At 63.9% G+C, this 83,505-nt stretch carries 75 protein-coding genes; 40 read left to right on the top strand and 35 right to left on the bottom strand.

Annotation, left to right across the window (positions count from 1 at the left end):
- Both RMO95_RS11270 and RMO95_RS11265 read right to left on the bottom strand, forming a co-directional pair.
- Positions 1-634: carboxypeptidase-like regulatory domain-containing protein (locus tag RMO95_RS11270; protein WP_310450727.1), on the bottom strand; the 634-nt coding region annotated here is incomplete at its 3' end.
- A 665-nt stretch (positions 635-1,299) separates the two neighbouring features.
- Entirely contained in the window at positions 1,300-2,088 is a 789-nt protein-coding gene (locus RMO95_RS11265) for a hypothetical protein (protein ID WP_310450726.1), read from the bottom strand.
- A gap of 433 nt (positions 2,089-2,521) precedes the next feature.
- Here RMO95_RS11265 and RMO95_RS11260 point away from each other — a divergent pair, with 433 nt between their 5' ends.
- Both RMO95_RS11260 and RMO95_RS11255 read left to right on the top strand, forming a co-directional pair.
- Positions 2,522-2,956, top strand: a complete 435-nt coding sequence (locus tag RMO95_RS11260; RefSeq protein WP_310450725.1) for a hypothetical protein — start codon at positions 2,522-2,524, stop codon at positions 2,954-2,956.
- A gap of 24 nt (positions 2,957-2,980) precedes the next feature.
- Positions 2,981-3,721 (top strand): class II glutamine amidotransferase, encoded by a 741-nt coding sequence (locus tag RMO95_RS11255; RefSeq protein ID WP_310450724.1) that lies wholly within the window; start codon positions 2,981-2,983, stop codon positions 3,719-3,721.
- Positions 3,722-3,729: 8 nt separating this feature from the next.
- Here RMO95_RS11255 and RMO95_RS11250 read toward each other — a convergent pair whose 3' ends face one another.
- Genes RMO95_RS11250 through argS form a run of 5 tightly spaced genes read right to left on the bottom strand, consistent with a single transcriptional unit; the run spans position 3,730 to position 8,368 of the window.
- Complete coding sequence (locus RMO95_RS11250; RefSeq protein ID WP_310450723.1) at positions 3,730-4,521, bottom strand: helical backbone metal receptor; 792 nt, start codon at positions 4,519-4,521, stop codon at positions 3,730-3,732.
- Entirely contained in the window at positions 4,521-5,294 is a 774-nt protein-coding gene (locus RMO95_RS11245; RefSeq protein WP_409574944.1) for an SDR family oxidoreductase, read from the bottom strand. Before RMO95_RS11245 ends, RMO95_RS11250 begins: the two co-directional genes overlap by 1 nt.
- Positions 5,295-5,300: 6 nt before the next feature.
- Positions 5,301-5,942, bottom strand: a complete 642-nt coding sequence (locus RMO95_RS11240) for a thiol:disulfide interchange protein DsbA/DsbL (RefSeq protein WP_310450722.1) — start codon at positions 5,940-5,942, stop codon at positions 5,301-5,303.
- A gap of 9 nt (positions 5,943-5,951) precedes the next feature.
- Complete coding sequence (locus RMO95_RS11235) at positions 5,952-6,599, bottom strand: SPOR domain-containing protein (protein ID WP_310450721.1); 648 nt, start codon at positions 6,597-6,599, stop codon at positions 5,952-5,954.
- A 2-nt stretch (positions 6,600-6,601) separates the two neighbouring features.
- The gene (gene argS / locus RMO95_RS11230; RefSeq protein WP_310450720.1) at positions 6,602-8,368 is read right to left on the bottom strand and encodes an arginine--tRNA ligase; all 1,767 of its coding nucleotides are present in this window, start codon (positions 8,366-8,368) and stop codon (positions 6,602-6,604) included.
- 70 nt (positions 8,369-8,438) lie between these two features.
- Here argS and ubiB point away from each other — a divergent pair, with 70 nt between their 5' ends.
- The 7 genes from ubiB (at position 8,439) to RMO95_RS11195 (ending at position 15,180) form a co-directional block, all read left to right on the top strand.
- Positions 8,439-9,977: a ubiquinone biosynthesis regulatory protein kinase UbiB gene (gene ubiB, locus RMO95_RS11225; RefSeq protein ID WP_310450719.1), complete on the top strand. Its 1,539-nt coding sequence runs from the start codon at positions 8,439-8,441 to the stop codon at positions 9,975-9,977.
- 141 nt (positions 9,978-10,118) lie between these two features.
- Complete coding sequence (locus tag RMO95_RS11220) at positions 10,119-11,615, top strand: sodium:solute symporter family protein (RefSeq protein WP_310450718.1); 1,497 nt, start codon at positions 10,119-10,121, stop codon at positions 11,613-11,615.
- A 2-nt stretch (positions 11,616-11,617) separates the two neighbouring features.
- On the top strand, positions 11,618-12,748 hold the full coding sequence (locus RMO95_RS11215) for a trypsin-like peptidase domain-containing protein (RefSeq protein WP_310450717.1): 1,131 nt from the start codon (positions 11,618-11,620) through the stop codon (positions 12,746-12,748).
- Between the two features lie 64 nt (positions 12,749-12,812).
- Positions 12,813-13,880, top strand: a complete 1,068-nt coding sequence (locus tag RMO95_RS11210; protein WP_310450716.1) for a VanZ family protein — start codon at positions 12,813-12,815, stop codon at positions 13,878-13,880.
- A complete protein-coding gene (locus RMO95_RS11205; protein WP_310450715.1) occupies positions 13,864-14,187 on the top strand; it encodes a nucleotide pyrophosphohydrolase in 324 nt (107 codons plus the stop codon). Before RMO95_RS11210 ends, RMO95_RS11205 begins: the two co-directional genes overlap by 17 nt.
- 26 nt (positions 14,188-14,213) lie before the next feature.
- Positions 14,214-14,522 (top strand): (2Fe-2S) ferredoxin domain-containing protein, encoded by a 309-nt coding sequence (locus RMO95_RS11200; RefSeq protein ID WP_310450714.1) that lies wholly within the window; start codon positions 14,214-14,216, stop codon positions 14,520-14,522.
- 1 nt (position 14,523) lies between these two features.
- Entirely contained in the window at positions 14,524-15,180 is a 657-nt protein-coding gene (locus tag RMO95_RS11195; protein ID WP_310450713.1) for a CocE/NonD family hydrolase, read from the top strand.
- A gap of 137 nt (positions 15,181-15,317) precedes the next feature.
- Here the strand turns inward: RMO95_RS11195 and RMO95_RS11190 are convergent, their stop codons facing one another.
- Positions 15,318-17,078, bottom strand: coding sequence for a response regulator (locus RMO95_RS11190; RefSeq protein ID WP_310450712.1), 1,761 nt, complete (start codon positions 17,076-17,078; stop codon positions 15,318-15,320).
- Between the two features lie 205 nt (positions 17,079-17,283).
- On the opposite strand from RMO95_RS11190, the gene RMO95_RS11185 reads away from it, so the two are divergent.
- From RMO95_RS11185 to RMO95_RS11170, 4 genes are all read left to right on the top strand, one after another.
- Positions 17,284-18,195, top strand: coding sequence for an ATP-binding cassette domain-containing protein (locus tag RMO95_RS11185; protein WP_310450711.1), 912 nt, complete (start codon positions 17,284-17,286; stop codon positions 18,193-18,195).
- Positions 18,196-18,373: 178 nt separating this feature from the next.
- The gene (locus tag RMO95_RS11180) at positions 18,374-19,513 is read left to right on the top strand and encodes a YhcG family protein (protein ID WP_310450710.1); all 1,140 of its coding nucleotides are present in this window, start codon (positions 18,374-18,376) and stop codon (positions 19,511-19,513) included.
- Positions 19,514-19,864: 351 nt separating this feature from the next.
- On the top strand, positions 19,865-20,716 hold the full coding sequence (locus RMO95_RS11175; protein WP_310450709.1) for a hypothetical protein: 852 nt from the start codon (positions 19,865-19,867) through the stop codon (positions 20,714-20,716).
- A gap of 124 nt (positions 20,717-20,840) precedes the next feature.
- A complete protein-coding gene (locus tag RMO95_RS11170) occupies positions 20,841-21,905 on the top strand; it encodes a tetratricopeptide repeat protein (protein ID WP_310450708.1) in 1,065 nt (354 codons plus the stop codon).
- 126 nt (positions 21,906-22,031) lie between these two features.
- On the opposite strand, the gene RMO95_RS23120 is transcribed toward RMO95_RS11170, so the two are convergent.
- Positions 22,032-22,316 carry an ORF6N domain-containing protein gene (locus RMO95_RS23120; protein WP_409574943.1) on the bottom strand — a complete coding sequence of 95 codons (285 nt, stop codon included), beginning with the start codon at positions 22,314-22,316 and terminating at the stop codon, positions 22,032-22,034.
- Positions 22,317-22,366: 50 nt separating this feature from the next.
- Here RMO95_RS23120 and RMO95_RS11165 point away from each other — a divergent pair, with 50 nt between their 5' ends.
- The 8 genes from RMO95_RS11165 to RMO95_RS11130 are packed head-to-tail and all read left to right on the top strand — an operon-like array spanning position 22,367 to position 28,214.
- Complete coding sequence (locus tag RMO95_RS11165) at positions 22,367-22,759, top strand: transcriptional regulator (protein WP_310450707.1); 393 nt, start codon at positions 22,367-22,369, stop codon at positions 22,757-22,759.
- Complete coding sequence (locus RMO95_RS11160) at positions 22,756-23,559, top strand: ABC transporter permease (protein WP_310450706.1); 804 nt, start codon at positions 22,756-22,758, stop codon at positions 23,557-23,559. Before RMO95_RS11165 ends, RMO95_RS11160 begins: the two co-directional genes overlap by 4 nt.
- A gap of 9 nt (positions 23,560-23,568) precedes the next feature.
- Complete coding sequence (thiS, locus tag RMO95_RS11155) at positions 23,569-23,769, top strand: sulfur carrier protein ThiS (RefSeq protein WP_310450705.1); 201 nt, start codon at positions 23,569-23,571, stop codon at positions 23,767-23,769.
- Positions 23,770-23,793: 24 nt separating this feature from the next.
- A complete protein-coding gene (locus RMO95_RS11150; RefSeq protein WP_310450704.1) occupies positions 23,794-24,615 on the top strand; it encodes a thiazole synthase in 822 nt (273 codons plus the stop codon).
- Positions 24,612-25,187, top strand: a complete 576-nt coding sequence (locus RMO95_RS11145; protein WP_310450703.1) for a hypothetical protein — start codon at positions 24,612-24,614, stop codon at positions 25,185-25,187. Before RMO95_RS11150 ends, RMO95_RS11145 begins: the two co-directional genes overlap by 4 nt.
- Entirely contained in the window at positions 25,184-25,903 is a 720-nt protein-coding gene (gene trmB, locus RMO95_RS11140) for a tRNA (guanosine(46)-N7)-methyltransferase TrmB (RefSeq protein ID WP_310450702.1), read from the top strand. The genes RMO95_RS11145 and trmB overlap by 4 nt, the downstream gene beginning before the upstream one ends.
- Before the next feature lie 2 nt (positions 25,904-25,905).
- Entirely contained in the window at positions 25,906-27,057 is a 1,152-nt protein-coding gene (locus RMO95_RS11135; RefSeq protein WP_310450701.1) for a GGDEF domain-containing protein, read from the top strand.
- Positions 27,054-28,214: an NnrS family protein gene (locus RMO95_RS11130; RefSeq protein ID WP_310450700.1), complete on the top strand. Its 1,161-nt coding sequence runs from the start codon at positions 27,054-27,056 to the stop codon at positions 28,212-28,214. Before RMO95_RS11135 ends, RMO95_RS11130 begins: the two co-directional genes overlap by 4 nt.
- Positions 28,215-28,298: 84 nt before the next feature.
- On the opposite strand, the gene RMO95_RS11125 is transcribed toward RMO95_RS11130, so the two are convergent.
- From RMO95_RS11125 to RMO95_RS11095, 7 genes are all read right to left on the bottom strand, one after another.
- The gene (locus RMO95_RS11125) at positions 28,299-29,108 is read right to left on the bottom strand and encodes an ABC transporter ATP-binding protein (protein ID WP_310450699.1); all 810 of its coding nucleotides are present in this window, start codon (positions 29,106-29,108) and stop codon (positions 28,299-28,301) included.
- 99 nt (positions 29,109-29,207) lie between these two features.
- Positions 29,208-30,137 (bottom strand): hypothetical protein, encoded by a 930-nt coding sequence (locus RMO95_RS11120; protein WP_310450698.1) that lies wholly within the window; start codon positions 30,135-30,137, stop codon positions 29,208-29,210.
- Between the two features lie 215 nt (positions 30,138-30,352).
- The gene (hemW, locus tag RMO95_RS11115) at positions 30,353-31,609 is read right to left on the bottom strand and encodes a radical SAM family heme chaperone HemW (protein WP_310450729.1); all 1,257 of its coding nucleotides are present in this window, start codon (positions 31,607-31,609) and stop codon (positions 30,353-30,355) included.
- A gap of 68 nt (positions 31,610-31,677) precedes the next feature.
- A complete protein-coding gene (gene rdgB, locus RMO95_RS11110; RefSeq protein WP_310450697.1) occupies positions 31,678-32,268 on the bottom strand; it encodes an RdgB/HAM1 family non-canonical purine NTP pyrophosphatase in 591 nt (196 codons plus the stop codon).
- Positions 32,265-32,993, bottom strand: a complete 729-nt coding sequence (rph, locus tag RMO95_RS11105) for a ribonuclease PH (RefSeq protein ID WP_310450696.1) — start codon at positions 32,991-32,993, stop codon at positions 32,265-32,267. The genes rdgB and rph overlap by 4 nt, the downstream gene beginning before the upstream one ends.
- 181 nt (positions 32,994-33,174) lie before the next feature.
- Positions 33,175-34,056 (bottom strand): protein phosphatase 2C domain-containing protein, encoded by an 882-nt coding sequence (locus RMO95_RS11100; RefSeq protein WP_310450695.1) that lies wholly within the window; start codon positions 34,054-34,056, stop codon positions 33,175-33,177.
- Complete coding sequence (locus RMO95_RS11095) at positions 34,053-34,985, bottom strand: serine/threonine protein kinase (RefSeq protein ID WP_409574942.1); 933 nt, start codon at positions 34,983-34,985, stop codon at positions 34,053-34,055. Before RMO95_RS11095 ends, RMO95_RS11100 begins: the two co-directional genes overlap by 4 nt.
- Positions 34,986-35,093: 108 nt before the next feature.
- Between RMO95_RS11095 and RMO95_RS11090 the strand changes: the two genes are divergently transcribed.
- On the top strand, positions 35,094-35,969 hold the full coding sequence (locus RMO95_RS11090; RefSeq protein WP_310450693.1) for a YicC/YloC family endoribonuclease: 876 nt from the start codon (positions 35,094-35,096) through the stop codon (positions 35,967-35,969).
- 219 nt (positions 35,970-36,188) lie between these two features.
- Complete coding sequence (locus RMO95_RS11085) at positions 36,189-39,107, top strand: EAL domain-containing protein (RefSeq protein ID WP_310450692.1); 2,919 nt, start codon at positions 36,189-36,191, stop codon at positions 39,105-39,107.
- A gap of 44 nt (positions 39,108-39,151) precedes the next feature.
- Here RMO95_RS11085 and RMO95_RS11080 read toward each other — a convergent pair whose 3' ends face one another.
- Both RMO95_RS11080 and RMO95_RS11075 read right to left on the bottom strand, forming a co-directional pair.
- Entirely contained in the window at positions 39,152-39,625 is a 474-nt protein-coding gene (locus RMO95_RS11080; protein ID WP_310450691.1) for a copper chaperone PCu(A)C, read from the bottom strand.
- Between the two features lie 98 nt (positions 39,626-39,723).
- On the bottom strand, positions 39,724-40,122 hold the full coding sequence (locus RMO95_RS11075) for a DUF2946 family protein (protein ID WP_310450690.1): 399 nt from the start codon (positions 40,120-40,122) through the stop codon (positions 39,724-39,726).
- Positions 40,123-40,185: 63 nt separating this feature from the next.
- Here RMO95_RS11075 and gmk point away from each other — a divergent pair, with 63 nt between their 5' ends.
- Genes gmk through RMO95_RS11055 form a run of 4 tightly spaced genes read left to right on the top strand, consistent with a single transcriptional unit; the run spans position 40,186 to position 43,516 of the window.
- Positions 40,186-40,803 (top strand): guanylate kinase, encoded by a 618-nt coding sequence (gmk, locus tag RMO95_RS11070; protein ID WP_310450689.1) that lies wholly within the window; start codon positions 40,186-40,188, stop codon positions 40,801-40,803.
- A 5-nt stretch (positions 40,804-40,808) separates the two neighbouring features.
- Entirely contained in the window at positions 40,809-41,015 is a 207-nt protein-coding gene (rpoZ, locus tag RMO95_RS11065; protein ID WP_310450688.1) for a DNA-directed RNA polymerase subunit omega, read from the top strand.
- Positions 41,016-41,056: 41 nt separating this feature from the next.
- Entirely contained in the window at positions 41,057-43,306 is a 2,250-nt protein-coding gene (locus RMO95_RS11060) for a RelA/SpoT family protein (RefSeq protein ID WP_409574941.1), read from the top strand.
- Between the two features lie 21 nt (positions 43,307-43,327).
- Complete coding sequence (locus RMO95_RS11055) at positions 43,328-43,516, top strand: DUF3460 family protein (RefSeq protein WP_310450687.1); 189 nt, start codon at positions 43,328-43,330, stop codon at positions 43,514-43,516.
- Positions 43,517-43,640: 124 nt separating this feature from the next.
- Here RMO95_RS11055 and RMO95_RS11050 read toward each other — a convergent pair whose 3' ends face one another.
- Both RMO95_RS11050 and RMO95_RS11045 read right to left on the bottom strand, forming a co-directional pair.
- On the bottom strand, positions 43,641-45,812 hold the full coding sequence (locus tag RMO95_RS11050; RefSeq protein ID WP_310450686.1) for an MtrB/PioB family decaheme-associated outer membrane protein: 2,172 nt from the start codon (positions 45,810-45,812) through the stop codon (positions 43,641-43,643).
- Positions 45,813-45,898: 86 nt separating this feature from the next.
- Complete coding sequence (locus RMO95_RS11045) at positions 45,899-46,852, bottom strand: DmsE family decaheme c-type cytochrome (protein ID WP_310450685.1); 954 nt, start codon at positions 46,850-46,852, stop codon at positions 45,899-45,901.
- A 601-nt stretch (positions 46,853-47,453) separates the two neighbouring features.
- Here RMO95_RS11045 and RMO95_RS11040 point away from each other — a divergent pair.
- Positions 47,454-48,122 (top strand): response regulator transcription factor, encoded by a 669-nt coding sequence (locus RMO95_RS11040; protein ID WP_310450684.1) that lies wholly within the window; start codon positions 47,454-47,456, stop codon positions 48,120-48,122.
- Positions 48,123-48,174: 52 nt separating this feature from the next.
- Here RMO95_RS11040 and RMO95_RS11035 read toward each other — a convergent pair whose 3' ends face one another.
- From RMO95_RS11035 to RMO95_RS11000, 8 genes are all read right to left on the bottom strand, one after another.
- Entirely contained in the window at positions 48,175-48,519 is a 345-nt protein-coding gene (locus RMO95_RS11035) for a c-type cytochrome (RefSeq protein WP_310450683.1), read from the bottom strand.
- A 55-nt stretch (positions 48,520-48,574) separates the two neighbouring features.
- Entirely contained in the window at positions 48,575-50,620 is a 2,046-nt protein-coding gene (locus RMO95_RS11030) for a cytochrome C (RefSeq protein WP_310450682.1), read from the bottom strand.
- 109 nt (positions 50,621-50,729) lie between these two features.
- A complete protein-coding gene (locus RMO95_RS11025; RefSeq protein WP_310450681.1) occupies positions 50,730-51,074 on the bottom strand; it encodes a c-type cytochrome in 345 nt (114 codons plus the stop codon).
- A 700-nt stretch (positions 51,075-51,774) separates the two neighbouring features.
- Positions 51,775-53,349: a 4Fe-4S dicluster domain-containing protein gene (locus RMO95_RS11020; RefSeq protein WP_310450680.1), complete on the bottom strand. Its 1,575-nt coding sequence runs from the start codon at positions 53,347-53,349 to the stop codon at positions 51,775-51,777.
- A 73-nt stretch (positions 53,350-53,422) separates the two neighbouring features.
- The gene (locus tag RMO95_RS11015) at positions 53,423-54,106 is read right to left on the bottom strand and encodes a molecular chaperone TorD family protein (protein ID WP_310450679.1); all 684 of its coding nucleotides are present in this window, start codon (positions 54,104-54,106) and stop codon (positions 53,423-53,425) included.
- Positions 54,107-54,108: 2 nt separating this feature from the next.
- On the bottom strand, positions 54,109-54,441 hold the full coding sequence (locus RMO95_RS11010; protein ID WP_310450678.1) for a cytochrome c3 family protein: 333 nt from the start codon (positions 54,439-54,441) through the stop codon (positions 54,109-54,111).
- Positions 54,438-55,130, bottom strand: coding sequence for a 4Fe-4S dicluster domain-containing protein (locus RMO95_RS11005; protein WP_310450677.1), 693 nt, complete (start codon positions 55,128-55,130; stop codon positions 54,438-54,440). The genes RMO95_RS11010 and RMO95_RS11005 overlap by 4 nt, the downstream gene beginning before the upstream one ends.
- A gap of 14 nt (positions 55,131-55,144) precedes the next feature.
- Positions 55,145-57,739: a molybdopterin-dependent oxidoreductase gene (locus RMO95_RS11000; protein WP_310450676.1), complete on the bottom strand. Its 2,595-nt coding sequence runs from the start codon at positions 57,737-57,739 to the stop codon at positions 55,145-55,147.
- A 424-nt stretch (positions 57,740-58,163) separates the two neighbouring features.
- Between RMO95_RS11000 and RMO95_RS10995 the strand changes: the two genes are divergently transcribed.
- From RMO95_RS10995 to RMO95_RS10985, 3 genes are all read left to right on the top strand, one after another.
- A complete protein-coding gene (locus RMO95_RS10995) occupies positions 58,164-59,057 on the top strand; it encodes a PhnD/SsuA/transferrin family substrate-binding protein (protein WP_310450675.1) in 894 nt (297 codons plus the stop codon).
- Positions 59,058-59,287: 230 nt separating this feature from the next.
- Positions 59,288-60,793: a HAMP domain-containing sensor histidine kinase gene (locus RMO95_RS10990; RefSeq protein ID WP_310450674.1), complete on the top strand. Its 1,506-nt coding sequence runs from the start codon at positions 59,288-59,290 to the stop codon at positions 60,791-60,793.
- Positions 60,772-62,091, top strand: coding sequence for a sigma-54 dependent transcriptional regulator (locus RMO95_RS10985; RefSeq protein WP_310450673.1), 1,320 nt, complete (start codon positions 60,772-60,774; stop codon positions 62,089-62,091). Before RMO95_RS10990 ends, RMO95_RS10985 begins: the two co-directional genes overlap by 22 nt.
- 174 nt (positions 62,092-62,265) lie before the next feature.
- Here RMO95_RS10985 and RMO95_RS10980 read toward each other — a convergent pair whose 3' ends face one another.
- The 4 genes from RMO95_RS10980 to RMO95_RS10965 all read right to left on the bottom strand — a co-directional run bounded on the left by RMO95_RS10980 (position 62,266) and on the right by RMO95_RS10965 (position 66,710).
- A complete protein-coding gene (locus tag RMO95_RS10980; protein ID WP_310450672.1) occupies positions 62,266-63,030 on the bottom strand; it encodes a class I SAM-dependent methyltransferase in 765 nt (254 codons plus the stop codon).
- Positions 63,031-63,128: 98 nt separating this feature from the next.
- The gene (locus RMO95_RS10975) at positions 63,129-64,475 is read right to left on the bottom strand and encodes a sigma-54 dependent transcriptional regulator (RefSeq protein ID WP_310450671.1); all 1,347 of its coding nucleotides are present in this window, start codon (positions 64,473-64,475) and stop codon (positions 63,129-63,131) included.
- Complete coding sequence (locus RMO95_RS10970) at positions 64,462-65,904, bottom strand: HAMP domain-containing sensor histidine kinase (RefSeq protein WP_310450670.1); 1,443 nt, start codon at positions 65,902-65,904, stop codon at positions 64,462-64,464. The genes RMO95_RS10975 and RMO95_RS10970 overlap by 14 nt, the downstream gene beginning before the upstream one ends.
- Positions 65,905-65,906: 2 nt before the next feature.
- The gene (locus RMO95_RS10965; protein ID WP_310450669.1) at positions 65,907-66,710 is read right to left on the bottom strand and encodes a PhnD/SsuA/transferrin family substrate-binding protein; all 804 of its coding nucleotides are present in this window, start codon (positions 66,708-66,710) and stop codon (positions 65,907-65,909) included.
- A gap of 376 nt (positions 66,711-67,086) precedes the next feature.
- On the opposite strand from RMO95_RS10965, the gene RMO95_RS10960 reads away from it, so the two are divergent.
- From RMO95_RS10960 to RMO95_RS10920, 9 genes are all read left to right on the top strand, one after another.
- Entirely contained in the window at positions 67,087-67,797 is a 711-nt protein-coding gene (locus RMO95_RS10960) for a 4Fe-4S dicluster domain-containing protein (protein WP_310450668.1), read from the top strand.
- 11 nt (positions 67,798-67,808) lie between these two features.
- A complete protein-coding gene (gene nrfD, locus RMO95_RS10955; protein WP_310450667.1) occupies positions 67,809-68,666 on the top strand; it encodes an NrfD/PsrC family molybdoenzyme membrane anchor subunit in 858 nt (285 codons plus the stop codon).
- Positions 68,667-68,689: 23 nt separating this feature from the next.
- A complete protein-coding gene (locus RMO95_RS10950) occupies positions 68,690-71,329 on the top strand; it encodes a molybdopterin-dependent oxidoreductase (RefSeq protein WP_310450666.1) in 2,640 nt (879 codons plus the stop codon).
- Between the two features lie 222 nt (positions 71,330-71,551).
- A complete protein-coding gene (locus tag RMO95_RS10945) occupies positions 71,552-72,439 on the top strand; it encodes a molecular chaperone TorD family protein (protein WP_310450665.1) in 888 nt (295 codons plus the stop codon).
- Between the two features lie 9 nt (positions 72,440-72,448).
- Complete coding sequence (locus RMO95_RS10940; protein WP_310450664.1) at positions 72,449-72,892, top strand: hypothetical protein; 444 nt, start codon at positions 72,449-72,451, stop codon at positions 72,890-72,892.
- 6 nt (positions 72,893-72,898) lie between these two features.
- The gene (locus RMO95_RS10935) at positions 72,899-73,648 is read left to right on the top strand and encodes a hypothetical protein (protein ID WP_310450663.1); all 750 of its coding nucleotides are present in this window, start codon (positions 72,899-72,901) and stop codon (positions 73,646-73,648) included.
- Positions 73,645-74,124: a hypothetical protein gene (locus RMO95_RS10930; protein ID WP_310450662.1), complete on the top strand. Its 480-nt coding sequence runs from the start codon at positions 73,645-73,647 to the stop codon at positions 74,122-74,124. The genes RMO95_RS10935 and RMO95_RS10930 overlap by 4 nt, the downstream gene beginning before the upstream one ends.
- Positions 74,121-75,221 (top strand): 4Fe-4S dicluster domain-containing protein, encoded by a 1,101-nt coding sequence (locus RMO95_RS10925; protein WP_310450661.1) that lies wholly within the window; start codon positions 74,121-74,123, stop codon positions 75,219-75,221. Before RMO95_RS10930 ends, RMO95_RS10925 begins: the two co-directional genes overlap by 4 nt.
- Before the next feature lie 173 nt (positions 75,222-75,394).
- A complete protein-coding gene (locus RMO95_RS10920) occupies positions 75,395-75,796 on the top strand; it encodes a hypothetical protein (RefSeq protein WP_310450660.1) in 402 nt (133 codons plus the stop codon).
- A 15-nt stretch (positions 75,797-75,811) separates the two neighbouring features.
- Here the strand turns inward: RMO95_RS10920 and pepN are convergent, their stop codons facing one another.
- From pepN to RMO95_RS10905, 3 genes are all read right to left on the bottom strand, one after another.
- Positions 75,812-78,535: an aminopeptidase N gene (pepN, locus tag RMO95_RS10915; RefSeq protein ID WP_310450659.1), complete on the bottom strand. Its 2,724-nt coding sequence runs from the start codon at positions 78,533-78,535 to the stop codon at positions 75,812-75,814.
- A gap of 255 nt (positions 78,536-78,790) precedes the next feature.
- Positions 78,791-79,330, bottom strand: a complete 540-nt coding sequence (locus RMO95_RS10910) for a GNAT family N-acetyltransferase (RefSeq protein ID WP_310450658.1) — start codon at positions 79,328-79,330, stop codon at positions 78,791-78,793.
- Positions 79,327-83,472, bottom strand: a complete 4,146-nt coding sequence (locus RMO95_RS10905) for a calcium-binding protein (RefSeq protein WP_310450657.1) — start codon at positions 83,470-83,472, stop codon at positions 79,327-79,329. The genes RMO95_RS10910 and RMO95_RS10905 overlap by 4 nt, the downstream gene beginning before the upstream one ends.
- Between the last annotated feature and the right edge of the window lie 33 nt (positions 83,473-83,505).

Raw genomic sequence — 83,505 nt, 5'->3', positions numbered from 1 at the left:
CGGTGGTTCCGGTGGTTCCGGTGGTTCCGGTGGTTCCGGTGGTTCCGGTGGTGCCGGTGGTTCCGGTGGTTCCGGTGGTTCCGGTGGTTCCGGTGGTTCCGGTGGTTCCGGTGGTGCCCGTGGTCCCGGTGGTCCCGGTGGTGCCCGTGGTACCGGTGGTGCCGGTGGTGCCGGTGGTGCCGGTGGTGCCGGTGGTGCCGGTGGTGCCGGTGGTTCCGGTGGTTCCGGTGGTGCCCGTGGTGCCCGTGGTCCCGGTGGTACCGGTCGTGCCGGTGGTTCCGGTCGTTCCGGTCGAGCCGGTCGAGCCGGTGGTGCCAGTAGTGCCTGTTGTATCCGTGATGCCGGCGCTATTGCCAAAGTCGGGAGATATGCCCTTGCTGTCAGTGATCGTGCCGTCGTCGTTTCGTCTCAACATTCCGACGATGGTTCGCTTTCCATCGACGGTGATCGACTGAACGCTCTGGCCGACGATCGTCAGCTCGTATTTGCCCGGTGTCAGCCCGGTGAACTTGTAAATCCCGTCCTTGTTCGTAACGGTTGCCAGCTCGACGCCGCCGGCTTGGCTCCTGACGATAACCTTGATGTTGGGCAGGGGCTCGCTTGCCGCCAGCGCAGCCGGGCCCCAGCACGACATGCCTAGGCCTGCGATAAGCGTGAGCATCAGGCGCGACAGGGGTTCTCTCTTCCCTCCGCCGCCTACCGAATCGGGATCCTGTTGGTCCATTTCACTGCTCCTCGCTCGATCGGTCCGGCATCATCAACATTCGCGACAGCCCCGGTCGGGGTGCCACTTTCTCAACCGATCTGGCGGTGAACAGCTTTCGCGGCAAGCACCAATAAGTTCGCTATTACCCTCCTCCCGCCCCGCCGGCACCGCCTGCTCCCCTCGCGGGACTGAGCGAGGGATTGAGCGCAGGATTGGTTGCGAACGGGCCCGAGCCAGGAGTTTGCTGATTGAATCCAGCGCCGAAGCTCTGGCTGCCGGAGCCGCTGGTCGGCGCACCGAAACCACCGCCTATGCTGCTGGCGCTGCCCATGCCGCCGCCCGGACCCATGCCGCTTCCGCTACCAAAGCCGACAGGGGGTGCTGGCTGAGCAGGCGGGGCAGCCCTGGTCTGGTTGGGCTCCGGCTGATCCGCGGCTGCCGCTGCGCCCATCGAGAGCAAGGCATATGCCATTAGCGCAATTACGGGACTGAACTTCATTTGAATCTCCTGTGACTGGAGTTGAATCTCGGTTGCAAGTGGCTTTGCCTACTGCCGCCGTGAGACGAACGAGGCAAGCAAGCCATGCAATAAGTCAATAACTGAAGCTCACGCCAAGCGACAGGACGTGGTTGGTGTAAGCCGTTCCGACGAAGTTCGAATCGTTCTTCATGTAGGCGTAGCCGCCGTTGAGGTACCAGTTCTTCGACATCCGCTCGGTGACCTCGGCGAATAGGGTTTGCGTGGTGGCATTGAACGCCACCAGGCTCTTGAAATCGCGCGCGGAGTGGCTGTAGCCCAGATTGACGAAGGTATCGGGGCGCGGCAGGTAGCCCAGGTTCAGGCCGTAAGTCGCGCCGGTGTAACTGAAGGAAGCGAGATTGGCCTTGTTGTCCTCATAGTCGGCAACCCCCTTGAGCCACAAGGTCTGGTTCAGCTGCTTCTTGATTTCAAGGCTTGCGCCGACGCCATTGGAATCGCGTTCGTTTTGCCGGGTATCGCGGCGGAAGCCGCGCCCCATGATCTGGCCCGACCAGGTCGGCGACAACTGCCGGTAAAACCCCGCGCTCGCCATCAGCATGGAACTGTCGAGGTTGTCGAACTTGTTGTAATAGGCCGTCATCGCGCCGGCCTGGGCGATGAAATAATTGGTTTGCGCATCGTCCAGCGGCTTGAAATACACCGCCGACGCGCTCAGCGAAAGAAAGTTGTCACTCTGCTGATTCGCCTTGGTCGGCGTATCGGGCGAGCCATTGACATTGCTGTCGTTCGACAGTCTGGCGCCCGCATTCAAGGTGACCTCGGCGTAAGCCGGGCAAGCCAGTATGGCAAGCACGGCAGCCACGAGTGCAATTGATCCGGCTTGGTGGGAACTGGTTTGCATCGGCATTTCCTTGTCATTTAATTATGAATCGCAAAACACCGGCGGATTCGGGCACGCAATGCAATTTCCCATACCGGGCAGGAATAGCAGACAAGGAATTTGACGCCCCATCTCGCCGGCCTTGGCGGCACGAGCGTCAGGCAGGAACTGCGACCATACTCTCTTATGTTCCTGTTTAGGCACCCATCACACCAAAACCTCGTCCCAATGCTATTCAGACCGGAACGGCCGTCTGTGCGCTGCCGCACACAGGGGCCGAATAGTTTGGCGATGAATCCAGCGCGCAGCAGCAGCTCGCCGACACCCGAAAGGCGCGCCCGGCAACGGCGTCCGCCTACCGCGACCGGCCCAAGAGTTGGCGCTGATGATACGGCGCGGGCAGGAATTCGCGGCATAATTCCGCTGGCTCGATAGACAAGACGCCGGGGAACTCATGGTCAACGAATACATCTTTTTCGACGCGGCACTGCGCGACCGCTTCGTCGGCTTCCTCGCCGCGCGCGGCATTTCGGGCGAACTGCGCGCCGATGCGATGGAGGGTTTCGTCGTGGCCCTGGCCGACGATCTGGATGACGATCTGGATGACGATCTGGAGGAGGCCATCGAGGACGAATACACGACGCTGATGGAAGCGCAGCGCGACCTGGTCGAAGCCGCCGACGGTGACAACACGCTCGCGCTGATGGCCGTCACCATCACGCTGCCCGACGGCCAGCCCGGCGTGGTGCGGATTCCGGCGCGCCACGCGCGCCGCCTGTTCGCGCACTTTTCCGTCGAGGAGGTGCATGAACTGGTCGCCGCCATCGCGCAAAGCGTGGCGAATCCGGTGGCGGGGCCGTTATGCCAAAGAGATTACCCGGCACCGTGACAAGCGCACCGAAGGAATTGTGCAGTGTGCGAACTGTTCGGCTATAGCAGCGAGCACGAGCAGGGCCTGAGCCGCTGGCTGATGCCGTTTCGCCAGCGCGGCGGCGGCAATGCCGACAACCCGGACGGCTGGGGCGTCGCCTCCTGGCATGACGGCGTCGCCCGCCTCTCCAAATCTTCCGAAGCGGGCTTTCGCAGCGAACAATTCGCCCGCGTGGCCGACGAACTGAGCACCCGCCTGGCCATCGCCCATGTGCGCAAGGCGCGGCATCCGCCGGTGCCGGGCATGCTCAACACCCATCCCTTCATCCATGCCTGCTGCAATCGCGAATGGGTCTTCGCCCACAACGGCATGGTGCCCGAGGTCATCGCCTGGCAGACCACCGGGCCGCTGTGCCTGCCGGACGGCGAGACGGATTCCGAATATGCCTTCTGCCATTTGCTGACCGGCATCGCCGAGGCCTACGAGCAGGCGCAGCGGCCGACATGGCTGACCCGCCTGGCGCAGCTTACGGAAAAGATCGCGGCGCTGGGCAAGTTTAACTTCCTGCTCTCCGACGGGCAGGAACTGATTGCCTACGGCCATGACCGGCTGCATGGCCTGGAACTCGACGACGAGTCCGGCCGCCAGGTCATCATCGCCACCGAGCCGCTGAGCGACGGGCCGTGGCAACCCTTCGCGGCGCGCGAACTGCGCGTGTATCGCGACGGCCGGCAGATCGCGCGGCTGAGCGGCGCGGCAGCGGATTCGACCGCGGCGCGCTGACGGCCCCCTCAGACCAGTTGCTGGCGCAGTTCCGCCAGATAACGCAAGCCGGCGATCGCGCGGCTGCCGTACCAAGACACCATTTCGCCGTCGATGCGGGTGACCGGCCGCTGCGCCAGCGCGGCGACTTCGGCCATGTCGCGCGCGCTGAATACATAAGGCTCCGAAGGCAGCAGCACGCGGGCGACATCATTCAGCCACGGCGCATCCCAGGCGAATTGCGGAAAGCGTGCCGGAGCTTCCGCCGGCAGCGTGTCCCAGCCGGCAGCGGCGAGCATCGAGGAAATATAGGTGTCGCGCCGCACCGTCATCCAGGGCTCGCGCCAGATCGGATAGAGCACGGCCTCGCGCGGCAGCGTGGCGCTTACGGCGGCAAGCTCGCAACGCGCTGTGGAGAATTCCGCGGCGAGTCGCGCGGCATCCGCTTCGCGGCGGAAGATGCCGCCCAGCAGCGCATACAGGCCGAGGTTGTCATCGACGGTTTGCGGATGCACGACGACGACATGGGGCACGAATTCCATGATGGCCTCCACCGCCTCGCGACGGTTTTCGTCGATGTCGGCGATGACATGGGTGGGCGCCAGTTGGCGCAGCACATCGAGCTTGACGTCCTTGGTGCCGCCGACCTTGGGCACGCGGCGCAGTTTCTCTTTGGGGTGGACGCAGAAGCCGGTGCGGCCGACCAGGCTATCGGCGAGGCCAAGGTCGCAGACCAGCTCGGTCAGGCTCGGCACCAGGCTGACGATGCGCGGCACGCCGTCATGTGGCGGGTGTTCGCGGCCGAGCGCATCGAGCGGCATTACAGATCCAGGCCGCGCGGCTTCCTGCCGGCGCGGGCGAACAGGGCATCGAACAGCGGATTGGGCAGCAGGCGCAGCAGCTTGGCCACCACGCCCATCTGCCAGGGAATCACCGTGTAGCTGCTGCCGCGTTCGATGGCGCGGGCAAAGCGCCGCGCCGCGGCGTCGGCCGGCAGCAGGAAGGGCATCGGGTAGGGATTTGCAGCCGTCATCGGCGTCGCGATATAGCCCGGCGCGATGGTGACGACCTTGACCCCGCTGCCGCGCAGTTCGCCGCGCAGGGCTTCGAGATAAGCAATGGTCGCCGCCTTCGAGGCCGAATAGGCCCCGGCCCCGGGCAGGCCGCGGATGCCGGCGACCGAGGCGATGCCGACCAGGCGCCCGCTGCCGCGCGCCTTCATCGCGGCGATGAAGGGCTGCAGGGTCTGCGCCATGCCGATTGCATTGACCTCGAAGACGCGGCGCAAGGCGGGCAGGTCGCCGGCATCGTCGGCCAGGGTGCCGACCGAAACGCCGGCATTGGCGATCACAATGTCCGGGCAGCCGCAGCGCGCGATGAAATCCGACGCGGCAGCTTGCAGCGCCGCCGCGTCGGCGACATCGAGCGCATAGCAGGCGTGACCGCCGCAAAGTCCTGGGGGAAGTTCCGCGACCAGTTCCGAGAGTTGCCGCTGGCGACGCGCCGCGAGACCCAGGGTGGCGCCGGCCTGCGCGTAGTGGCGGGCCAGCGCCGCGCCGATGCCGCTCGAAGCACCGGTGATGAAGACGCGCACCGCCGCCTACTTGCGCCCGGTTTCGGCGCGCACGCCGTCGATCAGCTGATCGAGGAGCACGATCAGCTCGCCGTAGGTGCCCGGCGTGATCGCCTGGTAGCGGCCGTGCACCACCATCGCCGGAACGCCGCTGAGGCCGGCGGCCTTGGTCAGCTCGCGGGCCTGGCGGATGCGACTCTCGACGCCGAAGGAAGCCCAGGCCTCCTTGAATCTGGCGGCGTCGACGCCCTTCGTCGCCACCCATTCGAACAGCACTTTTTCATTGTCGAGGCGCTTGCGTTCGAGGTGGATCGCATTGAACGCCTCGGCGTGCAGCCGGTCCAGCAGGTTCATGGCTTCCAGCGTGTAGTAGAGCCTGGCGCCCGGCGTCCATTTGTTGTTGGGGAAAACGGCCGGCACGCGACGGAACACGACATCGGCCGGCAACTTCCTGACCCAGGGCATGAGCACCGGCTCGAAATCGAAGCAATGCGGACAGCCATACCAGAAGAATTCGGTGACTTCGATCTTGTTCCGCTCGGCGGCCAGGGGCGGGTAGATTTCGCGGAAGTCGCGCCCTTCCTTGAGTTCCGCCGCGCCCGCGCCCGGCGCCAGGCACAGGCCGAGCACCGCCAGGACTGCTGCCACACGGCCACGCCATGCGCTCATCGCCGCGCCCTATTCGACTTTCTGCTTGATCACGCTGCCCTGCAATCCGCTGTGGGTCAACAGCGCCCGCGCCCGATTCATCTCGTCGACGTCGCGGTAGGGGCCGACGCGCACGCGATGCATGGTGCCCTTTTCGGGAATGGCGACTTCCTGCACGCTGGCATCGAGCCCGGTCAGCGCGAGCTTGGCCTTGAGGTTGTCGGCGTCGGCCGCCTTCTGGAAGGAACCGACCTGCAGGAAGAAGATTTCCACGGGAGCCGGCTTGGCTTCGGCCACAGGCGCCACGGCCGACCCCGCTGCGGACGCCGCCGGTTTGGCGGCGCCGGGTGCGGCTGGAGCGGCCGGCGCGGCCGCCGGCTTGCCTTCGAGGATGTTGTAGAAGTCGAAGCGCTGACGCTCGGCCGGTTTGTCCCCGGGCTTGCCGGGCAGCGCCGCCGGCGTCTGCTCTGCGGTCCCGCCGCTGCCATTGCGGGGCGCGCCTTCGTACTTGTTCTGGAAGGGCAGCGGCGATTTGTTGAGCATCCAGACCACGCCGAGGGAAAGCAGGACGCCGATCACCAGGCCGATGAATACGCCGAGCAGCGTGCTGCCGCCGTTCTTATTCTGCGCTGCGCGCGGCTTTGCCGCGGCGCGCGAGGATTGGTCGAATTTACCCATGGTCACATGCTCACCGGTTGCGAAACTCCCAGCAGGGAGAGTCCGTTCTGCAGCACCTGCCGCGTCGCCAGGGCCAGGGCCAGGCGCGCCTCGCGGGTTGCACTATCGTCGACCAGCACCCGCTCGGCGTTGTACCAGCTGTGGAAATCGCCGGCCAGGTCTTTCAGGTAAAAGGCCAGGGCGTGCGGCGCATAGTCGCGCGCCGCCTGCTGGATCAGTTCGGGGAATTCGGCCAGGCGCGCGCACAGCGCGTATTCGCGCTCGTGCTGCAGCGGCGTCAGATCGACCGCGGCCAGCGCGGCCGCGTCGCCTTCCCACTGCGCCAGCACCGAGCAGATGCGGGCGTGGGCGTACTGGACGTAATACACCGGGTTGTCGTTGCTCTGCGACTTGGCCAGGTCGAGGTCGAAATCCAGCGCCTGGTCGCACTTGCGCAGCATGTAGAAGAAGCGGCAGGCGTCGTTGCCGACTTCGGCACGCAGCTGGCGCAGCGTGACGTATTCGCCGGAGCGGGTGGACATCGAGACCTTGTGCCCGTCGCGGAACAGGCTGACGAACTGCACCAACGTCACGTCGAGCCGCTCGGTATCGGCCCCGGAGGCGGCCAGCGCACCCTTGACGCGCGGGATGTAGCCGTGATGGTCGGCGCCCCAGACGTCGATCACCTTGTCGAAGCCGCGTTCGAACTTGTTCAGGTGGTAGGCGATGTCCGACGCGAAATAGGTGTAGATGCCGTTGTCGCGCTGCACCACGCGGTCCTTCTCGTCGCCGAAGGCGGTCGACTGGAACCACTTGGCGCCGTCCTGGGTATAGATATGGCCGGATTTCTCCAGCGCCGCGACGGCGCGCGCCACCATGCCCGTGTCGTAGAGGCTGCGCTCGGAAAACCAGACATCGAAATGCACGCCGAATTCCTCGAGGTCGGCGCGGCAATCGGTCAGCTGCTCGTTCAGCACATGGCTGTGCACATAGGCCCAGTCTTCGCCGAGCAGATCCTTGCCGGCCAGGATCAGGCCGTCGAGGCGCAGCTCGTCGTCTTCCGTCTGCGGCAGGCAGGCCAGCACCGCTTCGGCCGGATGCACGTAGCGGTCGCCGTGGGCCTGCTTGATCTGTTCCGCCATCTCGATCACATAGCCGCCCTGATAGGCGTTGGGCGGGAAGGGCACCGGCTCGCCGAACAGTTCCAGATAGCGCAGCCAGGCCGAAACGGCGAGGATGTCCATCTGCCGGCCGGCGTCATTGACGTAGTACTCGCGCGTCACCTCGAAACCGGCGAAGGCCAAGAGCGATGCCAGGCTGGCGCCGTAGGCCGCGCCGCGGCCATGGCCGACGTGCAGCGGACCGGTGGGATTGGCGGAAACGAACTCGACCTGCAGGCGGCGTGCGGCGCGACCGTTCTTCGCCGGACCGTGGCCGAAATTCTTCCCGGCGGCGAGCACGGCGCCAACCACTGCGGTGCGCGCCGCCGGCGTCAGGGTGAAATTGATGAAGCCGGCACCGGCAATCTCGGCCTTCGTCACATACGGCGAAGGCGGCAGCTCGCGCACCAGGCGTTCGGCAATCTGGCGCGGATTGGTCTTCAGTTCGCGTGCCAGTTGCATCGCCAGATTGCTGGCGAAGTCGCCATGGCTGGCCTGCTTGGGACGTTCGAGGATGATTTCGGTCAGGCCCTGTCCGGGCGCCACGCTGGTCAGTGCGGTACGCAGCAGGCCGGTGAGATGCCGACGGGCATCGAAGACTGTGGGAGTAGGTGCGCTGGATGCAGCCATATCGGAGTAGACAGGGTCTTTCACTGGGCCGTGAATTATACTTCCCGTTTAACGTCCGCCCCAGCCCCCCGTGCGCATCTTCCGCCTGATCCGTATCGCCCGCGTCGCCTACCTCTACGGGCTCGACAGCCTCGTGCTCGAACACGAGATCGAACCCGGCTTGCGCACGCGCCTGCTGTTTGCGGCACAGCGTCTGATGTTCTGGCGTGACCTGTCGGCACCGCGCGCGGTACGCCTGCGCCAGGCGCTCGAAGCCCTGGGGCCGATCTTCGTCAAGTTCGGACAGCTGTTATCCACGCGGCGCGACCTGCTGCCGCTGGACATCGCCGACGAACTGGCCAGGCTGCAGGATCGCGTGCCGCCGTTTGCCTCGGAACTGGCCATCGCCGAACTGGAGAAGGCCTACGGCAAGCCGGTGGATCAGGTGTTCGCCTCCTTCGAGCGCGAACCGGTGGCCTCGGCCTCGGTAGCCCAGGTGCATTTCGCCGTGCTGCCGGACGGACGCGAGGTCGCGGTCAAGATACTGCGCCCTGGCATCCAGCCGGTGATCGAGCACGACATCGCGTTGCTGCAGGTCGCCGCCAGCCTGCTGGAAACCCTCTGGGCCGACGGCCGGCGCCTGAAGCCGCGCGAGGTGGTGGCCGAGTTCGACAAATACCTGCACTACGAACTGGACCTGATGCGAGAGGCCGCCAACTGCTCGCAACTGCGGCGCAATTTCGCGGGCTCCGACCTGCTGATTCTGCCCGAGGTGTATTGGGACTGGTGCACCACCAGCGTGATGGTCATGCAGCGCATGCACGGCACGACGATTTCGCAGATCGATACGCTGCGCGCCAAAGGCGTGGACATCCCGCGCCTGGCCCGCGCCGGGGTCGAAATATTTTTCACCCAGGTGTTCCGCGACGGCTTCTTCCACGCCGACATGCATCCCGGCAACATTTTCGTCGCCACCGAAGGGGCGCACAGCGGCAGCTACATCGCACTGGACTTCGGCATCGTCGGCACCCTGTCCGATATCGACAAGAACTACCTGGCGCAGAATTTCCTGGCCTTCTTCAAGCGCGATTACAAGCGCGTCGCCGAAGTGCACATCGAATCCGGCTGGGCACCCAAGGAAACCCGCGTCGACGAGTTCGAGGCGGCGATCCGTTCCGTCTGCGAACCCTTCTTCGACCGGCCGCTCAAGGAAATCTCGCTGGGCCGCGTGCTGCTGCGCCTGTTCCAGACCTCGCGCCAGTTCAACGTGGAAATCCAGCCGCAACTGGTGCTGCTGCAGAAGACCCTGCTCAACGTCGAGGGCCTCGGCCGCGAGCTCGATCCCGAACTCGATCTGTGGAAGACCGCCCTGCCCTACCTGGAACGCTGGATGAACGAGCAGCTCGGCTGGCTGGCGCTGGAGAACAACATCAAGCGCGAGGCCGCGAACTGGGCCAAGCTGCTGCCGACCCTGCCGCGCCTGGTGCATCAGGCACTGACGGCCACGGCGACGCCGGCCCCCAACCTCGAACTGGAAAGCCTGGCCGCCGAAGTGCGCAGCCTGCGCCAGATGCTCTGGCTGGCGTTCGCGGTCGCCGCCGGCGCACTGGCCTTCGCCGTTTTACAATAACGACAAACTCTCTCGACGCAGAGGGCGCAGAGGCGCAGAGAAAAAGCCCGGCGAGAGAAACAATTCAGTTGCTTTTGAAGTTCTCTGCGCCTCTGCGTCCTCTGCGTTGAAAGCGGCTAATTTGTCTGGCGAGGATTTCCGATGCTGCTCTGGTTCGTCATTCTTTATCTGATGGTGTCGGTCGGCATCGGACTGTTCGCCGCCACCCGCGTACATAACGCCCGCGATTTCGCCGTCGCCGGCCGCAGCCTGCCGCTGCCCATCGTGATGGCAACGGTGTTCGCCACCTGGTTCGGCGCCGAATCGATATTCGGCATTTCCGGCACCTTCCTCAAGGAGGGACTCGGCGGCGTGGTGGCCGACCCCTTCGGCTCCTCGATGTGCCTGATCCTCGCCGGCATCCTGTTTTCCCGCTATCTCTACAAGCTCAACATCATCACCCTGGGCGACTTCTACCGCATGCGCTACAACCGCACGGTCGAAGTGCTGACCACGCTATGCATCGTGATTTCCTACCTGGGCTGGGTGGCGGCGCAGATCAAGGCGCTGGGCTTGCTGTTTTTCGCCGTCACCGACGGCGCCGTCGACGTGGAAACGGGCATGGTGCTGGGTACGGTTCTGGTGCTGACCTATACCGTATTCGGCGGCATGTTCTCGGTGGCAATCCTCGATTTCGTGCAAATGATCGTCATGCTCGGCGGCCTGCTGTTCGTCGCCTGGATGGTCAGCGGCAAAGTTGGCGGTGGCGCCACGGCGGTAATCGACCACGCCAGCGCCGCCGGCAAGTTCTCCTTCTTCCCGCCGGCCGATCCATGGCTGTGGCTGACCTTCATCGGCACCGGGATAACCATGATGTTCGGCTCGATCCCGCAGCAGGACGTGTTCCAGCGCATAACTTCGGCCAAAAGCGCAAGGATCGCGTTGTGGGGCTCGGTAGCGGGCGCCTCGCTGTATTTCTGCTTCACCTTCGTGCCGATGTTCATCGCCTACTCGGCAACGCTGATCGATCCGGCCACCTTTGGCAGCCTGCTGGAGAAGAATGCTGAACTCATCATCCCGACGCTGATCAAGAGTTACACGCCGCTGTTCGCCCAGGTGCTGTTCTACGGCGCCGTGCTGTCGGCCATCATGAGCACCGCATCGGCGACGCTCCTGGCACCTTCCGTCACATTCTCCGAGAACGTAGTGCGCGGCTTTTTCCCGAACATGGGCGACCACCAGTTTCTCCGGGTGATGCGCGTCTCGCTGGTGTCTTTCGCCGGCATGGTCCTGGCATTTGCGCTGTATAACGACGCCTCGATCTTCAAGATGGTCGAGAACGCCTACAAGATCACCCTGGCCGGCGCCTTCGTACCGCTGGTATTCGGCATCCTGTGGCGTCGCTCCACCACGCAGGGCGCACTGGCGGCAATTTTCGGCGGCCTCGTGACCTGGATCCTGATCGAAGTACTGATCGGCGAGGCAAGCCTGGTGCCGCCGCAACTGATCGGGCTCGGCGTCTCGATCGTGGGCATGGTCGCCGGCTCGCTGCTGCCGCAATGGGTCGGCCACCACCTGCCGGGCCACGACCCGCACGCGATACTGCATCACCACGCGGCAGCGCAGACGCACCATGCCGAGCCAGAACACCGGCACTGAGCATGACTGAAAAGCAGTCGCTCTACGAACTCCTGGGTCTCAGCGACAAGGCATCCGCCGAGGAGATCCGCCAGGCTTTCGAAGAACTCCGGCAGGCGCTCGAGCGGGAACCGGATGGCGAGGAAAAGCACAACCGGCTCGCCATCCTGCAGGATGCCCGCAACGTACTGAACGACAGACGCCAGCGCGCGGGTTACGACCGCCGCCAGCGCGACAGGCGACAAGCCGCGGTGGCGGTGCCGCCGCCGGCACGCTCGCGCTGGCCGGCCTTTGCCTTGCTGGCGATACTCGCTGCGGCCTATCCGCTCTGGCGCCATTTCACGGCAAGCGCGCCAGTCGCCCCGACCAAGGCGCCGCAAGCCTTGGCACCCCCTGCGGTGGCCAAGGCGGAGCCACCCGTCGCCGAGGACATCGCCGCCCTGCTGCCCGCCGCGCCCGCAATGGCACCGCCTCCGGCACCGTCGGCGCCGACAACCCAAACGGCCCCGACGACGGCCCCGCGGGAGAACCCGCCGCACCCGGTCTCGGAGGCGCCGCATGCCGCGACGCTGATGAAGATCGCCGACTCGACCTACCTGATCATCGGCGGCGCCGGCTTCGGCACCGGCGTGGCGATCGATGCCGACCGCCTGCTGACCAATTGCCACGTCATCGCGCCCAACGTGCTCAAGGGACCGCTGTTCGCCGTCAATGCGATCACCGGCGCGAAAACCCGCATCACCGAGGCCGCCTTCCTCATCACGGAAGATGCCTGCGTCGTACATGCGCCCGGCCTCAACGGCAAGCCGGCCGCCATGGGCGAAGCCGGCCAATTGGCGAAGGGAACGCCGATTTTCAACATCGGCTTCGCCGACGGCCGCCTGATATTTTCGGCAGGCAGGCTGCTCGGGGTCATCATGCGCGGCAGCCAGAACTACCTGGTTTCCTCCAATCACTGCGACGTGGGCGTCTCCGGCGGCCCGCTGGTCGACACCGAAGGCCGCCTGGTAGGCCTGACCTCGGGCGGTCCGGCGGACCGCAGCTTTTGCCTGTCGCTCACCGCCGAGACGGCGCGCAAAGTGCTGACGCAAACCCCGATCGCGATCGACGCCTTCCCGCCCAACTACCTGAGCAACCTCAAGCGGCACTGGTAGCGCCGCGACAGGACAAGGGGCCGCGGCCTTGTTACGCGGCGGCGAAGGCGGCAGAATCGGGACTGTGGCAAACGGCACGCGCACCCACCTGACGCTTTACCTGACCGGCAGCTACGTGCTGCTGATCATCTACGCCAGCCTGTATCCGCTGGCCGACTGGCACGACAGCGGCGGCGACCCGTCGAGCTTCCTCGGTGCGACATGGCCGCGCTACTACACCGGCTTCGACCTGGCGACCAACCTGATCGCCTATCTGCCCTTCGGCTTCCTCTGTGCCGCCGCCTGGCGCCGACAACTGGCGCCGTTGCCGGCCTGGCTGCTGACCGCCCTGCTGGGCAGCGCACTGAGCCTGTCCATGGAACTGCTGCAGAACTACCTGCCCAACCGCGTGCCGTCCAATCTGGATCTCGCCTGCAATGCCACCGGCGCCATGCTCGGCGGCTGGCTCGGCGCGCTATGGGGCGCCCGCGTGCTCGACGAAGGACGGCTTGCCGGCCTGCGCCGCCGGCTCATGATGAACGGCTACGGGGTCGACATCGGCGTGCTGCTGGTGGCCGCCTGGCTGATCAGCCAACTATCGCCCGAGTCGCTGCTGTTCGGCAGCGGCAACCTGCGCCAGATGCTCGGCCTGCCGCCGGTGCAGCCTTTCCTGGCGGAACGCTTCGTCGATCTGGAAACCTTCATCGCCGCCGCCGGCCTGCTGGCCGCGGGACTGGTCATTTCAATGTTGCTGCGCCGCCACGCCCGCGCCCTGACCCTCGGCCTCCTGCTCGGCGCCCTGCTGATCAAGACAGCCACCCACGCCTTGCTGATGGGGCCGGCGGCGGCGCTGGGCTGGATCACACCGGGCAACAGCCTCGGTATCGGCATCGGACTGGTGCTATGGTGGAGCGCGTCCTTCCTCAGCTTTCCGCCGCAACGCGCCGTGGCGTCGCTGGCGCTGCTGCTGACCACCGTCATGGTCAATGTCGCGCCGGAGAACCCCTACCTGCAGAACATGCTGCAGATCTGGAACCCCGGCCAGTTCCTGAATTTCAACGGCCTCACGCGCCTGATCTCCTCGTTGTGGCCCTTCCTTGTCCTGCCCTGGCTGATGACCTACCGTCCGAAAAAAAATGAACCCGATTACTGACCTCACCACCCTGCGCGATGCGCTGCGGGCTTTTTGCGCCGCACGCGACTGGCATCGCTACCACACGCCGAAGAACCTCGTCATGGCGCTCAGCGTCGAGGCGGCGGAACTGGTCGAGCATTTCCAGTGGGCCACACCCGAGGAAAGCCTCGATCTCGCGCCCGAAAAACGCGCCGAGGTCGCCGACGAAATCGCCGACGTGCTGATCTACCTGACCGAACTGGCCGACGTGCTCGGCATCGACCCGATCGCCGCGGCGCGCGCCAAGATCGTCAAGAACGCGGTCAAATACCCGCCGCCCCTATAATCGTTTCTTTGCCCAGAGTCCGTCCCATGAGCTATTTCAAGCACCACGTGTTCTTCTGCACCAACCAGCGCGCGCCCGGCGAAACCTGCTGCAACAATCACGGCGCCGGCGACATGCGCGCCTACGCCAAGGACAAGGTCAAGGCGCTGGGCAAGAAATTGCCGGGCAATGTGCGCATCAATGCCGCCGGCTGCCTCGACCGCTGCGAAGAGGGGCCGGTCATGGTGATCTATCCCGAGGCCGTCTGGTACACCTACGTCGATAAGGAAGACATCGACGAGATCATCGACGAACACCTGGTGCACGGCCGCGTCGTCGAGCGCCTGAAGATCTGAAGTGTCGCGGCACGAAAGAGTCCTGATCGACGGACCCGACGGCAAGATCGAGGTCTTCGTCGAGGAACACGAAAACCCGCAGGGCATCGCCCTGATCGCGCATCCGCATCCGCTGTTCGGCGGCACCGCCGACAACAAGGTCGTCACCACCCTGGCACGCGCATTCCGCGAGCGCGGCTGCATCACGTTGCGGCCGAGCTTTCGCGGCGTCGGCGGCAGCGAGGGGGAACACGACCACGGCGATGCCGAGACCGATGACGTGCTGGCGGTACACGACTGGGCGCGCGCCCGCTATGCCGGCGTATTGACGCCATCCGGCGCCGCGCTGCCGCTCTACCTGGCCGGTTTTTCCTTCGGCGCCTACGTCACCACGCGCCTGGCCAAGCGCCTCGCCGCGGCCGGCGACCCGGCGCGCTGGCTGGTGCTGGTCGGCACCGCCGCCGGCTTCGTCGAAGGTGCGCGCACTTACGACACCGAAGCAGTAACCGCCGACACGCTGGTGATCCACGGCTCCGCCGACCAGACCGTGCGCCTCGACAACGTGCTGGCCTGGGCCCAGCCACTGGAGATCCCGGTGGTGGTGGTTCCCGGCGCCGACCATTTCTTCCACCGCCGCCTGCATCTGATCCGCGACATCATCCAGCGCGCCTGGCACTAGTAAGCGGGCATGTTGAAACCGATGGATGCAGGAGCGAGCTTGCTCGCGACAACGGCTTATCGCGAGCAAGCTCGCTCCTACAGGAAATGCGCCTTTTCCTTGTTGACTGACCACTAGGCGGCGCGCGCCCGTGCCGCCTAGTGCGGCGCGGCGTCCCAGGCCTTGCGTATCTGCTCCAGGCGGTGATTGCCGGCGTCGCGCAGGCTGACGAAGTTCATGTAGCCCTGCATGCGGTTGTTGAGACGCTTGCTGGTGCCGACATCCATCGTCAATTTTCCCGCGGCGGCTTCCTCGAAGCATTTGACGATGCAGGTCGCGGCATTGAGATGCACCGCCACATTCTTGTTGGCCTCGGCGAGCCGCGAAAACTCTTCCACCGCATCCAGCAGCCGGCCATGCTTGGCCATGTCGGCGGCGGCGACGTTCATCTGCCGCAGATTCTCGGTGGCGCCTGCGGCGATCTGCGTCGCCTGTTCCGTCCAGCCGCCGCTGGCCATCATCTGCTTGATGCGATCCTCGATCGACTGGTTGCCGATATGGTCGTCGTAAAGCGCCTTGGCCATGTTGCATGCCGTCTGCTCGTCGCCCATCGTGACGGCGGCTTCGAGCATGAACATCGACTGCTCGCGATCGACTTCGAGGTCGTTGGCCTTGGCCGCTTCGAGCGTCTGCATCATCTCCTTGTAGGTCTTCGCCGTGGCCTGCTGATCGCCCTTGGTCACCGCCGTCGCATAGGAAACCGTCTTGCTGGAAAGGTTGTAGGCGGGGTCGTTCTTGTGGAAATCGGACAGATTGCCGGCGAGCCCGTCCAGCCGGTCCAGCGCCCCCTTGCTGCCGCTCCTGATCAGCATCGCGGCATAGCTGCAAAAATCTCCCGGCCGCACGAAGCTCGATCCGCGACCGTGCAGATGCATCAGGCCGTAGGCATCGACGGCGGTCTGCAGGTCGTCGGTGGCGATCGCGATGCGCGCAATCTCGCGCTGCCGCGTCAATGACTTCGGATTCTTCTGCAGCACCAGCTTGAGCAGCGCCTTGGTGGCCTCGAGATCGCCCTTGCGTTCATGCACCCTGGCCAGCAGGTCGTGGGCATGCAGGTAGTCCGGATTGTCGTGGATCAGTTCCTCGATGATCGCTGCGGTTTCGTCGTAGCGATCGAGATGGAAGAAGGCCTTGGCCTTGCCCAGCTTGGCCCACGGCAGGCGCGGCCGGACTTCGAGTATGGATTCGAAATGGTCGTAGGCCTCCTGGTAGTGCTCCATCTGCATCATGCAGTCGCCGGCGATGCGCTGGAAGCCCGCGACGTGGCGCGGATGATGCAGCGATTCGCTGCGGCACAGCGTTAGCGCCTGCTCGAACTGCCCGGCATCGTAAAGATCGGTCGCGCCCTTCATGACCTGGCGCTGATCCCAGGCCCGGCCCAGGCGCTCGTGCAGCATCTCCGGCGAGATCGGCTTGATCAGGTAGTCGTCGGGCGCCAATTCGACGGCCGAGAACACCTGTTCGTACTTGCGCTCGCCGGTGATCATGATCCAGATGGTCGATCGCGGCAGCAGTTTCTGCCGCCGCACTTCCTCCAGCAACTGCTGGCCGTCGCGCGTGTCGGAAAGGATGTAATCGCACAGCACCACGTCGTAATTGCCGCGGGTGCGGATGCGATATAGCGCATCGTGGTAGCTGTCGGAGACGTCGATCTTGCTGCCGCCGGCATTGACGATGGTATTGCGCAGCCAGACCCGCATGGTCTGCGAGTCCTCGATCAGCAGATAGCTGAGCGACTCGTACGGACAGGGCTGCGGCGGCGGCGACGGCCGCTGCTGCGCCGCCGTCGAATTGCCTTCGCCCGGCATGTCGCCATCCAACAGGTTCAACAGATCATCCGCGCCAAACAATTCGGGCATTGCCGATTCGACTCCATGCATGGAGAGCTGCCGCGACGCATTGCCGCCGGCAAAACACTCGCGGCTATTTTGCGCGTTTTTCGTCATGACGGGGCTGCACCGGTGGAGCCGCGGCCTTGCGGCGCAGCCTGGAAACCCGGCGCGGCCTGTTAGAATTTCGGCCTCGTCCGGAGGAGTCTGCAGTGCGCCGCGTGCCTGGTCATCCATGAGTCCCTTGCGTGTCGCCGCGCTGCGCAAGTCCTACGATGGCCGCGAAGTGGTCGCCGGGCTCAACTTCGAGCTGCAGCGCGGCGAATGCTACGGCCTGCTCGGCCCCAACGGCGCCGGCAAGACCACCACGCTGCGCTGCTGCCTCGGCCTCACCAGGCCCGATTCCGGCGACATAATGCTGGTCGGCGAACCGGTGCCGGCGCGGGCCCGCGAAGCGCGCATGAAGATCGGCGTGGTGCCGCAGTTCGACAACCTCGACCCCGACTTCACCGCCGCCGAAAACCTGATCGTCTATGGCCGCTACTTCGGCATGGCCGACGGCGAAATCCGGCCGCGGATCGGCGAGTTGCTCGATTTCGCCGGCCTCACAGGCAAGGAAGAGGCCAACATCCGCACCCTGTCCGGCGGCATGAAGCGGCGCCTGACGCTGGCCCGCGCGCTGGTCAACGACCCCGAACTGCTGCTGCTCGACGAACCCACCACCGGCCTCGACCCGCAGGCGCGCCACCTCATCTGGGAACGCTTGAAGCGCCTGCAGGCGCAGGGCAAGACCATCCTGCTGACGACCCACTTCATGGACGAGGCCGAGCGCCTCTGCCAGCGCCTGGCCATCATCGACGACGGCAGGATGGTCGCCGAAGGCGCGCCGCGCGAACTGATCCGTCAGCAGATCGAGCCGCAGGTGGTCGAGGTCTATGGCGAGGATGCACCGGGCTGGGCCGAGCGTGAAGCGCAGGCCTTTTCGCGCCGCGTCGAAGTCAGCGGCGAAACCGCCTTCTGCTATGTCGAGGACGCCGTCCCACTGCTCGCCCACCTCGCCGCCTGGCCCAACTTGCGCACCCTGCACCGCCCGGCGAACCTGGAAGACGTGTTCCTCAAGCTGACCGGCAGGGAATTGCGGGACTGAGCAAGAGTTGGCGCTGGTGACACGGCGACGCGGCCAGCTCCATGCACACGGTAGTGGACTGGATTGTCGCAGCCTGCGCTAATAAGGGAGCGCCCGCTGCGTCCGCAGTAGAATGACACCGGCTTGCAAAATGCATGTTGCTTTACCGATTGATCATCCTGGTGAACGAAACCGCACCGTGACGAAATCCACGATACCCACCGCCTACGGCGACATCCATACCGGCATCGTCGACCTGCTCGAAGCCGCGCGACGCGCCGCCGCCCGCAGCGTCAACGCCCTAATGACCGCCAGCTATTGGGAAATCGGCCGGCGCATCGTCGAATTCGAACAGGGCGGCAAGGGCCGTGCGGGTTATGGACAGCAGTTGCTCAAACGCCTGTCGGCAGATCTTACGGCCAGATTCGGGCGAGGTTTCGGCGTGATCAATCTCCAGCAGATGCGCAACTTTTACCTCTGCTGGCCATCCGACCGAATTCATCAGACACTGTCTGATGAATTCGCCCTCCCGATTCATCAGACAGCGTCTGGCAAATCGGCAGTCAAGGCAATTGCGCAGACACCACCTGCACAATTGCCCGATCTCGCCACGCTCGCCGCCCGCTTTCCGCTCCCCTGGTCGGCCTACGTCCAGCTCCTGGCCGTGAAAAGCGAGGCAGCCCGCGCCTTCTATGAAACCGAGGCGTTGCGCTGTGGCTGGTCGGTGCGCCAACTGAATCGCCAGATCGGCAGCCAGTTCTATGAGCGCATCGCCCTGTCGAAGAACAAGACCGCCATGCTGAAGAAGGTCGAGCCGCAGGACCCGATGACTCCGGAGGAGGCCATCAAGGACCCCTTCGTGCTGGAGTTCCTTGACCTCAAGGACGAATACTCCGAGAACGATCTGGAAGAGGCGCTTATCCAGCGCCTCGCCGACTTCCTGCTGGAACTGGGCGACGATTTCGCTTTCCTCGGCCGCCAGCGACGGTTGCGCATCGACGATGCATGGTTCCGCGTCGACCTGGTTTTCTTCCACCGCCGCCTGCGCTGCCTGGTGATCATCGACCTCAAGGCCGGCCGCTTCAGCTACGCCGACGCCGGCCAGATGCACCTCTACCTCAACTACGCCCGCGAGCACTGGATGAAGCCCGGCGAAAACCCGCCGGTAGGCCTCATTCTCTGTGCCGACAAGGGCACGGCCGAGGCGCACTACGCGCTCGACAACCTGCCCAACAAGGTGCTCGCCGCCGAATACCAGACCGTGCTGCCCGACGAGAAGCTGATCGCCAAGGAACTCGAACGATCGCGACGGGAACTGGAGGCACGCCGCGCGAACTGATCCACACCGGTTCAGCGTAGCGACGCAAGAGTTGGCGCTGGCGGCACGGCGGAACGGCGGAACGGCGGAACGGCGGCAATCGAGGCTGGACCTCGATTTGCCGAATAGGTATCCTGAATGTAAATGGCGATGACGTGACGACCGAAGCCTGCCGAATCCAGCCGCGCTCGATGTGCCAGCCTTCCTGATTCCAAAGAAACTGCATACACGACAATATGATGCCCCCGCACCCAGGAACCGCTATAGACGACAACCCGTTTGAAAAACGTGCCGGGATATGCGAGCGTCACGTATTCGATTTGCTTGCCGTTTCGCCGGCGACATCACGTTAGGACTCATGAGGTCACGCACATGAAACGAGCTGAAGGTGTAATTGCAACAACACTCGTCGACACGCAAGGCGAGCAAATGACTCGCGAAGCGTTGGAAGACATCGTTGACTGCATGTCCAAGTCTCTAATTCCAATTGGAGTCGAACACGACCCGCGTGAGCCTCCACTCGGCCGAATGTCTTCCGGGTTTGTGCGGCCGCGCGATGACGGGGAGTTTGAAGCAGTTGCGATCTTGGAGCTATTTGAAGAAAACGATGAGCCCATCCCGGCAAGTGACACGAGAGAAATTGTCATCCGAAGACATCGAGCTGACGGCTTGCTCATTTCACACGACTGGACTCACCGATCACCTGAGGACCAAGCAGATATAGCGACCATCTCTGAAGTTTTTCGCAATCCGCCTCAATACGATATGAAGAAGGCGGCCGACCCAATTAGCTTGGTTACTATTGCTGGAGCGTTTGTACTTGGCGGCATCGCTAGCGGCTTCCTCAAAGAAATCGGCTCGGACGGTTGGAAGCTTGTTAAGCCGAGACTTGCAGCACTGTTTTCACGGCCTAAGCAAGAAAAAGGAGAACGGCTACTTTCCTTTAGTGTCCTTCTGGAAGTTGAAGGTACGCCAATTGAGATTGACATCATCCATACAAATCCCAGTCCCGAAGAAGTGGACGAATTTCTAGAGAATGGCCTTTCTGTTGTCGATTCGGTACTGCCTTTCTATTTGCATAATGCAAAAGACATCCGGCGACTTGTGTTCGAGGCAAAAGGTAAGAATGTAGAAATTAGGTTTGCTGTACGGAAAGATTGTCGCCCTCTAGCTCCGTCGCTTCGCGTACGGGACGTTCTGGAGCGAAGCCGTCATGAGCCCTAACACTACGTTCGAGGCGACCTGCGCGAAAAGCCGCGCAGGCGCCTCAACTCCACGTTATGCGGCACCAATATGCTGTTGAGGTCCTCAAGTCCGAATTAGCAAGTGAACTTTTGTGGAGATTTAGATGATTGGAACCAATCTAGTAAGAACGCTTCTTTTGATCGGATGCGTCCTTTTCTATCCGCTCAGTGCCGTTGCTGGATTTGAAGATGCCCTGGGTGCGTATCGAGCCAAAGACTACCCAAAAGCAATTACTGAAGCACGTCAGGCCGCTGCAACGGGAGACGCACGCGCGTGCTTCCTGCTAGGCGCAATGTATCAAGGTGGCTTGGGTGTAGCCGCTAGTCCATCCGAGGCGGCGGCTTGGTATGAAAAGGCCGCTCAGGGCGGGGTACTTGGGTCATTCGCTAAGCTTGCTCAGATTTACGCACGGGGAGATGGTGTTCCGAAAAATCCTGAAAAGGCACTCGCATACGCTCGCCAATCGGCGCAATTGGGCGATCCGGAAGGGATGTTCTTCTTGCATGCCTTTCTAAAGGCCACCTCTCTTAGCTATCTTGATGCCAGCGGGAAAGCAGACCAGACAAAATACCAAAAGCTGTCCTCCCGACCGTTGTCTGATCGAGTTCTGGATGTAGAGGCCCAAGACTCGCTCTATCGCTCTTCCGACAAAGGCTATCCTCTTGCGATTCTCACTCTTGCAATTGCATTTGGCGGCACCGTAGGCGACAACAATCGGGAACGTATGCTGAAGCTCACCAGCAAGATTCCTCAGCACACGTACAAGGCATTGCAGAACTATGAGAAAGTTGCGCGCCACATAAATGGCCTGGGCCAAAGCCTTACCACTCCCCAGTTGTTCTACGATGCACAAGTTTCACAGATGTTTGCTGCCATGCTAAAAACGTGCGGGCTTCAAGAGAGCAAGGAAGCAATTAAGTCTGCCGCCCCCGAACTGACATCAATCGCAATTGCCAAGCCCCTGAGCGGTGCAACGTACCTACCGAGCAAGGTGCCTAGTTATGAGCACTCCTATCTTGTCGCTGGCGAGTGGGAGGAAGACTGGACATATCGAGGATGCAATCGGACGGGAACCGTAAGAGTCAAGTTTTCTGCGGATGGACTTGGTGGGGCTCACTTCTCTTCGGAGCAAGTAGGAAAAGATATTCCGGGGCTCGTGAAGCAATGAGATGCCCCCACCGATGTGCCGGATTCCTTTTGCTCAATGTCGCGCCGCATAACCCGGCGGTGCAGGGGACGCTGCGCGAAAAGCCGCGCAGGCCGGTGATTTTGAACGTTCGGCGTCTTCATCCCGTCACCAATGGGACGATCCATGAAATCTGTGTATGTGACGTCCATCGCGTACTTGCGGTGCTGGCCGCGTCCCTGTCTTTAAGGTCGCAAATTGCGACCTTAAAGCGTCCCACTCCTCCTGCGAGAGCGCAAACATGAAATCCGCAGGGAAACGTTCCGCATTGCGCCGCACCTGCTCGTCGAGACGCTTCGTCGGGACCCCATAGAGCGCAGCCAGATCGGCGTCGACAATCACCCTTTGACCACGCAGAATGACGATGCGGCTGGTAATGGCCTCGACCGCCAAGGCAGCGGCAATACGACAAAATAAGCGTGGAAACGATTTAGGAGACCGCCATGGAACTCAAGCCCATCCGCAGCAAGAAGGAATACCAAGCGGCGCTGGCCGAGGTCGAGCGGCTGTGGGACGCGCCGGCGAAGTCGGCCGCGGCCGACCGGCTCGACGTGCTGACCATGCTGGTCGAGCGCTATGAGCGGCAGCACTTCCCGATCGCCGATCCCGATCCCATCGAATTCCTCGGCCATGTGATGGAAAGCCGCGATCTGACGCGCAAGGATCTGGAGGCCTTCATCGGGCCGCGTGGCCGCGTCGCTGACATCCTGAACCGCACCCGGCCCCTGACGCTGGAAATGATCCGTCGCCTCGCCGATGGCCTGCATTTGCCGGCCGAGGTATTGATCAAGCCCTACCGGCTGCGCCGGGAAGCCGGGGAACTCGAAGCGGCATGACAGCCAACACTTACGCGAGCACACGACTGCTTTCGCTACCGCAACTCTCGCTGCGCGCCTTCGCCGTCTGGCGGCGCAATTTCCTGGTCTGGAAGAAGCTGGCGATTCCTTCGCTGCTGGGCAATCTGGCGGACCCGATGATCTACCTGTTCGGCCTCGGCTATGGTCTCGGCGGGCTGTTGCCGCAGATCAACGGCGTCTCCTACATCGCCTTTCTCGCCGCCGGCACGGTCTGCGCCTCGACCATGAACGCGGCCTCCTTCGAGGCGCTCTACTCGGCGTTCTCGCGCATGCACGTGCAGCGCACCTGGGAGGCGATCATGAACGCGCCGGTGACGCTGGAAGACGTGATGGCCGGCGAACTGCTCTGGGCGGCGGCCAAGGCCACGCTGTCGGGCACCGCGATCCTGGTCGTCATCGCGGTGCTGGGCCTGGTCGCCTCGCCGCTGGCGCTGTGGGCGCTGCCGGTGATCTTTCTGACCGGCCTGGCCTTCGCCGCGCTGGGCCTGATCGTCACCGCGCTGGCGCCGTCCTACGATTTCTTCATGTATTACTTCACGCTGTTCATCACGCCCATGGTGCTGCTGTGCGGCGTGTTCTTTCCGCCCGACCAGTTGCCGCCGCTGGTGCAGGCGGTAGCCGCCTGGCTGCCGCTGACGCATGCCGTGGCGCTGGTGCGGCCGCTCTTGTTCGGCGAGATTCCGGCCGGCATCGTCGGCCACGTCGCGGCCCTGCTGGCGGTCGCCGCGATTGCCTTCTGGATCGCGCTGACGCTGATCCGGCGCCGTCTGCTGAAGTAAAATTGCCGCATGAACATCATTCTCAACGGCGAGCCGCAGCAATTGCCGGCGCCGCTCTCCATCGCTGCCTTGCTCGATGCCCGCGGCCTCGCGGGTAAACGCGTCGCGGTGGAACGCAACGGCGAGATCGTGGCGAAAAGCCGGCACGCCGAAACCCTGCTTGCCGCGGGCGACCGCATTGAAATCGTCGTCGCCGTCGGCGGCGGCTGAACGCTTCCCCAGGATCCGCAAACCATGAACACAGATCGTCTGCTCATCGCCGGCAAGGCCTATCAATCGCGCCTGCTGGTCGGCACCGGCAAGTACCAGGATTTCGCGCAAACGCGCGCCGCGATCGACGCCTCGGGCGCCGAGATCGTCACGGTCGCCATCCGCCGCACCAACATCGGCCAGGAGCCGGGCCAGCCCTCGCTGCTGGAAGTGCTGCCGCCCGCGCAATTCACCATCCTGCCCAACACCGCCGGCTGCTACACGGCCGACGATGCGGTGCGCACCCTGCGCCTGGCGCGCGAACTGCTCGACGGCCATGCGCTGGTCAAGCTCGAAGTGCTGGGCGATCCGCAGACCCTGTTCCCCAACATGCCGGAAACCCTCAAGGCCGCCGCGACCCTGGTCAAGGACGGCTTCCAGGTCATGGTGTATTGCGCCGACGATCCGATCCAGGCGCGCATGCTGGAAGACATCGGCTGCGTCGCGATCATGCCGCTGGCCTCGCTCATCGGTTCCGGCATGGGCATCCTCAATCCGTGGAACCTCAAGCTGATCATCGAGCAATCGAAGGTGCCGGTGTTGGTCGATGCCGGCGTCGGCACCGCCTCGGACGCGGCGATCGCGATGGAGCTGGGCTGCGATGGCGTGTTGATGAATACCGCGATCGCCGGCGCGCAGGATCCGGTGCTGATGGCCGGCGCCATGAAGAAGGCGGTCGAGGCCGGGCGCGAAGCCTATCGCGCCGGGCGCATGCCGAAGAAGTATTACGCCGCGACGCCCAGTTCACCCAGCGGCGGGCTGATTGGCCAAAACAGCGGCCAAAACGGCGACCAGGGCAGCAAGTGAGGCGTTTGCTCGTCGGCGCCCTGTGCGCGGCGGCGCTGGGAATTGCGCAGGCCGCGGATGCGCCGCCCGCCGCAGCAAACGCGGCGACGCCGGCCGAAACCCAGGCTCGGCTTACGGTCCTTGCCGGGCGTAGCGGCTATGCGCACGACCAGCCCGAGATACTGCTACGCCAGCGCCTGTTCGGCCTGGCGCACGGGCTGTCGCTGCTGGCCGCCGCCTGCCTCGACCTGCCGGCGCATTCGGAACCGATCCAGGATGCCTACGCCGCCTGGCACGCGAAACAGGCCAAGGCGATCGAAACCATCGTGCACGACCTGGCCGACTACTATTTCGGGCCGCGTGCCGGCGAGGCGCGGTGGCCCGATCTGTCGCGTGCCCTGAATCTGATCGACAACATCCAGCCGGCATTGAGCGAAGTGACCCTGCACGCCGCCTGCGCCAGCCTGCCGGAGGCGATCGCCCGGCCGCGTTATGCGCTCGACAAACTGCTGACCGGTACGGTCGAGGCGGAGACCCTGCCGGACATCGTCGCCGTACCGCCAGCGCCAACTCTTCCAGCGCCCGCCCAATGAGCCAGAGCGAAGACGAAACCGCGGACGAAACCGCGGCCACCGAGCGCCGCGCCAGCCACATCCGCAGCTTCGTCCTGCGCCAGGGCCGCGTCTCCGATGCCCAGCGGCGCTTCCACGAAGAAGGCATGCCGCGCTGGGGCATCCCCTATCAATCGATGCCGCTCGATCTCGATGCAATATTCGGCCGCGCCGCGCCGCGGATTCTGGAAATCGGCTGCGGCATGGGCGAGACCACGGCGACCATCGCCGCACAGCATCCGCAGAACGACTATCTCGGCATCGAGGTGCACACGCCCGGCGTCGGCAGCCTGCTGAAGGAAATCGCCACGCGCGAACTGGCCAACCTGCGGGTGATCCAGCACGACGCGGTGGAGGTGCTGCGCGACATGATCGCGCCCGGATCGCTTTCCGGCATCCATGTTTTCTTTCCCGACCCCTGGCCGAAAAAGCGCCAGCAGAAGCGCCGCCTGATCCAGCCCGATTTCGTCGGGCTGCTGGCCACGCGGCTGGCGCCCAACGGCTACCTGCATTGCGCCACGGACTGGGAGGATTACGCCCGGCAGATGCTGGAGGTGCTGAGCGCCGAGCCCCTGCTGCTGAACATGGCCAACGGCTTCACGCCGCGCCCGCCCTACCGGCCGCAGACCAAGTTCGAAACGCGCGGCCTGAAGCTCGGCCATGGCGTCTGGGACGTGGTGTTTCGCCGCAAGTCCTGAGCATGCTCAATCTCGATCCACGCAGCATTATTCTGCTGGGCGGGATCATGTCCATGCTGATGTCGGTGGTGCTGTACTTCCTGCGGCGCAACTACCCGCCATCGATCGGCGGGCTCACCGAATGGGCGACGGCCCCGGCTCTCATTTTTGTCTCGACCCTGCTGCTCGGCGCGCGCGGCATGATTCCGGACTTCTTATCGGTGATCGTCGGCAACGTGATTCTGCTCGTCGGTTTGGCACTGCTGTATTTTGGCAGCCAGCGTTTTTTCGGGCTGCCACCATCGCTGCGGCTGTGGGGCGCCGTGATTCTCGCCGCCGCAGCCGTGCTGGTGTGGACCCGGGTCGAGACGCACTACGGAAACCGCGTGCTGATGATGGCCCTTGTCATGAGCCTGATCTCGTTTGCCCATCTGCGGCTGCTGGTGCGTCACGGCGCCCGCAGTCTTGCCACTTACCTGACTGCCTCGTCGCTGCTGATCCTGACCTTGGCGCAGGTGTACCGCTTCGCCTGGGCGCTTGGCGCGCCGGCGGATGACAAGCTGTTGCTGCTCTCGCCGGTACAAACCGTGCTGTTTACCATCTACGCCTTATGCATACTGATGATCACCATCGGCGTGGTCTTGATGGCAACCGACAAGCTGCGCGCCGAATTCGAGCACCTGGCCAGCCATGATTCGCTGACGGGGGTTCTGACGCGCCGCGCCCTGCTCGACGCCTGTGGCCAGGAACTGGAACGCGGCCGGCGCAAGGGTCGCGCCATGTCGCTGCTGATGATGGATCTGGACCACTTCAAGACGATCAACGACAGCCACGGACACCTGAAGGGCGACCAGGTATTGAAGGATTTCGCGGCGCGCGTGGCCTCCCAGTTGCGGCGCCCGGACAGCCTGGGCCGGTTCGGCGGCGAGGAGTTCGTCGCCCTGCTGCCGGAGACTTCGCTGGACGAAGCTCGCATTGTCGCCGAACGGATTCGGGCCGAGATCGAAGCCGACGACCGGGGCCTGCCGCCCTACCGCGTCAGCACAGGCGTCACCACCACCGCTGCTGCCGACGCGGACCTCGATGGAATCATAGCCCGAGCCGATGCCGCGCTGTATCAGGCCAAGAACAAGGGCCGCAATCGCGTCGAGGCAATCGCGCCGCCAACGCAATGAGCTTCGCGTCACACCCGCTCTGGCTGGTCGGCTTTCGGCCCTTCTTCGCGCTGGCCTGCCTCGCTGGGCTCAGCCTGCCGCCGCTCTGGGTGATGATCTATCTCGGCATCCTGCCGGCGCCCGCCGCCGCGTTCACGGCAGTGCAATGGCATGCCCACGAAATGTTCTTCGGCTTCGGCTGGGCCGTGCTCGGCGGCTTTCTGCTGACCTCGACCAAGAACTGGGTGCAGATCCGCGGCTATCACGGTGCGCCGCTTTTGTTGCTGGTCGCGGCCTGGCTGTTCGAGCGCGTCGGCATGGGCTTCGGCGGCCACTGGCCGGCCCTGCTGTTCCGCCTATCGAACAATTTGTTTCTCGCCGCCATCATCGCCATGCTGCTATGGACGCTGATCCACCACCGCAAGACCGACAGCTATCGCGACAACTATTTCTTCCTGCTGATCCTGCCCGTCTTCCTGCTGGCCAAGGCCTTGATGCTGAGCGCCGACTATTTCCAGGCCGGCGTCCTCATGGCCACCGGCCTGTTCCGCGTCGCCTTCCTGGTGATGCTGGAGCGCACCCTGACGCAGTTCATGAAGGGCATCTTCCAGGTCGACATCCTGCGCCATGCGGCGCTCGACCGCAGCATCAAGCTGCTCGCCCTGACCCTGGTCGGCGCCGGCCTGCTGCCGCCCTGGCTGACCGCCGGGCTATCGCTGCTGCTGGCGCTGCTGTTGGCCGGCCGGCTGGCGTTCTGGAAGCCGCAACTGGCGCTGCGCCGGCTCGACCTCGGCATCATGTACCTGGGCTATGCCGCCATCGTGCTGCAACTGCTGGCCGAGTTCCTCGGCCGGGTCGCGCCGCCGGCCTGGGTCGGCGCCTTCTCGATGCATGTGTTCGGCCTCGGCGTCATGGGCCTGATCATTCCGGCCATGCTGATCCGCATCGCCAAGGGCCACACCGGCCGCAAGGTCGTCTTCGATGCCGGCGACAAGCTCGTGCTGTGGCTGATGATCGCCGCCTTCCTGCTGCGCGTCGTCGCGCCGCAATTCCATCCGCAAGCCTATGCACTCTGGCTGGCGTTGGCCGCCTGCGGCTGGCTGGGCGGCTTCGGCATCCTCGCCTGGCGCCTGATCCCTTTCCTGCTGCAAGCCCGGGTCGACGGCAAGGAGCATTAGGGTCCGCGGCCGCAACTCGCCGTACCGCCAGCGCCAACTCTTCGATGGCGGCAGGCGGCCGGAAGTTTGCAGCGGTGGCTAGATTTACCGGCCCAGATTGAGGTCGCTGCCGTAGGGCTCGCGCGGGTAGTGGAAGGCCACCGGGCCGTCGGGTTCGGCGTGGATGAACTGGTGCACCGAGGGATTGTCCGAGTTCAGCAGTTCGTCCGGCGTGCCGGCGGCGACGACCACGCCGCCGTGGATGAAGCAGGCATAGTCGACCACCTTGAGGGTTTCCGAGACATCGTAGGTGACAACGATCGAGGTGGCGCCGAGGGCGTCGTTGAGGCGGCGGATCAGCTCGGCGATCACGTTGAGCGAAATCGGATCCAGGCCGGCGAAGGGTTCGTCGTACATGGTCAGCATCGGATCGAGGGCGATCGCCCGCGCCAGCGCCACGCGCCGCGCCATGCCGCCGGATAGTTCGTTGGGCATCAGGCCGCTGGAACCGCGCAGGCCGACGGCATGCAGCTTCATCAGCACCAGGGTGTGGATCAGGTCTTCGGGCAGGTCGGTCAGCTCGCGCATCGGAAAGGCGATGTTGTCGTACACCGAGATGTCGCTGAACAGGCCGCCGGCCTGGAACATCATGCCCATGTCGCGACGCATGTCGTAGAGCCCCTTGTCGTCGAGTTCGTGCACCACGCGGCCATCGACGCGGACCCGCCCGCGGTCCGGACGCAACTGGCCGCCGATCAGCTTGAGGATGGTGCTCTTGCCGGCGCCGCTGACGCCGAGGATGCCGACCACCTTGCCGCGCGGCACGGCGAGCCGGATGCCCTTGAGCACCTGGTTTGCGCCATAGGCAAAGTACAGGTCCTCGATTTCGATCAGGTTCTCGGATAGGTCATTCACGCTGTCGCTTCCTTGCTTGCCGATCGCGGTCGATCGCAGGTCGTTATGGTGACACACATCGCGGCGGCCGGATTGCGGCCAGGCGGTCGCTTCCATGGGTCAGCGCGCGCAGACGCTGAGTCCGGGCTGGATGTCGACTTCGTTTGCCGCCTGTTGCGGAAAGGTTTCGCGGCGCATTTCGGTGCCCTGGACGTCCCGGTACACCAGTTCGTCGGTGTCGAACATATATTCCGCATGGATGGCATTGTTCCAGCTGTTGAGGAAATAGGTATAGAAGGCGGGGAAGAAGCCCCGATTGGGCCTGGTCGGCTGCAGCGCGAATACGTATTCGGGAAATTTGTCCGTATCGCGGCTGTTGTGGCAACAGCGGACCCAGACATATTCGCCGGTGAAGATGAGCTTCCAGAACGGCGGCGTGTCGTAGAACCTGACAGTGACGTTCTTGCCGGCCGCGCGCAATTGCCGCAGGCCGTCGATGCTGCCGCGAACTTCCTGGCGCAGTTGCGCCAGGGCGGCCGCCGGATCGGCATGCGCCGCCGCGTAGGCGACGGCGCCCGGACCGTCGGGATTGAGCAGCATGACGCGGATTTCGTAGTACTCCTGCAGCACGTCGCGCAGCGGGCTGGCGGGGGCGGCGAAGGTGCCGTAGCCGGTCACGGCCATGATGTTGACATCGCGCTTCCACGGCAGGCGGCGGAACTGCTGTTCCTTGCCCCAACGCGCCAGCCAGTCGTCGCTCTCCCTGGCATAGATCAGCGAGGCAATGTTGCTCATGCGCGCCTGGCTGCGGAAATCCCAGGCAATCTTGACGAGATTGAACAGCAGCACCAGCACCGCGGCGAAACCCAGTTCCGTGTACAACAGCGCCTGCGCATCGCCTTCCACTTTCGGCCACCAGTTGAACAGGACGTAACTGGCCGCGGTCGGCACCGAGAACGCAATGCCAAGCGCCAGCAGGGTGATGACGGCGTGGCTGGCAATATGGCCCAGGCCGCTCAGGAAATGTACGGATGAAGTCTTCGGCAACATGTTTTCTCCTTGGTCAAGCAAGCCTGGGTTAATGCAAGCCCGGTGCCAGTAGAGGAAGAACATGAAAATCAGACGCTTGCAAAAAGACCTTGCTCGCGACCTGTAGCCAATCAACGACAGGATTTCCGCAGCCGGGGGCAAGCCGCTGTTTTTGAATGCCGGTTGGTGTCGCAGATGGGCGACATCAGGCCTCTGCGCATACAGCCTGCCGACGGCTAGGCCAGAAAACACCCCAGCAGCCGATTGAGGAAACGCCTGCCGCGCAAGGTCGGCCGCAGCAGGCCGTCCGCGGTCTCCAGCAGCCCGGCGCGCCGTGCCGCCAGCGCCGACTCTTCGATCGCAGTCAGCGGCAGGCCGGTGCGTTCGGTGAATAGTGCGGGCGGGAAGCCCTGGTTCAGGCGCAACGCATTCATCATGAATTCGCCGGGCAGATCGGCGCCGGCGATGGTCTGGCGGGTGCTGATGAAGTCGCCGCGCGCGGCGCCGGCGAGATAGGCGCGCGGATTGCGGTGGCGTGCCTCGCGCCAGATCGTCTCATGGTTCGACAGCTTGCCGTGCGCGCCGGCGCCTATGCCGAGGTAATCGCCGAAGGTCCAGTAGTTGAGGTTGTGCCGGCAGCGATGGTCGGCGCCGTCGCCGGGCCGCCCCAAGGCGGCTCGTGCCAACAGCATGGAGCCGTCCGCGGACGGCGAACCGCCGTCACCCCCTTCCGCCGGAAGGGGGGCGGGGGGATGGCCCTCAAGCTTGGCGAAGGCCGAGGTTTCGTAATGTCCGAAACCGGCAGCGGCGAGGCGGGCTTCGACCATTTCCTGCATGTCGGCCGCCAGGTCGTCGTCGGGCAGCGGCGGCGGCGCGTGATGGAACGGCGTGTTCGGTTCCAGGGTCAGGTGGTAGGCGGAGATGTGGCCGACCCCGGCGCGGATTGCCGCGGCGATGTCGGCTTCGGCCGCGGCCAGGGTCTGTTGCGGCAGCGCATACATCAGGTCGAGATTGACGCGCTCGAAGTGCCGCTGCGCCATCTCGATCGCGCGCAGCGCTTCGGCGCTGTCGTGGATGCGCCCCAGCGCCTGCAGCTTGGCGTCGTCGAAGCTCTGCACGCCGATCGACAGCCGCGTCACGCCGGCGGCGCGGAAGGCGGCGAACTTCGCCGCCTCGGCCGTGCCGGGATTGGCTTCGAGCGTGATCTCGGCGCCGGGGTGCAAGGGCAGGCGCATGCGGATCGCGGCCAGCAGCGCCTCGGCCGTTTCGGCGCGCATCAGGCTGGGCGTGCCGCCGCCGATGAAGACGCTGATCACCGGCCGGTTCCAGATCTGCGGCAGGGCGGCTTCGAGATCCGCGATCAGCGCGGCGAGGTAGGCAGCCTCGTTTTCGTCACCGATCCCGCCGCGGCTCTCGTGCGAATTGAAATCGCAGTAGGGGCATTTCTTCACGCACCACGGCCAGTGCACATACAGCGCCAGCGGCGGCGGCATGGCCAGGCCCGAGCCGGCAAGAGTTGGCGCTGGCGGTACGGCGATCGGGATGATCGGGATGGTAGTGATCACATGCCCAGCCGCAGGCGCTCGATGAGTTGCGCCAGGGCCTTGCCGCGGTGCGAATAGCGGTTCTTTTCCTCGTGCGGCAGTTCGGCCGCGGTGAGGCCGGTGCCGGGCACCAGGAAGTAGGGGTCGTAGCCGAAACCGCCGGCGCCGCGCGGCGTGTCGATGATCTCGCCATGCCATTCGCCTTCGGTGACGACCGGCTGCGGATCATCGGCATGGCGCATCAGCACCAGCACCGCGACATAATGGGCGCGACGATCCTTGAGCCCGGCGAGGTCGGCCAGCAGCTTTTCGTTGTTCTTCGCGTCCGACTTCGGTTCGCCGCCATAGCGCGCCGAGAACACGCCCGGCGCGCCGTCGAGCGCCGAAACGCAGAGCCCCGAATCATCGGCCAGCGCCGGCAGGCCGGTCAGCCGCGCGGCATGGCGCGCCTTGGCGATCGCATTCTCGACGAAGGTGATGTGCGGCTCCTCGGCTTCGGGCACGTCGAAGGCCGATTGCGGCAATACCTCGAAATCGAAGGGCACCAGCAGTTGGCCGAATTCGCGCAGCTTGCCGGGATTGCCCGAGGCGAGGACCAGCTTCTTCACGACACGAGGGCGGCTTGCTGCGCCGCGATGATGTCGCCGATGCCGGCCGCGGCGAGCTCCAGCAGCGTGTCGAGTTCTGCGCGCGAGAACGGAGCGCCTTCCGCGGTGCCCTGCACTTCGATGATGCCGCCGCCGGCCGTCATGACTACGTTCATGTCGGTGTCGCAGGAGGAATCTTCGGCATAGTCGAGATCGAGCACCGCGATGCCGTCGACGATGCCGACCGACACGGCGGCCACCAGTTCGCGCATCGGATGCTGTGCCAGCTTGCCGCCGGCCACCAGCTTCGACAGCGCGTCGTGCAGGGCCACGCAGGCGCCGGTGATGGAAGCGCAGCGCGTGCCGCCGTCGGCCTGCAGCACGTCGCAGTCGAGCGTAATCTGGCGTTCGCCGAGCGCCGCGAGGTCGGTCACGGCGCGCAAGCTACGGCCGATCAGGCGTTGGATTTCCTGGGTGCGGCCCGACTGCTTGCCCTTCGCCGCCTCGCGCGCGGTGCGCGTGTTGGTGGCGCGCGGCAGCATGCCGTATTCGGCGGTGACCCAGCCGGAGCCCTTGCCGCGCAGAAAGCCGGGCACCGATTCCTCGACGCTGGCGGTGCACAGGACTTTGGTCGCGCCGAATTCGACGAGGACGCTGCCTTCGGCATGGCAGGTGTAATTACGGGTGATGCCGAGGCGGCGCAGCTGGGCGGCGGCGCGGTCGGTGCGTTGCGGCGGACGGATCATGAAGAAGCTCCATTAACGGGAAATACATCGCCAAGCGCGACTTGTCGGGTTCGAGCGCAGCGAGCCAATCAATAGCCTCCCCGTGAGGAGAGGATGGGAGGGGTGGGCCCATTTGCCAGCTGAGGGCCCATCGAAGGTGCGAGATTTTATAGTGCGAGGTGGTATTCCGAAGCCATGAGCGTTAAGGGGTGTAGGGCATGCGCCGGCGGATCTCGGCGACGGCGTCGTCGAGTTCCTCGTCGCTGATCGGCGCGGCGACATTCGTCGGCAATGCGTCGGGCCGCAGGTTGAGCGTATGCGCATCCGGATCGGGAGCTTCCCAGCGCATCGCGATCAGGGTCAGATTGTCGGCCTGGGGACCGGCCGCCTGTTCGGCGGCGTCGAGCAGATGCGGCACCGAGGTGGTCAGCGAGGCGCGCCCGAGTTCGCGCACCAGCTTCTCGCCGAGGGGCGCCCAGGCGCCATCGGTACACAGCGCGATGACGTCGCCATCCTGCAGGGACACGGTGCGCGAGACTTCGATGCTCGGCATCAGGTCGCCGCCGAGGCAACTGAACACGCGGTTGCGCAGCGGGTGACTGGCGGCCTGGCCGCTTTCGATGATTCCGTCATCGACCATGCGCTGCACCAGGCTGTGATCGCGGGTGCGCATGAAAGCGGCGTCGCCCTTGGCGCGGCCATGGATCAGGTACAGGCGCGAATCGCCGGCGTGGGCCCAGTTGACCTGCCCATCCTGCACCACGCAAGCGATGCAGGTGGTGCGTGGCGCCGCATGGGGCGGAATGCGGCAGTCGGCGGCGTAGCGGACGATGCTCTCGTGCGCCTGCCGCAGGGCCGCCGCAAGAAACTGCGCCGGATCGACGAGCCGCGCTTTGGCTGCGGCGCGAAAGCGTTCGCTGATGGTATCGACCGCCAGCTGCGCCGCGACTTCACCCTGCAGGTGGCCGCCCATGCCGTCGGCCACCACCATCAGCACCGCATCGTCGGTGGCCAGCCAGGCGACCCGATCCTGGTTGATTTCGCGACCGCCGATGCGGCTGTCCTGGACGATGGTGTAGTTCATTTGCGGCGACGCAAACCGAGGCGGGCCAGCCACGACGACGGCGGCTGGTCCCCCGGCTGGTCGGCAGTGAGCGAAGCCTGCAGGGCGCGGGCGTGCTGCGGCCGCCGCGCGGGGGCCAGGCGCAGGCACTCGTCGATGGTTGCCAGGAGGCGCGGCGAGTAGTCCGAGCCCCAGCGCTGCCGGGCCGGCTGCAACTGGTCGTCGGCCATGCGCGCGTCGGCCGCCTGCGGCGCGGCGCCGGCCAGCGTCGCATACATGCAGGCGCCGACGGCATAGATGTCGGTCCAGGGTCCCAGCGTGAACTTGCCGTGATACTGCTCGGGCGCCGCGTAGCCCGGCGTATACATCGCCCGCGGCTCGGGTGGACCGATATCCACGGCGTAGCGCGCGGCGCCGAAATCCAGCAGCACCGGACTGTCGTCGTCGCGCAGCCAGATATTGGCCGGCTTGATGTCCAGATGCAGCAGGCCGCTGCCATGCACCTCGCCGAGGCCGTCGAGCACGCCGCAGAACATGCTGCGCAGAAACGACTCTTCCAGCCAGCCGCGCTGCTGCCGGATATAGTCGCGCAGGGTCTGGCCGACTTCGTAGCGCATCACCAGATAGACGGTTTCGTTGGCGCGAAAGAAATTCAGCACCCGCACCACGTTCGGATGGTCGATCCCGGTGAGCGCGCGCCCTTCCTCGAAAAAGCACTTCAGGCCGTGATTGAAATCCGCCTGGTATTGCGGCGGAACGGTCGGCGCCAACTGCCCTTCGCCGCGCAGCGCCAGGGCGTTCGGCAGGTATTCCTTGATCGCCACCGGCGTGCCCGCGGCATCGTGCGCCAGATAGACGATGGAAAACCCGCCGACCGAAAGCTGTCGCTCGATGCGATAGCCTTCCAGTTCGCAACCGGGGGGCAATGCCTGATTGTTCTGCGATGCCACTGTATGGGGAGAGTGCGGGCGGGTTGATATACTGCCGTGATTTTCCTTGTTCGCCACCTTGCTGTAAACAACTGCTTTAGGCAACAGGAACGGAGACTCCCCAATACCATGATCTACAGCATGACCGGCTATGCGGCTGCCAGCCGCGACCTCGGCAGCGCCGTGATGAACCTCGAAATCAAGAGCGTCAATTCGCGCTATCTGGATGTCAGCTTTCGCCTCAGCGAAGACCTGCGTTTTCTCGAAATGCCCTTGCGCGAGAAAATCACCGGACGTATCGGCCGCGGCAAGATCGAATGCCGCGGCTATCTGCAGGCGCAGCCGGCGCAAGGCGCGGCGGCACGCCAGCGGACGCCCGACCCGCTGCTGCTGACCGAACTGGGCAAGCTCGATGCAGCCGTGCGCAGCGCGTTGCCGCAGGCCGCCCCCCTGTCGGTGGCGGAAGTGCTGCGCTGGCCCGGCGTGCTCGGCGACGACTCGCTCAGCGGCGAAACCTTGCAGGCCGCGGCGCAGGAATTGTTCGCCACCCTGCTCGACGAATTCGTCGCCAGTCGCGAACGCGAAGGCGCCAAGCTGGCCGACGTGCTGAAGGATCGCGCGGCACGCATGCGCGAACGGGTGGCTGCCGCCGAACCGCTGCTGCCGGCGGCGCTGGCAGCTTACCGCGAGCGTCTGGCGACCAAGTTGCGCGAGGCGGTGGCCAACCTCGACGAGGAACGCATCCGCCAGGAAGTCGGCGTCTTCGCCGCCAAGATCGACGTCGCCGAGGAAATCGCCCGCCTGGTCACTCACATGGACGAACTCGAGCGGGTGCTGAAGAAGGGCGGCGCAGTCGGCAAGCGGCTGGATTTCCTGATGCAGGAACTCAACCGCGAGGCCAATACGCTGTCGTCGAAGTCGGTCTCGGGCGAAGTCACCGCCATCGCACTTGAACTCAAGCTGCTGATCGAGCAAATGCGCGAGCAGGTGCAAAACCTCGAATAGGCGGCCGGCCATGGCCGGCCCCTTGCAAGCCGCGCCATCGCCGGTCCACCGCATCGGGCGGGCGTGGCGCAAGCCCGGCGACCGCGGAAGCACGGCCTTCCTGACTGGCATATAATCCATCTACATACAAGGGTCTTTACCAGGTCCGCCGCGAGTTGCCGCGTGCCGTTTTTCTGTCGTCGGCCGCACCGCAGACGCATGAGGGGAGGAAATGCAGGCATGAGCCAGGAGGGTCAAGGTGTCGCGCTGCCCCGGCAATTTGCGCTCGCCCGCCATTTCTCGATCGCCAGCCTGGTGTGCACCATCATCGTCGCGGTGCTGCTGGGCTGGAGCTATCAGTACCTGGCCCTGCGCGACCTCAAGCACCTGGCCGAGGATCGCAACCTGGCGCTGACCCACGCCCTCTCCAACTCGCTGTGGCCGAAGTTTTCCGGCCTCATGGCCGCCAACGCGAACACCTCGCCGACCGCCTTGCGCGCCATGGCTTACCGGGACAGTCTTTACACCCTGGTGGCGCGGCAGATGAAGGACACCGACGTCGTCAAGGTCAAGATCTATGCCCTCGATGGCATGACGGTGTTCTCCAGCGACCCGACCCAGACCGGCGAGGACAAGCGCGACAATTCCGCATTCCGCGCCGCCCGCGACGGACAGGTCACCAGCGGGCTGACGCACCGGCACAGCTTCGATGCCTTCGAAGGCACGCGCAACCACCTCGACATCATCTCGACCTATCTGCCGATCCGCGACGAGCAGAAGCGCATCGTCGCGGTATTCGAGATCTACAGCGACGTCACCGACCTGACCACGCAGTTGGGCGAAACCCGCTCGATCGTCATCGCCACGGTGCTCGGCCTGCTGGCCCTGCTGTATGCGCTGCAGTATGTATTCGTCGCCCGCGCCCAGCGCACCATCGACGGCCAGCAAATGCTGCTCAAGCAATCCATCCAGGATCTCGACCGGCGCGTGCACGAGCGTACCGCATCGCTGGACGCGACCAACCTCAGCCTGCTGAAGGAGATCGAGGAACGCAAACAGGTCGAGCAGATCTTGCGCGAGAGCACGGCCCGTTACCAGGCCGTGACGCAGTCGGCCAACGATGCCATCGTGACCGCCGACAGCCGCGGCAACATCGTCGGCTGGAACCGGCAGGCGGAAGCCGCGTTCGGTTACACCGAAGCCGAAATCATCAGTCAGCCCTTGACCCGGCTGATACCCGAGCGGCACCGCGAGAGCCATGTGCGCGGCATCGATCGCGTGCTGGCCGGCGGCGAATCGCGCGTCAGCGGCAAGGCCTTCGAGACCGAAGGCCTGCGCCGGGACGGCACCGAATTTCCCATTGAATTGTCCCTGGCCAAGTGGGAAGTCGGCGACAAGCGTTACGTCAGCGGCACCATCCGCGACATCTCGGAGCGGATCCGCACCGAGCAGCATCTGCGCGTCGCGGCCACCACCTTCGAGGCCCAGGAAGGGGTGACCATCACCGACGCCAACAAGGTAATCCTGCGCGTCAATCGCGCGTTTACCGAAATTACCGGCTATGACTCCGACGAAGCCGTGGGCAATACGCCGCACATGCTCAGTTCGGGGCGTCACGATCCGGTCTTTTACGAATCCATGTGGGGCAGCCTGGCCCGCACCGGCAGCTGGCAGGGCGAAATCTGGAACCGGCGCAAGAACGGCGAGGAATTTCCCGAGTGGCTGAGCATCACGGCGGTCAGGGGCATCGGCGGCGAGGTGACCAACTACGTCGGCACTTTCGCCGACATCACCGAGCGCAAGGCGGCGGAAAACGAGATCGCCCAGTTGGCCTTCTACGATCACCTGACGGGGCTGCCCAATCGCCGCCTGCTGCTCGACCGCCTGCGGCATGCGCTGGCCGGCTGCGTCCGCAATAGCCGCTGCGGCGCGCTGATGTTCTTCGACCTGGACAACTTCAAGACCCTCAACGACACGCTGGGCCATGACGTCGGCGACCAGTTGCTGGTGGAGGTGGCGTCGCGCCTGCAATCCAGCATCCGCCAGAGCGATACCGTGGCACGCCTGGGCGGCGACGAATTCGTCGTGGTGCTGGAGGATCTCGATGGCGGCGACGGCGACCAGCTTGCCGCGATGCAGGCGGAAGCCCTGGCGGTGAAAATCCAGGCCATGCTGAGCCAACCCTATCTGCTCGACATCGTCGCCAGCGGGGAAGCCCGCGGCAAGCGCAGCCACCATTGCAGTTCGAGCATAGGCATCACCCTGTTCGACCGCACGCCGGTCACCGCCGAGGAGCTGATGAAGCGGGCCGACACGGCGATGTACCAGGCCAAGGCCCTGGGCCGCAACACCTTGCGCTTTTTCGATCCCGCCATGCAGGCGGCCGTCACGGCGCACGCCGCCCTGGAAAACGACCTGCGCAAGGCCATTGCGGAGCGGCAGTTTCTCGTGCACTACCAGGCACAGGTCGATTTCTCGGGCCAGGTGATCGGTGCCGAAGCCCTGGTGCGCTGGCAGCATCCGCAGCGCGGCCTGGTGCATCCCACCGAGTTCATCCCCCTGGCGGAGGACACCGGCCTGATTCAGACCCTCGGCCACTGGGTACTGGAAACCGCCTGCCGCCAACTGGCGGCCTGGGCCGCGCGGCCGGAAACCCGGCACCTGACCCTGGCGGTCAACGTCAGCGCCCAGGAGTTTCGGCGCAAGGACTTCGTCGAGGAAGTCCTGGAAACCATACGCAGCACCGGCGCGAATCCGCAGCGACTGAAGCTCGAACTGACGGAAAGCCAGCTGGTGCACAACGTGCAGGAAATCATCGACAAGATGCTGCTGCTGAAGGCCGTGGGCGTGGGCTTTTCGCTCGACGACTTCGGCACCGGTTATTCCTCGCTCGCCTACCTCAAGCGCATGCCGCTGGACCAGTTGAAGATCGACCAGTCCTTCGTGCGCGACGTGCTGTTGGACAGCAACGATGCGGCAATCGCCCGCACGGTGGTCGCCCTGGCCCACAGCCTGGGCCTGGGAGTCATCGCCGAAGGCGTCGAATCCGCCTTGCAGCGCGATTTTCTGGCGAATTCAGGCTGCCACGCCTACCAGGGCTTCTTCTTCAGCCGACCGCTGCCGCTGGAAGAATTCGAACGCTTCGCGCGGCAGGCCTGACACCGGCGGCCGCCGATAGTAAGCGCTTGCGGCTGGCGCAGCGATCAATGCTTCATGTCGTGGCCCATGGCGGCGGGCGCCGCCAGCGGCCTTACCGGCGCCTTGACCTCGATGGTGCTGCGCTTCTTGTCCTTGCCTTCGACAACCAGGGTTACCGGAACGGTGTCGCCTTCCTTCATCTGCTGCTTCAAATCCATCAGCATGATGTGATAGCCGCCCGGCTTGAGTTCGACACTCTTGCCGGCGGGCAGGTCGAGCGTCTTGACCGCGCGCATTTTCATGACGTCCTTGTCCATGGACATTTCGTGCACCTCGACCACGCCGGCGACCGGCGACCTGGCCTCGACCAGACGCGCGTCTTGCACGGAAGTGATTTGCATGAAGGCTCCGGTGGCCATTTGGGCCGACACGGTGGCGCGCACCCAGGGCTCCTTGACCGTGACCTGGGCATGGGCGGGAAGAATGAAGACGGCGGAAACAAGCGTTGACAGCAGGCTGGCGCGAACGATGCGATTCATGATGGCTCCTGGCGATGAAAATGGACCCGCCACAAGGCGGGAAACTGATCCGGCTCCCGGGCGCCGCATCGAGGCGGTGCGCACGGGCTGCAACCTGGTCAGGCCAGTGCCGGTGGTCCGCGCGGGCTGTGCGCGGACCACCGGGCCGGCGTCGGTCGCGCGAAAGCCGCGGATGGCGGCGGGGCGGTGAAAGTTGGCGCTGGCGCCACGGCGATCGCGACCGTAGTCACCAGCAGCGGCCCCCCGGCGGCGCACGACTTGCAGCAGTCGTGAACCGCGCCGGTCGGTGCGGAACCGCCGTCGGGAGTCTGCGCGGCAGCGGCCTGGAACACGCCATGACTGGTGCATAGATCGGCGACAAAGCCGTCGCCGCTGCCCATGGACGCCCGAACCAATCCGCTGCCCGCCAGCAAGTGCAAGACCATGGCCAGCAGACCAAGGGTCAGCAGCCAGGTTGAGCGGTGGCGGAACGAGGGCGGATGAATGGATCTGGACACGGTCCGCGTATACTAATATGGTCCTCCCCCGCAAAACCTTGACCAAACTCAACGCTGCCGACCATGATCTCCGGAACCCTGTTTATCGTCGCGGCGCCTTCCGGCGCCGGCAAGACCACGCTGGTGGGCCGCCTGCTGGCCGAGGACCCGCAGGTACGGCATTCAGTTTCCTTCACCACCCGTGCGCCCCGTCCCGGCGAGCAGGACGGTCGCGAATATCATTTCATCGCCGTACAGCGCTTTCTGGCCATGCGCGAGCGCGGCGAGTTCGCCGAATGGGCGGAAGTGCACGACAATTTCTACGGCACTTCGCGCGTCTGGCTCGACCAGCGCATGACGGAAGGCTGCGACATGGTGCTGGAGATCGACTGGCAGGGCGCACAGCAAATGCGCCGGCAGTTTCCCGAAGCCGTCAGCATATTCATCCTGCCGCCGTCGATCGCCGAGCTGGAAAATCGTTTGCGCCGGCGCGGCGCCGATAGCGAGGACGTCATCGCGCGCCGGGTGGCCGGCGCACTGGGCGAAATGCATCACGTAGGCGAGTTCGATTTTGTTATAATCAACAATGACTTGGATGTGGCGCTCGGCGAGCTCAAAGCCGCCGTGTGTGCTTCGCGTCTGCGTTTCGCGCGTCAGCGCGCACGCCATCCCGCTGTTTTCCGTTTTCTAGATCAGGACTGAACACCATGGCCCGTGTCACCATCGACGATTGCATCAAGCTCATTCCCAATCGCTTTCAGCTCACCCTGGCGGCAACCTATCGTGCCCGCCAACTCACGCTGGGCAGCACGCCTCAAGTCGAGCCCGGACGCGACAAGCCCACCGTGGTGGCCTTGCGCGAAATAGCTGCCGGCAAGGTCGGCCTCGAAATTCTCACTCGCGGCCAGTCCTAGGCATCATGCGAACGGGGTGAAACGTGCCGGCGCCACGGTTTATGTCACCCCCGCCCTCCCCGGCTGCCCCGCCGATTTCCAGCCTGGACCCCGGCGTGGTGCCGGGTGCGCTGGACGAGTCGCCGCTGATATCGGCGGACATGCACCCGCCGGTCGATCTGGCCGAAGATCTGGAACGCTTCAACGCCAAGCTCGCCACCTATCTCCAGCCTGAGGACATCACCCGCGTCGGCGCGGCCTACGTATTCGCCGACGCCGCGCACCGTGGCCAGATGCGCATCAGCGGCGGGCCCTACATCGCGCATCCGCTGGCGGTGGCGGAAACCCTGGTGGGCTGGCACCTCGACGCCCACGCCCTGATCGCCGCGCTGCTGCACGACGTGATGGAAGACACGGCGATCACCAAGGAACAGATCGCCGAGCGCTTCGGCAAGGTCGCCGCCGAACTGGTCGATGGCGTCTCCAAGCTCGACCGCATCGAGCATCAAAGCTTCGAGGAAGCCCAGGCCGAAAATTTCCGAAAAATGCTGTTGGCCATGGCGCGCGATGTCCGCGTGATCCTGATCAAGCTGGCCGACCGCCTGCACAACATGCAGACGCTGGACGCCATGCGTCCCGAAAAGCGGCGGCGGATCGCCCGCGAGACGCTCGACATCTATGCGCCGATCGCCAACCGGCTGGGGCTCAACGCGCTCTACCGCGAGTTGCAGGAACTGGCTTTCCGCCATGCCCACCCGCTGCGCTATCGCGTGCTGGCCAAGGCCGTGAAAGGCGCGCGCGGCAACCGGCGCGAGGTGGTCAGCCGCATCCTCGAAGCCATTCGCGAGACGCTGCCGGCCGCCGGCATCGATGCGGAAGTCATGGGCCGGGAAAAGCATCTTTACGGCATCTATCGCAAGATGCGCGAAAAGCACCTCTCCTTTTCACAGGTGCTGGACATCTACGGCTTTCGCATCATCGTCAAGGACCGGCCCACCTGCTACCTGGCGCTGGGCGCGCTGCATGCGCTGTACCAGCCGGTGCCGGGCAAGTTCAAGGACTATATCGCCATCCCCAAGGCGAACGGCTACCAGTCGCTGCACACGACCCTGATCGGGCCTTTCGGCACGCCGGCGGAGATCCAGATCCGCGACGCCAACATGCACCATGTCGCCGAATCCGGCGTCGCCTCGCACTGGCTGTACAAGGACGAGTCCGCCCTGGACCAACTGCAGAAGAAGACCCACAAGTGGCTGCAATCGCTGGTCGAACTGCAGTCGGCCAGCGGCGACTCCTCGGAATTTCTCGAACACGTCAAAATCGACCTGTTTCCCAGCGAGGTCTATGTCTTCAGCCCCAAGGGCAAGATCTTCGCCCTGCCGCGCGGCTCGACGCCGGTCGATCTGGCCTATGCCGTGCATACCGACATCGGCGACCGCTGCGTCGCCTGCCGCATCAATTTCGAGACCATGCCGTTGCGCACCGAACTGCGCAATGGCGACCGCGTCGAGATCATCACCGCGCCGAACGCCGCACCCAATCCGGCCTGGCTCGGCTACGTCAAGAGCGCAAGGGCGCGCTCGAAGATCCGCCACTTCCTCAACACCCGGCAGAATGAAGAGTCCGCGGCGCTCGGCGAGCGCCTCCTGTCGCATGCCCTGCGCGACCTCGGCCTGGCCCTGGCCAAGCTGCCGGCGCAGGCCTGGGACCGCTTCAAGCGCGCTTCCGGAGCCCGTTCGCAGCGCGCCGTGCTGGCCGACATCGGTCTCGGCAAGCGCCTGCCGGCCATCGTCGCACGACGCCTGGCGGAAGGCGTCGAAGCCGGCGCCGCCGGCGTCGCGGCGGAGGGCCGCAGCCATCAGGCAATCCTGATCCATGGCCCGGACGGCGTCGCGGTGAAGCTCGGCAACTGCTGCCGGCCGATTCCCGGCGACCCGATTGTCGGCCTGATCCGCAAGGGCCAGGGGCTCGTGGTGCATACGCACGATTGCCCGGCCATCGCCAAGTTGCGCAGCGAGCGCGGCAACTGGGTCGATGTCGAATGGGAATCCGGCATCAGCGGCATGTTCGAAGCCAGCATCCGGGTAGTCACCAAGAACACGCGCGGCGTGCTGGCGCGGATCGCCGCCGGTATCGCCGAGACCGACTCCAACATCGTCAATATCAGCATGGACGACGACAGCGGCGAAGCCACCACCCTGTTCTTCACGCTGCAAGTGTCCGACCGGATTCATCTCGCCCGCATCCTGCGCGCCCTGCGGCGCATCCCGGAAGTGGTGCGCATCACGCGTTACGTCAACACCAAACACTGATCAAACCACAAAGGAAATCCCATGGCCCTCTACGAATCCGAACACACCAAATTCATGCGCGAGTGGATGGAAAAGCATCCCGAGGAAGCGCTGGAACAGCAAAAGGGCCGCGCCCTGTGGTGGGACAAGCCGCCGCGGCCGCTGGAAACGATGAAGGACGATGCGGCGGCGGCAGTGCCGAGCAAGGCCTACTACTACGACGCGAACTGAAAATCGGAGCGTTTTGACGATAACTTCTGGGCGTCTGCCAGAAAAAAGAGGAACCCGAATAACAGGGTTCCTCCATTGTCTTGACGACCGGCAGGACGGCTGCCGGTCGCGGCCGTACGGTCTACTATTTGAACTGGTAGCTCAAGGAGACTCCCAGAGCGTGCACGCTGTAATTCGGTGCGACCTGATTGGTGCCGATCACGTTGGCCATCGAGGCCGGTGTCAGCCCTTCCAATGCCCAGTCGGTGGCCTGGAAACGCTCATAGATGTATTTCACGTTGAGGCTCAGGTTTTTCTGCAAGGCATATCGGCCAAACAGGTCGATGCGATTGAGCGTATTGGTGTTTTCCGGCAGGGGCAACAGCCCTGTCGTTCCCGCCGCCGCCCACATGTCGGTCTTGCCGATCGATTTCGAGTAAGTGTAATCGGCACCGATCTCATACTTCTCGCCGGGACGATAGCGCAAACCCAGTCCGGTCAGGTAGTTGTGATCGGACAGGTTGGCGGTCCAGTCGCAACCCGGAGCTGTCGGATTGGCTTTGCCACCGCCGCAACCGGCAGCCAGGCGGTTCGACCGCTCGAAGTTTGTGTACCGATCCGCCGCTGCATAGACATGGGCGGTCAGTGCATCCGTCGCCGCGATATTGACATCGACATTTGCACCGTAGCCCCTTGCATCCTGAAGCCCGTAGTAGGACTTGGTGTAATTGTCATCCTTGAAGTCGAAGCCGAGGTGCACGTCGACTTTTTCCATCGGCTCGAAGTTCACGAAGGCATGGATCTTGTCGCGCGTGCGCGGCGCCATGAAGAACTTTTTCTGGAACGGGTTGTTGTCCCAGCTTTGAGCGGCGACATAGGCCGGGGCAAACGACGCGGCAAAAGGCGCCGCAAAGAGGTAGTCCGATGTCTGGCGGTCGGACCAAGCGTAGCTCAGGCCGCCGGCGGTCGTGTCGCTGAAATGATGATGCACTTCGGCCTTGAGCGTGTGCTCCTTTTCGTTGCTTACGGCTTCGAAGGTTTTCTTGGCCCACTCATATTCCCCGCCGAATTTCAGCTTGGTATGCGCAGACAGTCTGTAGATCGCTTCGACTTCAATCAGTTGCTTGGTGCTGCTGCCTGGCAGGTTGGTCCGCCAGCGGTCTGAATTGGCCACCACGTTCTGATTGGTTGAATCGCCGCCGATGTAGTCATAGAGCGACTGCGGCGTCTTGTTGGCCTTGTCGTCGTAACGGTAGGCGGCCACCAGGTTCCAGTCGCTGCTCAGTTTCGACGTCAGTTTCATGTCCAGGTGGGTGTTATTCACCTTGCCCTCGAGCGAGGAGCGCGGCATCGGATTGGTAATGACAAGCACCGGGTTCGAGGTGTACGGCAGGAAGGAATCGTTCTGGGTCAGGCGGGAATAGCTGAACGTGCCGGCCAGCCGGGTCGCCTTGGAAAGCTGATAGCCCAGCGAAGCGCTGAGCTGGTGCGCCTGGTTGTCCGGCGGCAGGCCGATCTGGCCGTAGGCCGGAAAGCCTGTGCCGGCAGTCCAGCCCGCGATGGTCGTGTAAGCGTTCTGGAACTGCAAGAACGGCTTCTTGTTGTCGAACAGCGAAGCGGAATATCCCGCCTGAAATTGAAGCTTGTCCGTGGTGTAGCGGGCACTGAGATTGAACTGGCGCGTGACGTAATCGACCGGTTCGGGAAGCACCGCGGCGCGCGGGTTACCGCCGCTATTTCCGAAAACAGCGCCGAGCAGACGATTGCCTTGCTTGGTCTCGTGCTTGAAATCGACGGCGACATCCCAGTCCCCGCCAAGCAGTTTGGTCAGACCGAACGCGACGGACTTGCGCTGGGTTTCAATGTTGAACGACTTCATGTTGCCGGTAAGCTGCGTCATTCCCGGCGTAGTGGCACTGGCAACCCAGCCAGCCGGCAGGTCGAGCCGGGTCGAGCCCGGATTGACGTAGGGCGTCTGATAGCTGTCATACCAGAGCTTGCTGATTTCGTCGTATTCCAGGCTCAGCCCGTAGTTGCCCTGCTCGCCGCCCTTGATTTTGAAGTTGCGTGAGTCGAGGCCGAGATTGGTGGCGTCAATTTCGAGATAATTCGCATTGCCTTCGCCGCGCATGTTTACCCGGACGTCGCCGTTCAGGTGCGCCCCCTTCTTGTGCATGCCCGTGTAATCGCCGAACTTGTAGCTGCTTTTCGACACGTCGAGCACGCCGAAGCTGATTTCGCTATCGGGCCGGATCAGGTTGAGAACTTCCTCGCTGGGGCCGTCGGTTTGCGCCATCAGATTGGGTGCCGCGGCCATGAGCCCGATGGCGGAGATCGAGACCGCCAGAATCTTGCGTACCGGGTGCCGATTAAGTCTTGTTTTCATGCCATTCTCCCTTGCAATCAGCGTGTGAAGCGCGGGCCGGACGGGTGATTCGACCCGTGGACCTGCGTATGACAGTTGGCACACGCCCGCAGCACCATCTGCTGAGCCGCGCCATTGGGCGGCAAGCCAGAACCGCTATAGACGTTGCCCGGATGGTTGGTGTAGTCATGGCACTGCTCGCACAGATAGGGCTGCCGCGTTTTCAACAAGGCCGTGTTGTTTGAACCATGCGGCACGTGGCAATTGGCGCAGTTGTCGGCGGCCGGCGGATGCTCCCAGAGGAAGGGGCCGCGCTTCTCCATATGGCAGCTGTAACAGGTTTCGTTCAGCGTGTTCTTGATCAGCAGCTTTGGTCCAGTGGAGCCGTGCAGGTTATGACAGGCCGAGCAGACTACCTTGCCCTCGTTGACTGGGTGATGGGAAGGTTTGCGCATCTCGACGCGCTGATCCTTGTGGCAGGTATAGCAGACCTCTGCCTGGGCATACTTGTCGCGCACCAGATCCTTCTTGCTGTGCACCTTGTGGCAGGCGTTGCAGGAAACATCGCCGTTTGCATGCTGACTGCCTGGCCAGTTCATCCGATTGCCGCCCTTGTGACAGCTCATGCAGGCCGCGTCGCGCTGCTCGGCGGAAGTTGGCGTATGCGAGCGAAAACTGCGGTCGACCTTTGGCGGCTTGTCGCTGCCCTTGTGAGTTCGGTGCTTCTCACTATCGCCGTGACAATCAGTGCAAGTCGGGGTGCGTTTGTCTGCCTTGACGCCATGCTTGGTCTTTCCGATGGCGAGTACGCCCGGGTTCAACTCGAGCATGGTGCCCGCCCCAGTAGGTTCATCGGCCTCGTCGTGGCAGCCGGTGCATTTCGCATCGCCCTTGAGGATCAGATCCTTGGCATTGGGATCTGCAGCGAGATTGACCTTCGTCGGTGCCGCCTTGGGCGCATCGGCCGCCAGCAGTGGCGTGGCGGCCGCCAAAGTGCCGATGACGGCACAAAAAGCGAGTACGTGTCGAGCTAATTGCATGTGAGTTCCCTTTATGCCATCGCGTCTGGAGCGCCGTAACGGGAGTCATTGCCTCGAATTCCCGCTGCCCATTGCTGCGCGCAACCCCAATCAGCGCGAGAGGATGCTTGACGGCCTGATACGGATCAAGCCCCCGGAAGCGGCTTTGTAACTATCACTTACATATGCTTACATTGTGACCCGTATTTTTTGTGGGCCGGCAGTGTGAAATTGTTTCTGGCACACTCGTCTCTGGTATTTTTTGATGCTCCAATGCGAAATCCCATTAAATCATGAGGCGTATTTATATTATTGAATACGTTACATTATTTACATAACATTCCCAGTCGTAAGAATCCCTTTCGGGAAAAGTCCCACGGGTGAGAAACCAAGTAAAACACTCTGCCTTTGCCCATGCCGGCAAATGTAAGTTTTTGAAAATTGTTACAATACAACATTGCGCCGCGCCGCACTCAATGTCCGCCATGCCAGTTTTGGTCTGGCGCCGGCGATGCCGGCCGCGCCAGACCAACTTGAGGATGATTGAGTGGAACAGGCACCGCGACTATTGCTGATGGACGGCGATGCCGTGCTTTGCCAGGTACTTACCGACTATCTTCAGGGGCAGGGGTTCGGCGTGACCGTCGCCCATGACGGCGACACGGGCTTATTACAGGTCTCGCAGGGCATCTATGACTTGGTCATTGTCGATGACCGGCTGCCGCGCCTGGGCGGCATCGAAGTGCTGCGGCGCATTCGCCGTCAGGGCGAACTGCCGGTGGTGATACTGAGCGCCGGAAACGACGACATCGAGCGCATTGTCGGTCTGGAGTTGGGCGCCGATGATTACTTGTCGAAGTCTTGCAACCTGCGCGAACTGGTCGCACGCCTGAACTCCATCCTACGTCGCACGCGGCTTGCCCTGGCCGCGGAGAGGATGCGCGGTAGCGGTATTGAAAGCCTGAATCTCGTGCCGTCCCAGCGCACCGCGATCTGGCGCGGCGAGCCATTGCCGCTGACCAGCACCGAGTTCGATGTACTGGAAGCCTTGTTCCGCCGTCCGGGTCACGCGGTACGCAAGGCAGAGCTTGCCAAGACGGTGCTGGGGCGCGAGATCCAGCACTATGAGCGCAGCCTCGACATGCACATCAGCAACTTGCGTAAAAAGCTCGGCAAACTTGCCGACGGTCGCTCGCCGATACTGACGGTGCGCGGCACCGGCTATCAGTTGCTGAGGAAGTAAGCCCGGCGCCGGCGGGTCGCCAACGCCAACTTTCAACGCCGGGCAGCAGCGATCACAGCGACAGGATCCAGCGTGCCAGGTTGCCCAGTTCGTCCGGATCCCGGGTGTCGATGATCGGGTGCTTCTCGTCGGAACCGTCTTGCAACTGGACCATGCGTCCGCTGGTGATGTGCTCGACTATCACCTCCACACCGTCGGGCTTGGTTCTCAGTCGGGCGGCCACTCTGTTGTAGGCAGGGCCCTTCTTGGTCTTGTCGATGGCGTGACACTTGAAGCAGTCGTTCCTTTTTGCCAGCGCCCTGGCGGCCTCGGCGTCAACCTGCGCCTGCACCGGAGCAACGCCGGCCATCGCAAACAGCAGCGCTCCCGCAATGGAAACCGCAGATCGAGTCCTCATGACGCCCTTCGCCGCCGGCCCCGCTTCAAGGTACATGCCCTGAAGCGGGAATCGTTCAATGTCCGCCGCCGAAGAAACCGATCGCGATCATCACCAGCAGGGACAGGCCGAAGAAGATCAGGACCAGGCCGAGGATTTTCGAGCCGATCGTGAAGGGCCGTGACGGCGCATCCACCAGGTACTTCTCCAACTCTCCGGTTTCAACCAGGCGCTGGTACTGCGCCGCGTGCTCATGCTTGAACTCGTCCAGCGACTGGGTGCCGGTGAACATCACCACGTCCGGCGGCGGCAGCTTGTCGGGCCGGAAGTGGTTGTTGAAGAAATGCACCGTGAACAGGAAGACCGCCGCAAGGAAGGCTTCCTCGCCATGCACCACCATCGCGACGTTGAACACCCAGCCGGGCAGCACCGAGGCCACGACATGCGGGAAGGCCAGCATCATGCCGCTGCCGCCGATGATGGCCATACCCCAGAACACTGCCCAGTAGTCGAACTTCTCCCAGTAGGACCAGCGTTCGATGGCCGGACGCGGCCCCTTGCCGACGAACCACTTGAACATGCCGATCATGTCGTACATGTCCTTCCAGTTCGGCACGAAGGAGTCGGGACCGAATATCTTGAAGTCCTTCCATTTGCGCAGGATGTTGATCGACACCGCGATCAGGTGGATGAAGAAGATACCGAGCATGGTGAATGCCGCGACGCGATGCACCAGGCCGGCTGTCTTCGGACCGCTGAATGCAGCCATGACGGCCTTGGCCCAGCCGGTCTCGGCATAAAACGCCGACATCCCGGTCAAAACCAGAGTCATTACGCTGATCGCGAACAGCAGGTGCGCCAGGCGCCACATCGCTCCGAAACGCCTCACGTGCTTCTTGGCCAGTTCGTCCCGCCGCTCGCCAAACGGCAGCTTTTCTACGGGTATCGCATCGGTACGGATATGCCAATGGTGCACGCCCTGCTTGCGATCCGCATACTCGCGATACCACCACAGGCCGGAATGCAGCCAGAAGAAGGCGAAGACGCCGATCAGCAGGGCGATCATGGCTTTCGTGGTGAGCCAGATTTCCGGATACTTCGCGAAATTGTCGCTGGTGCCGTGCGGGCTGAAGGTCAGAAAGCCGGCGGTGGCGAGCGGCAGGTCCTTTTTGCCGCTGTGGCACTTCTGGCAGGCCTTGAGCCGGTTCTTTTCGTTCATGCGCGACTTCGGATCCTTCGACGGCTGGATGCCATGGCTGCCGTGGCAGTCGAAACATTTCGCGGTGTAGGCATAGCCCAGGGTATTGACCTGGCCGTGATAGGAATTCTTGTACGACTTGAAGGCATCCTGGTGGCAATCGCCACAACTGGCCGTGATCGACAGCTTGGCCTTGTCGGTGGAGCTGCCGACGATGTCGTGGGTGGTGTGGCAGTCTGAACAGACGGCCGTCTTCAGGTTCTTCTTGTCGATGGCCTCCTTGCCGTGGATCGACTCGCTCCACTCTTCGAGGTGATCGGTATGGCACTTGTCGCCGCAGACATTGGGCACGGTGAGGTGCCACTCCTTGCGCTCGGGCGTGCCGCGCGGCGGCACGTCGAAGGTATGCACGTTGTGACAATCGCTGCAGATTGCCATCAACTTCGTCGGATCGTCCTTGTCCGGCTTGGCGTGGAAGGACTGCTTGTAGGCGGCGACGTTTTCCGCAACGATGCCGAGGCGGGGTTTCTCGGCGGTCTTGCCCTGCTTCTTGGTTGCTTCCCAGAGGTCGAGGTGGCACTGGGCGCACTCGGCTTTCTTCACTCCCTTGGCGATCTGGTGCGGCGAGACGTTGTCGGTGATTTCCAGGTGGCAGGCAACGCAATCCATCCTGGCGTGCACGCTCGTCGCATATTTGTCCGGAACGACTGCCTGTACCGCGCGCTTTTCGCCATTGCTGGCGAGCATTTCCAGCTTGCCCTTCTTGCCGTCATGGCAGCTTTGGCAACTGGCGTTGTCGAGCTTGACTGCTGCTGCGGGGGCCGCTTCCTTGGCCGGGGCCGCAAGCAACGATCCGCTGCCCAGAATTCCGCCCACATAGACCGCTGCCGCCACTACCCATGCTGCAAACTGGCTGGTACGCATGATTCGCTTTCCCCGCTACTCGTTGTTCTTATGCCTGGTCACGCGCAAACGGCTGCACCAGGAAACGCTGCCGGGGCCTTTTTATCAGGCCCCGGCAGGTTGCATCAGATCATTGCGACAGGATCCACTGCGCAAGGTTGCTCAACTCTTTCGGGTCCTTGGTTTCGATGATCTTGTGATCCTCTTCGGTGCCGTCCTCGAGCTTGACCTTCTTGCCCTCGGTCATTTGCTTGATGGCTTCTTTCTCTCCGAGTTTCTTTTCCTTGTACTTGGCGGAAATCTTCTTGTAGGAAGGCCCTTTCTTGGTCTTGTCGACCGCATGGCATTTGAAGCAGTCGTTCTTCTTCGCGAGCGCCTTGGCCGCGGCTTCATCGACCGCCGCATGCACGGGCGCCAGCCCGGACAGGGCGAACAACAGTGATCCGGTCAGCAAAAGGGTGGATTTCATTCTCATGATCGAACTCCGATAATGGTTGGCGTAAATGTGAACCTGCTACTTGCTGCAACAATTTCCGTATCAGGATGCATGTCGATGAATACCTGAGGATACCGGCCTGATCTCGATCAGGCGCAGGCTCGCTCGACAGCGCGACGGCATCCTAGCATGTCACCAAACCGCACCCGCGGCCACCTTGGCCACCTCGGCGAAGCCCCGCCCGATGCCGAATCAGACAGCCTTCTCGACGGACGTGCGCTTCTTTTCATGATGAGTCGCCGTTGTATATGTCGATCCAGCCAATACTGATTTACGGGAGGACCGTACTCCGATTGTGCCCTGCGCTATTCATCGTTCAGAAATTGTCCAGACTGGCCGAAAACCAAAGCAATTCTTATGCCCGTAACAATTCCACAGTTCTCCATCAAATCGCCGATGGAGTTGTGGAGGAACCTCCCTTCGATCTGCCTCAAAATCATGACGCCTGTCACTTAACAGTGACAATTCGCCGACAGATTCTGTCGTGCAATGCCGCCCGGAGTAGGCTGGCACCGCACTGGGAGACAAGCCATCGACCGAGGGGGCTGTATTTTCGGAAGGATGCTCGCTGCTAGCCCGTCAAATCCGCTCGAACCGCACGAAGCGCTCGGTTTATCCCGCCAGCTAGCGGCAGACCGCGATTTCGGCAACTGAATTGGCTGCGGCATGGGCTTTTGACTTAGGTTGCCATTGCTTCGCGTTGACGACAATTTGGACACATCCGCAGGGCGTCAATACCGCCCGGCAAGTCCTGCGCATGCTCCTGCATCAATACCAGGCTCACCGCCAGCTTGCGCCGGCCGATAAACGGTGTTCCGCAGCTGCTGCACGCCTCCAACTGATCGTTGGCCAGTTCGCGCGCCGCATTGCGTGCAATCGGGTCCGGCAAGAAGCGCGGCTGCAGCGCAATCGCCTGTTCCGGACACCCTGCGCGGCACAGATCGCACTGGATGCAGAGACTTTCCGTGAACGAGAGCAGCGGTGCCGGATCAAGCTGGCCGCCCAGCGCCCCGGTAGGGCACAAATGCGTGCATGCGAGACAGAGGCTACATTTCCCGGTATCCACCAATACCGTGCCAAATGTCGCACCCATCGCCAGCGCACGAGGCGCGTTGGTTCGCCCATCCGTTTGCCTGCCTGCACCAAGCGCGTCGATCAGCGCCAGCAGGCTCTCGCGTTTTCCATCCACGGCAGGGCCTGCGGCCGGCGCGGTCATGACAGGCAGGCGGACGGTTTGCTCGATCGCCATCGGCACATCCCGCGGAGCAGCGATTTGCAGCACCTTGGGATCGAGGCCCAGCTCAGCCAGCATGGTGCGCAGTTCCTCCAGCGTGAACTCGATCAAGTGGCGACTCTGCGGCGGAGTCGTCGGCGCCAGCACCAGCACCAGGCCGCCGACGCCTGCTGCCAGGGCCTTGAGCCACAGCAGGTCCGAAAATGCGGGCAGGGGATTCACCTCCAGGAAAAGCGCCCCTGGCGCTTCGGTGAAGGGCAATACATGGCGCGCCGCGGCATCGTGCACCACCAGAATCGGTCCTGGAGCTATTTCGCCCCGTTTTTCCAGGCATTCATCCAGCAATTCCTGCAGGGTTCCCGGCGCCGGATGCTGAAATCCGAGTGCACCGCTCGGGCAAGCCAGCGTGCAGCTGGCGCAGCCCTGGCAGAGGAAGACATCCACCTCGATCTTTTCGCCGCTCGAACGAATCGCCCGGGTGGCGCAGACATCGAGGCAACGTCGACAACCGGCAACCCCCATTGCCCCGTGGGCGCAAAGTTGCGGACGGTAGTCGACATATTTCGGCTTGTGGAAATCGCCCGTCAGTTGCGGCAGGCTGTCCAGCGCCTGAGCCAGAGCCGCCGGATCGTCGCCGGGCGCATAGTAGCCATGGGGCGGCACACTTTGCCGGAGCAGCGGCTCGCGGCACAGGTCCAGCACCAGGTCAAAGTGCCGGTCCGCGTTGCCGCTGAATATTCCGGCATCTTCGGCCTTGTCGACGGCGACGCGAACGGACGCGGAGAATCGCCCGAGATGACCTCGCAGCGAAACGATGCGTCCGCCGACCGCCTTGACTGTCGTCGGCAGATCGCCGAGAGCCACCACTCCGGGCGCAAACAGGGCTATGCGCAAGTTCGGCGCGCGCCGCGCCAGTTCGCGCGCCGCCTCGGCGGCGGACACCGTGTCGCCGGTGATCAGCACCGAAGCGCGCGACCGGTAAACCACCCCATCGTGCGGGATCGGCGTACCCGGCGCCATGTATCTCAATCCGGACATACCACCGGCGTGAGCAGGGGGGCTGATAATCGAAAAAGCCGGCGGCACGAAGGGATCAGACATTCTCGGCGAAGGATGGCACGGATTCGACTATGGCATCGATGTCTTCGCGATCGAGCTCGCAGGCACGCGGCGTCAGCGCCAGCAAGGCACGATAGAACGGCGTCGCCGCCATTTCTGAGGCCTGCCGGCAATACTCGGGAATCCAGCGCAAGACATGCCGGTCGAGGAAGTCTCGTTCGCGGCGTACCCAGTCCATCGCCGCCTGGGTGTCATCCGCCTGCCACGCCTCGGCTTCGCGATGACAGGCGATGGCGAGGAAACGCAATTCAGCCGCCAGATGGTCGGGCGGGCTGGCATCGGGCAGCGGCGGCGCGATATCGGCATCGGCATAGGCGGCGACCACGGCCAGCGCAATGTCGCCGCCCCAGTTGCCGCTACGCACCACCGATTCGAACGGCGGCGGTCCGCCGTAGGACTCGGAGATGCCGCCGAACAAGCGGGTGAACTCGATGGCCAAAGCATCCGGCGCAGCGTCCGCGCTCAGGGCCGAGTGCAGGGCGTCGGCGAAGGCAGCGGTCTCCGCCGCCAGCGCTTCGGCCGGATTCACCGGACCGAGTGCCGTTATGAGCTCACAGAAAAGCACGCTTCCCGGCGCCTCGGCAAAACCCCGGGCGAGCAGCCAATAGGTACGGCCGCGGCGGCCGGCAACGTCCGCCAGTGTCGCGGCCGAGCTCATGCTCAAACTCCCCAGAACGAGTGCGGCCCGTTCGGCTTGTAACCGGGCTTGTGGCAGGTCAGGCAGCCCTTGCGGTCGGACTGGCCCTCGTCGGCCAGCGCTTTCGACATGCGGTCGTCCTTGCGCAGATACAGGATGTCTTCCTGCACCTTTTCGTGGCAATCGGCGCAGTCGAGCTTTTCCTGTTTCTCGTGCAGCTTGTGGAATCGCCCTTCGACGGCCATCGACGGTTTGCCGGAAAACACCATCTTTTTCTTCACCGGTGCGTCGGCGCCGATGGCCGGTGCCATGGCCAGGCTCAAACCCAGCACCAGCGATGCAAAAAGTAGTCTCATGACTTGGCTCCTTTATCCAGCGTGTAATACACCTGCGGCTTGTTGCCGAAATGCGTCTTCAGTTGCACGGCATTGGTCGCCTTGATGCGCATCGAAATTTCCGACTTCGGATCGTCGAGGTCGCCGAACCAGCGCGCCTGCGTCGGACACACCAGATCGCAGGCCGGCGTGTAATCCTGATCCTTGCCGATGCGATCCTGCTTGCCGTCCTTGATCGCCTTTTCGATCTTGTGCCAGCAGAAGGTGCACTTCTCGGCGGCCTTGGCCCGCTTCTGATGCGTCGGATGCCGGTCCGCAAAGGCGATGGTCTCCATGCCCTGCGCGCCCTTGCCCGGATTCAAGGGCTTCAGTTCGGTATTCATCTGCGGCACGCCATAGGGGCAGACCGAAGCACAGTAGCCGCAGCCGATGCATTTCTTGTAGTCGAACAAGACCACCCCGTATTCGTTCTTGGTGATGGCCTTGACTCCGATCTTGTCGCAGATGGCCTTGCACGACGGTTTTTCGCAGTGCATGCAATTCATCGTTTGATAGATCTTGTGTACTTCAGGATAGGTGCCGACTTCGTACTCGATCATCGCGTTCCATTGCGCGTCGGGAGTGAAGTGATTTTCCACCGCGCATGCGGACAAGCAGGAGCGGCAGCCCATGCAGCGCTTGGTGTCTATGAGTCGTCCAAATTTTGCCATGATGATTTACTCCCTTATGCCTTGGTCAGCTTGCACTTGGTGTCATTGAAGGAGTTCATGCCCGACGGAACGTCCGGGTGCAACTCCAGCACCTGGTTGATCCAGGTTCCCTTGTTGGCGCCGGGCGCGTAGCCCGGACTCCACTGGCCATAGTGGTAGGACACCGCCAGCGTATCGGGACGCACCCCCTGCATCAGCCTGGCGATACCCTTGACCTTGCCGACGCGGGTTTCGATCTGCACCGTGTCGCCGTCCTTGATGCCCATCTGAGTGGCCGTCGCGGCATTGATCGCAACGTAGTTGGTGTCCAGATCGGCACCGAGTGCCTGGTTGGTGATCGCGTTGTTGATGGTGTTGCCGGACTGGTAACGATGCATCAACTTGTGCGTGACGAGATAGAAGGGGAAGTCCTTGGCCTCGCGATGCGGCGTCGGGAAGGCGTGGTCCTTGGTCGGGATCGGCGAGTAGGCCAGCTTGTACTTGGCCAGGTCGATGCGGGTGATGTTGTTGGCCTTGACGACCTTCTCGACCGTTTCATACGTACCGACGAAGTGATCGGCATAAAGCTTGAACTTCGGCTTGCCGGGGCCCTTGAACACCGGATCGACTCCGTGCAGATACTTGCCCTTGGTATCCAGCTTCTTGGCGACGAAGCCATGCTCCTTGGCATAGGCGAAATCCTTCTTGGTCTTGTCGGTCCAGATTATCTCGACCTGCTCCTCGGTCGTGTAGTCGCGGCCCGGCTTGAACTTGACCTCCTTGAGCTTCCAGCCCTTGTTCAGGTTTTCAAGATACTTGTCGCGGATGCCGACACGCTTGGCCAGCTCGAAAATGATCGACGTGGCGTTGTGTTCGAGGTTGAAGGGATTGGTCATCGGCTGGCGGATCGCGACGATCCCGGTCATCTCGGGGTGAGTTTTGGCCGGCGCGTTGTGCCACGATTCGAGGTAGGTTTTGTCGGGCAGGACGATATCGCCATACCAGGCCGTTTCGGTCATCACAATATCGATCACCACGTTGAAGGTCTTGGTCATACCCTCGAACTGCTGCCAGGCGTTGGAGGTCGAAACCGCCCGGTTGGTGCCGTAGAACATCTGCATTTCCGGCACGTAGCCCAAGCCCCAGGACTTCGGGTCGAGCAGGGTGATGTTGGTCTGCTGGCCGATGTTGTGGTGCGAGTTCGGATGAAACACGGTTTGCTGCATGTCGGTGCGCTTCGGCGGATAGTCGCACTTCGCGGGTTCCAGGTACTCCGGATGGTTGTTCGGGTGGTGGAGCAGGAAGCCGCCGACGGCGTCGATCGCCCCCACCAGCGAATTGAGGATCAGCAGGGAACGCGAGTTCTGCACGCCGAACTCCTTGGCGGCAAGTCCGCGGAAGGTGTAGGCCGCGACCGGGCGATAGCGCAGTTTGACGCCGTCGATTTCCTTGAACTCGCCGATATGCGCTTCCTTGGCAAAGGTTGCGGCGAGGCGCGTGATGGTGGCGGCAGGTACGCCGGCCACTTCTTCGGCATATTGCGGCGTGACGTCCTTCAGGCTGTCGGCGAACACCGTGAAGGCGGTGCGTACCAGCTTGCCGTCGACCGTGTAGCTGCCCTTGAGCGCCGGCTTGACGTTGGCGGTGTATGCCGCGGCGGCGTTGCTCACCGTATCCCAGACCAGCGGCGTCTTGCCGTCCTTGTCCATCACGATCTTGCCGTCGGCGCCCACCAGTTGCGGCGAGTTGGTGTAGGTGGTGAGGAATTCCTCGTCGATCGTGCCGGCATCGATCAACTGCTTGCACATGGCCAGAATCATCACCACGTCCTTGCCCGGACGCACCGGCACCCATTCGTCGGCCTTGGCTGCGCAGCCGGAAAGCCGCGGATCGATGACCACGGTCTTCAAGCCGCGTTCGCGCCCCTGCGCGGTAGCCCAGTCGAGCCAGCGCGAGGTCTGCTCGCCTTCGTGGTAGTTGGCGCCGAAATTGAGCAGGAGATTGGTGTATTTCAGATCGGGCAGATGGCCGTGATAGCCCCAGGTCAGCTCATCGGCAACGTGCCGCGCCGCCTCGCACAGCGTGGTGCGGTGTATGGCATTCGGCGTGCCGAAGGCGCCGCACCAGGCTTTCAGATTCGTGTCGCCGATGAGGTACTTGCCTTGACCCCACTGGAAAACCAGTTTCGACGGATTGTCCGCCTTGATCTTGTTGAGCCGTTCCGCCACGAGCGTAAAGGCTTCGTCCCAGCTGATCTCGACAAAGCCGGGGTTCTCGTTCGGCCCCTTCTTCGGGTTGGTGCGCTTCAGCGGCTTCTTCAAACGATAGGGATCGTAAGTGTTGTACATGCCCGAGGCGCCCTTGGGGCAGATGCCGTGGTTATATACCTCGGCGCGCGCGGCATCGGGGTAGATGGACTTGACGATGCCATTCACCACGTTGCCCTGGATGCCGCAGAAGTTCGGGCAGATCGAGCAGCCGGACTTGAAGGTCTTGACCTCCATCGACTTGGCCGCCGCCGCGGGTTTGGCTTTCGCCGCCGCCGCGAGGGCATCGAAACCGACGCCGGAAGCCGCTGCGCCGCCGAGGGCGCCCATGCCCTTGATGAAACCTCTTCTTCCGATTTCCATATCATTGACTCCTAGATGTTGTTGCCATTGCTTCGAATGGACGTCGCATGGTGAGACTTGCCCGAAAACTGTCCGCGCCCTCGGGCCGCCATGGCGGTTACCGCGCGGTAACATGACACTTGGGCAGCCGTCGCGCTCGCCCTACCGCACCACAGGCCAGCAAGAGTTGGCGCTGGCGACACGGCGCCGCATGCAGCAAGGCCGACAGCGCCCCCGCGACGCAGGCGATGCTCGGTTAAAAGCTGGGATGGAGTATTCACGGCAGGGGCCCGATCATCATGTTTGCCCCTCTATCCGCGAGAAACATGCCACGGCGAAAACCCATGCGATTTCAGGGTGTTGGACTCAGGCCCCAGAAAACCATGCTATTAACAATGGCAATCAGGGCTAGAATGGTTACCGTACCGTAACCAGCGAGGACTCCATGGGTCAGCCAATCGAAAGTTCGTTACCTAACCGTAACCGACGCCGTTGGCTGCTCGGCAGCGGATGCCTCGCCGCCGCGGGACTGATCAGTCTCACGCGCAAATCGCAGGCCGCCGGCGGCAAGCTGCGGGTCGGCATGACGCCGGCCTTTCTCCATGACCAGCACCGCATGCTCGGCGAATGGCGCGCGTTCATGGCGGCTTCCCTGCAAAGGCCCGTGGAATTCGTGCAGCGCGACAGCTATCGCGAAACCATGGATCTGCTGCGGCTGGAAAAGCTCGAATTCGCCTGGATCTGCGACTATCCCTACCTGCACCTCAAGGACACCGTGCGCCTACTGGCGGTGCCGCTCTATCAGGGGCGTCCGCATTACCGTTCCTACCTGATCGTGCGCAAGAGCGATACGCGGACCCGTTCGATCGCCGATCTTTCGGACAGTGTGTTCGCCTATGCCGACCCCTACTCGAACACCGGCTATCTGGCACCCCGCTATGAAATCCGCCAGTCGGGGCACGACCCGGCCGGCTTCTTCCGCAAGACCTTCTTTACCTGGTCGCACCGCAAGGTGGTCGAGGCGGTTGCCAGCGGATTGGCGCAAGGCGGCGCGGTGGACAGCTATATCTGGGACACCCTGGCTTTCGTCGAGCCGACGCTGACGGCACGTACGCGCGTGGTCTGGCGTTCGCCGGAGTATGGTTTCCCACCCTTTGTCGCCCATCGCTCGGTGGCCAGCGCCGACTTTCAGCTCATGCAGCGCCACCTGCTCGATACCTCGCGCAGCGAAGCCGGACGACGCCTGCTCGGCCTGCTGCACCTGGACGGGTTCACCATCGGCAGTCCGACGCTGTACGAGGGCGTGGCACGCATGATGCGCAGCTTTGGCGAAGCCTGAGCCAACGCTCATCACTTCGATGAACCACTTCGCATGATGAAATCGCGCACCTTCGATGGGCCCCAGGCTGGCAAATGGGCCCGCCCCTCCCCTCCGCTACGCGGCCCACGGCAGGCTTTGCACAGCCTGCCGGCTGCGGCGGCGCGACGCATGCGTCGCGAATTCCCGCCTCGCCCCCTCGCGGGGAGGCTATTGATTGGCTCGCTGCGCTCGAACCTGACACAGCGCGCTTGGCAACGCATTTCACGTTAACCATGCGCTGGCTGTTCGATCTGTCCTTCCGCCACAAGATTCCCTTGTGGACCTCGTTCCTGATCAGTGTCTCGATTTTCGTCGTCGGTGCCGCGCTGATGACGCGTGCCTATCAGGACATGAAGACCGCGGTGGTCATCAGCGCCGGCAATCTCGCACATACCCTCGCCAACACCCTGGCGCCGGCGCTGTTGCACGACAACGTGTGGCGTGCCTTCGAGATCGCGCGTTCGCCGATTCGTGCCGAATCCGCAAAAACCCCGGTCGAGGTCGATGCCGTGGTGGTACTCGGACGCGACCAGCGGATTTTTGTCTCCAGCGATCCCGATACGCTACCGATGCTGACCGATGCCGCGACGCTGGGTCCTGACTGGCTGCAGCTGAGCGAACGACTGGGCACCCCGAGCGAGGAGACATGGCCCTTGGTGCTGGAGCCGCAGGATTCCGGCTACCTCTACCTGATCCTGCCCATCACCGACAAGGACGCGCAACTGGGACACCTGGTGCTGCGCTACGCAAAGTCGGTGTTCCATCCCTGGTTCATCGACACGATCTGGCAGGGTCTGGGCATCGGCCTGCTGGTGCTGGCGGTGCTGATTCCGATCAACTGGTACTGGGGCAGCCGCATGGCTACGCCGCTGGTCGACCTGGCGCAACGCATGGGCATGATGCTGAAGTCGGTTCCCGATCCCCTGCCGCCCGATCTCTATCCCTATCGCGACGAACTCGGCCAGTTGTTCGCCGCCTACGACCGCATGGTGCTGGCGCTGCGCGACAAGGCAGCGCTCGAAAACGAGATGGTCAAGTCCGAGCGCCTCGCGGCGATCGGCCAGCTCACCGCCGGCATCGCCCACGAAATCAACAATCCGCTGGCCGGTCTGATGACGACCGTCGATACCCTCAAGCTGCAGCGCAATCTCGATCCGCGCGCCTTGCGCCAGCTCGAGTTGATCGATCGCGGCCTGATGCAGATTCGCGACACCGTTGCCGCTTTGCTGGTGCAAACCAAGGTACAGGCGCGGCCGCTGAGTCCGCACGATCTCGAAGATGTGCACACCCTGATCCAGCCCCAGGTCGGCAAACGCCGCATCCGGCTCGACTGGTCGGCGGCCATGCCTGCCGAATTGCCGGCGCCGGCCAGCCTGGTGCGCCAGATTCTGATCAACCTGTTGCTCAACGCCATACAGGCGGCGGCCGAAGGCGGCCACGTCAGCCTGTGGCTGGGCCGCAAAGCCGAATCGGCGTCCTGCCTGTCGATCGAGGTGCGCAATGACGGCACCCTGCTCGGCGACGAACAGCTGGCCCATTTGTTCGAACCCTTCGCGTCGACCCGTGCCGGCGGCCATGGCCTCGGCCTCTGGGTGACCTATCAGATCGTGACGCAGCTCGAAGGCCGCATTGCCGCCAGGAATGTCGACGGCCAGGTCGAGTTCGTGGTCAACCTGCCTCTTGGAGAAAACCCATGCAGCACCGCATCGCCCTGATCGAGGACGACCCCATCATCGGTGAGGCTCTGTCGGAGCGGCTCGACTTCGAAGGCTTCACCTGCGACTGGTTCCGCGACGGCAAGTCGGCCCGGCGCGGCCTCGGCCAGCGCCGCTACAGCGTGATCGTCAGCGACATCAACCTGCCCGACATCGGCGGCGAACAACTGTTCCGCGAGCTGCTCGCCGGCAACCGGGCCATCGCCCCGGTGATCTTCATCACCGGCTACGGCGCCATCGACCAGGCCGTGCGCCTGCTCAAGCTGGGTGCCCAGGACTACGTGACCAAGCCCTTCAACGTCGGCGAGCTGATCGCCAAGATCCGCGGACTTTGCGAACGCCTGCAACCCGCCGCGAACATCAATGCGCGACTGGGCATTTCCACCAGCATGCGGCATATCGAGGGACTGCTGCCACGCCTGGCGGCGAGCCGCAGCGCGGTGCTGATTTCCGGCGAGTCGGGCGTCGGCAAGGAGGAAGTCGCGCGCGCGCTGCACCGAGCCGGCGACCCGGAAGGCAAGACCCCCTTCATCGCGGTGAACTGCGGTGCGATCCCCGAGAACCTCGTCGAGTCGGAACTGTTCGGCCACGACAAGGGAGCTTTCACCGGCGCCGACCGCGACCGGCGCGGCGTCTTCGAGCAGGCTGACGGCGGCACCCTGTTCCTCGACGAGATCGGCGAAATGCCGCCTTCCATGCAGGTCAAGTTGCTGCGCGCGATCCAGGATAGGGCGGTGGTACACGTCGGCGGCGCCACGCCGCACCAGGTGGATATCCGGCTGATCTGCGCCACGCACAACGACCTCAAGGCCATGGTGGAACAGGGCCGCTTCCGCGAGGATCTGTACTACCGCATCCACGTCATCCATTTGCAGGTGCCGCCCCTGCGCGAACGGCAGGAAGACATCCTCTGGCTGGCCGCGCGCTTGCTGGATGCACGCACAGGCCGCGGCGAAGCCCGCCGCACGTTGACGCCCGATGCCGAACGCGCCCTGACCCGCTATCCGTGGCCGGGCAACGTGCGCGAATTGCAGCATTGCCTGGAGCGCGCCAGCGTGCTCTCCCTGACCCCGGCGCTGAGCGCCGAAAGTCTGTTCGGCGCCGACGGCGGCGTACCGGCAGACGCCGAAACGCTGCGGCAACCGCTCAGCGAGCACCTGCAGGACTGCGAGCGCGCCTACATCCGGCGTGCGCTCGCCGAATGCGACGGGCGCATCGCCGACACCGCCGCCCTGCTCGGCATCAGCCGCAAGAATCTCTGGGAAAAAATGCGCAAGCTGGACATGGCCGAAGGCTGAGCGAAGGTACTGGGCCTTGTAGGGTCGACTTCAGCCGGCCTGCGGTGAATGGCGCTGTAGGGCCGACTTCAGTCGGCCAGAGGTGGATGGCGTTGTAGGGCCGGCTTCAGCCGGCCAGCGGTGGATGGCGGACTGAAGTCCGCCCTACATTCCGCCCTACATTCCGCCCTGCGGTCAGTTTCCAACCGCCGGCTTCACCGCGCGGTGGAAGCCGATCATGCCGTAGAACACCGTATCCACGCTGACCTCGACGTAGCCCAGTTCGCGCAGCACGATCGACAGTTCCTCGGCGGTGTAGAACAGGTCCAGCGCGTCGATGAAATACTGTTTGAACTTGGTCGCCGCGGGGCTGCTGCCGACGATCAGGCTGGTGAAATTCAGGCAGGCCTTGAGGTAGGTGAAATACAGGTTTTTCACGATCACGTTGCGCGGCCGCAGCATGTCGGAATGGTGGAAGTGGCCGCCGGGCTTCAGCACGCGCAGGATCTCGGTGAACACATCGCGCACGCGCAGGTGGCGCGAAGCGAACTGCAGCGTGACGACATCGAAGTGATTGTCGGGAAAGGGCAGCGTATGCACGTCGCCGATGGTGCTCTTGATATGGAAGCCCAGGGCGGCGGCGTTCTGCGCCCCCACCGTCTGCATCTCGGCGCTGCGATCCATGGCATGCACATCGAGTGTCGGTTCGCGCTTGAGCAGGGCGACGCCGATGGCGTTGGTGCCGGCGCAGACATCGAGCACCTTCTGCTGCGGCTTGATATCCACGGTCTGCATGAAGCGCCTGAGAAAAGTGCTCCACAGGCCGAGCGCGGCGATTTCGTTGGCGCGGTCGTAATAGCGTGCGATGTCAGCGAATGCGTCGTTGAGTTCGTTGGTCCAGACATCGTTGAAGCGTTCTTCGCGTACGGCCTCGCGCGTGGCGAGCGGGGGGGGTGCCATGATTGTTTTCTCCTGCAGGGGGATTGAATGTGCCCGTTGGCGGCGGATTTAGCCTTCGTGGCGACCGACTGTCAAGTCCGGCTGCCGCCGGCCGGCCTTCATGGCTCGCCCTTGGCCTTGATTCCAAGCCGGCGCAGTTTCTCCCAGAGGGTCTTGCGCGTAATGCCCAGGGCCTCGGCGGCATGGGTCATATGGCCGCCGTGCCGTTCCAGGATCAGCGACAGGTAGTCGCGTTCGCAGCCCATCAGGTATTCGCTCAGGGATTCGGATTCCAGCGGCTGCGCCACTTCGCCGTCGATGCCGCCGCCAAAGAAGGCTTCGGCGCCGAGCAGCGGTCCGCTGGAGAGGATGCAGGCGCGCTCCACCGCGTGGCGCAACTCCCTCACGTTGCCGGGCCAGGCGTAGTGCAGCAGGGCCTGCTCGGTGCGCGGATCGAGGCGGCGCTGCTCGCCGGCGTGGGCGCGGTTGAATTCCTCGACGAAATGGCGCACGAACCAGCGGATGTCTTCCGGCCGTTCGCGCAGCGGCGGAATGCGCAGCTGTATCACATGAATCCGGTAATACAGATCCTCGCGGAACTGGCCGGCGTCGACCATCGCGCGCAGATCGCGATGGGTCGCGCAGACCAGGCGGAAGTCCGAGGTGATGGCTTTCTCTCCGCCGAGGCGGGTCAGGCGCTGGTCCTGCAGCACGCGCAACATCTTGGCCTGCATCGACAGCGGCATTTCGCCGATTTCGTCGAGGAACAGCGTGCCCTGGTGCGCCTGCTCGAAATAGCCGCGCTTGGCCTTGATCGCACCGGTGAAGGCGCCGCGTTCGTAACCGAAGAGTTCGGCTTCCATCAGCGACTCGGGAATCGAGGCGCAATTGACGGCGACGAATTCGCCCGCCTCGCCGATCGCGTGACGATGGAAAAGCTTCGCCACGTGCTCCTTGCCGGCCCCCGACTCGCCGGTGATCAGCAGCGCGGTGGCGTGGCGTGCCAGGCGCGGGATCGACTCGGCGATGCGCCTCATCGCCGGCGACACGCCGAGCGTATCGTCGCCGCCGTCGCGGACCGCGCCGTAGCCCTCGGCCAGACCGCGCACTTTCTGCACCAGGACGTCGACGTCGAAGGGCTTGGTGACGTAGTCCGCGGCACCGGCCTTGAGCAGTTCCACGGCGCGGTCGATGGTGCCGAAGGCGGTCATGAACAGGAAAGGCGGCAGCCACGGCTGCGTCTCCTTGAGTTCGAGGAACAGGTCGCCGCCGTTGCGGTCCGGCAGCCGGATGTCGCTCACCACGAGGCTGTAGCGGTGGGCGCCGATCGCCGCCGCGCCCGCGGCCGCCGTGCGGCACCAGTCCACGGCAAAGCCTTCCAGGCGGAACAGCTGGCACAGGGATTCGCCCATGATCTCGTCATCCTCGATCAGGCACAGGCGCAGCGAGGATTCAGTTTTCGACATAGGGAATTTCGGCGCTGAAGGTGGTGCAGCCGGGCTCGCTGTCGACCGACAGCCCGCCGTTCAATTGCTGAACGATCTGGTAAACCACCCAGAGACCGAGGCCGTAGCCCTTTTCGCGCCCGCTGACGAAGGGTTCGAAGAGATAGGCCATCTGCTCGTCGGGAATGTGCTTGCCGTCATTGCACACCGAGAATCTCAGCATTCCGTCGCCACTGTTGATGCCGAGGCGCACGCGCCCGCCCTCGTCGGCGGCGGCGATGGCATTGAGCAGCAGGTTGAGCAGGATCTGTCGCAGCAGCGTCGCCGGCAGTGGCAGCGCCCGCTGCAGCGGAGATTCCGTGACGACGGTGACGGAACGGGCACGCGCCTCGGCCTCGACCAGGATCAGCAGATCGTCGATGTCCGCGGGTTCGAACGGGCGGTCCTGCAACTTGGTTTCGACCAGCAAGGCGGCCACGGTATGGCGGATCTGCGTGAGGCCACGCTCCAGCAGGGACAGGGTCTGGTTCGCCAGCGGGTCGCCGGCGCCGTGGCGCTGGTAGGTCTTGATCGCGGTCAGCATGCCGCCCAGGGGATTGTTGATTTCATGGGCGATGCCGGCCGTCATGCGGCCGACGGCGGCCAGGCGCTCGGTGACCAGCATCTGGTCTTCCAGCTCCTGCTTGTGCTTCAACTCGCCGACCATGCGGCGAAAGGCGTTGCCCAGTTGCCCGATCTCGTCGCCGCTCTTGGGCAAATCGGCCAGGCGCGCCACTTCCAGGTCTCCCGGCACCCGGCGCATGGCGTCGGCCAGGGCCACCAGCGGTTCGCCCGTGCGCCGCGCCCAGAACCATGAGAAGGGCAGGATCAGCACCAGCACCAGCAGGGTGACGAATGCCGCCTGCCCCACCAGACCGATAAAGCGCGGCACAAAGGAAATTTTCGAATAGCCGAGGATGACGTGGCCGAGCGCGACGCCGTCCGCCACCAGCGGTGACATGACGAAGTAATGGACCGAATCGGCCGGCTCGATGACCTGCTGTTCCGTCGCCTTGGTCTTCACCAGCGCGGCGCGCAGACGCCCGTAGACGCCGCCGCGACTGGCCGGACTGCTGCCGATCGGAAATTCCTTGGGCCGGGTGGAGACGAAGACATTGAAATCCGCATCGGTTACCAGCACCACGTCGGCCTGCAATTCCGGCGCAATCGCGGTCGGATCGCGGGCCGACTGCAGGATTTCGTAGGCGCGCCAGATGTCGTCGTGCAGCACCGGCGTCACCAGCGTATTGGCCAGCACCCGCGCCAGGCTCTTGCCGTGGGCATCGAGGTTCTGCCGCATCTCGTCGTACTCGCGCGTCACCAGCGCAGCAGTGACCGCCAGTGCGGTGCCGAGCACAGCGCCCATCACGCGCAGCGGGATTTTCCAGCGCAGCGAAAGGTCGGCGAGCACGATCACGTGCTGCGCACTTTCGCCGCCATGCGCGCGATGCCGTCGAACAGCGCCGGCGCGCCGGCGACGAAGCCGTCGAGGCGCAACAGGTGCAGCAGTTCCGCACCTTCGGCATCGGCGGGCATGTCGACCAGGACAGCGCGAAAGCGCTGCAGTTCAACGGCAGGCATGTCCGGGCGCGCGACGAAGGGCGGGTGCCCGAATTCAGGCGAGCGCTCGATCACGCGCGTGCTGCGGGTCAGCGCGGGATGGGTCTCGGCCAGGGTCTCCCAGACATAGCCGTCCACGGCGCCGCCATCGGCCAGACCGACGCCGACCGCTTCGACCACTTTGCGGTGGCCCCAGGTGAAGAAGTTGCGGGAAAAGAAGGTCGTCGGATTCTCGCCCAGGGTGGTGAGCCGGTACTGGGGATAGAGGTAGCCCGAATTCGAATCCGGGTCCGAATACGAGAATACCTTGCCGCGCAAATCGGGCAGGCTGCTCGAATGCCCGTCGTCGGCCGGCACGATGATATAGGACTGGTAATACGGACGCCCGCGCCACAGCGGCACCGCGACCAGGCGCAGCTCATGCCGGTAGCGTACATAGGGATAGCCGCAGACCCAGGCGAAATCGATCTTGCCGCCGCGGACCAGGTCCAGCACCTCGCGGTAGTTGCCGCGCTGCACGAAGGCCACCGGCCGCTTCAGCCGGCGCTCCAGCCACAGCCGCCAGCGCGTCAGGAAACTCAACTGGTCGTCGAGGAAGACCGGCGTCAGGCCGATGCGCAGGACACTGGTCTCGGCGCGCACGGGTAGCAAGGGCATGGCAGCAACCGCCAGCACCGACTGCAGAAAAGCCCGCCTGCGTGTTCCCGCCAATAGGTGATCGCCCTCGCTCATTGCAGCGATGATAAGCGCGAAAACCGGCGCTTCATTGTCGATTTCAGCGAGCGTTACGCGGGCGTAGCAGGTTGCAGCGCAGCATCGAAGGCAAGTGTTACGCCAGCGTAACCATGGCCCGAAAGCCTTGCCGGCCGGCCCCGACCAAATCCCCAATGGCGACAAGGGATTGGCATCCGAGCGGCCCAACTGGTCTGGATGTTGCGTAAAGCAAACGGCAGGCTGGTCCATCGGGCGCCGATTTGCGCCAAACGTAACCAGAACAAAAACCGAATCACTGTATTCAGAGGAGGCAAGACAGATGAGTGAAGAATTGAGGGTCTCCCCCATCGAGACGCGCGGCGTCACCGGCAAGAGGCGTTTTGCCATGGTGGTCGATACGCGTCGCTGCATCGGCTGCATGGCCTGTCAGGTCGCGTGCAAGGCCGAATACGACACGCCGCTGGGCGTCAATCGAACCTGGGTGCCGTACAAGGTGGTGGGCAAATATCCCACCGTCAAGAAGCAGTTCCTGCCGCGGCTGTGCAACCACTGCGACGACGCGCCCTGCGTGCGCAACTGTCCGGTCGAAGCCACCTTCAAGGTCGAGGATGGCGGATTCATATTGCAGCGCTACGAGCGCTGCATCGGCTGCCGCAGCTGCATGGCCGCCTGTCCCTACAACGCGCGCTTCATGCTGCCTTCACATCGCAGCTACACGCCGATCACCAACGTGGTCGACAAGTGCACCTTCTGCTTCCACCGCGTGACCCAGAACCTGGTCCCGGCCTGCGTGCAGACCTGCATCGGCCGCTCGCGCGTGTTCGGCGACATCAACGATCCAAAAAGCGAGGTTTCCTACCTGGTGGCCACCAATTCGACCCAGGTGCTGCGTCCGGAAGAAGGCACCAAGCCGCACGTCTTCTACATCGGCGCCGATCGCAATGCGACCGAGTTCGGCCGCGACGCCTACCGCCAGCCTGAAGTGATGGAACAAGAGCGTTCCGCCTTCAAGCGCAACTTCAAGATCTGAGAGGGGACATCATGGGTGATTACGTCTGGTTTCACGATGTGTCGTGGCACGCAAGCTACGCCGTCTATTTCTTCGTCATCGGCATCCTCGCCGGTTTGTCGTTCATGTCCTACGGCTCCTGGATCACGCCGGCGCTGCGCCCCTTGCGCGAGAAGGCCGCCTACGGCTCGATCGCGCTGCTGGCGCTGGGCGGCGTACTGCTGATCGCCGACCTGTCGCAGCCGCTGCGCTTCCTCAACATCCTCAACCCCGGCTACCTGAACTTCAGCTCGCCGCTGGCCTGGGGAGCGCTCAACATCGTCGCCTTCGCCGTCGCCTCGGTGCTGTACATCATGGCGCTGCAGAAGGGCGACGAGGCCAAGGGCAAGCTGCTGGCGCTGGTTACGGCCTTGCTGGCGCTGGGTCTGCCGGTCTATACCGGCTTCGACCTAACGGTGCACCAGTCGCGCCCGGTGTGGAATTCGCCGATCATTCCGGTGCTGTTCGTCGCCATGGCGATCGCCTCGGGTTCCGCGGTCGGCTCGCTGCTGGCGATGGGCAACGAGGAGGCGCAGAAAGTCCTGCGCCAGTACATGCTGTGGTCGGCCGGTGCAGTAGCCGTGATGCTGGTTTCGGTCATGGGCACCACCAACTACGGCGGCTCCGCGGCGGAGCTGACCTTCATGATCATGACCACCGGCACCATGGGCCTGCTCTTCATCGGCGTCGGCTTCCTGGCCGGCAGCGTTGCGCCGGCGGTCCTGCTGTTCGCGCCGATGGGCAAGAGCCAGGCCGTGCTGATGGTTTCCGCCCTGCTGATCCTGGTCGGCGGCGCAGCCCTGCGCTACGTGCTGCTGATGGCGCCCCAACAATTGCAGACCCTGTTCTGACCGACCCCGAGGAGATATAGAAAATGGAAATGCCAAAAGTCACGCGTCGCACCTTCCTCAAGGTCAGCGCCACCACCGGTGCTGCCGCGGCCGCCGCGCCCCGTCTGCTCAACGCCATGGAAACCCAGCTGGGCGGCAAGGATTTCGGCCCGGTCACCGGCGCCGAGCGCAAGGCGATCCCGATCAACTGCCACGTCTGCAACATCCAGGACGGCGCCATCGCCTATGTCGAGAATGACCGCGTGGTCAAGCTCGAAGGCAATCCGGAGCATGTCTCGACCCGCGGCCGTCTCTGCGCCAAGGGCAACGCCGGCATGTGGTACAGCTACGACCCGGATCGCATCCTCTACCCGCTGAAGCGCGTCGGCGCCCGCGGCGAAGGCAAATGGAAGCGCATCACCTGGGACGAGGCCCTGACCGAACTCGCGGGCAAGCTCGACGCCGCGATCAAGGAAGATCCCAACACCATCATGCTCAAGTACGGCCGCAACCGCTCCGGCGGTGTGATCGACCGCTTCATGCAGACGCTGGGCTCGGCCACGGTGGTGAACCACACTTCGGTCTGCGAATCGTCGAAGAAAATCGGCATGGAGCCGACCTGGGGACCGGACATCGAAACGCCGGACTTCGCCAACGCCAAGTACGTGCTCAATTTCGGTTCCAACATCCTCGAAGCCGCCTACTTCCACAATCCGCTGTCGCAGCGCGTGACGGAAGGCCGCGTCGACAACCACATGAAGATCGTCACCTTCGACGTGCGCCTGTCCAACACGGCCGGTTTCTCCGACGAATGGGTTCCGGTGCATCCCGGCACCGACGGCGCGGTGGCCCTGGCCATGGGCCATGTGATCCTGCGTGAGGACTTGCAGGATTCGGACTTCATCGACACCTGGACCAACGTATCCGTCAAGGATCTCAAGGAGCATTACAAGCAATACACCCCGGAGTGGGCGTCGAAGATTTCCGGCGTGCCGGTCGAGACCATCGAGCGCGTCGCGCGCGAGTTCGCCACCACCAAGCCGGCCACGCTATTCACCTACCGCGGCCCGGCCAAGCACCTCTACGGCTCCTACAACGAGAAGGCCTGCATGATGCTGCCGATCATGACCGGCAACGTCGAGAAGAAGGGCGGCTACTGCCTGCCGCGCGGCATGGGTTGGCCGCAGCCGAGCCCGGCACCGGGCAAGCCGAAGAAGGCTTCCTATCTTTCGCATCCCTCCGAGTACCCACTGGCCGGCCACAAGGTCAGCCACCTGGTGCCCTTCTGGATCGCCGACGGCAAGCAGAAGATCAATGTCTACATCACCTACCAGGACAACCCGGTCTACACCAATCCGGGCTCCCAGGCGGTATGGGGCAAGCTGTTCAAGGACGAGAAGCTGATTCCCTACCTGGTCTCGATGAGTCCCTTCATGGGCGAGGAGACGGCGCTGGTCGACCTGATCCTGCCCGACTGCCCCTACCTGGAGCGCTGGGAGCCGGAGTCGATGCCCAACTCGCTGTGGCCCTGGCTGGGCATCCGCCAGCCGGTGCACAAGTCGCTCGGCGAGTCGCGCGAGAACCGCATCATGATGCGCGACATCATCTGGAAGCTCGATCCGGATGGCAAACGCGGCATGAAGCAGTTCTGGAACTTCAAGGATGGCGAGGACTACATGCGCCAGCACTTCGACAACGTGCCGGGCCTCAAGGAAGCCGGAGGCCTCGACTTCCTCAAGAAGCACGGCGTGTGGCCGATCTACGGCAAGCTCGATCCGAAATCCGGCAAGGTCACCGACAAGACCGGGCGCGAGATCCAGGCCGAATACGGCCTGTTCAAGAAGGAGTTGTCGGCGGCCGACATGGCCGGCGCCACCACCGACAAGGACGGCACCATCAGCAAGAACGGCAAGGCCATCGGCGTCAAGAGGAACGGCAAGAACTACGTCGGCTTCCCCACCGGCAACCGCATCATCAACGTGCGCGTCGACCATTGGGCGGAATTCGGCTTCAACCCGATGCCGACCTTCAAGCGCATTCCGTGGCACGAGACGATGAAGGACGACGAGCTGATCATGGTCACCTTCAAGCTCAACGTGATGAAACAGTCGCGCACGGCGGCGGTGAAATGGCTGGCCGAGATCGCCCACAGCAACCCGATGTGGATCAACCAGGCAACGGCGGACAAGATCGGCGTCAAGACCGGCGACCTGGTGCGCGTCGAAAGCCGCGTCGGCCACCTCGTCACCAAGGCCTACGTCACGGAGGGCATACACCCGAAGACGGTGGCGATTCCGACCGGCTTCGGCCACTGGGAATACGGCCGCCTGGCCACGCTCAAGCTCAAGGACAAGAAGAGCGAGGCCAGCCACGGCCAGGACGATCCGGACCTCAACAACGTCTGGTGGGAAGACAAGGGCGTCCATCCCAACAACATCATCCCGGTGGTGGCCGATCCGATCGGCGGTTCGCAGGGCTGGTACGACACCGTGGTCAAGGTGACCAAGGCCGGCCCCAACGACAAGTACGGCGATTCGCAAGGCGACTGGGACAAGCACTACGCGGCCTACAAGGAAACCATGCGCTACGCCTACAACGGCGACCTGCACCGCAAGATGCATCCGGAAATGGCCTCCTGGGCCGGCCCGGACAGCGTCAAGCAAAAGGAAGGCGGCGGCCATTGAGCACTCCCTGAGGAGGGAACTCCGGCCGCAGTTCCCACCAGCGGCCGGGTAATTGCGGCCCGCCAAGCCTGGCGGGCCAGCTTTTTATTAGTGTCAAAGTCGCCGCTGGCGACTCACCACGCTCCCCTCTCCCCTGGTGGGAGAGGGGCTGGGGGTGAGGGGGGCGCGGCACGGCGTTCATTGCCGGGGCTGCGCCAATAGCAAACATGACTGGGAGCTGACATGCTGAAAACCGTACTGGCACTCGATGACAACGAAGAGGACGTCGCTGCAGGCGAAACCACGGCCGTGCTGGCGTCGCCCGCCGAAACCATCGCCGACTGCCGTGCCCGCGCCGAGGTCTATCGGCTGCTCTGCGGCGCCTTCGTCGAAGAACCGGGCAGCGAATTCATTGCGGCACTGCGCACTCCGGCGGCACTGGCCGAGCTGGCCGAGGCCGGTCTGCGCTTCGACGCCGATTTCCTCGACGCCCCGCATGACGCGCTGATCGAAGCACTGGCCATCGAATACACGCAACAATTCGCCTCGTCCGGCGGCTTCCCCGCGGTCGAGTCGGTGCGCCTGACCGGACGCTACAAGCAGCAACCGAACTTCGACGCCATGCAAACCTACAAGCGCCTGGGTTTCGTGCTGCGCCCCGGCCGCTTCGAGGTGTTTGCCGATCAGCTCGGCGTCGAGCTGATGTTCGTCGCCGAGTTGCTGGATCGCGCCGCCAACGCGCTGGAGCAGGGCGATGCCGTGACGCAGCGGCGCCTGGACAAGGAAATCAAGCGCTTCTGGACCCAGCACCTCGGGCGCTGGGTGCGCGGCTACAGCCGCCTCATCGAACGCACTTCGGAGCATTCCTTCTTCCGCGAGATGGCACGTTTCCTGGGCGGGTTCGCCGCAGAGGAAATCGAGGCCATGGGCCTGCGCATCGAAGACCGGGACCAGGCGCGCCTGGAAGTGCCGAAGGACGACATCCGCGTCGAGTTCAATCCGAACGAGCCGGTCTGCAACGGCTGCATGACGGACGCGTTGTCCACCACGCTGTCGGCCCCCGACAACGTGCGGCGCCTCGAAGAAATGCGCGGCCTGAGCAAACTGAACGACCTGCGCGACCCGGGCTAGGAGCTTGCAATGATTCTCGATCTCGCCACACCGAAGGAACTGCCGCCGCCGGATCGCAGCGTACTTTCGCAGCTCGACTGGAAAGACGTCGCGGTGATGTGGAACAGCAACGACCTGGGCGCGCTGCACGACTGGCTCAACGAACGCTGGTCGCGCCTGATCCGCAACAGCCTGCTCGGCACCAAGGACCCGGAGGCCGAGTTCCTGCAGGGCCTGGCCTATGCGACGCTGGCGCTGTATTTCACCCAGAACCAGAACCAGGAAGGCGCGCTGCTGCTGATCGACGACGCGCAGATGGCGCTGGCCAAGTACAGCCCGCGCTTTCTCGGCGTCAATGTCGCGCCCATCCTCGGCGCCCTGCAGGAACTGCGGCCCCTGCTGGTCGGCCTGGCGCCGGACGACGACTGCCCGCTGTATCCTTTCGTCTATCCGAAATTCGAATACACGAGCTGAAACCCCATGCAAGCTGCCCTGGCTGAGTTCCCGATTGCCGAGCCCGCCAACGAGCCCACCAACGGGCTCGCCGAAACCCCGGATGCCCAAGAGTTGGCGCTGGCGCTACGGCGCTGGCTGGTGTGGGACGGCGCAGCCGAGGTCGGCGTCGATGACTTCGTCTGCGACGGTCCGGGGGTCGAAGCCGTCGCCGCCCTGTGCGCCGGCGTGATCCTCGCCGAGGGCGACGAACAGCGTGTCGCGACCCTGTTCGCCGCCGGGGCCGACTGCGTTTTCGTCGGCGAGGCGGCGCTGCTGGACAGCACCGCGGTCGAACGCCTGGTGGCGGCGCACGGCGCCAAGCGCATCGGGATCTACGCGCCGCTCGGGCGGCAGACCGTCAGCTGGTCCTTCGAGACGGTATCGAATGCCGATTTCAAGACCGTCACGCCATCGCATTGCGAACCGGCCTGGGAGGTCCTGCGCGCCGACGGCGGCGGCACCGGCACCCTGGCCGGATGGTGGCTGAAGGCGATGCGCGAACTCGGCGCCACGCGCTTCCTGGTGCGCGTGGATATCCGCGACGACACCGACCTCAATCTCTGCGCCGGACTGGTCGAGGACCTCGGCGACGCCTTGTGGATCGGACCGCTGCAGGACACGGCGCCGCGCCTCGCCGAATGGGTCGATTACGGCCAGTGCCGCCAGCTTGCGCTGGGCGCCGCGGCCTATGCGCATTGCAACGCCCTGCTGGATGGGCAGCCGGAGTCGGCATGAAGCGAGTGGCCTGGCCGCTCTTCGCGACATTCTTCGCGGCACTCTGCCTGCTGCTCGCCGGCGCCGCACAGGCGCAGGTCAGCCTCAATGACAAGGCGCAACTGGTGGCCGCGCTTTCCGCCAAGCCGCCCTGCTGCGTGATCGATGGCCGCGGCGCCGCCAGCCGCAAGCACGAGGTGCTGGACAACGCCCTGCCCTGGCGCGCCGACCTGAAGATCGACCCGACCGCCACCATAGTGGTGGTCGCCGACCGCGACCAGGATGCGCTCGGCATCGCCCGGACGCTCGCGCGCAAGCATCCGGGCAAGCCGATACTCGCCGTCAAGGGCGGCCTCGCCACCTGGAAATCGGCTGCGTTCGCGCTGCTCGCCGCCAGCGCGACCGGCGGCGCCGGCGGCCTGGTCAACTTCGTCATCCCGGCCAACACCTGCGAACAAGGCAAGCCGCTGCAGGAACTGCGGCCGGACAAGAAATGAGTGTCGGCGCTCCCGAATTCCGTGCCGCGCGCTGCGTGCGCTTCCGCTATCGCTACAGCGAATGCGCGCGCTGCCTGGATGCCTGTCCGCACCAGGCGATAGCGCTGTCCGATACCGGTGCGTCCATCGATGCCAACCTATGCCGCAACTGCGCGCTGTGCGTTTCCGCCTGCCGCACCGGCGCCTTCGCCGCGGACGGCTTCAAGCCCATCGACATGCTGCGCCAGGCGATCAAGACCGAGCGCTTCAGCATCGCCTGCGCACCCTCGGGCCATGCGGCGGATGCCGTCGTGCCCTGCCTCGGCACGCTCGATGCCTCGCTGCTGGCCTATCTGGAAAAGCGCCGCCTGCCGACCACCTTGCTCGGCGCCTCGCTATGCGCCGATTGCGCCCACGGCGCCAAGGGCGCGGCGCAACTGGCGGCGAACCTCGAAGCCGTGGCCGAGTTGCGCGCCGCTGCCGCGCCGGATGAATGGTTGCCGATCGACGTCGTCGAAGACGCCCCGGCGCTCGCCGCGGAAAAGCCGCGCTTCGCCTCCGCCCGCCGCCACCTGTTCCGCCGCCTGTTCGGCCGCGGCGTCGATGAGGTCGCCGCCGCCGTGGAACAAAGGCCGGCCGCCCAGCCGGCGCCCGACAAAGCCATCCGCGCCGGCGCCTATGCGCTGACCGAACAGCGCGAGCTGTTGCAGATCGTCGCCGGGCGCAAGGAGGGCGAGCCCTTTCGCGTCGCCATCCACGAGGCCCTGCCGGCGCTCGACATCACCATCAGCCCCGGCTGCACGGTCTGCGAAGCCTGTTTCCGCGTCTGCCCCACCGGCGCGATTTCGATTACCGAAAACCCCGGCGACTGGGCGCTGCTGTTCCAGCGCGACCGCTGCGTCGGCTGCGCGGCCTGCCTCGAAGTCTGCCAGCCGCGCGTGCTCGATGCCGCCGCCGCATTCGATCTGAGCCCCGATCAGCCGCCGCGCACCCTGATCAGCCTGGCCAAGCAGCGCTGCGACCGCTGCGACCGCTTCTTTGTCTCGCCGCGCCCGGAAAAAACCTGCCGGGTCTGCAGCGACGATCAGGATGCCTTCACCGCGATCTACGGCGGCTAGCGCCATGTTCAGCCGGACACGGGCGGATGGTCTTGATGGTCTTGTAGGGCCGACTTCAGTCGGCCAGGGGTGGATTGGCGCTGTAGGGCCGGCTTCAGCCGGCCAAGGGTGGATGGCGGACTGAAGTCCGCCCTACAAGTCCGCCCTACAATGAACCCGAAGGAGAATCGCACATGGAATGGGAATTCACGCCGCAGGAAGTGGTCAAGGGCCAGATCGGCTACAGCCTCGCCGACTTTCGCCAGGGCCTGGCCGAGGAGGTGCGGCAAAACGTCGCCGGCGACGCCGACGTGTTCACCCGCAGCTTCCACCTGCTCTACGACCTCTGCTACGCGCTGGCCACCAGCAAGGATCTGGAGGCGCATCTGACGGCCTATGCCTACGATCCGCCGACGGTGCAGTTCCTGCGCGAGCTGGCGCCGGTCATGAGCCCCAATGTCGACATGCTCGGCGCGATCCTGCAGCGCCAGATCATGGATCGCATCGAGGCCGGCATGGCCCTGGAAAACGCCGTCAGCGAGGTCGCCGACTGGCACCGCCAGGCCGTCGCCGAGCAGGCGCCGCTGGCCCACTGAGGCAGTTCGCCGGGCTTACTTCAGCGCGTTGCCGACCACCTCGGCGACGTCCCGCGCCAGATCGGCGCAGGCCTGGATGCGTTCCAGCGCGGCACGCGCATGAGCCTGCCGTTCTGCGTCGAACTGGCGCCAGCGGTCGAAGGCGCGGGCGATGCGCGAGGCAACCTGCGGGTTGATGGCCTGCAACTCGACGATCGCATCGGCCGCCAGCCGATAGCCGGAACCGTCGGCGGCATGGAACTGGCGCGGATTGGCGGCACAGAAGGCGCGCAGCAGCGCGTACACCTTGTTCGGATTCCTGATGTCGAAAGCCGGGTGCTGCATCAGTTCGCGCACGCGCGCCGCGGTGCCGGGCAGGCGCGAGGTGGCGTGCACCTGCAGCCACTTGTCGACCACCAGAGCCTCGCCCTTCCATTTGTCGTAGAAGGTCGCCAGCGCCGCGTCGCGCTCGGGCAGGTCGAGGTTGGCCAGGGTGCCCAGCGCGGCGATCACGTCGGTCATGTTGCCGGCGCCGGCGCACTGCGCCGCCAGCCGCGGCACCACGGCGGCCCTGAGGTAGGCCTCCGGGCTTTCGGCGAGATAGCCGAGCACCAGGTTGCGCAGCGCGCGGCGGCCGACCTGGACGCCGTCGGGGGCGTAGGCGGCCTCGGCCAGCAATTGCGCCAGCGCTTGCCACACGGCCTCGAACTTGTCGCGCAGCCGCGCCGCGAGATGGCGGCGCAATTCGAGGCGGGCGAGGTGGATGGCGTCGGGGTCGATGAGCTGGCCGCGGCCGGCGACTTCCTCGGCCAGCACCTGTTCGGCAGGCAGCACCAGGGCCTCGGCGGCGAGCGCGGCGTCCTGGTGTTTACCCAAACCCAGGCCCGCGTCGAGCACGCGGTCCACGGCGGCGACGAAGGCCTCGGGTATCCATGCCGTGCCGCGGCCGCCTGCGGCGATGCCGGCCAGCAGCACGCGCGTGGCGAGGCGCTGGCCGGCTTCCCAGCGGTTGAAGGCATCGGAGTCGTGCGCCATCAGGTGGGCCAGTTCGGCGTCGCTCTGCTCGAAGTCGAGATGCACCGGCGCCGAGTAGTCGCGCAGCAGCGACGCCACGGGCAGGTCGGGAATGTCCTCAAAGACGAAGCTTTGCGTGGCCTCGGTCAGCGACAGCACACGGGTAGTGTCGGCCAGCGCATCGCTGCCGTCGGGCAGCACCAGGCCGACGGCGACCGGGATGTGCAGCGGGCCGTCGTCGACGGCGAGACCGGCCTCCTGCAGTTTCTGCTCGTAGGCGGTGGGGGTCAGCGACTGCGTCAGCGTCAGCGTGTAGCGTTTGGCCGCCGCGTCGTAAGTGCCGCAAGCCTGCAGCCGCGGCGTGCCGGCGCGCGCGTACCAGCGGCGGAACTGGCCGAGGTCGACCTGCGATGCATCCTGCATTGCGGCGACGAAATCCTCGCAGGTCACGGCCTGGCCGTCGTGGCGCTGGAAGTAGAGATCCATGCCGCGGCGGAAGGCCTCGCGGCCGATCAGGGTGTGGATCATGCGCACCACCTCGGCGCCTTTTTCATAGACCGTGGCGGTGTAGAAATTGTTGATCTCGGCGTAGGAGGCCGGGCGGATCGGATGCGCCATGGGGCCGGCGTCCTCGGGGAACTGGGCCACGCGCAACTGGCGCACTTCCTGGATGCGGGTCACGGCGCGCGAATGCACGTCGGCGCCGAATTCCTGGTCGCGAAAGACCGTGAGGCCTTCCTTCAGCGAGAGCTGGAACCAGTCGCGGCAGGTGACGCGATTGCCGGTCCAGTTGTGGAAATATTCGTGGGCGACGACGCGGTCGATGCCCTGGTAATCGCCGTCGGTGGCCGTGTCCGGGCGCGCCAGCACGTACTTGGTGTTGAAGATGTTGAGGCCCTTGTTCTCCATCGCGCCCATGTTGAAGTCGCCCACCGCGACGATCATGTAGTGGTCGAGATCCATCTCCAGGCCGAAGCGCCGCTCGTCCCAGGCCATGGCCTTCTTCAGTGCGGCGATGGCGTGGCCGCACTGGTCGAGCTTGCCGGGTTCGACATACACCGCAAGGCGCACCGCGCGGCCGGATTTGGTGAGGAAGAGATCCTCCCGCACGTCGAGCCGGGCGGCGACCAGGGCGAACAGATAGGCCGGCTTGGCGTAGGGATCTTCCCAGCGCGCCCAGTGGCGCTTGTCGTCGCCGGCGGCATCGCCCGCAGCTTCGCCCCTGGCGACCAGATTGCCGTTGGACAGCAGTTGCGGGAAGCGCTCGCGGTCGGCCTCGATGGTGCAGGTGAAGCGCGCCATCACGTCGGGCCGGTCGGGAAAGAAGGTGATGCGGCGAAAGCCCTGTGCCTCGCACTGCGTGAAGTAGCCGTCCTTCGAGCGGTAGAGGCCGGAGAGCTGGGTGTTGTTGTCGGGCTCGATGCGCACCAGGGTTTCCAGCGTGAAGCTGTCGGGCAGCGCCGCCCCCTCGACGCCGCGGATGGTCAGGCGGTCATCGTCCAGGCTGTAGCGCGAGGGCGTCAGCGCCGCACCGCCAACGCCAACTTCCTGCAGCGCCAGTTCCTCGCCGTCGAGCACCAGATCGGCGCCCGCATCGACTGCGGCGGGATTGCGCCGGCACGCCAGCTTGCTGCGCACTTCGGCATGGCCGTCGCGGATGGCGACATGCAGGTCGACGCGGTCGATCAGCCAGGCCGGCGCGGCATAGTCCTTGAGGTAGATGGCGTGGGGAGTTTCGGTGCGCATATTGTTTTGCGTGCTCTATTGTCAGGACGAACCATGGGTTTAGGGCAGCAGTATTTTCGGGAAAGGCGTTCCAGGTCAAGCGGCATCTTCGGCGGCAAGGAATCGCAATAGCGTCAGACAGTTGCTGTCGGCCTGCTCTTGACCCATGGCGTCCATTAATGCTACCCGCCAATTACGTTCACGTTCGCCTGTGTTGCAGGTGATCGCCGTATCGCCACGGCAGGCTCTAACAGAGAAGCAGCATAGAGCCGGCCTTTATGATTGGCAGCTTGGTCTTGCCGGGCTGTCAATTGGTCTGCCTGAACTCACGGACTCCAGCGAACAAGCTGTGCGCAGCGGAATTGAATAGTTCCCACCCTTCTGCACGAACCCGAGCCGCCGCAGAAACCGGTCCGATTTTGCCATGCGCACACCCGATTCGATTGGAATCGTGACTTCCACCGCTCCACGCTTTCCCGCCCAAGTGCAAAAGGCCCGGATGAGGCGCAATGCGGCCGCACTGCCCCTAAAATCAGGATCGACCCAGAGCAGGACCGAATTTGCCGACTTGCTGTGCGTAAAGAAATACTCCTCCATTGATCCGATGAACATACCGATCAGCCGCCCATCGCCGCTTTCTGCCAGCAGGCAAAGGTGCGAACCACGGGATTCCTGCATGGCGATCAGGGCAGTCAGTCCCGCCAGCAGCTTCAGTTCGTCATAAGGGAAACGGTTGTAGCGGCTCGCCCCATGGGCGAGCCGCCCGACCGCGATCATGTCCAGCACGTCGGCCGGGGTGGCGGGAAACAGCTTCACTGCCAGTTTGCCGCAATAGTCGTCGCCAGCGCATCCTGGTAGCTTTGCGGCAACGTAGTCTGGCCTGCGGCCGGCGGACTGAAGGCCGCCATCGCCTGGACCAGATTCTCGACGCGCGCATCGGTGAGCAGCTTACCGGTGGACGTCTTGAACTGCTCGACATGATAGTCGGACGCATTGAAGTACCAGTACTGAATCGTCAGCTTGTCGGAAGTGCCAATGATGCTGACTTCAAGATCGTTACCGACATGGCGGAACCAAAGCTGGTCCGCGGCAATACCATCCGCAAATGACACAAGGTCAGTGTTGCCGACTGTCTTGTCAAGGTCATGGATTCTGTCGGCTTGATAACCGCGCGCGAACAGGTACGTGTCGTTCCCAAGTCCTCCAACGAGGAGGTCTGCACTCGCACCGCCATCCAGAACATTGGCTTGGCTATTTCCCTGTAGCCAATTTGAGCTGGCATTACCGGTACCATTGATTGCAGAGTTCCCCGTTAGGTCTAGCCTCTCGACGTCCGGAATCAAGGCATAACTGACTGTAGAGTACACCCTGTCGTAACCAGCGCCGAGATTTTCGATTACCACGTCGCCACTGTTGTCGACGTAATAGATGTCGTCGCCGAACCCGCCCGCCATGGTGTCCGCGCCAGCCCCTCCGTTCAGCGTATCGTTGCCCGCGTCGCCGGTCAGCCTGGTGGCGGCACCGTTACCGATCAGGATGTTGTTCAGGGCATTGCCGGTGCCGTCGATGGCGGCAGTTCCGGTCAGGGTCAGGTTCTCGACGTTGCTGCCCAGCGTGTAGCTGTTCGACGAGTACACCCAATCCGCCCCTTCGCCGACCTTCTCGACCACGACGTCGGCACCGTCTATATCCATATATTGGTCATTCCCAGCGCCGCCGGTAAGCGTATTTGCGGCGCTGTTCCCAGCCAGGTAATTGGCCAACGAATTACCTGTGCCGTCGATGGCCGATGTTCCGGTCAACATAAGGCACTCGACATTGATACCTAACGAATAAGTAATCGAAGACTTCACTATGTCCCAACCTGCGTTAGCGTTCTCGATTACCATGTCACCGATGTTGTCGATAACGTAAGTGTCATTGCCGATTCCACCGCTGAGCGCGTTCGCCCCGCTGTTGCCTGTCAGTGAATTGGCCAGAGAATTGCCGGTGCCATTGATGTCGGAAGTTCCTGTCAACGTAAGGTTCTCGACATTGGCGCCCAAGGTGTAGGCAATTGATGACTGCACCGTGTCCGTTCCCGCGTTGGCGTTCTCGGTTACGACATCACCAGAGTCATCGACCACAAAGCGGTCATCTCCCACCCCACCGATCATGGTATCCACGCCAGTGCCGCCGTCCAGTGTGTCGTTGCCAGCACCGCCATCGAGTGTGTCGTTTCCGTCAAGGCCGAGCAAAGTATCGGAATATGCAGTACCAATCAGGCTGTCGTTGTTGGCCGTTCCGGCTTGATAGCCTGTTACAACAGCAGTGGGAGAACTCGCTATCGACTCTGTCGTCCCATGACCGTCGGTATAGCCGGCGTTCACTCGCACCAACTGGCCGACTTGCGCTTGGGTGAGCGTGAAGGTATTCGACGTGGCGCCAGCAATCGCCGCCCAAGCGCTTCCGTCGGTCGAGGATTGCCACTGATAGCTGACGGTACCCAGACCGTCGGCATCGGCCAGCGTGTTGCTGGCGGTCAGGGTTTGGCCCTGGATCGCCGTGCCGCCAACGCCAACTATTCCCGTCGGCGCGAAATTCACCTTCTGCCGAATATCGGATGCCTGCCAAACCGTGTTTGTATCACCCGCGAATACGATGCCTTCCACCGCATACTGGCCCGGTATCGTCTCATCGAAGGTAACGCTGTCGGTAGCCGAAACAGTAAGCGTCACCTGGAAACCCGTGCGGCTTGCGGTCACGCCAGACGCCACAATGCCAGCCCCAAAAACCAATTGATCGGTACCGCCGGTGTCGACGATGGTGTCTGTCCCGCCGCCAACCGAGAACTTATAAGTGTCATCGCCCGCGCCGCCGATCAAGGTATCGGCCCCGCCACCACCGTCCAGCGTGTCGTTGCCGACTTCACCATCCAGCACGTTGGCATTCCAGTTTCCGGTGAGCGTGTTGTCGAGGCTGTTGCCCGTGCCGTTGATCGCACCGCCCCCCGTCAGCGTGATGTTTTCGAGGTTGGCGCCCAGCGTGTAGCCGATGGACGAAAGCACGGAATCAACACCCTCGCCTGCGTTTTCGGTCACCGTGTCGCCGGCGTTGTCGACTACATAGCTATCGTCGCCCGTACCGCCGGCCAGCGCATCCGCACCCGCGCCGCCGTCCAGGGTATCGTTGCCGGCGCCGCCGGAAAGCGCATTGACGCCGGCATTGCCGACCAGCCGGTTGTCCGCGGCGTTGCCAGTGACATTCAAGTTTGCAGTGCCGGCAAGCACCACACTTTCCAGATCCGGACTTGCGGAAAGATCGAAGCTGACCGATGCCACCACCGTATCGCTGCCCTCGCCCGCAAGCTCCGTCACCACGTCGCCGGCAGTGTCGACCACGTAGGTATCGTCGCCCGTACCGCCGATCAGCGTATCCGCTCCCACACCTCCATCGAGCATGTCGTTGCCGGCGCCGCCCGTCAGCAAGTTTGCCGCACTGTTTCCGGAAAGCCAATTGTCCAGCGTGTTGCCGGTACCGCTGATGGCGCCGGTGGCGAGCACCAAGTTCTCCACATCGGCGCCGAGCGTGTAATTGACCGTCGAGTACACCGTGTCGATACCCTCGCTGACGTTCTCCATGACAACATCGCCGACGTTGTCCACCAAGTAGGTATCGTCGCCCGCGCCGCCGGCCATCGTGTCGACGCCTGCGGCCCCATCGAGAATGTTGTCGCCGGCGTTGCCCGTCAGCGTATTGACCAGATCATTCCCGGTGGCGTTGATCGAATCGGTGCCGGTCAGTGTCAGGTTCTCGATGTTATTGCCCAGCGTGTAAGAAACCGACGACAGCACGGCATCCCTACCCTCGCCTGCGTACTCGACCACCGCATCGGCCTGACTATCGACGACATAAGTGTCGTCACCCGCACCTCCCAGCAGTGCATCGACGCCGCCCTTGCCGTCGAGTACGTTGTTGGCGGCATTGCCGACGATGCGGTTCGCCGCGTCGTTGCCTGTGCCGTTGGTGGCCGTACCCGTGAGGACGAGGTTCTCGACATTCGCCGCAAGGGTGTAGTTGACGCCGGACTTGATCGTATCGAAACCGCCGTCGGGCAACTCGATTACCGTGTCGCCGGCGTTGTCGACGAGGTAGGTGTCGTCGCCGGTGCGGCCGGTCATGGCGTCGGCGCCGGCGCCGCCATCTAGGGTGTTGCCACCGGCATCGCCTGGAAGTTGGTCATTTCCGGCACCGCCTAAAACCAGCCCAAACGCTGCAGCAAACTTGAAGTTGCCGGCATTCAGTTCGCCAGCCACACCGGCGAGATTCACATAAATCGTATCGGAACCGTTACTCGCCGAGATTGTGGTTACCTGTATGCCGCCGAGCGTCTGGCTGCTGATACTCAGGTCCGACATTCCTCTGATCCAAGTGTAATCACTCAGATCAATGGCTTCGCCAGCCTCGCCCGCATTGAAGTCGGCAATCAGGTTGGACGCAGCCACGATTCCTTCTGACAGGAAAACCCCTGGAGTACCGCCCCCTCCCGTTACGACTCTGAAAACATCAGCCCCCGCACCCCCTACGCGAGTTCCGTAAAACCCAGACGTCGCTGTCGATATCTCTCCGATATCGCCATCCAGCAATAGCGTGTCATTCCCGGCACCGCCTTCCAGATAATCTGCTTCAGTACCACCTATCAATTCATCATTGCCGTCATCCCCATAAATGGCGTCTCGACCGGCGTCGCCGCGGAGGTAGTCATTGCCGGCTCCACCGAAAATGACATCGTCTCCCGCCCCACCAGCCACGAAGTCGGCAAATCCTCCCGATTCCAGCCAGTCGCTCCCTGATCCCCCATCGACCCAATCGGCCCCCTCGACTGGCGCCAGATAGTCGGCATAAATCAGATCATCCCCATTGCCGCCATCTAGAACACTGTTGGCGCCCGAATGCTTATTGAGGCTTCCGTAATACATGACATCACCACAGGGTAGCCTGCATCCAGCAAG

Source organism: Sulfuritalea sp. (genome assembly GCF_031426875.1).
GTDB lineage: Bacteria > Pseudomonadota > Gammaproteobacteria > Burkholderiales > Rhodocyclaceae > Sulfuritalea.
This window is presented reverse-complemented; position numbering and strand designations above follow the sequence as displayed.

What these genes read in the sequence shown, in the direction of transcription:
- RMO95_RS11135 (WP_310450701.1), top strand. Translation starts at nt 25,906, where the DNA reads ATGCTCAATCTCGATCCACGCAGCATTATTCTGCTGGGCGGGATCATG.
- RMO95_RS11250 (WP_310450723.1), bottom strand. Translation starts at nt 4,521, where the DNA reads ATGCCGCTCGATGCGCTCGGCCGCGAACACCCGCCACATGACGGCGTG.
- RMO95_RS11260 (WP_310450725.1), top strand. Translation starts at nt 2,522, where the DNA reads ATGGTCAACGAATACATCTTTTTCGACGCGGCACTGCGCGACCGCTTC.
- RMO95_RS11185 (WP_310450711.1), top strand. Translation starts at nt 17,284, where the DNA reads ATGAGTCCCTTGCGTGTCGCCGCGCTGCGCAAGTCCTACGATGGCCGC.
- RMO95_RS10945 (WP_310450665.1), top strand. Translation starts at nt 71,552, where the DNA reads ATGCTGAAAACCGTACTGGCACTCGATGACAACGAAGAGGACGTCGCT.
- trmB (WP_310450702.1), top strand. Translation starts at nt 25,184, where the DNA reads ATGAGCCAGAGCGAAGACGAAACCGCGGACGAAACCGCGGCCACCGAG.
- RMO95_RS11120 (WP_310450698.1), bottom strand. Translation starts at nt 30,137, where the DNA reads ATGTTGCCGAAGACTTCATCCGTACATTTCCTGAGCGGCCTGGGCCAT.
- hemW (WP_310450729.1), bottom strand. Translation starts at nt 31,609, where the DNA reads ATGCCGCCGCCGCTGGCGCTGTATGTGCACTGGCCGTGGTGCGTGAAG.
- RMO95_RS11130 (WP_310450700.1), top strand. Translation starts at nt 27,054, where the DNA reads ATGAGCTTCGCGTCACACCCGCTCTGGCTGGTCGGCTTTCGGCCCTTC.
- RMO95_RS10960 (WP_310450668.1), top strand. Translation starts at nt 67,087, where the DNA reads ATGAGTGAAGAATTGAGGGTCTCCCCCATCGAGACGCGCGGCGTCACC.
- RMO95_RS11170 (WP_310450708.1), top strand. Translation starts at nt 20,841, where the DNA reads ATGATTGGAACCAATCTAGTAAGAACGCTTCTTTTGATCGGATGCGTC.
- argS (WP_310450720.1), bottom strand. Translation starts at nt 8,368, where the DNA reads ATGGCTGCATCCAGCGCACCTACTCCCACAGTCTTCGATGCCCGTCGG.
- RMO95_RS10935 (WP_310450663.1), top strand. Translation starts at nt 72,899, where the DNA reads ATGCAAGCTGCCCTGGCTGAGTTCCCGATTGCCGAGCCCGCCAACGAG.
- RMO95_RS11190 (WP_310450712.1), bottom strand. Translation starts at nt 17,078, where the DNA reads ATGCCCGAATTGTTTGGCGCGGATGATCTGTTGAACCTGTTGGATGGC.
- RMO95_RS11060 (WP_409574941.1), top strand. Translation starts at nt 41,057, where the DNA reads ATGTCACCCCCGCCCTCCCCGGCTGCCCCGCCGATTTCCAGCCTGGAC.
- RMO95_RS10920 (WP_310450660.1), top strand. Translation starts at nt 75,395, where the DNA reads ATGGAATGGGAATTCACGCCGCAGGAAGTGGTCAAGGGCCAGATCGGC.
- RMO95_RS11200 (WP_310450714.1), top strand. Translation starts at nt 14,214, where the DNA reads ATGAGCTATTTCAAGCACCACGTGTTCTTCTGCACCAACCAGCGCGCG.
- RMO95_RS11240 (WP_310450722.1), bottom strand. Translation starts at nt 5,942, where the DNA reads ATGAGCGCATGGCGTGGCCGTGTGGCAGCAGTCCTGGCGGTGCTCGGC.
- gmk (WP_310450689.1), top strand. Translation starts at nt 40,186, where the DNA reads ATGATCTCCGGAACCCTGTTTATCGTCGCGGCGCCTTCCGGCGCCGGC.
- RMO95_RS11205 (WP_310450715.1), top strand. Translation starts at nt 13,864, where the DNA reads ATGAACCCGATTACTGACCTCACCACCCTGCGCGATGCGCTGCGGGCT.
- pepN (WP_310450659.1), bottom strand. Translation starts at nt 78,535, where the DNA reads ATGCGCACCGAAACTCCCCACGCCATCTACCTCAAGGACTATGCCGCG.
- RMO95_RS11265 (WP_310450726.1), bottom strand. Translation starts at nt 2,088, where the DNA reads ATGCAAACCAGTTCCCACCAAGCCGGATCAATTGCACTCGTGGCTGCC.
- RMO95_RS11165 (WP_310450707.1), top strand. Translation starts at nt 22,367, where the DNA reads ATGGAACTCAAGCCCATCCGCAGCAAGAAGGAATACCAAGCGGCGCTG.
- RMO95_RS11005 (WP_310450677.1), bottom strand. Translation starts at nt 55,130, where the DNA reads ATGGCAAAATTTGGACGACTCATAGACACCAAGCGCTGCATGGGCTGC.
- RMO95_RS11175 (WP_310450709.1), top strand. Translation starts at nt 19,865, where the DNA reads ATGAAACGAGCTGAAGGTGTAATTGCAACAACACTCGTCGACACGCAA.
- RMO95_RS10995 (WP_310450675.1), top strand. Translation starts at nt 58,164, where the DNA reads ATGGGTCAGCCAATCGAAAGTTCGTTACCTAACCGTAACCGACGCCGT.
- RMO95_RS10925 (WP_310450661.1), top strand. Translation starts at nt 74,121, where the DNA reads ATGAGTGTCGGCGCTCCCGAATTCCGTGCCGCGCGCTGCGTGCGCTTC.
- RMO95_RS10985 (WP_310450673.1), top strand. Translation starts at nt 60,772, where the DNA reads ATGCAGCACCGCATCGCCCTGATCGAGGACGACCCCATCATCGGTGAG.
- RMO95_RS11030 (WP_310450682.1), bottom strand. Translation starts at nt 50,620, where the DNA reads ATGCGTACCAGCCAGTTTGCAGCATGGGTAGTGGCGGCAGCGGTCTAT.
- RMO95_RS10950 (WP_310450666.1), top strand. Translation starts at nt 68,690, where the DNA reads ATGGAAATGCCAAAAGTCACGCGTCGCACCTTCCTCAAGGTCAGCGCC.
- nrfD (WP_310450667.1), top strand. Translation starts at nt 67,809, where the DNA reads ATGGGTGATTACGTCTGGTTTCACGATGTGTCGTGGCACGCAAGCTAC.
- RMO95_RS11080 (WP_310450691.1), bottom strand. Translation starts at nt 39,625, where the DNA reads ATGAATCGCATCGTTCGCGCCAGCCTGCTGTCAACGCTTGTTTCCGCC.
- RMO95_RS10940 (WP_310450664.1), top strand. Translation starts at nt 72,449, where the DNA reads ATGATTCTCGATCTCGCCACACCGAAGGAACTGCCGCCGCCGGATCGC.
- RMO95_RS11160 (WP_310450706.1), top strand. Translation starts at nt 22,756, where the DNA reads ATGACAGCCAACACTTACGCGAGCACACGACTGCTTTCGCTACCGCAA.
- RMO95_RS10905 (WP_310450657.1), bottom strand. Translation starts at nt 83,472, where the DNA reads ATGTATTACGGAAGCCTCAATAAGCATTCGGGCGCCAACAGTGTTCTA.
- RMO95_RS11035 (WP_310450683.1), bottom strand. Translation starts at nt 48,519, where the DNA reads ATGAGGACTCGATCTGCGGTTTCCATTGCGGGAGCGCTGCTGTTTGCG.
- RMO95_RS11020 (WP_310450680.1), bottom strand. Translation starts at nt 53,349, where the DNA reads ATGGCGCCGGGTACGCCGATCCCGCACGATGGGGTGGTTTACCGGTCG.
- RMO95_RS11050 (WP_310450686.1), bottom strand. Translation starts at nt 45,812, where the DNA reads ATGGCCGCGGCACCCAATCTGATGGCGCAAACCGACGGCCCCAGCGAG.
- RMO95_RS10975 (WP_310450671.1), bottom strand. Translation starts at nt 64,475, where the DNA reads ATGTCGAAAACTGAATCCTCGCTGCGCCTGTGCCTGATCGAGGATGAC.
- RMO95_RS11100 (WP_310450695.1), bottom strand. Translation starts at nt 34,056, where the DNA reads ATGAACTACACCATCGTCCAGGACAGCCGCATCGGCGGTCGCGAAATC.
- thiS (WP_310450705.1), top strand. Translation starts at nt 23,569, where the DNA reads ATGAACATCATTCTCAACGGCGAGCCGCAGCAATTGCCGGCGCCGCTC.
- RMO95_RS11010 (WP_310450678.1), bottom strand. Translation starts at nt 54,441, where the DNA reads ATGAGACTACTTTTTGCATCGCTGGTGCTGGGTTTGAGCCTGGCCATG.
- RMO95_RS11150 (WP_310450704.1), top strand. Translation starts at nt 23,794, where the DNA reads ATGAACACAGATCGTCTGCTCATCGCCGGCAAGGCCTATCAATCGCGC.
- RMO95_RS11015 (WP_310450679.1), bottom strand. Translation starts at nt 54,106, where the DNA reads ATGAGCTCGGCCGCGACACTGGCGGACGTTGCCGGCCGCCGCGGCCGT.
- RMO95_RS11040 (WP_310450684.1), top strand. Translation starts at nt 47,454, where the DNA reads ATGGACGGCGATGCCGTGCTTTGCCAGGTACTTACCGACTATCTTCAG.
- rpoZ (WP_310450688.1), top strand. Translation starts at nt 40,809, where the DNA reads ATGGCCCGTGTCACCATCGACGATTGCATCAAGCTCATTCCCAATCGC.
- RMO95_RS11085 (WP_310450692.1), top strand. Translation starts at nt 36,189, where the DNA reads ATGAGCCAGGAGGGTCAAGGTGTCGCGCTGCCCCGGCAATTTGCGCTC.
- RMO95_RS10980 (WP_310450672.1), bottom strand. Translation starts at nt 63,030, where the DNA reads ATGGCACCCCCCCCGCTCGCCACGCGCGAGGCCGTACGCGAAGAACGC.
- RMO95_RS11235 (WP_310450721.1), bottom strand. Translation starts at nt 6,599, where the DNA reads ATGGGTAAATTCGACCAATCCTCGCGCGCCGCGGCAAAGCCGCGCGCA.
- RMO95_RS11000 (WP_310450676.1), bottom strand. Translation starts at nt 57,739, where the DNA reads ATGGAAATCGGAAGAAGAGGTTTCATCAAGGGCATGGGCGCCCTCGGC.
- RMO95_RS11215 (WP_310450717.1), top strand. Translation starts at nt 11,618, where the DNA reads ATGACTGAAAAGCAGTCGCTCTACGAACTCCTGGGTCTCAGCGACAAG.
- RMO95_RS11220 (WP_310450718.1), top strand. Translation starts at nt 10,119, where the DNA reads ATGCTGCTCTGGTTCGTCATTCTTTATCTGATGGTGTCGGTCGGCATC.
- RMO95_RS11025 (WP_310450681.1), bottom strand. Translation starts at nt 51,074, where the DNA reads ATGAGAATGAAATCCACCCTTTTGCTGACCGGATCACTGTTGTTCGCC.
- RMO95_RS10930 (WP_310450662.1), top strand. Translation starts at nt 73,645, where the DNA reads ATGAAGCGAGTGGCCTGGCCGCTCTTCGCGACATTCTTCGCGGCACTC.
- RMO95_RS10965 (WP_310450669.1), bottom strand. Translation starts at nt 66,710, where the DNA reads ATGCCCTTGCTACCCGTGCGCGCCGAGACCAGTGTCCTGCGCATCGGC.
- rph (WP_310450696.1), bottom strand. Translation starts at nt 32,993, where the DNA reads ATGATCCGTCCGCCGCAACGCACCGACCGCGCCGCCGCCCAGCTGCGC.
- RMO95_RS11090 (WP_310450693.1), top strand. Translation starts at nt 35,094, where the DNA reads ATGATCTACAGCATGACCGGCTATGCGGCTGCCAGCCGCGACCTCGGC.
- RMO95_RS11055 (WP_310450687.1), top strand. Translation starts at nt 43,328, where the DNA reads ATGGCCCTCTACGAATCCGAACACACCAAATTCATGCGCGAGTGGATG.